The sequence below is a fragment of the Methanomicrobium sp. W14 genome, from assembly GCF_017875315.1.
Classification (GTDB): domain Archaea; phylum Halobacteriota; class Methanomicrobia; order Methanomicrobiales; family Methanomicrobiaceae; genus Methanomicrobium.
In genome coordinates this window covers 115,344-230,686 of sequence record NZ_JAGGMM010000002.1, presented here as the reverse complement: position 1 = coordinate 230,686, position 115,343 = coordinate 115,344, and the positions used below count along the sequence as shown (strand labels likewise).

Annotated in this window: 114 protein-coding genes, 4 tRNA genes and 1 other RNA gene (2 of these 119 cut by a window edge); 63 read left to right on the top strand and 56 right to left on the bottom strand. The window is 43.1% G+C overall.

What is annotated here, in order from left to right; translation table 11 throughout:
- Window positions 1-197: the start of a type IV pilin N-terminal domain-containing protein gene (locus J2128_RS07030; RefSeq protein ID WP_245323454.1), read on the bottom strand. 421 nt of this gene lie to the left of the window's left edge; only the first 197 of its 618 coding nucleotides appear in the window; its start codon is at window positions 195-197; its stop codon lies off the left edge, out of view.
- 98 nt (window positions 198-295) lie between these two features.
- On the opposite strand from J2128_RS07030, the gene J2128_RS07025 reads away from it, so the two are divergent.
- The 3 genes from J2128_RS07025 (at window position 296) to J2128_RS07015 (ending at window position 2,032) form a co-directional block, all read left to right on the top strand.
- Window positions 296-1,180 (top strand): DNA-3-methyladenine glycosylase, encoded by an 885-nt coding sequence (locus J2128_RS07025; protein ID WP_209690435.1) that lies wholly within the window; start codon window positions 296-298, stop codon window positions 1,178-1,180.
- A gap of 134 nt (window positions 1,181-1,314) precedes the next feature.
- Window positions 1,315-1,764, top strand: a complete 450-nt coding sequence (locus tag J2128_RS07020) for a type IV pilin (protein WP_209690434.1) — start codon at window positions 1,315-1,317, stop codon at window positions 1,762-1,764.
- A gap of 183 nt (window positions 1,765-1,947) precedes the next feature.
- Window positions 1,948-2,032: transfer RNA gene (locus tag J2128_RS07015), tRNA-Ser, on the top strand.
- A gap of 205 nt (window positions 2,033-2,237) precedes the next feature.
- Here J2128_RS07015 and J2128_RS07010 read toward each other — a convergent pair.
- The gene (locus J2128_RS07010) at window positions 2,238-2,993 is read right to left on the bottom strand and encodes a winged helix-turn-helix transcriptional regulator (RefSeq protein ID WP_348632374.1); all 756 of its coding nucleotides are present in this window, start codon (window positions 2,991-2,993) and stop codon (window positions 2,238-2,240) included.
- A 620-nt stretch (window positions 2,994-3,613) separates the two neighbouring features.
- Between J2128_RS07010 and J2128_RS07005 the strand changes: the two genes are divergently transcribed.
- On the top strand, window positions 3,614-4,990 hold the full coding sequence (locus tag J2128_RS07005; protein ID WP_209690432.1) for a hypothetical protein: 1,377 nt from the start codon (window positions 3,614-3,616) through the stop codon (window positions 4,988-4,990).
- A 109-nt stretch (window positions 4,991-5,099) separates the two neighbouring features.
- Here J2128_RS07005 and J2128_RS07000 read toward each other — a convergent pair whose 3' ends face one another.
- The 3 genes from J2128_RS07000 to J2128_RS06990 form a co-directional block, all read right to left on the bottom strand.
- A complete protein-coding gene (locus J2128_RS07000) occupies window positions 5,100-6,446 on the bottom strand; it encodes a P-loop domain-containing protein (protein WP_209690431.1) in 1,347 nt (448 codons plus the stop codon).
- A 206-nt stretch (window positions 6,447-6,652) separates the two neighbouring features.
- Window positions 6,653-7,573, bottom strand: a complete 921-nt coding sequence (locus J2128_RS06995) for a Dam family site-specific DNA-(adenine-N6)-methyltransferase (protein ID WP_209690430.1) — start codon at window positions 7,571-7,573, stop codon at window positions 6,653-6,655.
- Window positions 7,574-7,725: 152 nt separating this feature from the next.
- Window positions 7,726-8,094, bottom strand: coding sequence for a hypothetical protein (locus J2128_RS06990; protein ID WP_209690429.1), 369 nt, complete (start codon window positions 8,092-8,094; stop codon window positions 7,726-7,728).
- Window positions 8,095-8,477: 383 nt separating this feature from the next.
- Between J2128_RS06990 and J2128_RS06985 the strand changes: the two genes are divergently transcribed.
- Window positions 8,478-8,990, top strand: a complete 513-nt coding sequence (locus tag J2128_RS06985) for a hypothetical protein (protein ID WP_209690428.1) — start codon at window positions 8,478-8,480, stop codon at window positions 8,988-8,990.
- A 70-nt stretch (window positions 8,991-9,060) separates the two neighbouring features.
- On the opposite strand, the gene J2128_RS06980 is transcribed toward J2128_RS06985, so the two are convergent.
- The 3 genes from J2128_RS06980 to crcB all read right to left on the bottom strand — a co-directional run bounded on the left by J2128_RS06980 (window position 9,061) and on the right by crcB (window position 13,451).
- The gene (locus J2128_RS06980) at window positions 9,061-12,546 is read right to left on the bottom strand and encodes a PAS domain S-box protein (protein ID WP_209690427.1); all 3,486 of its coding nucleotides are present in this window, start codon (window positions 12,544-12,546) and stop codon (window positions 9,061-9,063) included.
- A 168-nt stretch (window positions 12,547-12,714) separates the two neighbouring features.
- Entirely contained in the window at window positions 12,715-13,068 is a 354-nt protein-coding gene (locus tag J2128_RS06975; RefSeq protein ID WP_209690426.1) for a DUF190 domain-containing protein, read from the bottom strand.
- Window positions 13,065-13,451 carry a fluoride efflux transporter CrcB gene (gene crcB / locus J2128_RS06970; protein ID WP_209690425.1) on the bottom strand — a complete coding sequence of 129 codons (387 nt, stop codon included), beginning with the start codon at window positions 13,449-13,451 and terminating at the stop codon, window positions 13,065-13,067. The genes J2128_RS06975 and crcB overlap by 4 nt, the downstream gene beginning before the upstream one ends.
- A gap of 139 nt (window positions 13,452-13,590) precedes the next feature.
- Here crcB and J2128_RS06965 point away from each other — a divergent pair, with 139 nt between their 5' ends.
- The 5 genes from J2128_RS06965 to J2128_RS06945 all read left to right on the top strand — a co-directional run bounded on the left by J2128_RS06965 (window position 13,591) and on the right by J2128_RS06945 (window position 17,722).
- On the top strand, window positions 13,591-13,782 hold the full coding sequence (locus J2128_RS06965) for a hypothetical protein (RefSeq protein ID WP_209690424.1): 192 nt from the start codon (window positions 13,591-13,593) through the stop codon (window positions 13,780-13,782).
- A 236-nt stretch (window positions 13,783-14,018) separates the two neighbouring features.
- Window positions 14,019-14,984 carry an ATP-binding cassette domain-containing protein gene (locus J2128_RS06960; protein ID WP_209690423.1) on the top strand — a complete coding sequence of 322 codons (966 nt, stop codon included), beginning with the start codon at window positions 14,019-14,021 and terminating at the stop codon, window positions 14,982-14,984.
- A 15-nt stretch (window positions 14,985-14,999) separates the two neighbouring features.
- Window positions 15,000-15,839 carry an ABC transporter permease gene (locus J2128_RS06955; RefSeq protein ID WP_209690422.1) on the top strand — a complete coding sequence of 280 codons (840 nt, stop codon included), beginning with the start codon at window positions 15,000-15,002 and terminating at the stop codon, window positions 15,837-15,839.
- Between the two features lie 162 nt (window positions 15,840-16,001).
- Window positions 16,002-17,111 (top strand): DUF362 domain-containing protein, encoded by a 1,110-nt coding sequence (locus J2128_RS06950; RefSeq protein WP_209690421.1) that lies wholly within the window; start codon window positions 16,002-16,004, stop codon window positions 17,109-17,111.
- A 41-nt stretch (window positions 17,112-17,152) separates the two neighbouring features.
- Window positions 17,153-17,722, top strand: a complete 570-nt coding sequence (locus J2128_RS06945; RefSeq protein ID WP_209690420.1) for a flavodoxin family protein — start codon at window positions 17,153-17,155, stop codon at window positions 17,720-17,722.
- Window positions 17,723-17,994: 272 nt separating this feature from the next.
- On the opposite strand, the gene J2128_RS06940 is transcribed toward J2128_RS06945, so the two are convergent.
- Entirely contained in the window at window positions 17,995-18,171 is a 177-nt protein-coding gene (locus tag J2128_RS06940) for a hypothetical protein (RefSeq protein ID WP_209690419.1), read from the bottom strand.
- Between the two features lie 406 nt (window positions 18,172-18,577).
- Between J2128_RS06940 and J2128_RS06935 the strand changes: the two genes are divergently transcribed.
- On the top strand, window positions 18,578-20,788 hold the full coding sequence (locus J2128_RS06935; protein ID WP_209690418.1) for an ABC transporter substrate binding protein: 2,211 nt from the start codon (window positions 18,578-18,580) through the stop codon (window positions 20,786-20,788).
- A 152-nt stretch (window positions 20,789-20,940) separates the two neighbouring features.
- On the opposite strand, the gene J2128_RS06930 is transcribed toward J2128_RS06935, so the two are convergent.
- The 3 genes from J2128_RS06930 to J2128_RS06920 form a co-directional block, all read right to left on the bottom strand.
- Window positions 20,941-22,365, bottom strand: a complete 1,425-nt coding sequence (locus tag J2128_RS06930) for a response regulator (protein WP_348632372.1) — start codon at window positions 22,363-22,365, stop codon at window positions 20,941-20,943.
- A gap of 20 nt (window positions 22,366-22,385) precedes the next feature.
- Entirely contained in the window at window positions 22,386-23,750 is a 1,365-nt protein-coding gene (locus tag J2128_RS06925; RefSeq protein ID WP_209690416.1) for a sensor histidine kinase, read from the bottom strand.
- Between the two features lie 63 nt (window positions 23,751-23,813).
- Complete coding sequence (locus J2128_RS06920; protein WP_348632371.1) at window positions 23,814-24,695, bottom strand: nucleoside 2-deoxyribosyltransferase; 882 nt, start codon at window positions 24,693-24,695, stop codon at window positions 23,814-23,816.
- Between the two features lie 9 nt (window positions 24,696-24,704).
- Here J2128_RS06920 and J2128_RS06915 point away from each other — a divergent pair, with 9 nt between their 5' ends.
- The 3 genes from J2128_RS06915 (at window position 24,705) to J2128_RS06905 (ending at window position 26,779) form a co-directional block, all read left to right on the top strand.
- Entirely contained in the window at window positions 24,705-25,196 is a 492-nt protein-coding gene (locus J2128_RS06915; protein WP_209690859.1) for a DUF367 family protein, read from the top strand.
- 261 nt (window positions 25,197-25,457) lie between these two features.
- The gene (locus J2128_RS06910; protein WP_209690415.1) at window positions 25,458-25,616 is read left to right on the top strand and encodes a hypothetical protein; all 159 of its coding nucleotides are present in this window, start codon (window positions 25,458-25,460) and stop codon (window positions 25,614-25,616) included.
- Window positions 25,617-25,930: 314 nt separating this feature from the next.
- Window positions 25,931-26,779: an rRNA adenine N-6-methyltransferase family protein gene (locus J2128_RS06905; protein ID WP_209690414.1), complete on the top strand. Its 849-nt coding sequence runs from the start codon at window positions 25,931-25,933 to the stop codon at window positions 26,777-26,779.
- A 101-nt stretch (window positions 26,780-26,880) separates the two neighbouring features.
- Here J2128_RS06905 and J2128_RS06900 read toward each other — a convergent pair whose 3' ends face one another.
- Complete coding sequence (locus J2128_RS06900) at window positions 26,881-28,590, bottom strand: phospholipase D-like domain-containing protein (RefSeq protein WP_209690413.1); 1,710 nt, start codon at window positions 28,588-28,590, stop codon at window positions 26,881-26,883.
- Between the two features lie 44 nt (window positions 28,591-28,634).
- Here J2128_RS06900 and J2128_RS06895 point away from each other — a divergent pair, with 44 nt between their 5' ends.
- The 3 genes from J2128_RS06895 to J2128_RS06885 are packed head-to-tail and all read left to right on the top strand — an operon-like array spanning window position 28,635 to window position 29,728.
- Window positions 28,635-29,279, top strand: coding sequence for a uridylate kinase (locus J2128_RS06895; RefSeq protein WP_209690412.1), 645 nt, complete (start codon window positions 28,635-28,637; stop codon window positions 29,277-29,279).
- A 22-nt stretch (window positions 29,280-29,301) separates the two neighbouring features.
- Window positions 29,302-29,463, top strand: coding sequence for a zinc finger domain-containing protein (locus tag J2128_RS06890; protein WP_209690411.1), 162 nt, complete (start codon window positions 29,302-29,304; stop codon window positions 29,461-29,463).
- Between the two features lie 4 nt (window positions 29,464-29,467).
- Window positions 29,468-29,728, top strand: coding sequence for an elongation factor 1-beta (locus J2128_RS06885; protein WP_209690410.1), 261 nt, complete (start codon window positions 29,468-29,470; stop codon window positions 29,726-29,728).
- Between the two features lie 280 nt (window positions 29,729-30,008).
- Here J2128_RS06885 and J2128_RS06880 read toward each other — a convergent pair whose 3' ends face one another.
- From J2128_RS06880 to hxlB, 4 genes are all read right to left on the bottom strand, one after another.
- Window positions 30,009-30,986 (bottom strand): malate dehydrogenase, encoded by a 978-nt coding sequence (locus J2128_RS06880; protein ID WP_209690409.1) that lies wholly within the window; start codon window positions 30,984-30,986, stop codon window positions 30,009-30,011.
- 12 nt (window positions 30,987-30,998) lie between these two features.
- Window positions 30,999-31,312, bottom strand: an RNA gene (ffs, locus tag J2128_RS06875) — signal recognition particle sRNA.
- 12 nt (window positions 31,313-31,324) lie between these two features.
- Window positions 31,325-32,449, bottom strand: coding sequence for a hypothetical protein (locus J2128_RS06870; RefSeq protein ID WP_209690408.1), 1,125 nt, complete (start codon window positions 32,447-32,449; stop codon window positions 31,325-31,327).
- Between the two features lie 159 nt (window positions 32,450-32,608).
- On the bottom strand, window positions 32,609-33,229 hold the full coding sequence (gene hxlB, locus J2128_RS06865) for a 6-phospho-3-hexuloisomerase (RefSeq protein WP_209690407.1): 621 nt from the start codon (window positions 33,227-33,229) through the stop codon (window positions 32,609-32,611).
- A gap of 267 nt (window positions 33,230-33,496) precedes the next feature.
- Here hxlB and J2128_RS06860 point away from each other — a divergent pair, with 267 nt between their 5' ends.
- Both J2128_RS06860 and J2128_RS06855 read left to right on the top strand, forming a co-directional pair.
- On the top strand, window positions 33,497-33,901 hold the full coding sequence (locus J2128_RS06860; RefSeq protein WP_209690406.1) for a hypothetical protein: 405 nt from the start codon (window positions 33,497-33,499) through the stop codon (window positions 33,899-33,901).
- Between the two features lie 131 nt (window positions 33,902-34,032).
- Window positions 34,033-34,656, top strand: a complete 624-nt coding sequence (locus tag J2128_RS06855; RefSeq protein WP_209690405.1) for a class I SAM-dependent methyltransferase — start codon at window positions 34,033-34,035, stop codon at window positions 34,654-34,656.
- Between the two features lie 8 nt (window positions 34,657-34,664).
- Here the strand turns inward: J2128_RS06855 and J2128_RS06850 are convergent, their stop codons facing one another.
- On the bottom strand, window positions 34,665-35,042 hold the full coding sequence (locus tag J2128_RS06850; protein WP_209690404.1) for a YigZ family protein: 378 nt from the start codon (window positions 35,040-35,042) through the stop codon (window positions 34,665-34,667).
- A 60-nt stretch (window positions 35,043-35,102) separates the two neighbouring features.
- On the opposite strand from J2128_RS06850, the gene J2128_RS06845 reads away from it, so the two are divergent.
- From J2128_RS06845 to J2128_RS06820, 6 genes are all read left to right on the top strand, one after another.
- On the top strand, window positions 35,103-35,789 hold the full coding sequence (locus J2128_RS06845) for a DUF2238 domain-containing protein (RefSeq protein ID WP_209690403.1): 687 nt from the start codon (window positions 35,103-35,105) through the stop codon (window positions 35,787-35,789).
- Between the two features lie 270 nt (window positions 35,790-36,059).
- Window positions 36,060-36,131 (top strand) — tRNA-Ile (locus tag J2128_RS06840).
- Between the two features lie 84 nt (window positions 36,132-36,215).
- On the top strand, window positions 36,216-36,422 hold the full coding sequence (locus J2128_RS13015; RefSeq protein ID WP_209690402.1) for a Holliday junction resolvase-like protein: 207 nt from the start codon (window positions 36,216-36,218) through the stop codon (window positions 36,420-36,422).
- An 8-nt stretch (window positions 36,423-36,430) separates the two neighbouring features.
- Window positions 36,431-36,604, top strand: coding sequence for a Holliday junction resolvase-like protein (locus J2128_RS13010; RefSeq protein WP_209690401.1), 174 nt, complete (start codon window positions 36,431-36,433; stop codon window positions 36,602-36,604).
- Between the two features lie 168 nt (window positions 36,605-36,772).
- Window positions 36,773-38,140 (top strand): transglutaminase-like domain-containing protein, encoded by a 1,368-nt coding sequence (locus J2128_RS06825; RefSeq protein WP_209690400.1) that lies wholly within the window; start codon window positions 36,773-36,775, stop codon window positions 38,138-38,140.
- 202 nt (window positions 38,141-38,342) lie between these two features.
- Entirely contained in the window at window positions 38,343-38,900 is a 558-nt protein-coding gene (locus tag J2128_RS06820) for an acetate uptake transporter (RefSeq protein ID WP_209690858.1), read from the top strand.
- A gap of 34 nt (window positions 38,901-38,934) precedes the next feature.
- Here J2128_RS06820 and J2128_RS06815 read toward each other — a convergent pair whose 3' ends face one another.
- Both J2128_RS06815 and J2128_RS06810 read right to left on the bottom strand, forming a co-directional pair.
- Window positions 38,935-39,471, bottom strand: a complete 537-nt coding sequence (locus tag J2128_RS06815) for a HEAT repeat domain-containing protein (RefSeq protein ID WP_209690399.1) — start codon at window positions 39,469-39,471, stop codon at window positions 38,935-38,937.
- 86 nt (window positions 39,472-39,557) lie between these two features.
- On the bottom strand, window positions 39,558-40,400 hold the full coding sequence (locus J2128_RS06810) for a hypothetical protein (protein ID WP_209690398.1): 843 nt from the start codon (window positions 40,398-40,400) through the stop codon (window positions 39,558-39,560).
- A 264-nt stretch (window positions 40,401-40,664) separates the two neighbouring features.
- Between J2128_RS06810 and J2128_RS06805 the strand changes: the two genes are divergently transcribed.
- Both J2128_RS06805 and pyrF read left to right on the top strand, forming a co-directional pair.
- On the top strand, window positions 40,665-41,606 hold the full coding sequence (locus J2128_RS06805; RefSeq protein ID WP_209690397.1) for a deoxyhypusine synthase: 942 nt from the start codon (window positions 40,665-40,667) through the stop codon (window positions 41,604-41,606).
- Window positions 41,607-41,608: 2 nt separating this feature from the next.
- Window positions 41,609-42,244: an orotidine-5'-phosphate decarboxylase gene (gene pyrF / locus J2128_RS06800; protein WP_209690396.1), complete on the top strand. Its 636-nt coding sequence runs from the start codon at window positions 41,609-41,611 to the stop codon at window positions 42,242-42,244.
- A 187-nt stretch (window positions 42,245-42,431) separates the two neighbouring features.
- On the opposite strand, the gene J2128_RS06795 is transcribed toward pyrF, so the two are convergent.
- A complete protein-coding gene (locus J2128_RS06795) occupies window positions 42,432-42,707 on the bottom strand; it encodes a hypothetical protein (RefSeq protein ID WP_209690395.1) in 276 nt (91 codons plus the stop codon).
- A gap of 204 nt (window positions 42,708-42,911) precedes the next feature.
- Here J2128_RS06795 and nrdD point away from each other — a divergent pair, with 204 nt between their 5' ends.
- Entirely contained in the window at window positions 42,912-43,274 is a 363-nt protein-coding gene (nrdD, locus tag J2128_RS06790; protein ID WP_209690394.1) for an anaerobic ribonucleoside-triphosphate reductase, read from the top strand.
- Entirely contained in the window at window positions 43,271-44,206 is a 936-nt protein-coding gene (locus tag J2128_RS06785; RefSeq protein ID WP_209690393.1) for an adenosylcobinamide amidohydrolase, read from the top strand. The genes nrdD and J2128_RS06785 overlap by 4 nt, the downstream gene beginning before the upstream one ends.
- A 132-nt stretch (window positions 44,207-44,338) precedes the next feature.
- Here the strand turns inward: J2128_RS06785 and J2128_RS06780 are convergent, their stop codons facing one another.
- Window positions 44,339-44,530, bottom strand: a complete 192-nt coding sequence (locus J2128_RS06780) for a DUF1858 domain-containing protein (RefSeq protein ID WP_209690392.1) — start codon at window positions 44,528-44,530, stop codon at window positions 44,339-44,341.
- Between the two features lie 108 nt (window positions 44,531-44,638).
- Here J2128_RS06780 and J2128_RS06775 point away from each other — a divergent pair, with 108 nt between their 5' ends.
- The 5 genes from J2128_RS06775 (at window position 44,639) to J2128_RS06755 (ending at window position 49,831) form a co-directional block, all read left to right on the top strand.
- The gene (locus J2128_RS06775) at window positions 44,639-45,901 is read left to right on the top strand and encodes a nucleotide-binding protein (RefSeq protein WP_245323453.1); all 1,263 of its coding nucleotides are present in this window, start codon (window positions 44,639-44,641) and stop codon (window positions 45,899-45,901) included.
- The gene (locus J2128_RS06770; protein ID WP_209690391.1) at window positions 45,901-46,503 is read left to right on the top strand and encodes a nucleic acid-binding protein; all 603 of its coding nucleotides are present in this window, start codon (window positions 45,901-45,903) and stop codon (window positions 46,501-46,503) included. The genes J2128_RS06775 and J2128_RS06770 overlap by 1 nt, the downstream gene beginning before the upstream one ends.
- Window positions 46,504-46,708: 205 nt before the next feature.
- Complete coding sequence (locus J2128_RS06765; RefSeq protein WP_209690390.1) at window positions 46,709-47,158, top strand: hypothetical protein; 450 nt, start codon at window positions 46,709-46,711, stop codon at window positions 47,156-47,158.
- A 166-nt stretch (window positions 47,159-47,324) separates the two neighbouring features.
- Window positions 47,325-49,334 carry a PAS domain-containing methyl-accepting chemotaxis protein gene (locus J2128_RS06760; RefSeq protein WP_209690389.1) on the top strand — a complete coding sequence of 670 codons (2,010 nt, stop codon included), beginning with the start codon at window positions 47,325-47,327 and terminating at the stop codon, window positions 49,332-49,334.
- A gap of 20 nt (window positions 49,335-49,354) precedes the next feature.
- The gene (locus tag J2128_RS06755) at window positions 49,355-49,831 is read left to right on the top strand and encodes a chemotaxis protein CheW (RefSeq protein ID WP_209690388.1); all 477 of its coding nucleotides are present in this window, start codon (window positions 49,355-49,357) and stop codon (window positions 49,829-49,831) included.
- A 74-nt stretch (window positions 49,832-49,905) separates the two neighbouring features.
- Here the strand turns inward: J2128_RS06755 and J2128_RS06750 are convergent, their stop codons facing one another.
- Together J2128_RS06750 and J2128_RS06745 are read right to left on the bottom strand one after the other, a co-directional pair.
- Window positions 49,906-51,030 carry a cation:proton antiporter gene (locus tag J2128_RS06750; protein ID WP_209690387.1) on the bottom strand — a complete coding sequence of 375 codons (1,125 nt, stop codon included), beginning with the start codon at window positions 51,028-51,030 and terminating at the stop codon, window positions 49,906-49,908.
- Window positions 51,027-51,512 carry a cation:proton antiporter regulatory subunit gene (locus tag J2128_RS06745; protein ID WP_209690386.1) on the bottom strand — a complete coding sequence of 162 codons (486 nt, stop codon included), beginning with the start codon at window positions 51,510-51,512 and terminating at the stop codon, window positions 51,027-51,029. Before J2128_RS06745 ends, J2128_RS06750 begins: the two co-directional genes overlap by 4 nt.
- Window positions 51,513-51,733: 221 nt before the next feature.
- On the opposite strand from J2128_RS06745, the gene J2128_RS06740 reads away from it, so the two are divergent.
- The 4 genes from J2128_RS06740 (at window position 51,734) to J2128_RS06725 (ending at window position 55,251) form a co-directional block, all read left to right on the top strand.
- Complete coding sequence (locus tag J2128_RS06740) at window positions 51,734-52,453, top strand: hypothetical protein (RefSeq protein ID WP_209690385.1); 720 nt, start codon at window positions 51,734-51,736, stop codon at window positions 52,451-52,453.
- A complete protein-coding gene (locus tag J2128_RS06735) occupies window positions 52,450-52,644 on the top strand; it encodes a hypothetical protein (RefSeq protein WP_209690384.1) in 195 nt (64 codons plus the stop codon). The genes J2128_RS06740 and J2128_RS06735 overlap by 4 nt, the downstream gene beginning before the upstream one ends.
- Before the next feature lie 156 nt (window positions 52,645-52,800).
- A complete protein-coding gene (locus J2128_RS06730) occupies window positions 52,801-53,202 on the top strand; it encodes a protease inhibitor I42 family protein (RefSeq protein WP_209690383.1) in 402 nt (133 codons plus the stop codon).
- A 615-nt stretch (window positions 53,203-53,817) separates the two neighbouring features.
- Window positions 53,818-55,251 carry an MFS transporter gene (locus J2128_RS06725; protein WP_209690382.1) on the top strand — a complete coding sequence of 478 codons (1,434 nt, stop codon included), beginning with the start codon at window positions 53,818-53,820 and terminating at the stop codon, window positions 55,249-55,251.
- On the opposite strand, the gene J2128_RS06720 is transcribed toward J2128_RS06725, so the two are convergent.
- Window positions 55,223-56,425, bottom strand: a complete 1,203-nt coding sequence (locus J2128_RS06720; protein WP_348632369.1) for an SLC13 family permease — start codon at window positions 56,423-56,425, stop codon at window positions 55,223-55,225. The genes J2128_RS06725 and J2128_RS06720 overlap by 29 nt on opposite strands.
- Before the next feature lie 208 nt (window positions 56,426-56,633).
- Between J2128_RS06720 and J2128_RS06715 the strand changes: the two genes are divergently transcribed.
- The 5 genes from J2128_RS06715 to J2128_RS06695 all read left to right on the top strand — a co-directional run bounded on the left by J2128_RS06715 (window position 56,634) and on the right by J2128_RS06695 (window position 65,426).
- Window positions 56,634-57,425, top strand: a complete 792-nt coding sequence (locus tag J2128_RS06715) for a hypothetical protein (RefSeq protein ID WP_209690381.1) — start codon at window positions 56,634-56,636, stop codon at window positions 57,423-57,425.
- Window positions 57,426-57,431: 6 nt separating this feature from the next.
- Window positions 57,432-60,698 (top strand): tubulin-like doman-containing protein, encoded by a 3,267-nt coding sequence (locus J2128_RS06710; protein ID WP_209690380.1) that lies wholly within the window; start codon window positions 57,432-57,434, stop codon window positions 60,696-60,698.
- Window positions 60,695-62,260, top strand: coding sequence for a US12 family protein (locus J2128_RS06705; protein WP_209690379.1), 1,566 nt, complete (start codon window positions 60,695-60,697; stop codon window positions 62,258-62,260). Before J2128_RS06710 ends, J2128_RS06705 begins: the two co-directional genes overlap by 4 nt.
- A 31-nt stretch (window positions 62,261-62,291) precedes the next feature.
- Window positions 62,292-63,716: a hypothetical protein gene (locus J2128_RS06700; RefSeq protein ID WP_209690378.1), complete on the top strand. Its 1,425-nt coding sequence runs from the start codon at window positions 62,292-62,294 to the stop codon at window positions 63,714-63,716.
- A gap of 96 nt (window positions 63,717-63,812) precedes the next feature.
- A complete protein-coding gene (locus tag J2128_RS06695) occupies window positions 63,813-65,426 on the top strand; it encodes a PEGA domain-containing protein (protein ID WP_209690377.1) in 1,614 nt (537 codons plus the stop codon).
- A 75-nt stretch (window positions 65,427-65,501) separates the two neighbouring features.
- On the opposite strand, the gene J2128_RS06690 is transcribed toward J2128_RS06695, so the two are convergent.
- Window positions 65,502-66,293, bottom strand: a complete 792-nt coding sequence (locus J2128_RS06690) for a transglutaminase-like domain-containing protein (RefSeq protein WP_209690376.1) — start codon at window positions 66,291-66,293, stop codon at window positions 65,502-65,504.
- Window positions 66,294-66,629: 336 nt separating this feature from the next.
- Between J2128_RS06690 and J2128_RS06685 the strand changes: the two genes are divergently transcribed.
- Entirely contained in the window at window positions 66,630-67,610 is a 981-nt protein-coding gene (locus tag J2128_RS06685; RefSeq protein WP_209690375.1) for a hypothetical protein, read from the top strand.
- A gap of 132 nt (window positions 67,611-67,742) precedes the next feature.
- Here the strand turns inward: J2128_RS06685 and J2128_RS06680 are convergent, their stop codons facing one another.
- Window positions 67,743-68,024, bottom strand: coding sequence for a hypothetical protein (locus tag J2128_RS06680; RefSeq protein ID WP_209690374.1), 282 nt, complete (start codon window positions 68,022-68,024; stop codon window positions 67,743-67,745).
- Window positions 68,025-68,199: 175 nt separating this feature from the next.
- Here J2128_RS06680 and J2128_RS06675 point away from each other — a divergent pair, with 175 nt between their 5' ends.
- From J2128_RS06675 to J2128_RS06660, 4 genes are all read left to right on the top strand, one after another.
- The gene (locus J2128_RS06675; protein ID WP_209690373.1) at window positions 68,200-68,964 is read left to right on the top strand and encodes a hypothetical protein; all 765 of its coding nucleotides are present in this window, start codon (window positions 68,200-68,202) and stop codon (window positions 68,962-68,964) included.
- Window positions 68,965-69,030: 66 nt separating this feature from the next.
- On the top strand, window positions 69,031-69,720 hold the full coding sequence (locus J2128_RS06670; protein WP_209690372.1) for a hypothetical protein: 690 nt from the start codon (window positions 69,031-69,033) through the stop codon (window positions 69,718-69,720).
- A gap of 372 nt (window positions 69,721-70,092) precedes the next feature.
- A complete protein-coding gene (locus J2128_RS06665) occupies window positions 70,093-70,278 on the top strand; it encodes a hypothetical protein (RefSeq protein WP_209690371.1) in 186 nt (61 codons plus the stop codon).
- A gap of 522 nt (window positions 70,279-70,800) precedes the next feature.
- Window positions 70,801-71,790, top strand: coding sequence for a hypothetical protein (locus J2128_RS06660; RefSeq protein WP_209690370.1), 990 nt, complete (start codon window positions 70,801-70,803; stop codon window positions 71,788-71,790).
- Window positions 71,791-71,797: 7 nt separating this feature from the next.
- Here the strand turns inward: J2128_RS06660 and J2128_RS06655 are convergent, their stop codons facing one another.
- Entirely contained in the window at window positions 71,798-71,986 is a 189-nt protein-coding gene (locus J2128_RS06655; protein ID WP_209690369.1) for a hypothetical protein, read from the bottom strand.
- 375 nt (window positions 71,987-72,361) lie between these two features.
- Window positions 72,362-72,435, bottom strand: a tRNA-Val gene (locus J2128_RS06650).
- Window positions 72,436-72,730: 295 nt separating this feature from the next.
- On the opposite strand from J2128_RS06650, the gene J2128_RS06645 reads away from it, so the two are divergent.
- The 3 genes from J2128_RS06645 (at window position 72,731) to J2128_RS06635 (ending at window position 75,374) form a co-directional block, all read left to right on the top strand.
- The gene (locus J2128_RS06645; protein WP_209690368.1) at window positions 72,731-73,507 is read left to right on the top strand and encodes a hypothetical protein; all 777 of its coding nucleotides are present in this window, start codon (window positions 72,731-72,733) and stop codon (window positions 73,505-73,507) included.
- 123 nt (window positions 73,508-73,630) lie between these two features.
- Complete coding sequence (locus J2128_RS06640) at window positions 73,631-75,001, top strand: MFS transporter (RefSeq protein WP_209690367.1); 1,371 nt, start codon at window positions 73,631-73,633, stop codon at window positions 74,999-75,001.
- A 205-nt stretch (window positions 75,002-75,206) separates the two neighbouring features.
- Window positions 75,207-75,374, top strand: coding sequence for a hypothetical protein (locus J2128_RS06635; protein ID WP_209690366.1), 168 nt, complete (start codon window positions 75,207-75,209; stop codon window positions 75,372-75,374).
- 1 nt (window position 75,375) lies between these two features.
- Here the strand turns inward: J2128_RS06635 and J2128_RS06630 are convergent, their stop codons facing one another.
- Entirely contained in the window at window positions 75,376-75,990 is a 615-nt protein-coding gene (locus J2128_RS06630) for a DOMON domain-containing protein (RefSeq protein ID WP_209690365.1), read from the bottom strand.
- A 127-nt stretch (window positions 75,991-76,117) separates the two neighbouring features.
- The gene (locus J2128_RS06625) at window positions 76,118-77,062 is read right to left on the bottom strand and encodes a phosphotransferase family protein (protein ID WP_209690364.1); all 945 of its coding nucleotides are present in this window, start codon (window positions 77,060-77,062) and stop codon (window positions 76,118-76,120) included.
- 1,263 nt (window positions 77,063-78,325) lie between these two features.
- Here J2128_RS06625 and J2128_RS06620 point away from each other — a divergent pair.
- The gene (locus tag J2128_RS06620) at window positions 78,326-78,649 is read left to right on the top strand and encodes a hypothetical protein (RefSeq protein WP_209690363.1); all 324 of its coding nucleotides are present in this window, start codon (window positions 78,326-78,328) and stop codon (window positions 78,647-78,649) included.
- 218 nt (window positions 78,650-78,867) lie between these two features.
- Here J2128_RS06620 and J2128_RS06615 read toward each other — a convergent pair whose 3' ends face one another.
- From J2128_RS06615 to htpX, 6 genes are all read right to left on the bottom strand, one after another.
- Window positions 78,868-80,043, bottom strand: a complete 1,176-nt coding sequence (locus J2128_RS06615; protein ID WP_209690362.1) for a hypothetical protein — start codon at window positions 80,041-80,043, stop codon at window positions 78,868-78,870.
- Window positions 80,040-81,122 carry a hypothetical protein gene (locus J2128_RS06610; protein ID WP_209690361.1) on the bottom strand — a complete coding sequence of 361 codons (1,083 nt, stop codon included), beginning with the start codon at window positions 81,120-81,122 and terminating at the stop codon, window positions 80,040-80,042. The genes J2128_RS06615 and J2128_RS06610 overlap by 4 nt, the downstream gene beginning before the upstream one ends.
- A gap of 262 nt (window positions 81,123-81,384) precedes the next feature.
- The gene (locus tag J2128_RS06605) at window positions 81,385-81,591 is read right to left on the bottom strand and encodes a hypothetical protein (RefSeq protein ID WP_209690360.1); all 207 of its coding nucleotides are present in this window, start codon (window positions 81,589-81,591) and stop codon (window positions 81,385-81,387) included.
- A 169-nt stretch (window positions 81,592-81,760) separates the two neighbouring features.
- Window positions 81,761-81,831, bottom strand: a tRNA-Gly gene (locus J2128_RS06600).
- Window positions 81,832-82,065: 234 nt separating this feature from the next.
- Window positions 82,066-82,644 carry a flavin reductase family protein gene (locus J2128_RS06595; RefSeq protein WP_209690359.1) on the bottom strand — a complete coding sequence of 193 codons (579 nt, stop codon included), beginning with the start codon at window positions 82,642-82,644 and terminating at the stop codon, window positions 82,066-82,068.
- A gap of 98 nt (window positions 82,645-82,742) precedes the next feature.
- Window positions 82,743-83,630, bottom strand: a complete 888-nt coding sequence (gene htpX, locus J2128_RS06590; RefSeq protein ID WP_209690358.1) for a zinc metalloprotease HtpX — start codon at window positions 83,628-83,630, stop codon at window positions 82,743-82,745.
- A 138-nt stretch (window positions 83,631-83,768) separates the two neighbouring features.
- Here htpX and J2128_RS06585 point away from each other — a divergent pair, with 138 nt between their 5' ends.
- Both J2128_RS06585 and J2128_RS06580 read left to right on the top strand, forming a co-directional pair.
- On the top strand, window positions 83,769-84,533 hold the full coding sequence (locus tag J2128_RS06585) for a sulfide-dependent adenosine diphosphate thiazole synthase (protein WP_209690357.1): 765 nt from the start codon (window positions 83,769-83,771) through the stop codon (window positions 84,531-84,533).
- Window positions 84,534-84,708: 175 nt separating this feature from the next.
- Window positions 84,709-85,362: a putative phosphothreonine lyase domain-containg protein gene (locus tag J2128_RS06580; RefSeq protein ID WP_209690356.1), complete on the top strand. Its 654-nt coding sequence runs from the start codon at window positions 84,709-84,711 to the stop codon at window positions 85,360-85,362.
- A 189-nt stretch (window positions 85,363-85,551) separates the two neighbouring features.
- Here the strand turns inward: J2128_RS06580 and J2128_RS06575 are convergent, their stop codons facing one another.
- From J2128_RS06575 to J2128_RS06565, 3 genes are all read right to left on the bottom strand, one after another.
- The gene (locus J2128_RS06575; protein WP_209690355.1) at window positions 85,552-85,698 is read right to left on the bottom strand and encodes a 50S ribosomal protein L40e; all 147 of its coding nucleotides are present in this window, start codon (window positions 85,696-85,698) and stop codon (window positions 85,552-85,554) included.
- Window positions 85,699-85,938: 240 nt separating this feature from the next.
- Window positions 85,939-86,487, bottom strand: a complete 549-nt coding sequence (rdgB, locus tag J2128_RS06570; protein WP_209690354.1) for an RdgB/HAM1 family non-canonical purine NTP pyrophosphatase — start codon at window positions 86,485-86,487, stop codon at window positions 85,939-85,941.
- 53 nt (window positions 86,488-86,540) lie between these two features.
- Window positions 86,541-87,989 carry an MATE family efflux transporter gene (locus J2128_RS06565; protein WP_209690353.1) on the bottom strand — a complete coding sequence of 483 codons (1,449 nt, stop codon included), beginning with the start codon at window positions 87,987-87,989 and terminating at the stop codon, window positions 86,541-86,543.
- Window positions 87,990-88,478: 489 nt separating this feature from the next.
- On the opposite strand from J2128_RS06565, the gene rnhC reads away from it, so the two are divergent.
- Window positions 88,479-89,342 carry a ribonuclease HIII gene (gene rnhC / locus J2128_RS06560; protein ID WP_209690352.1) on the top strand — a complete coding sequence of 288 codons (864 nt, stop codon included), beginning with the start codon at window positions 88,479-88,481 and terminating at the stop codon, window positions 89,340-89,342.
- A 52-nt stretch (window positions 89,343-89,394) separates the two neighbouring features.
- Here the strand turns inward: rnhC and J2128_RS06555 are convergent, their stop codons facing one another.
- From J2128_RS06555 to J2128_RS06515, 9 genes are all read right to left on the bottom strand, one after another.
- Window positions 89,395-89,985 (bottom strand): GNAT family N-acetyltransferase, encoded by a 591-nt coding sequence (locus J2128_RS06555; RefSeq protein WP_209690351.1) that lies wholly within the window; start codon window positions 89,983-89,985, stop codon window positions 89,395-89,397.
- Between the two features lie 669 nt (window positions 89,986-90,654).
- Complete coding sequence (locus J2128_RS06550; protein WP_245323451.1) at window positions 90,655-92,256, bottom strand: bifunctional N(6)-L-threonylcarbamoyladenine synthase/serine/threonine protein kinase; 1,602 nt, start codon at window positions 92,254-92,256, stop codon at window positions 90,655-90,657.
- 1 nt (window position 92,257) lies between these two features.
- Window positions 92,258-92,443 (bottom strand): 30S ribosomal protein S27ae, encoded by a 186-nt coding sequence (locus J2128_RS06545; RefSeq protein ID WP_209690349.1) that lies wholly within the window; start codon window positions 92,441-92,443, stop codon window positions 92,258-92,260.
- A gap of 5 nt (window positions 92,444-92,448) precedes the next feature.
- Window positions 92,449-92,754 (bottom strand): 30S ribosomal protein S24e, encoded by a 306-nt coding sequence (locus tag J2128_RS06540; protein WP_209690348.1) that lies wholly within the window; start codon window positions 92,752-92,754, stop codon window positions 92,449-92,451.
- Window positions 92,755-92,835: 81 nt separating this feature from the next.
- Entirely contained in the window at window positions 92,836-93,321 is a 486-nt protein-coding gene (locus tag J2128_RS06535) for a GTP-dependent dephospho-CoA kinase family protein (protein WP_209690347.1), read from the bottom strand.
- A gap of 3 nt (window positions 93,322-93,324) precedes the next feature.
- Complete coding sequence (gene spt4, locus J2128_RS06530) at window positions 93,325-93,528, bottom strand: transcription elongation factor subunit Spt4 (protein WP_209690346.1); 204 nt, start codon at window positions 93,526-93,528, stop codon at window positions 93,325-93,327.
- On the bottom strand, window positions 93,512-94,084 hold the full coding sequence (locus tag J2128_RS06525) for a DNA-directed RNA polymerase (RefSeq protein WP_209690345.1): 573 nt from the start codon (window positions 94,082-94,084) through the stop codon (window positions 93,512-93,514). Before J2128_RS06525 ends, spt4 begins: the two co-directional genes overlap by 17 nt.
- A gap of 26 nt (window positions 94,085-94,110) precedes the next feature.
- Complete coding sequence (locus J2128_RS06520; protein ID WP_209690344.1) at window positions 94,111-94,491, bottom strand: PIN domain-containing protein; 381 nt, start codon at window positions 94,489-94,491, stop codon at window positions 94,111-94,113.
- 6 nt (window positions 94,492-94,497) lie between these two features.
- Complete coding sequence (locus J2128_RS06515; protein WP_209690343.1) at window positions 94,498-95,733, bottom strand: translation initiation factor IF-2 subunit gamma; 1,236 nt, start codon at window positions 95,731-95,733, stop codon at window positions 94,498-94,500.
- Window positions 95,734-96,067: 334 nt separating this feature from the next.
- Between J2128_RS06515 and nikR the strand changes: the two genes are divergently transcribed.
- The gene (gene nikR / locus J2128_RS06510) at window positions 96,068-96,499 is read left to right on the top strand and encodes a nickel-responsive transcriptional regulator NikR (protein ID WP_209690342.1); all 432 of its coding nucleotides are present in this window, start codon (window positions 96,068-96,070) and stop codon (window positions 96,497-96,499) included.
- A gap of 165 nt (window positions 96,500-96,664) precedes the next feature.
- Here nikR and J2128_RS06505 read toward each other — a convergent pair whose 3' ends face one another.
- Window positions 96,665-96,949 (bottom strand): DUF2098 domain-containing protein, encoded by a 285-nt coding sequence (locus J2128_RS06505; protein WP_209690341.1) that lies wholly within the window; start codon window positions 96,947-96,949, stop codon window positions 96,665-96,667.
- Window positions 96,950-97,007: 58 nt separating this feature from the next.
- Here J2128_RS06505 and J2128_RS06500 point away from each other — a divergent pair, with 58 nt between their 5' ends.
- Entirely contained in the window at window positions 97,008-98,189 is a 1,182-nt protein-coding gene (locus tag J2128_RS06500) for a YcaO-related McrA-glycine thioamidation protein (RefSeq protein ID WP_209690340.1), read from the top strand.
- A gap of 13 nt (window positions 98,190-98,202) precedes the next feature.
- On the opposite strand, the gene J2128_RS06495 is transcribed toward J2128_RS06500, so the two are convergent.
- Window positions 98,203-100,797: an oligosaccharyl transferase, archaeosortase A system-associated gene (locus J2128_RS06495; RefSeq protein ID WP_209690339.1), complete on the bottom strand. Its 2,595-nt coding sequence runs from the start codon at window positions 100,795-100,797 to the stop codon at window positions 98,203-98,205.
- A gap of 176 nt (window positions 100,798-100,973) precedes the next feature.
- On the opposite strand from J2128_RS06495, the gene asnB reads away from it, so the two are divergent.
- Complete coding sequence (asnB, locus tag J2128_RS06490) at window positions 100,974-102,842, top strand: asparagine synthase (glutamine-hydrolyzing) (RefSeq protein WP_209690338.1); 1,869 nt, start codon at window positions 100,974-100,976, stop codon at window positions 102,840-102,842.
- Here the strand turns inward: asnB and J2128_RS06485 are convergent.
- Window positions 102,786-103,922 (bottom strand): glycosyltransferase, encoded by a 1,137-nt coding sequence (locus tag J2128_RS06485; RefSeq protein WP_209690337.1) that lies wholly within the window; start codon window positions 103,920-103,922, stop codon window positions 102,786-102,788. The genes asnB and J2128_RS06485 overlap by 57 nt on opposite strands.
- A gap of 77 nt (window positions 103,923-103,999) precedes the next feature.
- Entirely contained in the window at window positions 104,000-105,262 is a 1,263-nt protein-coding gene (locus J2128_RS06480; protein WP_245323448.1) for a tRNA(Ile)(2)-agmatinylcytidine synthase, read from the bottom strand.
- Window positions 105,263-105,334: 72 nt separating this feature from the next.
- Between J2128_RS06480 and J2128_RS06475 the strand changes: the two genes are divergently transcribed.
- The 3 genes from J2128_RS06475 to J2128_RS06465 all read left to right on the top strand — a co-directional run bounded on the left by J2128_RS06475 (window position 105,335) and on the right by J2128_RS06465 (window position 110,173).
- Window positions 105,335-106,258, top strand: a complete 924-nt coding sequence (locus J2128_RS06475; protein ID WP_209690336.1) for a transcriptional regulator — start codon at window positions 105,335-105,337, stop codon at window positions 106,256-106,258.
- Between the two features lie 58 nt (window positions 106,259-106,316).
- The gene (gene thsA, locus J2128_RS06470; RefSeq protein ID WP_209690335.1) at window positions 106,317-107,978 is read left to right on the top strand and encodes a thermosome subunit alpha; all 1,662 of its coding nucleotides are present in this window, start codon (window positions 106,317-106,319) and stop codon (window positions 107,976-107,978) included.
- A 521-nt stretch (window positions 107,979-108,499) separates the two neighbouring features.
- Complete coding sequence (locus tag J2128_RS06465; RefSeq protein WP_209690334.1) at window positions 108,500-110,173, top strand: HAMP domain-containing sensor histidine kinase; 1,674 nt, start codon at window positions 108,500-108,502, stop codon at window positions 110,171-110,173.
- Between the two features lie 69 nt (window positions 110,174-110,242).
- Here J2128_RS06465 and J2128_RS06460 read toward each other — a convergent pair whose 3' ends face one another.
- A complete protein-coding gene (locus J2128_RS06460) occupies window positions 110,243-110,431 on the bottom strand; it encodes a hypothetical protein (protein WP_209690333.1) in 189 nt (62 codons plus the stop codon).
- A gap of 79 nt (window positions 110,432-110,510) precedes the next feature.
- Entirely contained in the window at window positions 110,511-111,386 is an 876-nt protein-coding gene (locus J2128_RS06455) for a methanogenesis marker 12 protein (protein ID WP_209690854.1), read from the bottom strand.
- 225 nt (window positions 111,387-111,611) lie between these two features.
- Here J2128_RS06455 and J2128_RS06450 point away from each other — a divergent pair, with 225 nt between their 5' ends.
- Together J2128_RS06450 and J2128_RS06445 are read left to right on the top strand one after the other, a co-directional pair.
- Window positions 111,612-112,793, top strand: coding sequence for a CPBP family intramembrane glutamic endopeptidase (locus J2128_RS06450; RefSeq protein WP_209690332.1), 1,182 nt, complete (start codon window positions 111,612-111,614; stop codon window positions 112,791-112,793).
- A gap of 79 nt (window positions 112,794-112,872) precedes the next feature.
- Entirely contained in the window at window positions 112,873-114,108 is a 1,236-nt protein-coding gene (locus J2128_RS06445) for a hypothetical protein (RefSeq protein WP_209690331.1), read from the top strand.
- A gap of 511 nt (window positions 114,109-114,619) precedes the next feature.
- Here the strand turns inward: J2128_RS06445 and J2128_RS06440 are convergent.
- Window positions 114,620-115,343, bottom strand: partial view of a DUF368 domain-containing protein gene (locus J2128_RS06440; RefSeq protein WP_209690330.1) — the 3' portion only. 161 nt of this gene lie beyond the right edge of the window; 724 of the gene's 885 nt are visible here — the last part of the coding sequence; its start codon lies beyond the right edge, outside the window — the gene reads right to left on this strand; it ends in the stop codon at window positions 114,620-114,622.

Below are 115,343 nucleotides of genomic sequence, written 5' to 3'. Positions count from 1 at the left end.
TCCAGACTCAACTGCGGTGTTTTTTCGTAACCAGTCGAGGCGCCGCCTATGAATGCGGACAATGTGGCTGCGACAACGATAGTTATTGCAAGCATCAGCATTACACCGATAACGGGCGACACCGCAAGGTCAGGCATTTCCCGTGCATTCGGACCGCCCATGAAGGAATACTCATAAGATATGGTTTTTTTAATCATAGTTTGTTGTTTAACAATTTAATATTACAGATTGTCCCTGAACAATTAATAATTTATGATGTTACCTACTTATCTGAATAAAAAAAACGGCGTAAAATATGGACGGCTACAGATCAATGGAGATTCATGCAGAATGCCCATTTAACCTGAATAAAACACTTTCCCTTGGCCAGGCCCCGCGGTGGGCATATAACAGGAAGACCGGATGGTGGTACGGGGTCGTAAAGGACTCGGTAATAAAGATCAGGCAGGATGGTAATATTCTTTACTTTTCAGGGTGCTCGGAAAAATTCTGCAGGGAATATTTCTCTCTCGAATATGATATCAAAGGGTTTTATAACCATTTCCCGGACGACCCGAACATGAAAAAGGCAATTGAAAAAAACTACGGGTTGAGAATAACAGTACAGGACCCGTGGGAGTGCCTGTGCTTTCAGCTATCGGTAAACAAAAAGCGTGTTATACCAAAGGTGGACAGTTTTACAAGAATTTCAAATAAACTGGGGGAGCCCATAGAGCTTGACGATATGACATTTCACACATACCCTTCAGCTGCGAATATCCTTGAAAAAGGAATATCTGCACTCAAATCATGCAATATAGGGTATAAAGCCAAAAACATCTATCTTGCCGCTGAAAAAACATCAGAAGACCCGCTGTGGACAAACAGGATACTAAATATGAGCAACAACGACGCGATATCGTATCTTTGCAATTTCAAGGGGATTAAGCCAAACGTCGCCGAATGGATACTTCTGTTTTCATTTAAGTGCTACAGTGTTTTTCCAGTTGACTCCCACATAAGAAAGTATTTCTTTGAGACATATCTGTCCGGTCTTCCACCCGTTAAAATATTTGATGCAACAACCGACAGAATAATAAAAAACAACGCAAGGGATTATTTTGGGGAATATTCCGGATATGCCCTTGAGTACCTCTTTGCAGAACGTCTGCGCCAGAAAAGGTTCTTCAAAATAACCTGACAATCACTTTTTTGATTATTAAAGAAATATACCAGCAAAAAACGTTTTTCCTTTTATTTTTGCTGAGTACCAAAACAAATATCCGGCAGACCCGCCATAATATATACCAATAAATTTTATCAGGAACAAACAATATGGATTTTGATGCGGAAGAAAATTGTGAGGCATTATCTCCGGTTGTGGGGGAAATGATGATGGTCGCACTTGCGATTCTGCTTGTCTCACTTTTTTCCGTAACTCTTCTTGGCCTTCTGCCGTCAGAGAGAAGTGATACCGTTGATATCCGGATGAATTACTCAATACAGGACAACACCATAACATTATGGCACAAGGGCGGAGACTGGATAAAAAAGTCTGAAATCAGGGTAATTGTTATACAGGGAGAAGGGAAGGATACCCATACTTATACTATAAAGCCTTCAGACGAGGGCTTTTCAATGAAAGGTGAATCCTTTGACCTTGGCGACAATATTACCGTCGACGTTTACAAAACCAGCAGTATCACACTTAAAGGAGGAGAGACTGTGAGGCTTGTAAGCGGTAAAAACACAATTTATTCAGGCGAGACCAGTCTCCAGGCTTAAAAAAACGAAAACACCTGACGATAAATCCTTAAATGTCCAATGCCAGACAGGCATCACCCGGATTTCAATAACATCGTTTTAAGCAACCGAACAACACAACGTTATTTTTATCAGTAAATACAGCACAATATGTATGCTTAAAACGGTGTGCAAAAAAGGCATTACGTTTTTTGTCTTTACTTTGCCGAGATAGTCTAGTCCGGAAAGGCGGTGGCCTCGAAAGCCACTGGTGCTCTGCACCTCGGGAGTTCAAATCTCCTTCTCGGCGTTTATCAGTTATACCTCTTGTAAAATGGGCTGAAAAAAGGGACAACCTGCACGAAAAGAAATGCACATTAAAGTGCAGAAACACCTGCTGCCCCTCAAAGCACTCCCGCCATCAGGAAAAATATAGGCAGCTTCTAAATTTAACTTCAAAAAGGTTTTGGAATCCGGGAAAGATTATTTTTTATTACAGGATTTAAAACAGATTCCTACTGGTCGGATATCATCTCGACTATTTTTTTTGCAGGAGAAGACAGGTGATAGCTTATGAATTTTCCGTCTTTTGTTGGGAAAACGGCCCCGGAGTCACAAAGCCTTTTCATATGCCACGATACGGTCGAACACGTCAGCCTTGCAAATGACACAATGTCGTTTCTTGACGCTCCCGGGCACTCGTAAAGATATCCGCATATTGCACGTTCGGTATCGTTTCTGATAACCGAAAGCATTTCCATCTCACCTGCTGAATATCTTCCGGAATTCTCAAAGTAGAAACTGCGCCTATTCTTCGTGAATACATATATTTTATGCCCGCGACGAAGCATTCCAAGATGATACTCAAGAGTACCTTTGTTGACACCAACCTCTTTTTCTATTCCGGTAAAACATACCCCGGGATTTTCCACGATAAAACTGTATATGCTTCCACGCAACTCATTGTCAAGAACTGCTTTATTATTCACGCGCCTGAAATTGAGCATCGTTAAACCAAGGCCGGTAAGGATAATCTGTGCCGGGACAACCAGAGACGGGGATATCGCAACAAGCATTACCGCGGCAAGCATAAGAGGTGAAACCTGCCACAGCTCAAGGGGGTCAGGCGCCAGAGAATCTCCCACCGGAGGGGAGTTTTCCCAGCTCTGGACGGAGTACTCAACAGAAGATGCTGATGCAGTATAAAAGGATATCAAAAATACAACCATCAGCAGAACGCCGGAAATCAGTTTAAACTCCTGTCTCACCACAATCCAACCTTTTTTAAATTTACATATCATATTATATCAATTTTCTGTGACAAATATAAAACGAAAAACTGACGAAAGCATAATGCAGCAGAAAACCTTAATATTACATTTAAAGTTCAAAAAAATTTACTGGTATGCGGATTGCTTAAAAGCATAAATCCGGAAGCATTAGATGCAACAAAGGTTTCAGACATCTCACAGAAATCATTTACATAAAGGACTTCAAGAAATAGTCAGAAAGGGCATCATAACAAAAATCAGAAATGGCAGTATAAAAGCCCCGTGCCTTAAAGCCTGAACCATCCGGGAACCTGAAAAACAATTACTGCCCGGAAAAAATATTATGGTGCGGAATAATACAGAAACACACAGCAAAATCAGAAAAACTTCTGGATTAAAAAAAATACGGAATACACCCGCATGAGCAAAAAAAGTCAGACAAATACTGCCCGCGGGGGTTATCAGAAATGAAAAATAAAATATCAATAAAAAAACACCATCAATTGCGTCCTGGAAGGCTGAATCACTCAGATGCAGGAAATAAAGTCCGGTATTTTAAATGCCAAAAGGCAGGATTTCTCTGTTTTGCATTTTTTTTGATTATTTCAGCAATATTCTGCATGCCGGCCTCTGCCAAAACAGACACAGGCGCCTCAATAGACCCCGTAACCGACCAGACAATATGGAATGAAAGACTTCAGATAACAGGGACTTACCCCAAAACCGAAGAAGTAACCGTATACGAGGACTTTCACTCTACCGACTGCTACGATGAGAACGGAACCTTTATAAAAGGCAGTTCAGGCTCAAAGTCCATAGAATTTACACTCAAACCTGATTCAAAGAAAAAATGGACATCCAGGATGAGCCTTAGCGATACACCCCCTGGCGACTACATATTCAGGGCATGGATTGAAGGCGATGAAGAAAACAGAATAGTAAAACTTGCCCATGTAACCTACACTTCCGCCGATGTTTTCAAAATTGAGCTTACTGGCCAGAACAGCACAGAAGAAAACGCTTCACCGGAAAAATCAGACGAAGACGAATTTTATGAGCAGAACTCATATTTAACGCCCGGTTTTGGTATAGATCTTACTCTTGAACCTGACCTGTCCTCAAGAGGAGGAAGAATTACCAAAGGGGATTCACTTAAAATAGACGGCCAGGGCCAGAAAGGAAAAGATATTCTGGTTCTTATTTCAAGATCGGATGAATACGGCGAATACACATTCAAAAAGTATGTGAAACCAAAAACCAGTACAAGCGGTTTCATTGTCTGGGACAATGAACTGTTGTCGTCAAATGAAACTATGAACATAATTTCAGGGAGATACTACATCTACGCCATTATGGGCACAAAGGATGAACTGTCAGAAATAGAGGAAAAACTTAACCAGACAGCTCCCTCCTCGTCAGGAGGATTATTAAAGGCAAACGAGGACGAAAACCCGTACCAGCAGTTCGTAATGCTTCTCGAAGAGCCCTGGATCAGGTTTTCAGGCACAGACAACGGAAAGATTCCAGACGCCGGTTTAGGCCGGCAGATAAACATTTCAGGAACAACCAACCTTGACAAAGGCACATGGGTAGTTGTTAAAATGCAAAATTATGATGAGAACAAAGCTAACAGAACGTTAACATCAATTATACCGGTATCAGAATCCAGGCCTTACAATACATGGTCAACAAATGTGTCATCATCAAACCTTGGCGTGGGAAATTACAGTGTAAAGGTAAGTGATTACGACAATAAAGCAGATGCTTCAGCCGGACTTGAAATCCGTAACAACAACAGTGTATATATACCGGAAACAGGTTCAGCATATGCACCAGGACTACAGAACAACCGGGATGAGCCTGAAAGTACTGCAACAGAAACTTCTGACCCGATAAACTCCTTTTTAAAGGACAGCCCGTTCACTACAATTATCATGATATTCGAAGGCATTATTGTAATAGGAATAATATTACTTGCCTTAAAAACAAGAAAATAATCTCTTTTTTAATCCGCCGCAAAAAAATGCGGACTGAAATAATTTTGAAACATCAAACTTCCACTGATGCAACAATAAATGCCTCAGATAGATAAAAGTGCAGATAAACTTACTGAAGACCTTTTATCACAGATTCAAGGTATTGTCTAAGCTTTTTTCTGAAGTCATCCCTTTTTATCCCGAATGCAGTATGATCCCTGAATTCCATAATTCTGTCCGCCTCCGAAACAAGAATATCCATTGTGGCTGCAGCAAAAACCACGGAAGACCCACCAAGCTTTTCCCTGTGTTTACGGCATATTAAAGACAGGGGTGTTACGTTCATACCCTGCATACAGTTCGGAACAAGAAGATTTGTCGCCGATTTGTCCTCGTCGACAACAATCACCTGTGCTTTTTTCCTTACAGCCTCCGAAAACTGTGCAGCCATACCCATAGAACCGCTGCCACTGCCGAACACACATTTGGGGCTTCCTGAAGCACCGGGCGGGAGGGCCGAAAAGAACATGCTTATATCAGAGCCTGATATATCAGATTCACAAGATTCCGCTGTCATGACACTTCCTGAAGTCACAACCTGCTCCCTCCCGTCACCGGGGAGGTGGTCGTCGCAGCCCGACCGGACAGTCTGAAGAAAAGTCGACTTTCCTTCAGCATTTGATCCTGTAACAGCAAAAACCTCCTTTTTCCTGATTCCAAGACCGGTAACGGATCCCCCGGAAGCCATAAGCTCCATTTCCACAGGTTCAAGCTCCAAAGGACAGACAAAAGGAACATTACTGCTTTTGCCAGGTCCTGCAATCCTGAAGTAACCCCTGTGTCTTGTGTATGTCCTTGCAGGAAGAGTGTTGTCCGCAATAAACGAAACAAGACCTGCCAAACTGAGATTTTTTCTTAAAAGCTTCTGGTCAAGAGAGCACATTGCTCCAGCTTCTGCGCTTTTTCTGCTGAATCTGAATGACAATTCTGCAACAGACTCAAGAAGTGATGAAAAAATTTCACCTGCACGACGGACATTTCCACAGACAGGGTCACCAGGGTATGGAACAGCTCCGCAAAGTGTAAGAAAAATTCCGTCATCGTTCATATAATTGTCAGGCCCGGCCTTCCAGAGCATCTGCCCGGTGCCGGAAGAGACCCTGCAGAACGTCACAGGTTCTATATTAGGTGAATAATTACCGGGACACCCGGTATCAAGCCCTCCAAGCGGGTGAAGAGCAGAAATTTCGCGGCATTTATCTTTTATTGACTCTATAAGCCCGGCCACCGCCCCGTCGTACCCTTCCTTTGCTTCGGGAAAGTCTTCCAGAAGGCGGCATTTTACAAATACCGGATACGAAAATATTAAAGATGTCCTGTCAGGTGATTTTGCAAAATAAAAATTTGTACCGGGTCTGATTCTTTTTTCGTCCAAAAATGCATCAGAGACTTCTGATTTTAAAAGTTCTGCCCTCATTGCAGACTGCCATGACACGGATACCACGGATATAAATATTCTTCTTCATATCTATTGAAGCCTGTACATTAACCAGAATTTTTTAAACTTAAACCCTAATTCAATCAAAATTCCGGAAAAAACGTGTTTCATATGCAAAAAACATTAAAAGGACAAACCGAAATTCCGTGCAGCATCTACAGAAAAGGTCACGAAAAATGGTTTTTTTAGTAATCGTAATTCATTACAAGGATCTCGTTTATATCTCCCCTTTTGCTCGCATCGGAATTTATGTTGCGCCTTGCACTGAGGCGTTCAATTTTAAACCTCCTGTACATGTCATCAAAATAATTGTCATCAGGACTGATGTTTTTCGGGTCAGAATTGCTGAGCATAAGTTTCGCATTTTTCATGTCGCACTGATTATAAAATTTAGCAAGACGCCTCTGGCATTTATCGTCAAAACCGTCACTTGAATAACCTGTAAAGGATGACGACGAATTAAGAGGCCTGTAAGGCGGATCAAAGTAAACAAAGGCATGGCTGTCGATGTACCCGGCCGAAAATTCAAAATCCCCAAGGTGTATAACGGTATTTTGAAGAAGATCGGAATCAGCCTTCAATAACTCCGGATAAACAATTTTAGGGTTTTTATAACGTCCGAACGGAACATTGAACTCTCCTTTTGAGTTGACACGAAACAAACCGTTAAAACAGGTTTTATTCAGAAATATGAGCTGTCCTGCACGCTCTATCCACGGTCTTCCATACCTGCCGAAATTTATGGAAGGTTTCGTGCGGTTGAATTCGTTTCTTACTGAATAATAATATTTTTTCCTCCCCTCATCATTCTTTGAAAGAAATTCACCTGCAACCACACAAAGGTACTCAACTAGTTCATCAACATCGTTTTTTATGACGTTATATACCAGAACAAGTTCACTGTTAACATCAAACAGGTGGCATTCATCAAAATTAAAAAGCTTGTTAAAATGAAAATAAACAGCGCCCCCACCTACAAAAGGTTCGACAAAAGCCGTAATCTCACCATTTTTAAGCTCACCGGGAATTCTTTTTGTAAATTCATCCAAAAGCTGGGTTTTCCCCCCTGCCCACTTAAGAAAAGGCTTTTCATTTATCCCCGGCATAATTCTGTCTCCTGAAAAACGGCACAGATCTCATCTGCATATAATCTGAACTTTAATCAATTTATGACTATAGTTTTAAGAATTACCCAAAAAAAAGGGTTTTTTGATCTGAGATCAATTATAAAAGTTGATGGATAATCCTATTTTTGGGACTACCCGAGGATCATATCCTTTAAATTCATGGTTTTCATGGACCCTTCATCCATTATAAAGGCAACTCCCCACCTGTCCATAGCCCACACCGACTTATCCGTAAGTTCTTCTGTAAGCGGTGAATATGAACTTAAGTCTGATTTTTTAATAAAATCACCGATGCTTTTTTTCTCCCCGAAATCGTCATTTAAAACTTTTAAAACCCTTTTCATCTCCTCAAAATATGACATAAGCTTATATGCTGTTCCGTCATATTTCGACGGATTCCAGTTCTTTATCAGATCTGCAAGGATCAAGATGTATTCATTCATCTTTTCCTTTGAAAAAAGGGTTCTTTCATCCCAGTATACTGCTTTTAATTTCTGCATATCAGTGATCTCCCGGAGCCGGACATCCAAAAAAAGGAAAAGTCATATAGATACCAGTATATCCAACGCTTCACCCCGCAACCCCCAGTTTGAATATATGTATATATATATGGAGTTCATACTGCATAAAATGAACGGCAGTTTCCATAATTATGTCTAAGAATAATGGAGGAAATGATAAATCAGAATAAATTTTTCATAATAATTATTACAATACCAGATCGTAAATATAAAATATCGGCCATGAAGGACTGATTTTCAGGGAATAAGTATATATTTACAAAGATTCACCATATGATTCTGCCAGCAGAGTGCTACAGTCGCTATTAACTTGAAAAGCAGGTATGGTAATGAAACTTACGCCTTAAAAGAGGAAATTAAAAATGCAGGAAAAGGAGGAAAAAAGCACGGATGAAGCCATGTGGAAAATTTCATCTGACTTTGCAGGGTACATGCCTCAGGCCTTTGACGATGAAATCAGGAAAATTTCAGCAGGAAAATATGATGCAAAGATAAAGGACGCAGAACTTAAAATATTCAGGGAAGCGGGAAAAAAAGGAAAAAAATACGCCACATATCTAAATCTTCCGCTGGACAACGCACTTGAAGTCGCAGAGGCTTTCCGGATGATAAATTCCGCCATTACAGGACCTGAAACTGAGTCTGAAACCATGAAGGGAAAAGGTGATACGGCAAAAATAACAATAAAAAAATGCCCTATTTGCTCAAAGTCGCTTGAAACAGGAACAGACAGGCGGATAGTATACGAAATGTGCATGAATTTCGCGGGTTCGGCCGTTGAAAATCTGAATCCTGCATATAAACTTGTTTTCCAGAAGTCTATCTGCAACTGCGACAGTTTATGCGAGATGATAGTTGTCAGGAGATATGCCTGACAACAGGCCCTTCAACCATCATTTAATGATTTCCTGTCCAAAAACAAAACCGGATAAATTTCTGAATTTTTCATAAGTCATTACGAGGGATTCTGATTACCCACTCGGTCCCTTTTCCTTCTTTAAGTTCAATCGTCCCGTCAAGCTGATTGGTCACAATATTACGCACGAGTGTCATACCAAGCGAATGAGTCTTTAACAGATCAAAGTCATTCGGTATTCCTTTGCCGTCATCGCCAACAACGAGGTCTATGAAATCACCGCTGCAATTCATAAAAATATAAATTCTGCCCTTTTTTCTGCCTGAAAAGGCATATTTTATGGAATTTATCAAAAGTTCGTTTACAACAAGACTTATCGGAATTGCCAGATTTAGACCAAGCTGACATTCCCCTCCATCAACGTCCAGACTTATTTTAACATCGGCTGAATAGTTGCCTATAATCTCCTCCCCGAGATTTCTAAGGTGCTCTCCTGCTGATACTGTTGAAATTGACGAAGACCTGTAAAGACTTTCATGGACAGCTGCTATTGAGAATATCCGTGTTTCAGCGTCACGAAGGGAGTTTGCAACATCCTTTGTATCTGCTGACCTTGCCTGTACCGAAAGAAGGGAGATTATAAGTGCAAGATTGTTTTTGACACGGTGATGAACCTCCTGCAAAAGAACAGTCTTTTCCATAAGAGCCTTTTCAGTAACCTTTGCGGACTTAATCTGATCCGTTATGTCTACAAGAAAATTAAGCGTCGCAGGCTTACCGTTCCATTGTATAAGTTTTGCATTAAAATCAAGTATTCTTACCTCTCCCATACAGTTCCAGGCACGTATTGTGGATTTTTCTGTGACATCAGGATTATCTGTACCAGAAAACATTTTTTTATGAATTTCAATAACTTTTTCACGGTCGTCCCTGCATATGAAATCAATAAAACTGCGGGAAAAAAGTTTTTCATTTGAAAAACCCAAGAATTCTGCGGCGGATGGATTTACGTAGCAGAATTTCTCATTTCTGGCTATAATGATATTAATCCGTGCATTTTCAACTACGCTTCTGTAACGTTCTTCACTCTCCCTTAAAGCTTCTTCAGACTTCTCCTTTTCAGTAACGTCGGTCAGAAAATTGAGCGTTGCGGGTCTTTTATTCCACTCGATTACGACCACATTAAGCTCCACTATACGGATGTGCCCTTCGCCGTCAATTACACGTATTTTATAACAGTCAGGAACACTGATTCCTGCAAGTCTCCTGTTATTGATGTCAAGAATATAATCGACATCATCCTTATGCACAATTCCCGGAAGAGACCTGTTCATTAGATCTTCCGGACTCATTGACAGAATTCCGGAGACAGAAGGGTTTACGTAAACTATTTTCTGGTCCTGAAATATCTCTATGCCTATGGGGGAATTGTTAACAAGGCTTTTGTACATCATCTCGCTTTCCTTTAAAGCCTCTTCCGATCTTTTTTTATCGGTTACATCACGGATAACAAGAAAAAAACGGTTTTTCGGACCAACTGTTGCGGCATTAATACTTATTCTGGTATAAAGAATATTTCCGTTTTTTTTGACAAGTACCCAGTCAAAAAAATCAGGGTTCTTCCCGGCTGACGAAAGACGCACAATCTCATGGATGTAATCATCTGAACGCATTCCGTTAGGCTGGTACTCCGGGGAAAAATCAGGAATGCTTCTGCCGATTATTTCATTTCTTTCATATCCGAGAAGTCTGCTCATCTTTAAATTGCAGTCTACACAGACCCTCCCGTCGCCTACATAGATGGCATCATTTACATTTTCAAAAAGAATCCGGTAATTCTGCTCTGACTCATGCAAAGAAAGTTCAGCTTCTCTGGTATCCGTTATATCTATACCGATTGCACCAACTGCATTTTCCATATTGCTGCAGGAAACAGGAAACAAAATGAATTTAAAGGTATGGAGATTTCCGTCACGTAAAATAAAGGTGTTTTCCATCTCCGCAGGTCCGTATTCGAAAACTTTTTTGTTGACCTCATCAAGTGCACAGGGGTCATTCTCCCCGAAGATCTCAGGAATAAAGCATATATCCAGATTACCCTCATAAAAGAAGACATTTTTTGTATAACGGTTGGAATAAAGGATTTTTCCGTTTTTGTCACGGATATAGGCGCAGGCAGGAAGTTTGTCCATGAAAGTTACAAATCTCGTATTTATTCTTACCAGATTTTTTTCAAATTCCTTTTCATGGGTGATATCTCTGCCGCACCATACTAAACCTGCAAATACACCATCATCATCAAAAAAAGGCGTCCTGCACACGTCGTAATGAAAAAATTTGCCCTTTGAACAGATACTGCACAAATTACGTACAGATTTGCATTTTTCTTTTGAAAAGGCAAAATCATGTGCATGACTCTCCATAAGACTCAGGAAAGAATTTTCAGGATTTTTCTGTTTTTCGTCTTCAATAACAGAATCCGCACTCTTTCCGACAGGCTCTTTTGTATTGTCCCTTCCCAAAACCTTCCTGCAAAAAGTAAGATTTGCAAATGTACATCTTCTGTTTTCGTCCTCAGCCCAGATCATATCAGGGACATTATCGCACATTATTCTGACAAGGTTATACAGGCTCCGGTATTTTTTTTCACTTGAAACAATATCATTTTTAAGCATTTCACTGGAAATAGCGGAACCCAGAAGGGATGCAGTCGCACAAAGGCCCTCCTTTTCACCGGCAGACCATGATATCTTTTCCCCTGATGAAATAAAACACAAAAAACCCCAGTACCTGTTGCATGCATATACCGGTACAGTAATGGCATATTCTCCTTCTGAGAGGAAAAGAGCTCCCAAACCATAGTTATCCAGGATTTCTGAAGACCAGAATGTTGTTTTACCCTCTTTTAGGAATGATTCGTCCATTCTACCGGTTCTGAGATTTTTCACGTCTTTTTTCATGAAATCTTCACAAAACGTCTCATTTTCCCAGTAGCAAAACAAAGAGAATTCAAAGACAGCCTTTATGCCGTCACACCTGTACAGGTATATCCTTTCAAAACCTGCTGCCTTTCCTATATCTAAAAGGGCCTCCTTTATATTTTTTTCAAAAGATCCTCCTGACAGAAACTTTTCTGCCGCAAAACCGACAGCCCTTAGGATAGCCTCCTTTTTTCTCATCTCCTCCTCTGCCTTATGTGCACGATGCCTTTCCACGGCGGTCTCTATTGCAGCTTTAATCTCCTGTGCCGCAGCAGGTTTTGTAAGAAAACCGTATAACCCCGATTTTATGCATCTCTCAATGCATTCATCATCATTGTACGCGGTAACATATATGACGGGGACACTGAATTCACGGTTTATCCTTTCAGCCGCCTCAATTCCGTCCATATTTCCTTTTATACGGATATCCATCAAAATGACATCCGGGTGTGATGACAAAGCAAAAGAAAACGCCTCTTCTCCGCTTCCTGCGACACCGGTTACAAGATAGCCCATTTTCGTGAGAACTTTCCTAAGACTCATTCCTATTAGAGCCTCATCCTCAACGATCATCACTTTCAGTCCTCTGTACACAAAAAATCCCCCTGAAAAAACATTAAATTCTGCCCGGATAATCCTTTGGGCATTTTTTATGCCCATATCTAATTGGCATGTATATAACTATATGGTTATTTCACTACATGCACAGATTAAACAAATAATATCAAAACAGCAAAATAAAAAATACGATTTGGTTGTTTTTTATTTTTTTGAGTCCTCTTTTGACCTGTAATAGCATACTTCAGCTTCCTGCTGAATGACGAGTCCTCCGCCGATAATTTCCTCAAGAAATGGTTTTATCTCATTTATTTTTTCTTCAGAGTCTACAACTTCAATTACTACAGGAAGGTCAGAAGAAAGCCTGATAATCGAAGATGTATGAATACGGCTTGTTGCACCAAAACCCGTTATTCCCCGTGTCGCCGTTGCGCCGTAAAGACCTTTTTCACTGAAAAAATCAATCAGATACTGAAATAACGGTTTTCCCCTGTACCTGTCGGATTCTCCGATATATATCTTCAGAAGAACCGCTTTTGAACCTTTCTTAAGCATCATAAGATAAGACCTCCTGCAATCTTTGCAATAATTCTTCCGGCCCATACTGCCATAAGAGTCAAAAAGAGCGTTCCTCCGACGTTCAAAAAGAAATTCAGTGCATTGCTGTCCTCCAGCATCCTGAAGGACTCATAACTGAACGTCGACATTGTCGTAAATGCCCCTATAAGGCCGATTGTCAGGAAAATTCTTGTTTCATCACTGAAGACTCCGGTGTACTCGGTCATATACATAACAAAACCCAGAAGAAAGCTTCCAATAACATTTACCCCCATAGTTCCCAGCGGGAACGACGAGTAACCGTCCTGAATCCAGCCCGAGATCAGATAACGCCCTATGGCGCCTACAAACCCCCCTACTCCTACAAGCAGTAAAGCATTCATAGTTTAAATTCCGTAAACTGTTTTTTTGGCAGGTTTTAGTTTCTAGCTGCAGGCACATAATAATATTCCCCGGGAAAGGTTCCCATAGGAAAATGTTATATTTTCCTGAAATCCTATATCGTTTTGAGAGTGTTTTGTTTTGCTGGTTATTGTTCGGAGATCCGACGGAAAAGAGGAGGAGATAGAAATTCCCGACGACTACTGCCTTGAACCCGGGGACATTCTGAAGGACGGCTCAGTAATAATAATGGTCAGGTGCAGTGAAGAGGATGAGATTGACGCAATATCCATGGGATTTTTCGCTGACGAAAAAGATGACGACCTTCTTTAGATTTCAGGCATAAATGTGCAAAAAACGAAAACTATAGTTTTTTTTTATTTTTTGATATGGTAATAGTTCAGCAAAAAATATATCCAATCTTTTTTCATCTCCCAAAATCCACCCCCCCCTCCTGTATGCCACCTTTATATTTTGAATATTTTCTTTGAATAATAATTTATACCATAGAATGAAATTTTTAGAAAACATGCAGGTAAAATTCAAAGAAACCGGGGACAAGTAACGAAATGGCGCATAAACCGGAAAAAATAATTGATGTAATAGATTTAAAGCATAAATACGGGGATTTTGAGGCAGTAAAAGGGATCTCGTTTTATGTAAACAAAGGGGAGATTTTTTCATTTTTAGGACCAAACGGGGCAGGAAAAAGTACAGCAATAAATGTCCTGATTACTCTTTTAAAGCTCCAGGAGGGAACGGTCAGGATAGCAGGCTACGACCTTAAAAGTTCACCGGAACTGGTGAGAAAATCCATAGGGATAGTTTTTCAGGAGATTACTCTTGACCGTGACATGACGGTTTACGAAACGCTTGAATTTCACGCAAGATTATATTCAGTGCAAAAAGACCTGATGAATAAAAGGATTGAAGAGCTTTTAAGACTTGTAGAACTTTCCGATAAAAGAGACTCCCTGATAAAAGAGCTTTCCGGGGGGATGAAACGGCGTCTTGAGATTGCAAGAGGTCTTCTTACGCGACCGCAGGTCCTGTTCCTCGACGAACCGACGATTGGACTGGACCCGCAGACAAGAATGAAGACATGGGAATACCTTAGAGACGTAAACAAAAACGGCACGACGGTTTTTCTGACCACCCACTATATGGACGAGGCCGATAAACTTTCTGGCAGAATCTCGATAATAGATAACGGCAGGATTATTGCTACCGGGACTCCCGGAGAACTTAAAAACAGCCTGGGAGAAGACATAATATACCTTGAAACATCTGAAAACAAAAAATCACTGGAAATACTAAAAAGCCATCACGGAGTGCGCAGTGTCTCTGAAAAAGAGGGGGTGCTGGTCCTTACATCGGAATATGACGGGGCAAGGATTCTTCCGGAAATATTGCAGCTTCTTGAAAAAAACAGCCTCAAAACCGTATCGGTAAACCTGAAAAAACCCTCTATGGACGATGTATTCCTGCACTACACGGGCACTGCACTAAGAGACGGGGTAAAAAGCAGCACATAAAAAAAAGAGGAAAGAATGGCAGACCTAGGATTTTTTAATATTTACAAGAGGGATATGACAAGATACCTGCGTTTCAAGACGCAGCTTCTCTCCTCTCTTCTTCAGCCTGCACTTTGGCTTGCATTCTTCGGAATATCAATGGCAGGAAACTTCGACAGAATTCTGTCATCATCCCAGGAAGTGTCAGGTGCTATGTCAGTCGGCTATCTTACTTACATGTGCGCCGGAATAATAGCCGTCACAATACTTTTCACGAATATATTCGGTGGGTTCATACTTCTATTCGACAAAAACTGGGGCATCCTGAGGGAGATCCTTGCAAGCCCCATGCCGAGAAGGCACCTTATAACCGGAATAACAATGTCCGGAGTTACAAAATCTCTTATACAGTCATCGATAATTCTCGTCTTCGGCCTGATACTTGGAGTTCAGTTCTTTTCAGGGTACTCTGTCCTTCAGACAATAATATCAGTCGCCGGGATTTTTCTTTTTATCTCGCTTTTTGCGGTTTCCTTTTTGAGTATTTCCGCCACTATTGCACTCAGGATGGACTCACCGGAGGGTTTTCAGGGGGTTACCACGCTTCTTACCATGCCGCTTTTTTTTGCATCAAACGCCCTTTACCCCCTTGACGGAATGCCCTCGGTCGTCCAGGATATAGCGGACTTAAACCCACTCACGCACCTCATAAACGGGATAAGGTACTTTGCAATAGGAAATGATTTCAATGCGATAGGGATGCATTTTGCATACTCCTCCCTGGACATCCTGATATCGTTTACGTACCTTGTAGTATTCGCCGCAGCTATGTTTGCGACAGCCTGGAGAACGGTAAACAAGGTAGTCGTCACATAAAAGAACAACAGATTATTAAGATAATGTAATACTTTTTTAAGATTTCAGGCATATAAAAAACCATGATATTACTAAATTTTTTAAAAACACGCCAGATACAGCTGTTTACAACAGAATTTCCGTACAAAAAATATAACTGAAACAGCACTTAAATAGTAACTGATGGCATCGAAAGTTTATTTTGCAGACCTGCAGCACAAAAGGCCTTTTGAAAATACAATAGAACTTATAGACAGGCTTTTTAACGAGGCTGAGACCAGAAAAGCCCTTTCTGAAGGTGACCTTACTGCCGTAAAAGTTCATTTCGGTGAGGAGGGCTGCGATACATACTTAAATCCGGTTTTTGTACGAAGAATAATAAACAATATCAAAGAATGCGGCGCAAACCCGTTTCTGACAGACACAAACACACTTTACTCAGGGTCAAGACACAACTCCGTAAACCATATTAAAACCGCAATAGAGCACGGATTTGACTATGCCGTAACAAACGCACCGATAGTAATAGGCGGGGGCCTTAAATGCGACAACCACTGTGAAGTCACAATTGACAAAAAACATTTCAAAACAGTCAAAATAGCGCCCGAAATATGTGAAGCCGACAGCATGATTGTAGTTTCACACTTCAAAGGCCATATCGTCGCAGGATTTGGCGGAGCGATAAAAAACCTTGGGATGGGTTGTGCGACATATGAAGGAAAACGCGACCAGCACAGGGTGCTTCAGCCGGAAGTCAACCTGGACCTCTGCACAGGATGCGGAAAATGCAGGAAAGTATGCAGTTTTGAAGCTCCCGAAATAATCGATAAAAAATCCTACATAAACGGGGACAAATGCGCATCCTGCGGCCAGTGCGTACCTTCGTGTCCCGAAGGGGCAATATCATTCTGCTGGGACGAAGATATAGTTCCTTTCACCGAAAGAATTGCGGAATATGCTCTCGGGGCAGTAAAAGGAAAGGATAAGAAAACAGCATACATCACATTTCTGATAAACGTGACACCTCTGTGCGACTGCGCACCATGGAGCGATGCCCCGATTGTTCCAGATATAGGAATACTTGCTTCAGACGACCCCGTGGCAATCGATGCGGCATGCCGTGACCTTGTAAACATGCAGAAAGGAAACGAAGGGACGCACCTTCAGTGCAACCACCTGCCGGGCGAAGACAAATTCAAAGGGACATGGAGCTATACCGACGCCGACAGGCAGATTATCCACGGAGAGGAGATAGGACTTGGAACTGCCTCGTACGAACTTATAAAAATCTGAATAATTTATTCTTATAACAAAGAAAAAAGGGTGCGTAAAAAATGGCAGATGTAATTATTCTTAACGCAAGTCCCAGAGAAAACGGAAATACAAAAATCCTGTGCACCGAATGTGCGGATGCAATCGAAAGCGCCGGCTTCACCACTGAGATTATTTCATTCCGCGGAAAAGCGTTTACTTCCTGCATAGCATGCGGGAGCTGCAAAAAAACAGGCAAATGCGCAATAGACGACGGTTTAAACGATGTAATAGATGAAATCAAAGACGCACAGGGCCTGATTGTTGCAGCTCCGGTATACTTCGGGACGGCAAGGGGGGACATTATGTCTGCTATACAGAGAATTTCCATGGTCTCCTACGCAGGCGAAAGGTTTTTGTCAAAGATGGTCGGAGGCCCGATAGCAGTAGGGAGAAGAGGCGGACAGACAGCTACAATCCAGGAGCTTCTGATGTTCTATTTCATAAACGACATGATTGTCGCAGGCTCGGACTACTGGAACATTGCATTCGGAGGCGACACAGGCGCTGTTGCAGAAGACAAAGAAGGAATAGATACCGTACGTAAATTCGGCAGCAACGTGGCGTTTATACTAAAATCCCTAAACCAGTAAACCTTTTTTTGACAGGAAAAGCCAGCCGGATACCAAAATCATTTTTTTATCCCAGAATATAGTATAAACCATATACAGGTTTATAAAAGCGGGGAGTCTTCCCGAAAGAAAAAAAGAGCAGACTGAATTTAAAACCGGTTTCATCGCACTAAAAATAAAAGGCCGGACTGAATACCCCGAAAAATATATTCGAATCCGGCAGAGACTCAAAATAAAAGTGAAACGGTTAAAAACCTAAAGTCTCAAGGCCCATTGTTTCACTTTCCTAAAGTTTAATCCGCCTCATCACGCTCTGATATAAAGGAGACCATATTGTTTCCGCAGGACCTAATGACTTCATCCGCAGAGTGCGAAGACGTGAAGAGTTCACACTCTTCCCTTTCCATAACGTCTGACAGGCTCATAGGTTTTAAAAGCCCGTCTTTTATACACAGATTAAAATGCCCCATTTTTAATTACAAAAAGATATTCACGTCCAGTATAAAGTCTTTGTGTCCAGAAAATTCATTGGCACTTAAAACAGACATTAGTAACATTGATTTCGGAGATGCTGACGCAATTTACAGATTTATCCGGCCATTGAAAAATAAAACCTCAAACACTCTTTATGATTCAATCATGAGATATACAAATTTAATCTGATATATTTTCCCGGTTTTTCTGAATTATCCCAAAGTACAGAGAACAGTCATTTTTTTTACTAAATTGAAATAAAAATTTCATTGAAAAACCTTTTTAATTTTATAGAATATATCAAAAATATATAATTTCACGTCAAAGGAATTCATTACGGATATAAATTGAATAATTTAAACAATACAATCACTCAACGCAATTACTGGAGACTTCTGCACCATGCACCACAACAATCCGGAAATCTACAAAAAGAGAATGCATAAAATCATACTTCTGCTGCTTTTATCGTTTATAGTATCTTCCGCCATTCAGCCGGTGCATGCCGGGGATACAAAAAACGTACTGTATATCAATTCATACCACAAAGGCCTTGACTGGAGCGATGACGAGTCAAGAGGAGTGTCGGACTGCATTTCCCAAAATGGCAATGTGAACCTTTACACTGAATACATGGATACGAAAAACTATCCTTCTGAAGAGAATTACAAAAATCTCTACAACTACTACATGTACAAATACCGGAACAAAAACTTTGACGTCATAATTACCTCTGACGATAACGCCCTGAACTTTGTCACAGTGAACAGAGAAACTCTTTTCAACAATAATACGCCTGTTGTCTTCTGCGGTGTAAATGAAGTTGCTCCGGATTTCACCAAAAGATACCCTGATATTACAGGCTGTCTTGAAACCCTGCCTATAAAGGAAAACATAAACAATGCCATTGCGATAAACCCTGTCAAACTAAAGTGCATATATTTCATAACAGACGACACAGAGACCGGACAGTCCTACAGAAATGTTATAAAAAATATAACAAAGGACTACGACGGCAGCGTTGAATTCGTCAATATATATGATATCCCGATGAGTGAACTTCTGTATGAAGTTTCAAATATGCCCGATGACTCGGCAATAATATACACGGTATTCAACAGGGACGCAAACGGCGAGGTATTCACAAACAAAGAGGCTGTAAAAGCAATAGCAGGGGCCAGTTCCGTACCGGTATATGTTATGGTTGACAACCTCGTCGGAACAGGTTCGGTAGGAGGGATTGTCTCTTCCCCATACGTGCATGGATATTTTGCCGCCGAAAAGGCAATAAAGATAATAAACGGCATTAAACCTTCAAAAATCCCGATTACACATTACAACGTCAGCCAGCCCCTGTTCGATTATGACATACTCAAAAATTTCGGCTACGATCTCTCAAAACTACCTGAAAACTCCACTGTAATAAATAAACCTCCAAATTTCATCAGTATCTCCGTAGCCGAATTCACCATAATAATCTTTGCATGCATAGGGCTTTTTGTCATACTTGTTGTACTGGTCTTTCTAAACAGAAAACTGAAAATAACCGGGGAACTTTTGAAACTAAGCGAAGAAAGGCTTTCAATGGCCCTTTACGCAACCCAGGACGGACTATGGGACTGGGATTTTGATAAAAAAGAGTACTACACAAATTCCGCAGGACTTAAAATGCTTGGCTACAGAACTGGTGAAATTGTGATAACCCCAAACACCTGGATAAAGATGATCCACCCTGACGACAGGAAGGCCTTCATTGAAGGCTATAAAAACTGCATAAAATCCGGGGGTAAATTCATCCAGGATTACAGGATAATGACAAAGGACAAAGGGTGGAAATGGATACGCTCACGCGGAAACGTTGAAAAAGACAGTGAAAACAGCCCGGAAAGGATTGTCGGAACTTTTACGGATATAGACGAGACCGTAATGTACAGGAATGCGCTTTTGGAGGCGAATAAAAAACTCAGCATACTATCGTCAGTTACAAGGCACGACATCTTAAACCAGGTTACGGCACTTCTGGGATACATTGAAATCATGAACGATGACATCGGAGAAAATCCCAAAGTTTCAAAATATATTCCAAAACTTGTACGCCCGGCAGAAGTCATCCAGCAGCAGATAAACTTTACAAAAGACTACGAGGAGATGGGGCTTTCAAAACCTGTCTGGCAGAATGTCGCAACAGCTGCAAAAAGGGCTGCTGCATCTGCAAAGGACGAAAATACTGTCATATCAATAGAGACAGGAAACGTAGAGATATTTGCGGACAAAATGCTTGAAAAAGTATTTTTTAACCTTTTTGACAACACAAAACGTCACGGTAAATCCGCAACAAAAATAAGCGTCTCGTTTAAAACCGGAAACGACAAATCAGGGATTATAACAGTTGAAGACAACGGGATAGGTATAGAAGAGGACAAAAAAGAGGAAATCTTTGAGAAAGGATTCGGTGGAAATTCAGGGTACGGACTGTTTCTGGTAAAGGACATTCTTGAAATAACCGGCATAAAGATACGTGAAACAGGAATTCACGGGAAATGCGCCAGATTTGAGATGACAGTCCCTGATAATCTGTGGCACGTACCGGCAGATATAAGGGACATAAAATAATTTAAAGTGTTTTTTTAGTCTGAACAGTAAACATCCGTAAATAGGCCATCCCGCATAAAAATAAAGTTACAGGACTCACAAAACAACTGTTATGGTATTCTATTCACTTTTTTATCAGTTGCATATATTCCATATAAAAAACTGCAAATTTACTATGCCTCTTCCTTTTTCTCTCCGCCTGAGGAGGACTCTTTAATGAGATCAAAAAAAGTCTTTATTTTCTCGTATTTCAGCCATTTCAGGTCAATATCCAGTAAAATTTCAGAAATTTCAGAAGCTGCGGCAGATATATTTTTTAGATCCGCGGATGCCGATGATTCCGAGATTTTTCTGATTTTTCCGAGGGGCATCTTTATGCGTGCACACAGGTCTGCTATCTCTTCTACATTTTCACTGTGAGCCTTAAAATTCATCGAGATTCTCTCTTCTTTCTCCTCAATCTCCTTCTCACGCGTGGTGTCAGACCCTATAAACGCAGCATGGGTTATCGAATTGTTATCCGAGAGCGGTATAGTTTCAATCGTAAGATACCTGACGGTTTTTTCATTTTTATATGTTCTTTCCATCCTGTATGAAGAACCGTTGTCAAATATCTCCTGGTAATCCCACTTTTTCCCAAAGATTTCGGAAGGAAGAATTTCATAAACCGGTTTGTCAAGTTTTTCAAGAGATATTCCGATATTTGCACACAAATCCAAAAAAGCCTGATTATAAACGACAATTTTCATGTCAGAGTTTATCATGAAGACCGAGTTGTTCATCAGGTCCATTACTATTCTGTAGTACCTCTCAAGCCTGCATTCGCCGTTTTCGTCCTTTACGTCATCAGGTATGATTACAAAAAAGAATTCGTCAGGCTCCCATTTGTTACCTTTTATAAACCCGATATTCATTGAAACAGGGATTTTGTCACCGGACTTCTTCTTCAGACTAAGCCCGTCGGCCCACGAAAGCATAGTCCTCCTTTCAAATGAATCATTTCTGACCGAATCCATCAGGCCAAGGACTTTCCCCTGGTCGAGTTCGAATATCGAGAATATATCAAAACCCAGAACATCACCTCTCATCCATCCTGTAAGTGATTCCGCCGGGGGGTTTATTCTCGTTATATTGCCCCGGGTATCAGTCGTAACCACGGCATCTGACACCAGAACAAGCGTTTTTTCAACGGTTTCACCGGGAGAGCCGACTTTCTTTAAGATCCTGTGCTTGTGAAGAGTCATCTCGATGTTGCTGTATAGCTCCCTTTCATTGAAGGGTTTTATGAGATAACCGAAGGCGTTGGTTTTAAGCGCCCTTTTTAATGTCGCCTCATCGGAATGAGCCGTCAGAAATATTACAGGTATATCATACAGGGAATAAACTCTTTCGGCTGCCTCTATTCCGTCAATATCCCCCTGGAGTATAATATCCATCAGGACAAGATCAGGACTGAGCTTTTCTGCCATTTTCAGCGCTTCAAGCCCGGTCTGAGCCTCGCCGACAACTGTATAGCCAAGATTTTCAAGCGTCTCCTTTATCTCAAGAGATACTATCCCTTCGTCCTCTGCAATGAGTATCTTTTTATTAGTGGCCACAGGTCTCACTTTCCCTTTATTTAAACGTTTAAATCAGTCTCTACAGGAAATATCACTATAATCTCGGTCCCCGAACTGTTCCTCATAACCATATTCCCTCTGAGCTGCTTGACAAGGGACATCACTATCTTTATTCCCAGGGTATCTACATATTCAGGGTCAAAATTTTCCGGGATTCCTACACCGTCATCTTTGTAGTATAAAGTATAAGGTGCTTTTTTTCCATATATATCTATTTTTATATGTCCCTGCCTATTCCCGGGGAATGCATATTTCATGGAATTCGTAAGAAGCTCACTTGTTATAAGTGCACAGGGGACGATAGTATCCAGGTCAAAATTCAAGTCTTTTTCTGATGTAACGTCAATTGTCACCCTTCCTATCATATCCGAATATTCCATCAGGATATCCTTTGACAGGTGCTCCAGGTATTCCCTGATATCAATAGTCGCAAGGCTTTCGGACCTGTACATCTTTTCGTGGACCATCGCCATCGAGTACACCCTGCTCTGGCAGTCTCTTAAAATATCACGGGTTTTCGGGTCTGAAGTCCTGCTGAGCTGAAGCCTCAGTATACTTACTATAATCTGAAGATTATTCTTTACCCTGTGATGAACCTCCCTTAAAAGCATCTCCTTTTCCTTTAAAGAAAGTTTTATTCTCTTTTCGGCGATGACATTATCAGTTATGTCAAGAAGACTTATCATCTTCATCTCGGCGTCTGTGTCACTTCTGTCAGAAGCGCTGAAAAAAAGCCTGCACGTATGAACCGAGCCCTTTTCGTCCTCGATATAAATTTCAGGAGGAGATTTTATTTTGCTTTTCTGCAAACCCGGACTTTTTCCTGACAGCATGACAGCTTCGATTACTTTGCGGCTTCCCTCTGCTATAAAATTAAGTTTTTGTACAGGAAATCCGACCAGACACTTCTTGTCATATCCGAACTGGGAATAAAAATTGTCGTTTACATCAGTTATGATGCCGTTTGAATCAGTTACTATAAGAGGCGCAGGAGACGTTTCAAACAGAAGCCTGTACTTCTCCTCACTGCTGTGAAGGGCAATGCTCAAAAGAGTGATGATAAGCCCCAAACCTGCCATAACAATCGCGTGCTCTCCCGCATCGACTATTACTGAAGGTTCCGGAGCAACCGCCCATACGAAGACAAGGTAAATGCCCATTACCGCAAGTGTATAAACCATCCCTTTTTTCCGGAAAAAAAAGGTAGCTATTATCACGGGTATGAGAAAAAGGTTGGCTACGGTATCCGTTATATCAAAAAGATAAGAGATGAAATTTACGAAAAAAACGAGCAGTGTCAGGACTAAAATTATTATTTTCCAGTGACCGCCTGACTCGCTTTCATTTGAACCGTTTATCAGCATAAATCGACCAGGATTATTATTTATTATTAATTTATTTAATGTAGGAGTATTTATTTTTAGATATCAGAGGAAATCATTTTGTTCGTATGGAAAAATGTCCTTTACCGGAGAATTCAATGCTTCAATAAGGTCTTTTACCGTTGTAACGACGACAGAGGACTCATCAAGCATCAGGTTGACCCTTTCATTTGGCCCGGCCATGCGGAAATCCGTCCTCAGTGATACGACCTTTTTATTCATGGCATATGCAAAACCCATCTCCCATGACGTGCCGGAATCGGCATCTGCCCCGTCTGTTACGGATACGACGATATCCGCCTTTTTGAGTTCAGACAGATTCTTTTCAAAAATACTCTTATTTAGATATGCTTCTCTTGAACCGATACAGTCTCCCGTCTCCTGGGGAAGATAAACGTCAAAAAGATTTTTTCCCAGGATTTCTGAGAGCCGCCTGTTAAAACTTCTTTCGGCCGCAGTAAAAAGCGGTGCAGCAAGATATACCCTGTATTTCGAGAACACTGATACGTCATAAGCCGGAATACCTGAAAAAAGATTCAGGAATGCCCCTCTGCCGGGCTTTTTCTCATCAGAGTAATAGGTCGCGGTAACACCGCAGGAAGGCGATGAATCAACGCCTACAATGCATAAAGGAGCTCCCATGTCCCGGATTTTAGCGTGCACATCTCCGGAAAGGTCTTTTATAAGCCTCTCAAATTCAGGGGTATTGAGATTGTCAAGATAACTCCCCGGTTCCCTTTCTTTACCGAGATATATCGTCTCGGGACACGGAAGATACACTATTTCAACTCCGAAAGTCCCGCACCGTTCTACGCACCGTACAAACATATTGATGTCAGAGGGTTTTGTAATACCCTTTGCCCTCAGCCCGGGGTCTTTTATGCACGGGCACATCAGTATAAACATTGATACGATTTTGGTTACCAAGTATAAATGATGATACCGCTTTATGCATGGCGGGACAACAGCTGTGATCCAAGGGTCTGTTCGGTAAAGAAACTTCACAGATTCGGCATGGTCAGAATATACCCGAAAATAGCATCTGTTCCAAGAAACACTCTCGTCCTGGACCCTACGGCAGGTCAGGCACTCTCGCCGGCGGATAAAATATCACCGTCAATAACAGTACTTGACTGTTCATGGGAGACTCTCAATACCGGAATAATAGAAGGCTGGAAAAGGAGGCGTGCACTTCCGTTTCTTGTCGCTGCAAACCCCGGGCATTTTGGGAGGCCGTTTATGCTGAACTCAGTTGAGGCATTTTCCGCGGCGCTTTATATTATCGGTGAAAAAGAGCAGGCAAAAACGGTCCTTTCAAAATTCAACTGGGGGTTGAGATTTCTCGAGGTAAATGCAGAGCCCCTTGAAGAATACGCCGGTGCAAAGGACTCCTCGGAAATCGTCAAAATACAGTCATATTATCTCTAAATGTCAAAAATATACTCTTAAAAACCTAAAATATTGCATTTTTAACTCACATAAAATGTGCATATGATTGCCATAAAGACACAGTGAAACCCGTAAAATATAGTTTGGGCATATATTATTGCCATTAAAGATATATATGCTGAAACCAGACATCTGTATAGCCTCCCCCAGAATAAAAAACTTAGAAGGGTATCAAAAGAGAGACCATTAAATACGGGTTTTTTTAGGAGGCTGCAGCAAAGAGAAGATCAAAACTCATAAATGATCACCGCAGATGAGCTTGATATTTCATTAGAGAGAACACCAGATAATAACCAGAAGACAGATAAAACCAGTAATCTTTTGTCCAAAAAAAGAGTTTTTTCATACAGGGATAAAATAAATCCCGCTCTTATTCTGGCGGCGGAGAAAGGGCAGTAATTCTCCGCCGCAATGAAAAACAAATTCTCACAATTGCTACCTTAACCCTGGTATACCGGATATTTTTCCGGCATTTACCAGGTAAAATTAATTCAGGCAGGGTAAAAATAAAAGCGATTCATAAAGCCGTTAGTTTTTTTCATTTGTCTATCGAAGAGAATAGTTAAACCGCACCAGAAACACAGGTGCTGTTTTTCAGTTGAAAGATAATACCTTCAATTTTAAAATACCGCCCTGCCCTGAAAAAAAGTTTTTACAATTTTTTCCCCGGGACAGGCAAAAAGAGCAGACGAATAAAGGAGGAACAGATCATAGTGGAAAAAATACCATACAGCGCTATCTGGAAAAGCATGATGCTTGAAGTGTTCTCGGAAGACGAAAAACACGGAAACCGCGTAAAATGGGAGTCGGTAAAGCACGCAAGAGACTACTGGGACAGGACAAAAAAGGATACTGCAAGGGTTAAAGACCAGATAAAAATGATAAACCCAAAAGAAAACGATACTATCCTTGACATAGGTTCAGGCCCCGGGACAATAACCATTCCTGCGGCAAAGATTGCAAAAAGTGTCGTTGCAGTGGAGCCTTCAGGCGGGATGTGCACGGTCCTGAAAGAAAGGGCTATTGAAAACGGCCTCTCAAACCTCTCGGTTATCCGGAAAAAATGGGAGGAAGTGTCTTTAAATGAACTACCTAAAGGTAAGTTTGAAAAGGTTATCGCATCGTACTCTCTGTCTATTGCAGACCTGGGCCCTGAAATTTTAAGGATGAACTCCGTATGCTCAGGAAAGGTCTTTTTGTTCTGGTTTGCCGGGGACTTCACGTGGGACGATCCTGAAATGAGAAACATGTGGAAGACCGTAAAGTCAAAGGACTTCTACCCAGGACCTAAGGCAGACATATTATACGGTGTCCTTTCAGACCTCGGTATATACCCTGATGTAACTACTTTTCCGCTCGGGGTCCATGATGTATACGGGTCGCCTGAAGAGGCATGCGCAAGAATCTGCCAGAGGCACTCGGTTATTGATGAAGATGACAAAAAAAAAGTCCTTGAATTTTTCAGGAGCAGATCAGACGGCAAAACCAAAATTTCCGGCTTTTCAAACCGTGTCTGCATGTGCTGGGATGCCGGACAAGTCCGGGACAACCGGGATTTCTAATTTTTTGGGTTTCCCCCCGTGTATCCACCTATTAATCTGAGACTTTATTCCAGAGCCTTATAATCACCGGAAAAAGCTGCCATGAAAAGTCAATATTGGCATCATCTTCTCTTTACCAAGTAGACTGCGGCAAACAGAATTATTACAAACAGTGCTATAAAAAATTTGAGCATGTACCCGCCGTCTTTCGAAACGGACTCTATAATTCCTGCAGAACCCGTGCCCTGGCGTCTTGACCAGTCATAGTCAAAAACGTCCTGATAATATTTCCCTACACTGCCTCCTGAAAGAATCACCCCTGCCTCACGGTTGTACGAAGGTGAGTTTTCGTTCCAGTTAACAGAACTTATCAGAACGTTGTCCCCGTCGGTTATTACGGCTTTGTTGTGAATCTTTTCAACGCCAAGGGCGTTTAAATCAATGAGGGCTGCCGAAAGGTTCAGGTTTCTCTCTTCTGCAACCGAATTTATGTAATCCGCCATTTCATCATTGTCGTTGTCGTCTTCAGTGTTGTAGTAATATGAATCCAAGAGAATGCGGACACGCACCCCTCTATCCGCGGCAGACACCGCCGCCTCAAGGTAAGGATTTTTACCGGACGACCAGTTTTTGATATAGGCCTGCTCTATATCAACGGAAGTCTGCGCTTTTTCTATCATATCCTGTATAAGATAACTCGTATCAGGAGAGAGGACAGGCGTTACAGAAACACCGGTGAAATTTTCCGGTTCGAACAGGGGCGAGAAAGATTTTTCCAACTCCTCTTCAGGGTATTTTTCCTTTCCAAAAAAAGGCGTAACCCAGCCGCCTGAAGTATCTGTCTCAAACACGTCACCGAAATAGGACGTGAAGTTTATGTCCCTGATATAAACACCATAGCCGCGGTTTCCGGATTTTCCTTTCAGGGGAAAACCTGTCTCCCCAAAGTTCTCGCTTGTTAGAAGGACGTTTCTGTCATCAGATATCAGGTATTTGGCGTGGTCATACCTGTAAGGTGTATGAAAAACCCCTTTTTCTGTTTCGACCGTGTATAACATGCCGCCTGCACCGGAAAGCTTTGATGCCAGGCAGTACTCCTCTCCTGATATCCCGCCTACAGGCCCTCCCTCGAGAAGTCCTTTTACTAACACTCCCATGCCTGCCTTTTTCTCTAAAAGCCCTTCAATTTCAGGACTTGTAAACTCGTATACGTTAAATTTGATGTCAGACTCCGCTTTCTCTATTGCATCAGAGATAACTTCATACGAGCAGTCGGGTGAGACAAAAGCCGTCAGCGATACATTTTCAAAAGTGACCGGACCGAAATCCGACTGGCCTATGTAATACGGACGTACGTCCCACACGTCGTCCTTTAACACATGAACCATCCCTTCCCTGCTCTTGAAGTCGCCCGGCCAGGCAACCTCCTGCACAGGCCTGTTGTCTTCAAAGAGAGTCAGTCCGTCACCGCTGTTTCCCATCCTGAAATTTCCCGAGCGCACGACACCTGGAACAGACGGGTCGGTGTCATAGATTTCATAATCAGGAGGTGCACCGTGAACAGCCTCATACGCCCTGCCCTCCCTTGCAACGGTTACAGAGCCTTTACAGAAGTCGCCGGAGACAAACCTGACGCTTCCCTCGCCGTCACTTACCATAAAACCGTCAAGACTCCCGTTTCCGGATATGACAAAATACTCGTCGCCTTCACCCTTCTGCCAGGTATCGGGGCAGACCGATGTTATCTTAAATGCATACGCGGAGGACACTAAAAAGAAGAGCAGGACAGCTATAACGAGAACAAGAATTAACTTTTGGTGTACCCCCGCCATTTAGAAGTTATTATGACTTTTTGAATATTATATCTGGCGAAGACATGAAAAACTCAGGACACAATGACAGTCTCCTGGTTGCAAAGGCCGGAGGGAGCCTTACAGATGTTATTTCCGGTGTAACCACCATTTTTAAGGACTCAGGCAGAAGAGTCCTGATAGTCCCGGGCGGCGGAGTCTTTGCCGATACTGTGCGTGAGCTTGACCCGAAACCCGATGCCGCACACTGGATGGCAATCCTGGGGATGGAGCAGTACGGCCATTACATATCATCTTTCGGAGTTCAGTCCACCGAAAACCCCTGCGAAACGAAAGGTGGCGCTGACAGGGTAAGAGTCCTTCTCCCCTACAGGATAATGAGGGAAAAAGATCCTCTCCCGCATTCCTGGGACGTAACGTCAGACTCGATAGCTGCGTGGGTCGCAGAGACCCTTTCAGCAGACCTTCTCGTACTCAAGTCCACAGACGGCCTGAAAAAGAACGGCTCTTTTTTAAAGGAAGTCTGCGCAGAGGAGGAGTTTGAAGAGGTCGACCCGTATTTTCTGCATTACGTTCTTGAAAAAAATATTGACACATGGGTTGTAAATGCCAGAAAACCCGAAGTGCTGAAGAAATTTCTGTCAGGTGAAGACTTTTTCGGCACTCATGTCCATGGGAAGTTTTTAAGAAGGTATACACCGAATTTATAAGATAATTTTAGGAGAAAAGAGTATGGAAACAGAAAAATGTACATCATGTAAAGCGCCTCTTTCAGAGGCGGGATGGACAAAATTTGAATGCCCAAAATGCGGCAGCATTATCTACAGATGCCACAGGTGCAGACACCAGAGCATCCCGTACGTCTGCCAGTCATGCGGATTCCAGGGGCCATAAGACAATGGGTGACGTTGTAATTATCGTAAAAGTGATGCCCGAATCACCGGATGTTGATCTTGCGGCATTAAAGGTTGCAATCAAGGAAAAATATCCGGGAACAAAGGATATCCAGGAAGAGCCTATCGGATTCGGACTTTCGGCCCTGAAGGTTGCAATAGTAATCCCCGACGGGGAGGCAGGAGCTTCCGAAGAGGCTGAAAATATCCTCTGTTCAATCGACGGTGTTCAGAGTGCCGAGATTGAATCCCTGACACTTACATAAAAAAGATAATATCAGGCATGCATATTGGAATTGACAAAAATTCCATATACTATTTTAATTCCATAAAACGAGATGCTTTTAAAATAAAACAGGAAATGCAAAAGATATGCTATGCCGCAATCCATTAAAAGCGTAACTTTAGCGAATTTTTACTGTCCGGCATAAATTAATCAGGATCTGCGGTTTTCAAACTGTCTTTACGGTTAAGATAAAAAACACCATACATCAAAAGCCTTCAGACAAATCCGGATTGCTAAAAGAGCAGAATAATAATTATTTTTCAGTTGGTTTCGTTTTCTTTGTCCTGCATCTGATTTTTGAGGTCTTCCATAACTTCGGCTGTTACACCGCGAATCTTCTCGACAGACTGCTGAAACTGCCTGACCTCACTTTCGTCAATTCGTATTGAGACCGGAAAAGCACCGTGACTGTTAAGTCTTGCCGGAACGCCTATGCAGACGTTTCCTATATCGTGCACTTCGCTTTTTACGTACGCCGAGACAGAAAGAATCCTGTTTTCATTTCCAAGAACAGTCCTCACAAGAGTCGCTATCGCAGCACCGGGACCGTAAATTGTCGCACCGCTCTTCTCGATTATATGCGAACCTGCAGTCTTCACCCAGTGGACCATCTCCTCTTTCGGCAGACTTGCGAAAGCAAGAAGATTTTTCACCTGAATTCCTCCGATAGTTGTCGCGGACCACAGGGGCACCATACTGTCGCCGTGCTCACCTATAATACGTGTATGGACTTCGCTTACGTGAACCTGAAAATGGTTTGCAACAAAGGATTTCAGCCGCATCGAGTCCAGATGCGTCCCCAGGCCGAATACGCGGTTTTGCGGAAACCCGGAATATTTCAGGGCAACTGCGGTCATTACGTCAACCGGATTTGTTACAACGAGTATTATGCTGTCAGGAGCGTTTTTTGCAATCATCTCAGCGTAACCGGCGATGATTACTGCGTTTTTCTTCGCGAGGTCAAGCCTGGTCTGGCCGTTATGACGCGGAATCCCTGCCGTTATTATAACAATGTCAGAGTCCTGTATATCCGCAGGGTCAATACTCCACTGAAGTCTCAGACTTCTGCCAAGCGCTGCAAAAGAGTCAATAAAATCCCATTTGGTGCCCTCAAGCACATTTTCATTGCCGTCCCTTCCAAAAAGAACCATCCTTGTCACAAAAGGTATACGCGACACAGAATATGCGGCAAACTGGCCTACTTTCCCGGAAGCACCTATAATGGTTACTTTTGCCATTAAATTCACCAAAAAGGGACACGCCCGGAGATGGGAATTACGTGCCTGAACTCCGTAAACATCCCCTTCTCCGCCCTGCAACCCCATGGGCACCAGACGCTTGCGGTAAGTCTGCTCCCTTCCGGGCCTGGACCGGTCCCCGCAACCAAAGACCTCAATTCCCTCCGGAATCACGGTTACTCTACGCTGATCTCACAGGACAAGGTTTCTCAGTCAAGGATAATTCACTTTGAACAGATCGCCAAAGCCGCTCTCCGGACTTCGTCCCCCGCATAATGGCGGTTTCGGGTAACAGGTGACGCCTAACCACCCGGACTAGTCCCTAATATACTAGGGACTCAAGGGATAAAAGCATCACCGCCAACTTTTATCTTCCAGTCCGAAACCGCGGCATACATTAAGCCCCTGTCATTTTTATCAAATATGTCCAGAGCCGCAAGTGTCCTGTCACCGCAGACAACCTCGGAAAGACCGGAATAGTCACCCATATAAACTTCATACGAGCAGTTTTTTCCCCTGAAAATGGCAGCTTTGAACGGTTTTTCAGTCCCGAAAAGACTCTTTAGCTCATCATAGCCGAGACGAAACTCCTCCTCCTCAATCTCAAGAATTTCCCTGTTGCAGCACAGGTTGACAATAGTCCAGAAGACTGCCGGGTACCAGATATCATTGAACACAACCGAATTCACACCGAAAAGTGCTGCAGAAATCCCGAGAGTCCCCGCACCGCAGCAGGCGTCTATGAATGTTTCAGGCAGATATTTCAGTGCATTCATACCGACAGAGTTTATTTTAGGGTCAAATCCACGCGGGAACTCGATATGCATCTCGGACTGACTTTTGTAGATGACAAATGGGGCCTGCCCGGCACGAAATACATCGCACCTGACATCACAGCCTGCAAGAAGAGTATTTTTATGAAATTTGGGGGTTTTTCCGGTTGCTTTCATGTCCGTATCCCCTGCTTCATTTAAGTCTTTTTTCCGGTTTTTTCCGGTGCAGGAAACCCCGGGTACAACACCGGCGTCCTTTATAACCCCCTTTACCTCGGAGACCTCTTCTACAATTCTTTTTGCCGAATCGCTCCCCGCATAAACTGTCTGGAGAACAAGCGAGTCTTTCGTGAGGTAAGGAGGGGAGGACATAGGAAATCCGGGTGTTACAAGGGGAATTCCGGTCTTTGAAAGAGAGACTCCAAAAGGAATATCTTTCTCCTCCCTCATTATCTGGTGGCAGTGGACCATTACGTCATCTATAAAACGCCTTTCACAATCAGGACAGGGATCCTTTATCTTTATATCGTCAGGAATAGTCCTGTTTCTGCGAAGTTGTGTCTTCGTGCATGAGGTACAGCCTGAAAACAGCGTATCAATAGAGGATAACACATCTGCTGCGTCCTTTATGCAGTCTTTTCCGCATACAGGACAGGTTATTTTAAAGTCATTCAGGCCCGGTCTCTCCATTTATTTCACTGCCTCTCTTTTTTGAAAAGAGAAGACTTAATAAAATATTATTCTTGCGGATTTTTACCGGGAGACCGGCCTGTCTGTTAAAAAACGTCAGTGGAATTTATTAAAATCTATTGAAAACCGCTAAGATTTATTTGAACTTACTGTATTACTTTATTGTACATTCGAGAGTCTTTTCATAACGTCCTCAATACCGCAGTGCTTTATCTCCATAAGGGAAGCGATGACGGCGTCTGAAAATATCATTGCAGAAGTCTCAAAAAGAGTCCCGATGGGTGCAAGCGGAAGTGAAAGGGACTTGTAGCCCCCGGTAATCTGTCTTACCTCAAATGTGTTCGGCCACTCTGTATCCGAAGGCGGATTTGAAGGCAGAACAACCCTGCAGTCCGCGATGTCTGCAATCCTTGACTTTTCATGGGCCGTTACAAGACACAGAAATCCCCCGAGGGATTTCGCGGTCTCGGCTATATCCACGACGGAATTCGTCTCTCCTGACCCGGAAAAGACTACAGCAAGGTCATCTTTTCTCATTGCTGGTGTAACCGTTTCCCCAACTACATAACTGTCAAGCCCGATATGCATCAGGCGCATGGCAAAAGCCCTGCCTATTAAGCCTGAACGCCCGGCGCCGGCAACATATATTCTCCTCTCCTTCAGAAGCTCTGATAAAAATACAGTTATATCCTCATCAGATATCTCATCGATAAGGCTGGAGACCTCTTTGGTCATAACCCGCATATTGTCACGGACACCCGGATTTTCACACCCGCTCATATGGCAGAAATGTTTATTGCAGGTAGTACTTGAATTGTAAACATCACGAAATGCAGTATGAACCCTGACATGAGATAATCCTCATACCGGGTAAAATCCTTCCTGCAATTTCAGATAAAAAATGATTCACACAAGGTGAAGTCACGGGGGCATTCTGATTTCACTTTCGCTTTTTTGCACTTTCACTCCGCGCACGGCGACACCATATATATTCACATAATCAATGCGTGACTAAGAAAGAAAAATCTCAAAATCAGGTGAATAAAAATGAAAAGAGCAGGATATATCCAGAAGTCAGGCTACCCGGCAAAGGACTACGACGGTTCGGGCCAGCGGATACTGGAGATATGCATCTCAAAAAAGGTCTACGCCGTTTCCGTCAGGGACATCAGAAGAATCCTGTATACGAACGAGACCGGAACAGTATGGTACTTGAAGCATAACTGGGGCAGGTATCTCAACGGCGCTGCCGGAAAGGCAGTAATGTCACGCTCAAAAAAAGCCGTGAACTTCATAATGGAAAACATGGGGATATACACGGTTTCAGTTGCCGCCCTCAAAAATATACTTTCGGGCTACGCCGGGTACTCATCAGTGTCCGAAATAGAGATTACGGCTGCAAAAAAGACAACATCCTACCAGTCGGCAATATCACCATGGATTGCCGTTTAAACGCCTGAAAAAAGAATACCACATTTTTTAGATAATTTTTAAGGAATATTTTTGCACCGTGATGACTGCATAAAAAAACAGCAGATCATCAAATAACTAAATCATACAGGAAAAAAACTTCTATAAGGAATATGAACGAAACACCCATTTTCTGGGATGAACATTACAAAAAATGCAGAAATGTCTGGGCAGGAAAAATCTCAGGTCTTCCCGGGCTTTGCCGCGGATCAAAAGTCCTTGAAGCAGGGTGCGGAAACGGAAAAAACCTCCTTTCAATGACAGGAAAAGGGTGGGATATAACAGGCTTTGACTTTTCGAAAAAAGCGGCTTACTTGTGCAGGCAGAACCTGAAAAATGATTCCTTTTCATCCGTTCTGGTCTCCGACGCATCGGACCTCCCCTTTAAAAACAGTATATTTGACGCGGTTTTTGCATACCACATCACCGGGCACTCGGAAAAGGTGAAAAGGAAAGAAATAGCCTTTGAATTTTCAAGAGTGCTTAAACCCGGCGGTATGCTTTATTTTTCCGAATTTGAAGTCTCGGATCTGCGGTCCGAATCAGGAGAAGAGACTGAAAAGAATACAGTTCTTAAAAAAAACGGGATACTTACACATTTTTTCACCGAAGCCGAGGTAAAAGACCTTTTTTCAGGTCTCAGCCCGGTATCGTCCAATGTCAGCAGGTGGAAAATGAAAATTAAGGGAACTGAATACAAAAGAGCCGAGATAAATGCGTCCTTTAAAAAAACATAAAGGGATTTTCATTTTTTTTCAAGGTAAACTTTAACGCAGGCCTCGCCTGAATCACGAAACGCCCTTGAAACGCCTGCAGGCCCAAGCTTTATCCCGCCGAATATGCGTGACACAACTATCGCATGACTGTCCAGTGAATTTTTTTCGAGAACCGATGAAAGAATTCTTCCGGGGTGTCCGACCTCACCGTCATTTTTAAACTCCCGGAAGACTCTTCCACCCGAATCAGAAAAATTTATGGCCGAGCAGTGATGTGCGGCTTTTTTATAGGTCTTTGCATGAATTTTCAGTATTTCCGGGTATTCTTCATGTGAGTATATCCTGTATAAATGCGCATAAAACCGGGATTTTTTCTCCTCGTATTTTACCGCCGAGAGCTCCTGCATTGTCGGTTCTACACAAACTATATCAGTACAGACAAAATAATGCTTTTGGAGAGGGGTTAATTGAAGATTAGCATAGGGGTATTAATTGCGTACTTTCTTCAGCTTATGATATTGTCAATAGTTATCTCCAGCCTTTTTACAGGGTACTATTTTTACGTCATCGGCGGTGTTTTCGCCCTGTTCTTAACGCTTATTCCGGCAATTGTTGAGCGCAGGATAAATATCACCATACCATGGGGAGTAATGCTCCTGATTGTCCTTTCCCTTTACGTTCACCTTGCAGGCGAATATTTCGGGTGGTACCTGGACTTCTACCCGTATTACGACAAGATAGCCCACTTTATATCCGGGTCTACCGTAGCACTCCTCGGGTTTACAGCTGTTCTGATAATGGACAGGTACACCGAGATGAACTTCAACCGCCCGATGATAATATTCATGATAATAATGATGACGATGGCATTCGGGGCTTTCTGGGAGATAATCGAATTTACCGTAGATACTTTCTTCGGCGGAAACATGCAGCACGGAAATACCGATACGATGCTTGACATGATCTTTGTCCTTTTCGGTGCGGTAGTAGTTGCTGCGGTCGGCAATTTCTATATGATGAAATTTCCCAAACGAAAAGTTGCCGAAATTTTTGCAGGAAACCTCAACCTGGATGAAGTAGAGAAGTGCAGTGCCGCAGTTTATGATAAAAAACAGGATTCAGAAACTGTTGTCGATACGGAAAAAAATACATAATTAAACAAATTACCACATAATTTATGGCATTAGCAGTCCCTGAAGCATTATGCAGCACTATGCGTAAAAAGAAACAAAAAACTGACTTACGGTTTCTTTTTTCAGCTAAAATATGAAATGACTCAAAATCTTTTTAACCGGTGTTAACAAATATTGTTTGCACAACCAATGTGCACAGCCGTCGCCGTGGACCCGCATGATCAAATGCCCCCCATTGAATCCTGCGGAGGACACGGCATCTGCGGCTGACACTTGACTTTTAAAAACGGGGGGCCCGTAGCTTAGTGGTGGAGCGCCCGGCTCATAACCGGGAGGCCGTGGGTTCGAACCCCTCCGGGCCCATCTTCATTTTTTAATGATTTATTTACCTGCATTTTTTAATTAAAAAATGTAATAACTCATATAACTGAATGGTTTGTTATTATTTTGATAATTCTCATCATTTTGTTGATTATAACAACGCTAGTTCTGTTTTACAGATGCTCTCAAACACAGGGCCAGATTGAGCAGAGAGCAAGAACAATTTTTGAATCATGGCGGCGACAGAAGGAAGACGAAGATACCAGACAATGGAAAGAAAATGAACTTGAACGGCTGTCTGATGACAAAGCAAAAAACAAATTTGAAAACTGAAAAAAAGGATGAGAAAGGGAATATCCGTAATCCGTACAGATGCAATAAAACGCAGCCAGTCAGTTACGCGTGGAAAGGTTACCGGGTTTCTTATTCCATTTTTCCCGGATTTCCCGTATACACCGGGGATGCAAGGTTTTTTGGACCGGCTGTTTAACCGGTATGGAAATAAAATAACCTGAAACCAGAGAAATTTTTACCTGTACTTTTTACAGTGTACAGCATCCCGGAAACGTTCAGACTTAAAAATTTCAAGATTCTGATTTTAAACAGTCTCACGCGATACACTACATTTTGAAACTTTCAAAAAAATAAATCATACCTGAGTACAATAAAATATTATCGTGATTATGATGGGGGATAAATCCGATTATTACGAAATACTTGGTCTGGACCACAACGCAACAACATCAGACATCAGGAAAGCATACAGAATACTTGTAAAAAAATATCATCCCGATGTCTCTCCACTTCCTGATGCTCTGGAATATTTCAAAAAAATAAACGAAGCGTATGAGGTTCTCGGAGACCCGGACAAAAAACCCATATATGACCAGTCCCTTGAAAACAAAGAAAAAGGCACAGAAGACAAAGATAATAACAAAGACCACACTTTTTACGCTCACAATGAAACGCTTCTCATTGACGGAAAAAATCTTTGCATCAAAAAATCCCGCCATTTAATAAGTGAAAACCAGGAATTCGTGGAGTACAAAGGTGAATACCTCAGGTTCAGCAGGGAATTATTCCCTTTTGACCTGAACTGCGTGGACTCTGAATACTATGTTGACACAGAGACGGTGACGATAGAAAACAGGGAGTTCGTATTTTCCAATTCGCACCACGTTATCGTCAGGGGGCAGGAATATATCCAGAACGGGGACAGTTACCTGCCCTTTGAATCAAAGAACAGACCGAAGTATGCGGGCAGAAAAAAACAGGGCGGGTCTAAAAGCAACCGTCCTGTCAAAAACCCTTGGAATCTATTCAAAATGTCGGCTGCAATAATCATACTTCTGGTCATCGGGTATTACGGGGCACTAAGTATGAACATTTTTGAAAACGGGAACAATCCTGCCGAAAATCTTCACGGAGCAGACTTCCCGGCAGTATCAAAGAATATTTCCTCCGAGGATAAAAGGGCACAGGCGATTGCAGAAGCAATAGACCCCGGCAGCCAGACCACAAAAAACTATGCTCTTTCAATAAGAGGCATAAATTCAAACGGAATAGTAAGCATTGAAGAAGTCTGCAACATCTGGGATATAGTAAAGGGAAAATGGACATATGTTCAGAACCCTGGCGGTTTTGGTCATTTTTCTCCGGCAAGGGACTTCATAAGACACGGAATGAAAGGTGATTGTGATGATTTTGCTATTGTTGTGGCGTCATTTATAGAAGCAGTCGGAGGAAAATCGAGAATAGTCTCAACAAACACTTCCGAAGGTGACGGACATTCATATGCGGAGGCTTACATTACAAACGACAGCCGGAAATTCGACATAATGTCCAAGTACATTCTGAAGATGTACAAGTGCAATTCGGCCGCCTACCACATAGACCACGACAAAAACAACGACCCGCAGTACTGGCTTAACCTGGACTGGCAGTCAGGACACCCCGGCGGAGAGTACTGCAACAGCAGCGGTGTTCTTACAGCATATTACCCGGACGGACACTGGTGCAAATTCAACCCCGGCAAACAGGAAAAACTATGAAATAAAACCCCCAGATCAAAGAAATTATCATTTTAGTCCTGCAAACCCTGCCTTCGCCCGGAAAACAATTTTTTTCGCTTTTAGAGCATTATCCGGATTACTAGTTTTGACCGGAAATGAAATATAATGATTAATCATTATATCTTGCGGATAGGTGATTTATCAATTGTCTCACAGCGAAGATTACAAAGACAGAAACAACATGTTTATAATCGACGGAACCGCAAATCCGGCCCCGCTTGGTCTTTTAGCCTTTGGTATGACGACAGTCCTCCTAAACCTGCATAATGCCGGATACTTCGGACTCGGCAGCATGATTATGGGAATGGGGATATTTTACGGCGGTCTTGCACAGGTCATTGCAGGGGTAATGGAATGGAAAAAGAAGAACACATTCGGAACGACTGCCTTCTGCTCATTCGGGTTTTTCTGGATAAGCCTTGTCGCAATCCTTATACTTCCCGGCTTAAACCTTGCAGCGGCACCGGGGGGTTATGAGATGGGCGCATACCTCTTCATGTGGGGTCTTTTCACCGCTGTAATGTTTATTGCAACATTAAAGCTTGGCAGGGCCCTTCAGTTCGTATTCGGATCGCTTGCAGTCCTTTTTTTCCTGCTTGCACTTGGGGATTTCACAGGAAGTACGACTGTAACGACAGTTGCAGGATATGAAGGAATAATTTGCGGGCTGTCAGCGATGTATGCAGGTCTTGCACAGGTTATTAACGAAGTTTACGGGAGGGAAAAACTCCCGGTCTGACAAAATACAGATTTAAGGGAAAATCAGGAATTGTTCAGTCGGCGAGGTCCCCGCGGCCGAGTTTTCTTACAGCAGCCCTTGCAGCCGCACGGACCTCGCTTTCCTCGTCATCAAGAAGAGGAATTACAAGGTCTGCAAACTCCCAGTAGCTCATAAGCCCGAGTGCCTCGGCAGCAGAGGCACGGATCTTCGGGTTTTCATCGGAAAGCATAGGCTTTATGCAAAAAACCGATTCACGGTCGCCAATCTCCCCGAGCGCTTTTGCGGCACCGCTTCTCACCCATTTGTCGCTGTGGTCCAGAAGCGCCAGTAGGGGCACAACAGAACTTTTGTCCCGGAACTTTGCAAGAGAGCATATCGCGACATAAAGAACGCCCGGGTCGGTCTCACATTTGGCGCATTCAATAAGATAAGGCACAGCCCGCGGGTCCTTATAATTTCCAAGGGCTTCGGCAGCCTTTGTCCGGTAGGGTATCCCCGGGTCTTTAAGCTGCTTTATGTATATTTCAAAATTTTCCTTTTCGCGCCTCATTCTCTCGGCATGGATCCTCTCATAGAGTCCGTCATACATTTTTTTCACCCCGGGATGAATTCAGATACATCATGAAACTTCTTAAATTTAGTGGAAAGAAAAAAGAGGAATAATTTCCGGCACTTTTAAAGTGCCACGAGAAACGCTGCTATCACAAAGGGAATTGAAAAAATAAGAAAAGTATAAAGGAGATTTGCAATCTTACAGTTAGCACACGACGATACGAAATAAGAGCCTGTAAGTGCCGGAATCAGCCACCCGTAAGCAAAACCTGCAAGATGCGCAAACATATTTTTGCTGGTGTGAATATCAGTGACAATAATGAAAACAGGCAAAATGACAAGAAGTGAAACTAAGAAGAGAATGGGGAGGCAAACCGAGACTATCCTTACAAAATCACCACCGTGACCTGCAAGACGCGGGGAAAGCGCTTTCAATAAAAAAAGAGAGACCAGAAAAAGCATAAACCCGGTAAGCGCCCAGACAACACCCGAAAATCCGACAGAGTAACGCATAACTTCATCGATGACACCAATCTGCCGGTAAATATAGGATATAATCGATATTGAAAACGGGACAACTGCAATAATCTGGATGTACACCGCCAGGAGGTAATATTCCGGCATCATTATACCGATTTTCGGGTAAAAAAAGAAGTACAAAATCCCGATTATAACAGATACTACCAAAAATGAAGCAATGTTGTTCACCATATGAAACGGATTATCCTGGGAGTGCACATATTTCGAGAGGTATAAAGAGAAAAAATTCGGCGAATCGTAGTCCAAAATGATATAATCGCTCGCAGCTTCAGAAGAAATCATACCCGATGCAACCATACTTTCAATGGCATAAAGGATGATTATCAGAATTATTACGAATGCCACGTATCCTGAAAACTTAATGTTTCTTTCTTTTGAATTTCCGATATCAGGTTTAAAAGGCAGGTTTTCTGCATTTTCAGGCAATTATTTCCCCCCCATAATTCTACATTCAAGACTAAACACCTGAAAAACAGTCACGACGCAAAAACGAAAGTCCCTGCATTTTTTCCGTTTTTCAAAGGGCACATGAAATTAATCCATGCTATTGCTCTTTTAGAACTTATACATTACGGGAAAATTCATACGAAAAACAATTATTTTATTACCTGCACAACGGTCTTCTCTAACACTTATCGCTTATTAGAACAAACATTGTTAAGCAATATTAGTGAGGCTTGTTTTCAGAATATGAAACCAGAAGATTTATGCGGCACGCCTGTAATTCAGGCAAAGGTAAGACCCGGCATGACCGTAAACGAACTCGTGGAACAGTACGGAAATACGCGTGCGTATAACGCCGGCTCTCTCTGGCGGGCCGTAAATATATATGAAAATATGCTCAGGGACAAAGACGCCGTCAAGTTCTTTGGACTTGCAGGAGCAATGGTCCCCGGAGGAATGGGCGGAATAGTCTCTGACTTAATAGACAGGGGCCACATCGATATACTGGTATCCACGGGCGCCAACCTGACGCACGATACTATAGAAGCAATCGGGTGCAAACACTACCACGGAACTGAAATCTGCGACGACGTGCTTCTCCGTGAAGAGGAGATAAACAGGATATATGACATATTCCTCCCTAACGACGCTTTCATAAAATTTGAGAGCTTTTTGCAGGAGGTCTTTGAAAGCCTTGAAAAATCACAGAAGTACTCGATTCAGGATATAACACATCTTATCGGCGAGCATTTAAACACCGGAATACTTGCAGAGGCCGCAAAAAAAGATATTCCCGTGTTCTGCCCGGCCCTCCAGGACTCGATGATCGGCCTTCAGTACTGGCTTTTCAACCAGACAAGGGGAATCACAGTAGACGCATTCAAAGACATGTCAAAATTAATCGACAGGTGCTTTGCCGCAAAAAAGGCCGGTGCAATGCTTGTCGGCGGAGGAGTGCCCAAAAACTACATATTCCAGAGCATGCTAATGACACCTAACGGCTTTGACTATGCAGTCCAGCTTACAGGTGACAGACCTGATTTGGGAGGGCTTTCCGGGGCGACACTTGACGAGGCAAAGTCCTGGGGAAAGCTTACAGGAGAGGCAAAGGGACAGACCGTATACGGCGATGCCACTATAAACCTTCCCTTAATTGTTGCAGCCGTTCTGGAAAGACTTGAGGATTGAAGATGACAGACCTTATCCTGGCCCTTGATGTCCTGACAAGAGAGGACGCCATAGAGATTACCGAAAAAACGGCACCGTACATTGATGCCGTAAAAATAGGGTATCCTCTTGTACTTGGAGCAGGGCTTTCAATAGCAGGAGAACTTCTGCATTTTGACCTTCCGCTTATAGCCGACTTCAAGGTCGCAGACATCCCGAATACAAACAGCCTTATCGCAGGGCATGTCTTTGAGGCCGGTTTTTCAGGAATAATCACGCACGGCTTTACCGGAAGCGACTCCGTTATCGCATGCGTCGAAGCGGCGCACGACGCCGGCGGGGAATGCTATGTAGTAAGCGAGATGAGCCATCCCGGCGCTCTGGAATTTCTTTCCGGTGAAAATGCCGAAAAGATAGCAGGAATGGCAGTTGAATGCGGGGCGGACGGGATAATTGCACCCGCAACGAGGCCTGAACGTGTAAAAGCCCTGAGAGAGATTGTCGGCAGCAGAAAGATCCTCTCCCCCGGGGTAGGTGCACAGGGCGGGGACGCACACATCATAGCTCCTTTAATTGACGGGATGATCGTCGGCCGCTCCATATATTCAGCCGAAGACCCCGCAAAAGAAGCAGAAAAATATGCCTTCATCCGCCGATGATGAGATGACCCGACTCTGATCCTTTTTTAACAAAGTTAACAAAGGGTGATGATGAACCCTATGAGTCACCTGAGGCGGATTCATATCAGCATTAGAGTGAACGTTTAAAGCCCGGCCGGATATCATCTGCCTGGCATTTATTTCTAAAAAGCAGTTTTTCTAAAGAAAGCAAAACAGGAATTACTTTTCAGTAAAAGTCCATGGGGCTTCCGCGGTCCATGGTCATCTTGTATTTTTTTGCAAGTGCATACCCGAAGTCCTCTTCCTTGCCTTCAGGGACTTTTACACCGGCTTTTTTAACTCTTGAAAGCAGTTCTTCCTTCAAATCATCCCGCGATGAGATGCCCCTTTTGTAAACAGCATAAAATACCTGGTCCAGGTCGGGAATTTCGTATCTTACGCCGTCAAAAACCATTCCCGACATGTCCTCGTCAAGGCCCGCATCAGGCAGATTTTTTCCCATAGAGACCTATATTTCACTTTCAAAGTTAAAAATACTGGTGACAGGAAGGCCCCTGGCGTAAATTAGCTATCCGCAGACAATGAAAGGCAATTTCCTGGTCTGCAATAGTCCGGGAGAAAATTCACTTAAAAAATCCTTGTTTTAGGTAAAGAAATATTTAAATAAGACAAAAAGATTTAATGTCTCTGCCGGGGATTCTAATATATGATATGGACTGAGGAACAGCTTGCACTCGCAAAAAAATACAAAAGCCTTGAAGATATCCCGGTTGAAGAGAGACGCTACAAATGCCACACCTGCAACCATATCGTTGACGAAACACCATGCCCCTGCTGCGGGGAGACAAATCTTGAGATTATGTGCCCTCTTGACCACTGCAACTGCCAGCACAGCATAATAGAGAAGATAGAGTACTGCCCGCTTTGCGGCCAGCCAATCTGCCCTGAATGCGGCTCACACGACGTATCGCAGGTATCAAGGGTAACGGGCTACCTGGCAGACGTTGCAGGATGGAACCATGGCAAACAGCAGGAATTAAAAGACCGCACGCACTACAACGTAGCATGAAGTATTTCCTTCACAAAAATACTCTTTTTATAAGAGGCTCTTTTAAAGCCGCCAGCACAGGAATAAATGGTGGAATTTCTGATATCACAACAGTCGTAAACCATACTGTTCCGCGTGACTTCAACGAAGATGACCCGTACAGGCTTCTCAGAAATATAATCAGTGAAAGGGGATACAAAGACGATTTTTTTGGAATGCTGACTGCCGTCGGGATGAAGAACCTCTGCATAATGTCATACGAATACATCACGGTATTTGTCACGGCAGGTGTCTCAAATCCTAACCCGAAAGGTCCGAACACTATCAATATAATAATCCATTCAAGGGAGGCATTATCCGACGGTGCCCTTCTCGAGACGATAATAACTGCAACCGAGGCAAAGGCCGACGCTCTAATTTCAGCGGGGTACAGCTTCACCGGCACGACGACAGACGAAGTCGTCGTAATTTATGACAGACAAGGGTCAGAAAACAGAAAATTCCACGAATCTGCAGGGACCTATACCGGATGCGGCGACAAAGTCTACACATGCGTAAAGAACGGAGTGACCGAGTCAATCAGAAGGTACGACGGTGTTATTGAAGCGGATGAGCCGTCATTTTTCATATTCACCACAAAAGACGGACTGAAGATGAACCTGTGGCAGAGGAGGAAATGCCAGTATTATCCGTGCCATTTCAAAGGGCAGAGATGCGAACTGTGCTACTGCCCGCATTACCCTTGCGGTGACGAGGAGCTCGGTGAATGGGTGGACTCGGTATCGCAGGGAAAAAAAATATGGTCATGCAAAAACTGTCTCCTGAACCATTACCCCGATATAGTAAGAGCCGTCTTAAAAAACCCGGAAACTGAACTTTCGGAACTCAAAAAAATATCATGCGAACTCGGACTGAAGATGTCAGAGCAACAGCCGGACAGTAACACTTTATAATTTTTCTCTCCTATTTTTAATGTTCAGGTATCGGGTGCACCTGCAGACACAAATTAAACACCCTGCCATATAAGCATATGTAAAACAGGCTTTATTAAACCCAAAAAAATAGATGGTTTTGCCGGATACGGCTTAGTTCTCGATTCCGAGGGCCTTCAAAAGCTCAGGGAGAGGAATCCCGTGCTCCTCTGCCGCCTGGCGGATTGTCTCTCCGTTGGCAAGAGCACAGCCGACACAACCCATCCCAAAGCGCATCAGCGTCTCTGCCGCCCTTGGATTCTCCTGTAGCAGTTCACTTAAAGAACTATCTGCTGTTAATACCATGATAACAGTCTTTGAAATTAAAGGTACTTAATAAGTTCTAAAATACAAACCCGTAATTCACTTTCAGGGTGCTCGTAATAGCTATATATAGTGATCAAATCCTGAGTAATGATTGGAGATGTGAAAATTATGGACATTGATCCCCAGATAACAGAAAGAATCTCCCATAAGATTGAAGAAAAGGGCGGTTTCGTCGAGAAAGAAAGAATACTGTCCAAGCTTAAGCTTCTTGTTTCAGACTTTGGAATCCCTGCCGAAGAGGCAGAAAGGACGGTTACGAATGAATTTCTGCGTGAACAAAACCTTTCCAGCACCGGAAGGCAGAACCAGGACGTCTCAAAAATAGCAGACGCAAACCCGGGCGACTGGGTGACGGTCGAAGGAAAAATCGTTTCCATCTCAAACCCCCCGTCACCTTCAATAGCGCAGGCGGGCATTATAGCCGACGACTCCGGAGCAGTAAGGTTTGTCGTATGGTCAAAAGCGGACTGCCCGGCATTTGAAATCGGTAAAAGGTACAGAATAGAATCCGCAACGATAGACGAGTTCAGGGGTTCTCCAAGCATGAAGATTCATTCAGGTACAAAGGTCACCGAAACCGAAGAGGAAATCCCGCTTATGCCCAAACCTGAATTCATATCAGACTTAAAACCCGGCGTTGCAACAGTCCGCGTCAAAATAATCCAGAACTGGGAGCCACGCCACGAGAGGATGTTTCAGACGGGAGTCCTCGGTGATGAAACAGGGACAGCGAAATTCGTCACCTGGAAGGACGACAGCAACGTAAAGCTTGAGGAAGGCAGGGTCTACAACATATACTACGCGGGAGTCGATGAATACCAGGGAAAAATCTCGCTTAACCTCACCGGAACAGACATAATCGAAGAAGAAGGAGCATCCATCGAAGTTTCAGGCGGGAACGCCACATTATCCGGGTCATTCATAAATATGGGCCCGGGGTCAGGCCTTATCAAAAGGTGCCCGGTAGAAGGGTGCAACCGTGTCCTAAACAGGCAGAATTTCTGCCCGGTTCATGAAGTACAGAGCAAATTCAGATACGATTTAAGAATTACAGGCGTTATTGACGACGGAACCAAAGCCACAAATGTCCTTATACAAAGGGACGAGACTGAAAAGATTACCGGAATAACGCTTGAAAAAGCAATAGAGATAGCGGAAAACAATCCTCTCGGGATGGATGACGTATTCATGAGGATGCAGGACGTTATTCTGGGAAGATACCTCCAGTGCCGCGGCAACGACCTTGAAGGGACGTTTCTAGTAAAAAGCTGCCAGCCGCAGTCTTTCGATTCACAGAAGCATACGCAGCTTATAAACCGTGCCCATGAACAGGAGGAGGTGGACTTATAATGCCGTCAAATGCAGCAAATGACCAGAACGGGCAGAAAAGATACGTAAGAGAGCCAGCCAAAAGGGTTTTTGCATCCGAACTGCGTGAGACAAGACTCCAGTTCAAGGACGGGGACGACGAGAAAAGTCCAGTCTACGTTATGCTCCCTACAGGAGAGAGATGCAACAGGATTTTCTTCTGCGGACAGATGACCCAGAAGGAAAGAAAAGGAGACGAAAACCCGTTTTACACAGCCCGTGTAAGCGACCCGACAGGAATATTCTTTATAAATGCGGGGAGTTACCAGCAGGAGGCAATGCTTAAAATATCACAGATAGAGACCGGTGCATACGTATCCGTCGTAGGAAAGCCTATAGTCCGTGAAACGCCTGACGGAGCCGTGTTCGTATCAGTAAGGGCCGAAAACATATCCGAAACCGACTTTGAAACCGTAAAAATCTGGGTTGACGATGCAGCAGAAGCTACACTTGACAGGCTGGATATATCAGAGTCAGAACCAGAAAGTTCAGGGGATTCAGCAAAAGCGGATGAGTTCTACAACCCCGATAAAAGGGCCCTCAGAAAAATGGTCTATGATGCACTTGTAAAAACAGAAATCTAAAAACAAATTAAAAAACATTTTTCTGCTCTTTTGAGGATATAATTAATATATTAATGTTTTAAACCAAAAATAACCATGGGAAAGGCAGCATAAAATCATAAAGCCCTGCCAGAAAAACGAAAAAAAAGAATACAAAACCCGATAAAAATACCGTTTACAAACTCCGGACTCCTGATATTTTCATTACACGGGAAGATGAAATAAAATGCCTTGCGAAAGAGACCTTGAAAACAAAAAGAAAGCTCTTGCAGATTACCTCAGGGTTTCACCCGACAAAATCACCGAGTCAAAAGGCACTTTATACTCATTCAAAGCATTTTACCACGGCCCGAACCGTGCCTACCTCGTTCTTACCGAGATAGAGGCAAACGTTGCTGCAAGACGTGCCATAAAATCAAGGATGTGGCTGATATCGCTTGAAGCCATATTCTCATATTTTGATATTGATTCATACCCGACAGATGCCCTCAACAGCATATCACATGAAGATATAAAGAAAATAAATTCCGAAATTTCAAAACTCATCGACAAGACATGCGGGACCGAGATTCTCGCGGAAAAAATGCTACAGCTGGGAAACCGCGCAAATATCCTTGCAGACTTTGATCAAAGAGAAAGAGCCTGCGGCGGCTATCTGATATACAGACTATTTTAAAACAAAATTGACTGATATCCAAATGATATAAGGGGCTGAAAGTCCAAAATAAGTATTAAATGCAAAAGGACATTCTTTTTATATGCTCTTAAGCAGAACTGAATAATATCTAAAAATTTCTTGATTTAATTTCTGTCAAAAGCAGAAGGGGTGTATGGTGGTACAAATGAACGCAGATCTGATTACAAAAATTCTTAAAAAGGCCATTGAAGGAGATTATTCCGTAAGGGTGGATGCCAAAAATACTGACGGTGAGCTCAAAGAGCTTGCAGAGGCGGTAAACACGGCAATAGAAGATATAATTGACCTGAAAAGGAAATGCGGCAATTTCCAGATGATGATTGATCAGAATCCTTTCCCGATGATTCAGGTTGACAAAAACTACATGACTATTGACATGAACAGGGCTTATGAAGACCTTATCGGGGAGAGCAGGGAAAATATTCTTGCAATGGGAAAATCAGACTACAAAGTCAAAATGCTTGAGGGAGACAGAACAAGCAAACTTTTTGAAGACAAAAAAAGAGTTTCCTGCATCCTCAGATTCATATTCAAAGACGGAAGGGAAGTCATAGCCGAACAGCATGGAATTCCCCTGAAGGACGAGAACGGAAACATCGATACCGGACTTTTTGTATTCAAGGATATAACCAGGCAAAAGCATGAGGAAAAGGAGGTCAGGGAGCAGATTACAAAGATTAAGACCCTTCAGGAAAGGTCCGAAGCTATTGTCCAGGAAAACCCGATGCCTATAATCCTCTGTGATAAAAAATTCAATATAAGGGTTGTAAACCAGGCCTATTCAAATCTTTCCGGATTAAGCCGCGACAGGCTCCTTTCAATGACCCTCAGGGACTTTGAGACACTTGAAACGACCGGGGAAGGATTAAAATCCGTATTTGAAAATAAAGCAAGAAGCAGCGGGGTTGTAAAGGTAAAGTTTTCGACCGGAGTCTACACGCTTGAGCAGTACGGAATTCCTATAATAAATGCAAACGGAGAAATTGAAAATCTCATCGTAGTATACAACAATATAACCGAGATAAGAAAAAAACAGGACGAAGTCCGGGTACTTATGGAGGAAGCCCACAAAAAGGCAGATATCCTTGAAAAAAGCACAGAGGATGTCGGGAAGGCCATGAACGCCATCCGCGACGGAGACTTTACACATATCTTAAGCATAAAAGAAGAAGACCCGCTGAAAACCCTGAAGGAAGATTACAACAACTCGGTGACGGAATTCAGGTCGATATTCGGAGGTGCACTCAAAGGGATGGACAACATCCAGAACAATATGCATGACGCCGCAAACGGAACGGGTGAGATAGCAAAGGCGTCCGAACAGGTCGCACTTGGAAGCCAGAAATCGGCTGAACTCTCCAGAACCCTCCAGAAAAGAATAGAAGATATAACGCGCTCAATATCCGACCTGTCAGCGTCAAACGAAGAAATTGCAAGCACAGCACAGGAAGTGCTGGAACAAACTCAAAATCTTGCCGGAATGGGGAAGGGTGCTGAAAATCTCGGGCGTGAGGCCACGGAAAAGATGACAGCCGTCTCGGACATCACAAACGAAAGTGTCTTCGAGATGGAGAACCTGAACAAACAGCTTTTAGAGATCAACAGCGTACTGAAGCTTATAAATGATATTACAAACCAGATAAATATGCTTGCACTTAATGCCGCTATTGAAGCTGCCCGGGCAGGCGAACACGGACGTGGTTTTGCCGTCGTCGCAGGGGAGGTTAAAAACCTTGCAACAGACACCAAAAATGCAACCGCCCAGATTGACAGTGTAATCAACGGAATCCAGAAGAACAGCGAAAAAACTGCTGCATCAATAAAATCCGCAAATACACAGGTTTTATCGGGAGTTGACAGTGTCAACGCCGCAATAGAATCCCTTAACAATATTGTGGCAGGTGCCGATCAGGTCTCAATAGATATGGGAGAAATAGCCCGTGCAATTGAGGACCAGGCAAACATTACGAACAACATTGTCAGTGATTCAGAAAAAAGCAATGAAATAACAACAAAAACGCAGAACGAAATTGAGGAACTGGCTGCTTTATCTGAAGAGACAAGTGCATCTGTTGAAGAAATAAACAGTGCAATACATGAAGTGACTTCGCTCTCAGAGGACCTGAGAAAATCACTTAGTCATCTTAAAGTATAAGGTTTAAAGGTTTGATACAAATGGCAGTAATTGATGTCGTCGAATTTGAAATATGCAACGAGCGCTACGCCCTTGATATATCCCTTACAAGAGAGATTGTCGAGATGGTTCCAATAACACCTGTCCCCAGAGCACCTGAGCATATTGCCGGAATTATTAACCTGAGAGGAGAGATTACAAACATCATAAATCTCAACAAAATTCTCGGGCTTCCCGAAAAGGCGCAGAGAGAAGACCAGAAGATAATAGTTCTTGTACCTGAAGCGGCCGAAGGGTCAAACACGGGAATCATTGTTGATGACGTCCACGCTGTCCTCCAGATATCAGAAGAGGAAATAGAGGACATGAAAGGCCCGCTCTCAAGCGAAGCCTACGTCAAGGGCATCATAAAGATAGGTGACAAGGAAGCCTCTGAAAGCGGTGACAAAAAAAGGCTTATCGTATGGCTTGATGTAGGAAAAGTCCTGTCTGACATCCTTGCACTGACAAAAGCCTGAGAACAGGGCATAATTATTTTTGGATATCTTTATTTTTTTAAAATAATTTTTTGCATTTTGGAAGGCTAAACGCTTCAAACCTCTCTTCTGCTCATTAAGAACCCTGCAAAGGCCTTTTTAATATTTCTGGAGTGTTTGCCCATCATTCCACCGACAAATGATGTTATAACAACCATAACTGCAACGGTTCCGGATATAAGGGGCGAGCCGTAGTAACCTGCAATTGCAAGCGAAAATTCACCCCTACCTGTAGTCTCGGACCATATTTCAATACCTGAAAGGGCACTCCTGTGGATTTTTTTTCCAATAATTACTCCGGATACAAGCTTACTTAAGACAGCCAGGACAGATATGCCGATAACAGGCAGGATATCCACTCCGGAACTTAAATCTACCGATATTCCAAAGAACACAAAGAAGAGAATCAGGAATACGTCCCTGAAAGGCATCGCATGCCTCTCCAAAGCCTCCCCGTTTGTTATGGAAAGAGCCGAGCCAAGGGCAATCGCCGTAAGGGTTTCGGGTATACCGAGAAAGTCAGAAATTCCTGCAACGGTTATTACGAGCGTGAATGTAAATAAAAGGGGGATTTCATCGTCTCTTTCCAGAATAGCCGAGATCTGGCTTTTTAACAGTTTTACGATGATGAAAAACGCTGCTATTACTGCAAAAGCAGTACCGAGTGTCTCGACAGGATTTTTGCCTGATGCCGAGAACAAAACGATTATTATCAGCAGGACAACGTCTTCAAAGACCATCAGCCATAGTATCGTCTCGGATTCGGGATTTGCAAGCTTTCTGTTCTCAATGAGTGACGCAACCGCTATTGCCGAACTGCTTATGTAAAACGCACATGCAATTACAACGGCGTCTGATATGGGAAATCCAAGAAGAACGGACCCGAAAAAACCTATCAGTATGTTGACACCAAAGTCTATGACTCCTACTGCAAAAAAAGAGTCCTTCTTCTTCATAAATTCCGAGGGCTTTATTTCAAGCCCCATCGTAAACAGAAGGAATATCAGCCCGAGGCTTGTCAGAAAATCCGAGATACCACTTGTTTCAACAATCCCGAGACCGGTCGTCCCTAGGATTATACCTGCAAGTATGTACATCGGAATCGGAGGAAAATTAAACCTCTTTGATATAAGGGCAAAAAACAGGCAGACTAAAAGTGCAAGGGCTATGCCTTCCATCATGGTTTGATATATTCCTCTTCAAATTTTTCAAGCTGGGTTGAGTCACCGATTACAAGAACAGAGTCCCCGACGTCAAGACAGAAGTCAGAAGGCGGGTTGACTATGCTCTCTCCTTTGCGGTTTACCGCAACTATCGTAACACCTGTTTTTGAACGGACTTTAAGATCAAAAAGCGATTTTTTTGCAGTCTTTGCGCCGAGAATATAAGTATGGACTTTTATTGAAAGGTCGGAAAATGATGAGAATATAACGCTTATCTCCTCTTCGTCAGCCTCAAAAACGGCACCTGTAAGAACGTTTCCGACCCTTCTCGCCTCGGAGGTGTTAAGCTCGGCCGAAGCTGAGTCCACGCCGTCACGCGAGGCGATATACATCTGGACGCCTCCTTTTTCCATGTAAACCACAGAAAGCCTGTCACCGCTTTCTGTATCCATCTCGTATTTTGTTCCTATCCCCGGAAGGTCACGTGGCGAAAATCCCATTTAAAACACATTTGGCTGTATCCTGATATGTAACTTATGGTCAAAAGAATGAACCCGGCAGAATAAGGAGTTCTGCAAAAATGTTTAACAAATAATAAGGTTCAGAGATATTATCAGGCAACAGAAGTTCAAAGTTCCCTGAACAGATTTAAAGCAACCGGAATAAAAGCCATTGAAATGCTTTCCCGGAAAAATCTGCATAAATGCGGGCGAAAAACAAAATGAACGATAAAATACTCAAGGCGGCCGATATCGCAGTCATATGCGGTGTTCCGGAAAAAGAGGTCAAAAAAATTTCAAAAGACTTTTCGGCGCTTGTTCCTTCAAGGGAATTAGGAAGGGTGAAGCTTTACGAAGAGAAGGCTGCAGGAATAATCAAAGAGATTTCAGACCTTTCCAAAACAGGGTTTTCAAGAGAAGACATCCTAAAATCGCTCGGGTCAAAGCCCTCTTCAAAAAGCACAAAGGAGAAGGTCTCGGGAAAAATACGGAAAAACCCTTCCCTGAAGAAAACCGGCGAAACCACTGCGCAAAAAAACATGTCCGGAAAAGATGAAAAACAACCGGCAGGCAGGAAAAGTCCGGCTTCCCTAACCGGAAATAAGAAGGAGAAGAGTGAGTCCGACATTTACGGGGCTCTCGACTATAAAATATCAAAGCTTTCAGGCAAAATTGAAAAAATAGAGAATGAAATTGCAGAAAACCATAAGAAGACCGAAAAGGATATTGAAGATTTAAGGTGTACAATATCGCAGCTTTCAGAAAAACTTTCTGTAACTTCAGAGTGGACGGACTACTTTGAAAAGACGCTTGACGAATACAGGCAGTCACAGGATGCCCTAAGAAAAGACCTGTCAGAATGGACAGAATATACACAGACCGAACTTGAATACTTAAGACTTCCTGTATGGAAAAGAAAGAACAAAAGGACGGAAAAATGACTGAAAACAATAAACCCTTAAAGCGTGAGTGGAAATCTCATACTATGCGCCTGCTTGACAGTGACGCCTTTAAGGACGCACTTTTTGCAACAGGGGTGGCTGTTGTACTGAAAAAGCACAAAACGGTTCTTTTTGCCGCATCGGCGATTCTCATGGGAGCATCTGGAATAAGGAAGATAAGAAGCAGATAATCGTCATGCCACAGCGACGACTGAGGCAAATTTCCAATTTTGCCATCATTTTTTGATTTTAAGATGCAGATTACTTTGAAATATCCTGAAGCTATGGAATTTTATTAATACCAGTTGAATATATATTTTAACTATACCCTAATACGGAGGAGAAAAATGAAGAAAATTACAGCAGCCGGCATAGCGGCTGCATCCATTCTTCTTGCATGCATTGCATTTGCAGGATGCACGGGCGGGGCATGCTCCAGCATGTTCACCGAAAATGACAACGGGGCCGTAAAGGACGTAAACCAGGGGTGCACAATTTACATTGAGCTTCCTGAAAATCCGTCTACAGGCTATTCGTGGGAGATGAATACAGGCGGTCTTACACTTGTAAACGACACCTACATCCCGGATTCTGTCAGTGAAAACATGGTCGGCACAGGCGGAATCCACAAATGGGAGCTGAGTACAGGCGAAAAGGGCGACTATAGTATAGAAGGAATATACAAGCGCCCGTGGGAGAACACGACAGCCGGCGACGAGACCTGGAATATGACAGTCAATGTCGTATGATGGTCAAAAGAAACTGACAGAAAAAATATCTCTTTATATTTTACTTTCCATTATTCCTTTTTTTGTAGATTCACGTTTGTTTCTTTACTTTCCGCATGGTGTCGTGCTTCTCCCTGTCGCATTTTTTTGTAAGGGCATAAACGATATTATCCTGAGAACGGATTTCCCCGCAGTTTTCTATTTCATGCTCCTAGCATGAACATGTAAATCTGCAGTCGCCGGCGTGTGCAAAGACATCTCCTTCGCCGGTTTTTCTGAGAACGCATTCACCTGATTCTATGTAAAGGTGGTGCTCCTCTTTAGGAGTTGCATACGTGCAAAACCGCCTGCCTCAAACTCCATAACCCACAGCAAATTTCTGAGGTATCACATTAAAAAGGTTAAATCTGACGGTCGGTTCAAAAATGAAAAACTGCCATTTATTCCAGGGTTAAATGTACAGAAATTTAAAAAAACAGATCACACTTCCAGATTAAATAAGCCTGATTTCACCTTTATTTTTGGGGAATGTTTCTGTACACCGGCAAATCCTAATAAATACAGAGCACAGATATATGAAAGATTTTTCAGGACGGTAAGTTTCTGCCGGCCCGGTAAATTCTTTCACGTTTGTTTATGCAGCTAAAACTATCCGATAAAAACTACTTCAAAGTGGCCCTTCCGCTTTTTGCGGCATGCATAGCAATACCCATGTTCTCAGAATCCATGCTGGTGGCGGCTCTCCCCGAAATCGAGCACGAGTTCTGCACATCATCGGGAATATTCGGGTCCTGGGTCCTTCCCGTGGTCCTCCTTGTCGGAGCCGCGTTATGCCCCTTCTTCGGGACTCTCGGTGATGCATACGGGCGCAAAAAAATCCTGTACATATGCATCGTCATATACGCTTTGGGGATAGTCCTTGCCGGTTTTTCATGGGACATATGGTCGCTCCTCTTTTTCAGGGCAGTGCAGGGGATGGGAATTGCGGCAATACCCGTAGCCTTTGCGATAGTCTCCGAACAGTTTCCGTCAGAAAAAATCCCGCTTGGAATCGGAGTCCTTTCAGCCTCATACGGTGCAGGAACGATGACGGGAATTTTTTTGGGCTCGTACATCATCAACTACTTCGGGTGGCGCTGGACTTACTACGCACTGGTTCCTGTTGTGATAATCCATGTCTCACTCTTCGCTCTTATAATAAGAAAATCAAAGACAAGAGCGTACAGAAAGACAGACTGGAAGGGAGCGTGCCTTCTGCTTTCGGCAATGCTTTTTTTTATGCTCACAATAACCGAAGGTTACGGGCACGGGACCTTATCCACGCAGGCCTTCTTATACGGCATCCTCACAATAATCTGCACAATAGCGTTTTTCAGGACAGAAAAAAGAGCGAAGATGCCTGCGATAGATGTAAGCCTTATAAAAAAGCCGCTTGTTATTATACTTTCAGCAACTGCTTTTCTTGTAAACTGCATGACGTTTCTGTACATCCAGAGCCTTCCCTACATCGTCCAGTCGCCTTCAGGACTCTTTCTCGAAGAGAGGTTCGTAGGCCTCATAATGGTCCCCGGGTCGGTTACAGACATGATAACAAGCCCTCTTTCAGGATTTCTGATGCAGAAATACGGGTTCAAAAAACCTGTCGTTGCAGGGTCACTATGTCTTATTGCAGCTCCCGCAGTATTCTTCATCATGCCCCTCTCGGTCTACTCGCTCTCTCTTATGTGGGTCTTTTTCAGTGCCGGAATGGCCGCCGTATCAACAGCATACCTCCTGATGACGATAAAATCAGTCCCCCCGGGAAGGACAGCAGGTGCAACTGGTTTTCTTCACAGCAGTATAAACATAGGCGGGATGACAGGACCCATATTTGCAGGAATAATACTTGCGGCATTCAGCAGGGAGTTTATTATAGGAAACGAAGTCTGGACATACCCTGACCCAACGGCTTTCTCACTGATATTCATCTGCGGCGCCGTAATGGCCGTTATGATAGCCGTCCTCTCCCTGAAATCCCTTTCAATGGAAAAATCCTTAAAAATCACGAAAAAACAGCATAGAAATATATGAGATACACTGCCGACTGCAACAGCGTCAGCGGCACTCCTGCCTTTGCAAACCTGAAAAAGCCAACCTTTCCACCTGTTTTCCCGGCATTCTGGACAATTATGATATTGCTTGCAGCCCCAAATATCAAAAGATTGCCCGCAAGAGTGCTACCGGCGGCAAGTGCGGCGTATGAGAGAGAAGAACCCGCAGACGCCGCTGCAGCCGGCATAAAAAGAGCTACGAACGGGACGTTCGAGATTAACTGGCTCAATATCAGTCCTGCCGAAAATATAATGAAAGGTGACGAAAAAAGGCTTCCCGCATCTATGAACTCCTGAAAAAAACCGCTGTCCCATACGCTCTGCATAAGGACAAACATAGACGCAAAGAACACAAGTGTCCCCCAGTCGACTCCCTTTAAAACGTCAGTACGCCTCTTTGAAAGAATGATTACAGGAAGGGCTCCCGCTATCGCGATGAGAGTCAGCGGAACAGTCACATAGGGCAGAAAAATCCCGGCCGTTATCTTCAGGAGAATCATCACTAAAAAAATTGCAAGAGAAAATACGGCAATACGCGAGAGTCTTTTGTCGCATGCACCACAGGTGCCTGCACTTACGGGACTTTCGGGCTCCCTGCCCAAAGGTGCAGGCAAAAACGGGTAAAAGAACCTTAAAACAGGGTATATCAGAAGAAGAGAGATTACAGTCGGCACAAGAAGATAAATGCCAAACACGTAAAACGGGTCAACCATCCCCGAATCCGATGCTATAAGAAGGTTCTGCGGGTTTCCTACAGGGCTTGCAACGCTTCCGGTTGTAACCGAAAATGCAAGTGCAAGAAGAATCGTCTCCCGGGGTATGTTCATACGCCTCGAAAGAGATGCGGCAAAAAAAGTGCCTATTACGGCAACAGTGTCGTTCATCAGGACAGAGGAGAGGGCAGCCGCTCCGAATATAAAAGCCGTGAAAAATGCCGCAGGCGACCTGAATCTGTTCAGGCAGAAATCAATGGCAGGGTTGAGGGCGCCGCTTAAAGAAAGTGCCGAACCCACTACGAATGCGCCTGACAAAAAGATTATGACGTCGTAGTTTATCGCATGCAGGGCCGACTCAACGCTTATCTGTCCAAGGAGAAGAACAGCCAGCGCTCCTCCAAGCATTACCTGCCAGATTTTAAGTCCTGCCCCGGGCACATTTCCGGCGGATATCAGGACAAGGACTACCAGAAGAACGATTACTGCAATCTGCGTTGCCTTTAATGTTTATGCAGGCTCTTTTAAAGGCTTCACCTGTACAATAAAATGGCCGGCACAGACACCGTATTTTTCGTGCACGGGACGAAAACAGCAAAAACAGGTTTTTGGAGAAATATTTAACTGTTTTAAAATAAATCTTCTCAGTATGCTAGCAACACGGAACAGTGCATCCATATTAATATCAATAGCACTTATCCTCACTTTTCTGCTCATATGTGCTCCGGCATCAGCAGTAATCGTTGAGGTAAATAACGGAAGCCTGCTGGATTCGCAGGATGAAGGAGTATCGGTCCAGTACACAATTGAAATCAGCGGTATTCCGAAACAGGCGAGAATACTTGAGATGAGTACAGACCTCATTTCAGTTTCTGACACAAACCTCTGGGTTATTGACACGGGAAAAATCAACGTTTCAGGCGGGGACGCGTCATTAAACGACCAGGAGATAAAACTGACAAGCGACGACGGTGAATTCTTAGGCGCAGTAACGGTAACCGTCACCGGGAGGGCCCCCGTCCTGACGTCATCCGAAGTCGTCGACGGCGTTGTGGTGACAAAAAGAAACACGCAGACAACCGGGTATTCGTATTACAACGTAAAAGCGCTTGACGAAAACGGGGATATCCTGGGGACAGCCGCGACTGAGACATTTTCGGTGACAATCCCCGGAGAAAAGGAGTTTGACAGCCGCTTAAACGACGTGTCCGATACCAAGCTAAGGTCAATTATAAGCGACTTCTATTCGAAAGGGCTGACAGAAGAGGCCGGTGAACTCCTTGACTACGCGGAAGCCTCGGAAAGCGAAAACATGCCCTTTACAACGGCGCTTATTATAGGAGTAGTCCTCTTCGTGGTAGGACTTGCGGCAGGAATTATATTCGGGCAAATTCGTGCAAGGAACATGATGGATTTTCAGGATGAATACAAGGGGGACTGATATAAAATGGCAACAGACGACGTAATAGAAGGAAAACCTTTCCAGATGCCGGACGAACTGACAGTCGTCGCAATCGGGGGGTGCGGAAAAAAACTGATCTCAAACCTTTATGATCACGAGTGGTTCCTGAAGCACTACCTCTCGGACGGAAAGCGTCTTTCGATGTATACCCTCGACACCGATTCAAACCAGAGAAAGGGGGATATCAGGCGTGCGGAGGAGGTTGAGGAAAGAGCAGGCGAACTTCAGAGGGAGAGCAGCCAGATGGGCGGAAGCGTAAAGGCTTACCATTACCACCTCCCGGACCTTGCAAACGTAGAAAGAGTGTCATCCCTTACATCGGTCGAGGTCTGCGAACAGATCAAAAAAAGGCGTGAAAGACCTCTTGTAAACGTGTGGTGGATGAACGACCCAGAATACGGGTTCGACTACCAGATGCTCAAAAAAGTCGACAAGAACATCGTCGACGATTTCGGCGGCGGCGTCCACAGAAGGCGTGCTATATCAAAAGCGGTATTTTTCAAGGCGATTACGCAGGGAGGAGAGCATTTCCCGTCCTTTCAGGGACACGGGCCGGTGGCGATAATAGTCGGCCTCGGCGGAGGGACAGGCTCAGGGATGTTCATCGACCTTGCCCGCTACATTAAGGAAAAACGTGGACAGGAGTCAAAAATATGGCTTTTCGCGGTTCTTCCGGCCGCAAGCGAGGGAGAAAAGGAGCAGCTCAACGCCGCAATCGCACTCTCGGAGATAGAGTACCTCAACATGAAGGAAGACAAGCTCTTCAACTACATTATAGTATCTTCCCTAAGCCCCACAGGTTACGTGGACGGTGGAGACAGAAAACAGGAAGTCGTCGAGTTCGATTCGGCGTTTCCGTATATGTTCATAAATTCGTTCTATCTCCCTACAGCAGACATATCGGCAATAGTCGACGCCAAAAAGGACTACTCGGGATTCATATTCGCCGATTCGCACGTTATAGAATACCCGGTTGAAAACCTGAGGTCCCTTAAGAAAGGGTTCGAGGACGTCATAGAATACTTCTCCGGGATTGAGCAGACAAGGGGCAGGATTCTAAAGGACGTCTCGGAGTTCATATCAGCCAACGAGAGCATATACCCTGACATTTTCTCAAAAACCGACACCGAGATTACGCACAGCGACGTAAGCCTGTATAAAAAGGAGATTGAAAAAGTCAAAAGGGTCTGGGAGAACGAGATAACCGACCTCTTAAACTTCAAGACCCGGTCGATTATCGAATCGGCAGTCTCCAACAACATGCCTGAGAGCTTAAGGGACATATCAGAGATTAAAGAATACGGAAAACTCACAGAATACGTCTCAAGGCTCAAAAGGTCGCTTGAAAACGAGAGCAGACCGCATGAAAACGCAAAGGACCAGGAACTCTATGAACTCATAAAAAAGAACCTCCTGCTCCTCGAGACAATGTCCGCACTCCAGACAAAGGCGCTTACAATCGGCGATAAATCCGCAAGGACTGCCATAATAAACATCATCCGCGGAGAGGAGAACTTCGGCAAAATCTCAGGTGAACTCTCGGCAAAGCAGTCCGAGCTCAAAACCGAGATAAACGAGACCGGCCTGCGTATAAAAAGCAAACGCGAAGAGCTTGACAAACTTACAAAGGAGAGCGGCTCCGCGATGGACGTCATAAGAAAGGAGGTCAGCGCCCTTGCAAAGCCGATAGACGACTATATGGCTCTCGGAAGCGGAGGAGTAGGCCAGCCGGGCCAGGAACCGATAGAAGACCTCGAAAAAGAGTTCCTCGACATGTTCGAAGAGCTCATATACAGGATAAAAGAGAGGTTTAGGCAGCCCGACAAAGGAAAGGACAGGGCCAGACCTATTAAAAGGGAGGCATGGATGTCCACTCTTCCGCTCTCCGGAATATATGCGGATATCGAAAGGCTTGAAGACGCGACCGCATCAGACCTTTCATACTTAAAAGACCTTGCAGAGTCGGTCTCCCTCTACTACTACAACGAGTACATGCTCAGGGTATCCAAAAAACAGGGGCTAAAGGACAGCCTTCTCGGAAAAAAACTCAACCCGGCTATGTTCCGCAACGAAAAAGCGACAAAGGAGGAGAGAATCAGAAAAATTTCCCAGATGCACCCCGGAAAAATATCCATTGCAGACCCCTTCGAGGTTTTCATACAGGACAAGTTCCTGACACGTGAATTCAATTTCAGGCTTGGGTCATTAAGGGAAGCCACAATAGGGCCCCTAGTATCGGGATTCAACCTTGAATCAGAGGAGAAGACGGCTTTGATGAGGTCTTTTTCAGGAAGTGACACCGCGGAAATCCTGACTAACATCAGGGAAACCCTGACTGATATAATCAACCGGCGTGAAGGGTTCCAGTACAGGATGCAGAACCTGAACTCAGAGATAGACGGGCTTATCCAGTCCCAGAAATCGATGCACCAGCAGGAGGAGTTCCTCCTGAAGACCGACAACCTCATCAGCTCAACGTTTGACACAAGAAAAAAGTTCAATTCCTTCACGGAGTCCTACGAGTCGGGCTTAAGGGGGCTTGATGAAAAGAGGATGAGCGGAAACTCAACGATTGAAGGCATGTACAGGACATGGTTCGGGGAGATAAACCCGGCAATACTCTCGCTTTTAAACGAGGACTCCGACCTTTCCGTACTTGACTACGATGACGAGGGGAAAGCGGAGATTGAAAAACTCTACAACATCGTCCAGTGGAAATATAAGGAGCTTATCGACTCGCACAAGCTCGGGATAAACAACATGTCGGTCGGCTACGGGGATGCGGGAACGGAAAGATGGAGCTTTGACAAGGCGGCCCTTGTCGCATCATCGCCTTCCAAATGGCTTTCGCAGTTAATAGACAACAAAGGAAGCGATTTCAGGCGTTACCTGGTGAAACTGCTCGACCTGAAAAGTTTCGACAGTGCAAAAATCAACTCCCACAACTACACAAAGCCCTGGGAAATCTCGCTTACTTTCTTTGCGGCGGCAAGCTTTTTGGACAATATTTCACCGCTTACGACAGGAGGCGGCTACTGGGAGAAGTATGAAAAGTCAAAAGACAACATACTCCACCATGCACTCGCCCTCCAGGACGGAAAATACGTAATACGCAGAAAGACGCTTCTTCTTACGGAAGCGGCCGAAATAGCCGATCTCGAGGCCGGTGGGAAGGAGCAGGAAAAAGAGGCAAAGAAGAGGATAATGGACCTTTACACAGTAAAAGACATCAGAGAGGCTGCCCGTGAATGATAATAAACAATAAAAGAAGAAAAATATATCTTCTTTTGGCGCTTCCGCTGAGCATTTTTGTAGCATATATATTTACGACGATTGCCCCCCTGTTCAAGCAGCACACTGCTCCGGCAGCGCTTACAATATTCGTAGAACTTTTGTGCGGCCTTTTTTTTGCAGTCGCAATAGGGATGATCTTCAACGAGGACTCTAGAATAAACGGCGTTATATATGCAGGAATATTCGCGGCAATCCCGGTATTTTACGTCATGCTTTCCCCGTGGGCCAATATCACGCTCCTGGTTGCATCGTTCTCCGCGGGCGTCTTAACAGGGCTTGTGTTCGTCGCAAAATCAGTCCTTACAAACCGCTACGACAACCTTGCAAAGATGGCGAAAGTGCTGTTTACGGCATTTTTTGCCGTGATTATCGGTTTTCTGGCATACGAGATATACGCATCTTCGGCCGACACCGAAGCTGCCGTATCATCGGCCTACGCTGCACAAAACATCTTTTTCTACGGTGCCGGAATAGTGATATCCCTGATACTCTACGTCCTTGCACTTAAGCTCACAGTCGGTGTGAGGGCGTCCGAGATATTCATATTCGGCCCGAGATCGTCGGGAAAGACGTATTTCGTGCTTGGCCTGTGGGGGTACATATCCGAGCACTTCGACAAAGGCCACTCAAACGAGGGTGTCGTCCTGACAGGCGACCCTAACGACGAGGGTGACGAACTGCGCATATCAAACCTTTACGCAAGCATACTTGACGGGAAAATCCTTTCAAGGACATACCGCTACCAGATGGTGATGTACCAGCTCACAGGCAAAAAATACGGCATTATCCCCGTTAAATGGACTGTCGTCGACTATGCAGGCGAATACTACGACGAGCTAAACGAGATAAACTTCAGAAAGGCGGTCTCACTTCTAAGCGAAAAGCTTGACATGACGCCGGCAGAAGTCAGAAAACACGCAGGGACTATAAAATTCGTGAAATACATCAAGCTCCACCACTCAGAAAAGCTTCTTGACCCCGAATTTACCAAAAGCGTCATAATATCCACGATGTACGGCAACTTCCTGAAGGCGGGAAAGGTGATATTCCTGATAGACGGCGAGAAGATTACGGACAACAGAAAGGGCCACTCCCAGCTTGCAAGGGAGTTCGGCGGTTACATGAAGACCCTTATAGACCTTGAGGAGAGGAAGTTCTTCGGATTCTTCAGCCCGAACAAAAAATATGCCCTTGCCGTGACAAAGACTGACCTTCTCTTCTGGAAGAACAGGGAGATAAGAGAACTTGCAAAGTCCATGAACGCCGAAAAACTATCTGACATCCCCGAGAGGTCAAGGAAAGCCGAAGCTATAGAAAAGGGTCTTTTCGACATTTTAAGCTCGAATATGGTCTTCAAAAATCTCGTGAACATAATGAACGACATCTCTATGTACTTCGTTGCGGTATCTGTAGACGCAACGGCAGAGCCTTTCCCGGAGGAGGAGGGAATGGAGGACGAAATTTCACCGTCAACGCTTGCACCGTGGAGGTTCACCGAAATATTCAGGTTCGGTTTATAGGCCGCAGGGCTCCCCAAAAAAGGTTATTAAAATGGATTCATTTGGAATATTTACAACTGACGGCGAAACAATCGCAGGCACGATGCGTGACGATTACGCTGTAAACCTCGCGGAAAGGCTTGACGAGAGTTCGGCGTCTTTGTATATAAGTACAAAAAACAGGACTCTCCTGATGGGAACGGCTCTAAACGTGCAGAAGAAGGGGAGGAGACCTGACACATTCATCTACCTTGAAAAAAGGGACCTCACAGGAAGCCTCTACAGGGGATTTGATCCGGACTTCATCAGAAAATTCTATGACAGGGCTGAAGAAAGGCTCTCAGGGACAGGCTATGAAACCGTAAACCCACCCGGAAAAGAGATTAAAACCTCCGGTTTTAACGAATTCATGAATTCAGGAACCGCCGACTACGCAGCAGGAAGACTTCTCCTGTCAAAAAACGTTGTATGCATAGGGGAAAACCTTTCGTCATCGTTTGACTTCGTTGTCGCTGTCTCCGGAAAAATTATTCCATATATCTCTTCAGGTTACACGTTTGCCGTCTCAAAACGCCCTTTTCACGGTGCAGACCTTCTTGTAGCCGAAAAATATCCCGGAAAAAGGGACATAGACCTCAGGACAGGTGCAGTCGAAGACAAAAAATGGGAAAGTATCTACAAAAGCATCGGAATATTTGCGCAAAACCCTCAGGTCATAAGAAGAGTTTCAGGCGCCCAGACAAAAAAAGATACCCTAAACAGACTGTTATACGAGTTTAAAACATGCAACAGGCGCTCACCTGAAAAGATGCACCTCTTTTCTGACTTTGTCTCGGAAGAAAATATCGGTGCAGCATTACCAAAAGAGGAATCGTTTTCACCGTCATCATATGACTCCGTTACCAAAAACAGACAAAAAAGGCCTGACGAATCCGAATACTCCAAATGGAAAGTAAACGACTACGACAGGGAAAGCCTGATGCTCGAATATGAAGAGCATATGGAGAACAGAAAAAAAAGGATTGTCAGGATTATTTCCCTGTCTGTTGCCGCGACAATCATACTTGCAGCCGTATTTGCGGTTTTTTTATACCAGAACGGCTTTTTTGATTCCGGCAGGACCAGCCCCGGAACAATTACTCATATAACGCCTTCTGCAACAATACCCATGAACACGACGCAGACGGTTGAAATAATCCGCCTCAACTCGACTCCCGGAAACACCCCCAAAGGGTATTCGGGCTTCGGGAGCGCCTATGAGATAACGGTAACGCAGCCCGGAAACGTATCCTTTGAGCTTACTGCCGAACACACGCCCGGAAAAGAGTACTTCCTGATGGAGTACAACCAGTCCGGATATTTATGGAGCCAGGTAAACTCAACACCTGAAATCTCGGATGCTTCGGCGACCGCATTCATTAATAATTCCGGTATATACCGCCTGTTTATTAAAAAAGAAGTGAACCGGACGGCATAAAGGACAGAAAAAAACCTAAACAGAATATACCTGATAACAGGCCCCGCAATAAGGACAAACCCTTCCCGGAACATAAAAACCCGGAGGCAATCCGCGATGAAAAATATCCCCCTGAATAAAAAAATACCGGCATTAATCTTTCTTCTTCTCCTGTTATATCTTGCAGCTCCGGTCTTATCAGAAACAGGGAAAGGGAGCATATCAATATCCTCAAACCCAAAAGGCGCCGACATTTACTTAAACGACGAATACATCAACAAGACCGACCAGGTTATCACGGGCGTTTTTCCGGGCATCCACTACGTCCGCCTTGAAATGGACGGCTACAAAACCTGGGAAAAAATATTTGAGGTAAAAGAAGGGCAGACTACAATACTCAGCCACGACATGGAGGCTTCGACAGGAGGTGCATTTTCAGTCACAACAAAACCCAAAAGGGCAAAGATTTACATTGACGGCGATTACTACGGGACATCGGACACCGTACTCTACAACGTCCCGACAGGTCAGCATACTTTTCTGCTGACACTTGAAAACTACACCGACTACCAGAAAACTGTCACAATCAACGAGGATATGTCGCAGTCCCTCGTCCACACCTTCGAGCCACTGCCGACGAAGGGACGAATCGTATTCGAATCCGGGCCTTCGGGTGCAAAAATCTACCTTAACGGCGAGTACGTTGGCGATACGAAAAAGACTCTTGACGAAACCGAACCCGGGACATACAATGTCACTATCAAAAAGGAAGGCTATGACGACTGGGAGGGAATCGTCGATGTCGAGGCAAGAAAAATTTCTGAAGTCAATGTAATTTTAAACCTTTCAAAGGTTTCATTCTCGGTTTCAACCACTCCGGCAGGTGCAAAGGTCTACCTTGACGAAGAAAACATCGGGGAAAGTCCTGTTACGGTTTCGGCCGTACAGGGCCCGCACAATTTATCAGTCGAAAAATTCGGGTACGAAAGCGTTGAAGACCGGGTTTACCTCGGGCCTTTTGGGGCGTCCCTCTCGTACACCCTTGTCTCTATGGCACCTGAAGCGATAGAAAAAGCCGAAGATGCAGTCACTGCAAACGCGGAGTATAATCCCGAAAGGGCCCGGAATCTTCTTGAAAAATCAAAGGAGAGCTATAACAGCGGGAACTCCGAGGCTGCAATCGGCTATGCCAAAGAATCGATTGAGGCGGCGTACGACGTTGACTCCGACGGGGTGAAAAATCAGGACGACATCTCCCCGAACATCAACAATATTGTAATCTACATATCACCACTCTTCATTCTCGCAGTTTTCATCTTTTTCATTGCAGGAGATGTCGTAAAACACAGGGTTTCATCCGGGATAAAAATCGAGATTATAAGACCGCCTGAAAACGAAAAGAAGGGATATGCAGGTGAAAGGGCATACGTTACGGCTGACATAAAAGGGCCGTACAAAGCCTTCGTATGCACGGTCTATATAGACGGGGAGCCCGTCGAGCACTTTACTGAAGCGGGCAGGCATAATATAAACATTTCAGGCAGAAGTTTCGGGGCTCACCTTATCTCCGTCCACCTCCAGGCCATAAAGGAAAGATACGGCAAATACGAGGACAAAACCGAGGAGACCTTCACAATTGAGCCTTTAAAACACACTGACGAAGAACAGGGTCCGGAAATAACGCCCGGCTCTTCAGACCCGGGCAGTCCTGAAGAAAAGGATGAAGAATGACAGGCTTTAAAGATCAGAAAAACAGATTTTGTTTAAAATAAAAGATAAAAAAATGTTTCATCCCGGTTACTTTAGTTACAATACATCAAGATATTCCCCCGAGTATTTCCCGTCCGGCCTGATAATAAGAGCTTGCCCGGAATTTTCAAAAAAACTTCCGCCCGGGTGCCCGGCTGTCCAGTCAAGGTTCAGCCAGTATTTTTTTCTCCCGTTCTCTGTCGAGACATGAAAGCAGTAGTCCGCCATGCCGTACCTTTTGCGAAGCGAGTCAGTCATAACCTTAAGCGTATCAGGATTGTCAGCTATGTAAACTTCGGCATATGCATGACCGGATTCACCGTTTTCGGCAATAATTATACGTGAAGAGCCTCCTATACCCTCGACAAGAGACCCCATAAGAATGGCAAAGTCATCACAGTCACCTTTCATAGTCTTAACCGAATCGCTTGCAGGTGACATGTACTCAAACCCGTTTGGATCGTTTACATAAACCCAGTATTTGTACATGTAATCATAAACGTCGCACACCTGCTGAAGGTTGTAGTTTCCACCGTGCTGCTGTCCAATCATGCCAAGGGCAGCATTCCTCAGGTCAGGGTCGGTATAGTCCATCGCTTCGGATACATGTCCCGCCAGGTCGCCGTCAGTATAATGTGTAAATGAAAACGAAGCGGAACTGCCGTTTTCAGACGTTCCCCCCGGGTATATCACAATTACGGATACTACCATAAAAGCGGTAAATATTGCGAAAGTGGCTATTATGCGAAGATACCTTTTCTTTGCCAGAAATCCGCTTATATAGTAGATTCCGAAAATTACGGCTACAAAAAATAAAATGCTTAATATTGTTTCTGTTGCAGGCGTCATTGAATAACCAGATCTCCCCTCTTTTTCTTTGCCCCTACGGGGCAAAAAAACAGATTAAATAATATATTTTAATTATGAACACAGGTTTTTTTAAACCGGCCTTTTAACTGACAGAGAATATCCATCGTTATTAAAAATAAAATTTTATAATATAAAAAAATTGTCGGAGATTCCTGCCTTAAAAATCCGGTATAAACATAATCGCGCAAAATTCTGCCAACAGTTTTTCATTAACTTTATAAAAAATCTCTCTGCTGCAAAACATATTTCCACGAGCGTATTGAATAATATAAAAAGTATATATATAATTGAAATAGATCATATAAAAGAGAGATAATGACAACTTCATATGAAAAACTTATCACCTCCGTTGCAGTGGTCCTTCTCGTAATTCTCATAGTATTCCCCGTATTTTCAATACTTATGTATTCATCAGCGGAAACTACGTTCGGCACATCCTACAGCGGATATGTGGATATTTACAAGGCTGAAAACATCACTCCTCCACACCTGGAGCTTAACCGCATAGAGACATATGACGACTACCTGAGAAATGTTCCCAACGCGACCGGAAATTACCTTTTCGGGTCAGATAACCCGGAATATTCATCAAACATACCCATAGGAATGGCAAAACTAGGGAATTATTCCGTATACCTCTTTGACAGGGGGGATTACATCCACGCAGTCGAAACCGACGGTACGAGCTCAAGAGAATATAATATAAGCCCCGTGACTGTCGCCGAGAGGATAACGCCCGTAGTTGACAGGAAAACAGGAATTCCGGAAGAAAATCTTACAAAAGGCTACTCCATAAACAGGTTGTACCTGCTTGCACCCGGGAAATATGACATAAACGCAACCTATCTCGACTTCGTTACTGTTCAAAGGGATGACATGATAAGAATTTTCGGGCAGAACGCTGTCACAGACCACACTGCAGCCCGTTTTTACGGCAACTACGCAGGAAATATAATAACAGTCGTTGACAAAAGCACTACTGAACATTCACCATGGCTTGTGCTGAAAGAATCAACGAAGACAAACTTCGGCTCGGGAAGTATGTCAGGTGAGTACTCGCTCGGTGAAAAATACATCATTCCGTCGGTACCCTTCAGCGCCACCTTTACCACTCAGTCGGGAGTAAACTACGGCCCTTACGGGGATACAGGCGAATCTTCGCATTCTGACAGTTTCTTAAGCTCATCCCTGGGAGTCATCGGATTTCTGGTATACCTGTTTGCCATCTATGCATGTTCTTTCAGAATATACAAATATTTTTTCAGGGACAAAAATGGCGGTGAAATCAATAAATAGAAAATAAACATGAAATATCCTTTTTTTAACAGAGCCATATCCGGCAGCAGGAATGGCGGCAAAACACGGACTTCTCCCGGGAAAACACCCTAAGTTTAACGGATACAAAAAACGGATTTAATTCATTTTTTCTTATTTCTTTTCAAACCTGTATCCACCCCCGTGAAGCGCCGTTTCAAACCTTGAACCTTCTCCCTCTTTTCCTGTCTCCGTTATCGCAATCTTTGTTATTGAAAGTATTTCCAATACTAAAAATAGGCCCAGGCCTGTGTTTTTTCCGAAAGCCCAGTTCGTCAGGCTGCCCCCGTGGCGGACCGGGTTTTCTATAAGGCTATAAAAGACCTTTAAAAGGAGCATGCCAGCGTATATTTCAAGGTTTTGCGGGATATCTTCATCCGGTTCTATACCTGACACTCTCCGGCCAGGAGATTTTCAGGCTTTATTTTCCAAACAAACAGGCAGAGCAAAAAAATAAATTTGGACTTTTCTGCTCTAACCACGAGATCCTAATTTCAAAAAAAACTGAAACATCTATATACCACAAAGGCCGATTAACATAATTAAATTAACAAAAACAGGATTGATCCGGATGAAAAGGATAATAGCATTTATTATAATTGCCGCACTGATCACCGCAGTTACTGCGGTCGATGCAAAAAACAGCGGCAATTCGGCGGGAAGCCAGCAAAACAGTGCTGCTGCACTGGCCTCAGACAACAGACCGGCTGTAATAAGCGATAAATACACAAACATTTCCCAGGCAAACAGGTCATCAGCACCAAACGCAGCTGCCGCTGCCCCAGGTAAAGCAAACGAATCCTTAGGACAGAGCAACAAAACGTCAAAAAACCTGACTTCCTACAGGGAACAACAATTGGAGATCAAAGAACAGATTAAACTTATGCAGAACGAATCCGCCAATGTTTCAGGTTCAGAGACAAATAACAGGTTTAAAAACCAGAACACTGTCAGAACTGCTGTTTTAACGCTTCTTCTTGCAGGAAATATATCAGGAGGCATAGGAAGCCAGATCTCATCCATTGCAGAGGAGTTCAACAATTCCCTTGCTGCCCAGTACAATGCCGAGGAGAAAATACAGAACAGGGACTCAGTGTCAAGATTTTTATTCGGGGGAGACAGTGATTCGGCCGGATACATCCGGGAAAAAGCTGCCGGGAACATGGAGAGAATACAAAACCTGAACACAGTTTTAAACGACTGTGACTGTGATGAAGAGCTTAAGGAAATGATTGAGGCCCAGATAAAAGTTCTTGAACAGGAACAGAACAGGCTGCAGGAGATGTCAGCCGCTGAAGCAGAGGACAGGGGTCTGTTCGGCGGAATATTCGGCTGATTAAATAATTTACACTCTTTTTATAGGAAACTATTATCCTCAATTAATACTAATTCAGAAATTGCTATGGGAATATTACAAATAATCAAAGAAGCCATCCTTCCCAAAAAGGAGGAACCAATAAAGACAGTCAGCCCGAAACCGGAGAATGTTAAACAGCGGGAAGAAACTTCAAAAAAATCCGGGCCTGATAAAGCGGTAAAAGTAACGGTAAAAAGAGATTACAGCAAATACATTGAAGAGCTTATCTCGGATGCAGGCTACCGGGACTATACTCCCGCCGGAAATCCCGACGCTGTCTGCCCGTCATGCAAAAAAAGCCTTGAAAGCTTTCCGCAGAAAAAGATGCCATGCCCGTACTGCAATGCAGATATCTTTGTCAGGACAAGGACTTCTGACAAGAAAAAGATCCTTTTAAACGAAGAACAGCTTGAAGAATTTGACAGGCAGAGAACTCTTGATTCCGGGAAATATGACACAAAGATGAAGAATCTTGCGGAGAAAATGGAGAAGTATTCTGAGACGGGAGGCTGGGTATTCCTGTCCGCACTTGACGAAAAAGACTCTCCGGAAGTCGTGAAACTACATGGCAGGGTCATAAAATCCGGAAGCGAAGAGGAGACAGAGGCGCTTAAACTTCTTGCAAGGCCGGATTCACGGGCAAGGACTAAGACATGGTTCAACGACCCGGAAAAAGACACTGACCTTAAAGAATACGAAATACAAAGAAAGGAATGGCTCGACAAATATCAATAATCTTTTTTTCTGAAAAAGAGACAGCAAAGATTATAAAAGTCGGTGGAACCGGACAATCGCCCGGTTTTCCACTAGTTTATCCTTTTCAGTAAAAGGTTCAGTGAACATTTCGACAAAATCCCAGAACTCAGGGAAGAACATGGAGCTGTCATATGAAGGGTCAGAGGATATCTCTTCAATAAGTATAGTGTTGAAGCTGCCTATTAAATCGAAAGAAATGCGTCAGTAATTAATTTTAGACACTACCCGGAAGAGACCCGAATACTATATCGCTAAACTTTAGTCACACAAAAAGTCTAAAATCATCTTGTATTAATAATAATCACAATAGCAACCGATGGTGAAACGATAACGATAAGCCATGAGACACGGATGAAACTTTCCAGATTGCGGAAGGTCGGCCAGTCCTACGATTCCCTGTCAAATATGGCAGATCAGGTATTAGAAACACCAGGTGATGAAAACTGGGATGTAAAAAAAATAATTGCAGATTGCAAAGTGGCTGATAAATCCACAAAGAAGTATCACTTCTTCGATGAGGTCTTTGGGGATGTATGATATCATTTTCAGCGATGACGCACTGAAATACATATCAAACATTCCTAAAAAATACAGACTCCACAAAAAGAAATAATTTTGTTATGCCCCGGAGAATATCTTAAGAAATCAAATAGAAGATGCAATAAAAAATTTCTGAAGGGGTCAAATCCAAAAACTTACCGCCTCTATATATCAATGGCCACACATTTTTTATTGGATTGATGAAGAAAACCAATTTGTCAAAATTGTAAAAGCAATGGGTATTAATCAGGCTCATAACAGATACAAAAGATCTTAATTTTTCGTGCATTCCTGTTATCCTGTGCCGGTTTAGCTCCACACTGTCCGCCTCCGACCATAAAATCTTTCTGCCTGCCTTTGTTCGTGAACCGGGACACATCAGCACTTTTAATTTCCATAATTTGGGACAAAGGCTAAACCCCATATAAAATTTAAACAGTTCTCTTAAACGTCTTGCCTGTGCGGTGCGAAAGTAAGAAACAAAAACATTTAACGTCCTGAACTTTTCAATAATCAAATATGGGGGAAGAAACAACAAAGAAAGATCTATTAAAATCATTTAAGAAATCAATTCAATTAAAATTATATCATCCATTAAAAAAACATCGTTTTATTTGGCTAATATATATTTCAGCGGTTTTCATGATATCATTTACCACTTATATGTTTCTTATGTTATTGTGTAATCTTTTTTTACAAACTAATGAAAATTTGTCTCAGAATAGAATATTCTTTGATGGAAACAGCATCTATTTTTCTCCATTCTCCTTTGCACTTGGAATAACACTTTCAATTATGTTTTCAACAATTACAGTATATTTCAATCAAGATGAAATAAAAAGACTTGATTATGTCAATGCTTTAAAAACATTATTAAAAGAAATTGAAAATAATAAGAATCAATTAAATAAATTCATTCCTATTGTTAATTCACGATTTGATGAATATAAATTGACAAAAAAATGGAATTGGATGCCAAAACAATTTTCTGATACTGATTGGAATGAGGGAAATAACTTTCACTATAAATATTTTAGTACAACTGCATATTTTTATTTTGTAAATCTAAGATACATATTACTCAACCAATATTTTTCAATACCAAAAGGAGCTATTGCAAATATCTACGAACTAAGTAAAGATTTCAATGTTAATCTTCAAAAAATTGAAAATCTGATAAATAATTTTGATTTTTACAAAGAAAGAGGAATTATTGATTCACAATTAAATGCTTTTTTTGTGAAAGTGTTTGGTCAAGCAAAGACCTTTAGCAAACCAGAAGAAATTATGGAGTTTCTTAAAACAGAATTTTATAATTATTACGCTCAAGATTTTGAAGATGCTCAGCTTCTAAGAGAAAAAGGAATTATGATATTTAGTTTTCCTCCAAACCATGGTTTATACAAAAATTATCAAACTATCTATGATAGTTTTTGTGAATATTATGACTTTGATAAGGAGATATGGCAAACAGAAGAAGAAAACAAAATTAAAAAAGAGAAAGAATAAAAAAAATTTAAGCCAACAATTTTTTAAAGATACAATCAGCCCCTACAATTACAAGACCTAAATCATATATTTCTTTTATAGTCCACTCAGCCGCCCTGGGTTCTCTATGAATTATGATCTCCTTAAGTTCGGATTCTTCAGCCGGTGTTAGTACATCTATGTGATATTTACCTAAAAGATATTTCAGCCGTTTCATAATCAGAAACTAATCCCATATTACAAAAATAGCGGGTTGCACAGCAGCCTGTTAACCACCTTTCAAAGTAAGAGTAACCTTTTTGGAACCTTCAGTTTATGGTCTATTAAACTGACATTAAGTCCGGTAAATTATGTGTATAAATACACATTCATACACATAGGAGAAAAGAGAAATGGAAAAGAGAGAAAAACGAAAAAGAAAGCCAATTCAGGATTTACGAAAAAGAAAGGACATTACAATTAGCCCTGAAAATTTTGAGTATATCAGGAATAAAGGGCTTAACTTGTCCCGATTTACAGATAACGCTTTAAATGAGCTTAGAAATAAAACAAACAACAATCTAGTCTTTATTTTACAAAACAACGAAGGAAATGGACTCGGGGCGATTCGAACGCCCGATCTCCGCCGTGTGAAGGCGACGTCATAACCAGCTAGACCACAAGTCCACGGTTTAATCTATCCCTACTTTGTATAAATTTCCAGAATATTAATGGTTTTGAAACATCGCAAAAATAACCACCATAATAAACAGAAAAAAAGATTATTTCAGCCCGGTTTCCTGCACAATCCTCACTATTTTACCACACTATTTTACCAGGTGACTGTTTTTTTAAATCTTTTACTTAAAATAATTCACTTATACTGCAAATCTTTTACGAATCACGAACCCAAAACAAAAAAATTCTTGCAACTGACACAAACGCTATATCAGATTACTCTTATTGTATTAGCTTACGACTTATGCCAAAGCCCGATACACTTCTGAAAGACACACTCGCAGGACACGAATTATCCGAAGAAGAGGCCCTTTCTTTACTCAAAACAAAAGGAAGCAGCGTATTCAAAATTGCAAAGGCTGCCGACGACCTCTGCACTGAAAAATGCGGGAATACAGTGACATACGTAAGAAACCAGAACATAAACGTCACGAACCACTGCATAAACTCATGCGGTTTCTGCGGGTTCTGCAAAAAAGACGGCGAAGAAGGGACCTATTTTTACACAGAAGACATCATCAGGGAAAAAGCCAAAGAAGCACACAGGATCGGGATAATGACTACGGCAACGATAATGTACGGCCATGTCGAAAGCCAAAAAGACGTAGTCTCTCACCTGAAGATACTAAAGGACATACAGTCTGAAACAGGCGGCTTTACGGAATTCGTCCCTCTTTCATTCGTCCACTACAACACTCCGCTTTACAAAAGCGGAGTTGCAAGGGCTGGTGCCACAGGAAGAGAAGACCTTCTTATGTACGCCGTATCCCGTCTCTACCTACATAATTTTGACAATATCCAGGTGTCCCGGGTAAAGCACGGCACAAAATTCGCCCAGCTGGCACTTATCGCAGGTGCAAACGACATCGGCGGGACAATGTTCGAGGAGTCGATATCAAAGGGGGCCGGTGCCGTGAACACAGATTACCTTGACCCGAAAGAGATGGAAAGAATCGTTTCGGATGCAGAAAAGACACTTGTGCAGAGAAACACGAAATACGAGATCATCCAAAACAGCTGACATTCCCTGAAAGTGTTTCCGCAAAAACTCCCAAGACTGCTTAAAAATTTATAAAAACTCTGTTTTAATTAATTTGCCGTCTCGGCAAAGAATTTTACCGATCAAATATTATATTTAATAACAATGGATTCACGCCAGAAAGCAATACTTCTCATTACGTCCCTTGGGTCGTTTCTGACACCCTTTATGGGCTCTTCAATAAATATTGCAATCACCCAGATAGGGCTTGAATTCACAAGCAATGCCATACTTCTGGCATGGGTTCCGACTTCATATCTTCTTGTAGCCTCGATTTTTATAGTCCCTATGGGGCGGCTTGCGGATATGAAAGGCCGGGCCCCCATGTTTCTGGCCGGAATTGTAATATATACGATAGGGTCTCTTCTGTGCACCCTGGTGCCTTCGGTTGAGTATCTTATAATGTGCCGCTTTGTCCAGGGGTTCGGCGCCGCGATGATATTCGGGACCGCAATCGCCATTATTACAAGGGTAATACCCCCCGAGCACAGGGGGACCGCTCTCGGGATAAACGTTGCATTCGTCTATTCGGGACTCACGCTCGGTCCTTTCATAGGCGGGTTTATTACAGAGTTTCTGGGCTGGAGGAGCATATTCTATGCAAATGCCATAATAGGTATCATCGTCTTCGTCTCGGGAATGAAATACCTGAGATTCGAAGAAATAAAGGACAACGAAGCAAAATTTGACCTTACAGGTTCAGTCCTTTACGCCCTGATGATCCTTTTCGTGATGGTAGGATTCCAGGAGATGCCCGACACTTCAGGGTTTATACTCTTCGCACTCTCGGCACTCTCCTTCATCGGGTTTGTCATACGCGAAAACAGGACGAAATATCCTGTCTTCCAGATATCTCTCTTTACAAAGAACAGGGTTTTTGCGTTCTCAAACCTGGCTGCATTCATAAACTACAGTGCAACTTTTGCGATAAGTTTTCTTTTAAGCATTTACCTGCAGACAATAGAGGGATTCGACTCGTTTACGGCCGGGACCATCCTTATCGCACAGCCGATTCTTCAGACTGTGCTCTCTCCTCTTACAGGAAAACTTTCGGACAAATACGACTCGGCTATTCTTTCGACATCCGGAATGGTTATAATAACTGCAGGACTTATGATGTTCGCATTCCTGAAACCGTCCACGTCGGTCTTTTTAATCATAATAAACCTTGCAATTCTCGGGACAGGGTATGCACTCTTCTCCTCTCCGAACACGCACGCCGTCATGAACAGCGTCGACGAGAGAAAATACGGTGTCGCTTCAGGTGTACTCGGGACGATGAGGATGTGCGGTATGATGTCGTCTATGGGAATATCCATGCTTGCATTCTCTCTTACCATAGGAGAGGAAGTGCTTGCAGAAGCAGATGTCTCCTCCCTGATGCATGCAATAAATCTGGCATTCGCCATATTCGTAGTCCTCTGCATAATAGGAACATTCGCTTCATACATCAGAAACCCTAAAAAAGATGTCTGACCTAACCCATTTTTACCTATTTTAGCTTAAATAAAAACGATTATGATATTCTGACCGGCAGAAATCCGCCAGGAAAATTCCAGATTTCCCTTAACGGCAGATATATGAATTATGCCGGACATTCTAAAAATCAATAATAAGGGGGAAAAATAAAACGTATCATGATATAATCTATTACCCGGTATTCGGGCTGCCTGCAATTGCGGTGGCAGGAATTACAACGCTTTCGTTTCTTATTGCAACTTTTCTTATAGTTATGTTAAACAGGAGAGGATACCACAAAATACCTATGAAATGGCATTTCCGCCTGGGAAAGTTTACGGTCCTGCTGGCGCTTTTTCATGGCTTACTTGGAGTGATCCTCTTCCTTTAAATTATAAAACTATGGTTCCGCTTCCCTTTGCAACACTGTGTTTGAAATCAGGGTCGTCCCTGTCAGCTATTGCCCATATAAAATCCACCGTTTCTCCTTCTTCTATGACGGAGTCATAAGTGTCTTTGGTATCAAGATACCTTGAAAATTCAACGGTAGTTTTTCCGCCTGACTCTGAAACTGTATAGTTGAGGACACTAAACTCTCCACCTTGTTTTGTGTCATCGGGATGGGGGCCAAAACGCCCTGTTGAGTACATGTCATGGATACTCCCCAAATCGCCGTCCATGTACCCGAGATAAATGTCTGCGTCCTTCATAACAGATGTCGGATTAAATCCGACCGCAACCCAGCCTTTCGAATCCCCGGTCATTTTGAAATATACTATATCTTCGTTAATACTCCATTTCATTGAAAAACTTCCGTCTTCGGACTCAAATTCATTTACATATTCCGAATCAGGCAACAGAGAAACACTGCTTTGAACGGATGAAGTCTGTGAAACGTTCTGTCCGGTCAAATCACCACCAGAATTTTCTGATTCAGTACATCCTGAAATGAACAGTAGTGCAGTCAGTGATAAAAGAACCAGAAATGCCGTAAACCCCCTCTTCATAGATACATCAGAAGACAGAACTGAAATATAATACTTGCGGATATGAAAACCCCCAGCCGGAAATAAAAAGCTTTTTGGACAGGATTTTATTGAATAAAGCACTTAAAGAAAAGAAAATATACGTTTTTCATTCACTGTACCATACAGGAACATCCGACTCAAACCCGTCATGATCACTATAAACTCTTTTCACTCTCTCCCACGAAAGTTCCGTCTGATCTGGTGAACCCGTCTTCAGCGAATACCAGTGCGACCATAATATATCAGGTATTATCATCGCTGCAACATAGAAGGCGTATTTCTTCCAGAATTCTGAAGAGGGGCGCCCACTGTTGTAGCCGTCAACCTGCCCCCTCGCAAACGGGACGCTTACCTGCGTCGTGAAATATCCGGCCTTCAAAAAATCGTATACTGGGTCTCCCCAGCCGTACCTGTTGAAATCCACGATTCCACTTAATTTTTTGTCAGTTACGATGAGGTTTCCGGGATGGTAATCCCCGTGAAGAAAAGACTGCCTTTTGCAGTTCATGCAGCTTTCATTTTCCAGAAGGTAGCCTGAAAGCCTGTCAATATCTATGATACCGGTTTTTATACCGGACTCTTTAAATGCGTCCCATTTTTTCTTCATTTTTTCAGACTGGTGCTCATACCAGCCGTCTGTACCTGCGGGTGCATCAACCCCGTGAATTTTTGAAAGTTCTCTTCCGGCACTGCAGCCGAGGTCGTACTGGACATCTCCGGAAAGTTTTGGTAACGACTCCTCGCCGTCGTCACCTGAAATATAGTCAAGAAGCATATAACAGAAGCTTTCGTCACCGGACACCCCAAAATAATAAGTTTTAGGAACAAGGGATGAGACAGAAGATACTCTTTTTATCACCTCAAACTCGGCCTTTTTCTTATCCAAAATCCCGGCTTCCGATAAAGGGCTTATTCTAAGGATATATTTTTTCCCGCTGTCTCCGAAGACAAGATATTTTTTATCAAACGAAAAACCCTTTTCTATTCTTTCGACGCCTTTGCAGCCTGTAAAAGCAAAAATCGTATCCTCAATTTCCCGTAACTGCTCCATTACATTTCAATCCGCAAGAATTTTTTGGAAAAATTAATGGGATTTAAGAAATAATAAAATTGCTTCACTCTGGAATTTTTCTTTAAATCAGATTTTAGATTATTTTTCCCCATGTTTTTGGAAAAAGGCAGGATATTGCTGTAATTAAGCAATTCCTTAATTGGCCTAATATGTTATTTAATCATATAATAATATTATATAAGAGTATAATATATTAGATTAATAGTGAAATTTACTTTTCAATTTGAAATTTTATATGTGGGTTATGTCCTGAATACAGGAAATAACAGCATTTTTGCGTGCTTTATAACACTAAAAAAGTAGTTTGAAAAAAATATGGCAGAAACGACAGATAATCCCCGGATTAAGGTTCAGGTCAGAAAAAAAGGAGAAAAAAAAGGGATAGCAATGATAACCTTACAGGAAAATCCCTTTCCTCTCCCCTGACCTTTACGGTATGGCAAAGAAAGCCCTGTTCGTAAAGGGTCTTTTAATTGGGGGTCGTCTTTCCTTTTCAGTATTAACCCAGGATTATAGTGTTCGTTGCTGGTATTCCCGGCCTCTCGGATGTAGCTGTTTGTTCCGATGGGGGGAGAACGGCAATTATTGATGTAACCGCCCTTTTCTACATTTGATCTCTTTTCAAATTTTTAATCTCTCAGACTATTGTTTTTCAGGCCGGCTTCTTCTTTGCCGAAATTACACTGGTAATTCCAAAGAATAACCTGCCGTTTTTTCTGTAATTTCCGGATTAAAGTATCCTTACGGCCTTAACTTAAAACTTTCAGGATACTGGTTTGCACCACTTAAAACTTCGGGCATAAGGGGGCCTATGTCCGGGCGTCTTCTAGCATAGTGGTTTGCTTTAGAGTCTCTGACCGGGGATACCGCAATTTGTTTTTATTTTCAAGCATTATGGCCTCGGATAAATCATAGCGGTTTTTTGATAAAACTTCCGATATTTTTGGTTTTTTTAGTTTTCAATGGTTTTTCCCGAAAATTTTTCAGAAGTCTGGTTTTTCAGTTTAACCGAATTCGTCTTCATGGGCCTTTAAACACTGATTCACTGTTACTCTTTTATAGCCTGATACCCCGTCCTGAAAACTCCTTTTTTAGTCATTTCGGTTACCAGGTCAGGATAAATTTTTTGTATTACTGTGTATTTTATGTAATACTTAAAATGCATAAATACTTTTTGGTATTACTTGGTATTCCTGAATATTACAAATTATAATACAATAATATGTTGTAATACAGTAGCAAATGGCAAAACCATTAGAGAAAAAACACTACAAAATGGTTACTACCAGAATGCCTCCAAATCTAGTTGAAAAACTGGAACAAATAAGTTACGAAAACCGGACTGACCGTTCCACAGAAATAATAAGGGCCTGCGAGGAATATACGGAAAGGTTCTTTTCTAATCAGGCAACAGGCGTTGCAGAATCTTCAGCCAAATACACCACACAAGACTATAAAAAAGCTGAAAATGACAATGAACTAAGGGCCGAGATCTTAAAAAACACTGACAATCCCCTGATAAAACTAATACTTATAGAACTGGAACAGAGAAGCAAAAAAGCATAAAAACCGATAAATTTCTTTTGTTTGAAAAAAAGATGTCTTTTTGATATTCTCGTTTTAACAAATATTATGTAGATTCCCGCAAAAATTTGGTATATATTAAGCATAATCAAAAACCTGTTGATATAATTCATAGGAACTACAATTAAAATAAACTCAGATGAGAAAAATACCATTTATATATACTATTTCGAGAGATTTGACGTATTCATACAGTACACTCATTTTAGACTTTTGTCGTCAAACCAATCATTCAGTAATTTTTGTTCTCCGAAATCTCTTATTTCTTTTCGGTATTCATCAATCGCTGCTGGATAGCTCGCTTTTTCGGCTTTTGCATCAGTCCAATTTTTAATATATTTTTCTTTAATATTTTTCACTACAACATCTAATTTTTCACCCTGACAAAGTAATCTTATTCTGTCGTTACCTATTTTTTGAAATAACTGATATTTAATGCCGTACTTAATTATGCCCTGAAGTCTTTGCTTTATGAATTTTCTTTTATCATCTCCTGAAATCCCCATAGAAATTTTTTTACACATGATTTTTTCTATGTCTAAAATACTGATAATCTTCGGATCTTCTTTATCTAACTGATAATTGTTATTATAGCATTCACTTATTATGAGAATAATGATTTGTCTGAATTTATGCGTGGTAATACAGCATGACAAATCAAATCTTGACCTAGCTTCACTATTTCCAAATCCTTTAAGAAGAAATTCAGTAAGAATTTTATTATCATGTTTATGATTATGATATAACTGAATTACATTGGAATGAGGTTTGTAAACCCACAATTTTGTATTGTATTTACCTTTGTTTTTTTTATCAGTTAATGATTTTAGAATTTTATCACTATCTATGTCATATACTGCAGCTACATATTCAAATCTAGATGGATCAAGCTTGATATCAACTATTTCAGATAAATAATCAATGTTTTTTAAAACATTCTGCTTTGAATTTTCTATTTCCTCTAGTATCTTATTTGCTTTATCAACAGAACTTTTACATTCAATAAAAATGCAACGATTCTCTTTTTCATTATATAAAAAGAGATCAAAACTTTTGTCTCCTAATTCTTGAGAGGCAAATTCAAAATCATAAGATGCTAATTCAATTAATGGCTCTGCAAAATAAAATTCATAGCCAGAATTTTGGGATAATCTAGTCTGCGCAAATCCTTTCACACAGAGTTTCATTAACTCATGATGATTTGTATCAGTCTGAATCTCTTCAGACAAATCTTCTCTTTTTGACGGAAGAAAATATTCTTTTTTTCTTTTCTTTATTTCTTCAAGTTTTGCTTTAATATGTTTTGGTGCCCTTTTATAAAACTCCTGATATGTCTCAGTTGGATAAGGAATTTCATTTTTTGTGATATATATCACCCAGTTATAGCAGAATTATCAATATTTTCGAGAATAAACTCATAAAAGCGTATTGATGAGCCGATATCTGTTTCATCAACAGGGAAGATATCTATCCTGTTTCCAATCATAGAAATATCAAATTTTGTTCCTGAATAATTGTCAATTAATCTTGCTGTGAACAAAAGTGAACCTGATATCAATACACTTTCCAAGAGAGTAAAATTCCACTCTTCACTATTAAATGATTTACAGATTTTTGGCATACTGCCAATATCTATATTTCTAGAAATTATTACCGACCAAGGTTTCTGCAAAGCATGCCTAAACTGCTTATTTTTTCCAATATTGAATATTTTGTATTCTGATTCGTTTATTGCATTCTTCACAGTAATTATTTTTTCAATGATATAATCCAATATTTTAAAAATTTCATCAAATCTTCCATCATTTAATGTAATAATACCCTTATTATCTATTTTAAAATGTACACCATTTGGAAGCTTAATCTCTAAGATTTTAGGCAATACCCCGTAGTAATATTCCAGTTCTTCAAGCGTTTTTTTACCATCAAGACCACGGTAAATTATACTCCTACTTATTTCCGGACGAATTTCAGCTTTAATATCAGTACTTGTTCCTCTCCTTGCTGAAAAATATGTAATCATCATTTTTTCATACTTTCCAGACAGATCGTCCTTTATTTCTTTCATTGTACAGGGTGAGATCCAAAGATTAGAAATATTCCTTTCATGATTTATGTATTTGAATAAAACATCAGGAATTTCCTTAGATTTCTTTGCAGTCGTTATGAAAAGAGAGATATTTGTTGATTCATCATAAAAAACATAAAATACTACTCTGTCTCCACCCAACTCTTTAGAAATATACAGCAATTTACCAAATCCACCATCAACTCTAAAACCTGCATCATCTAAACTTTTAAAAAACTCTTCAGCAGACCTGAAAGTAGAAATTGCTGGTATAATATGGACATTATTGAAATCAGATTCTGTTTTTCTTTTTAGTTCAAGAATCCTTGCAATGTCCCAGATTTTTTTAATATTTTGATTATTTAAGCCTGGTAGAACATCTTTCATGCTTTATCTCTCATTAGAATTATTTTGGTATATATATCTGCCTATTCTTTGAAAGAGCATCTTTTACGATTCATTTGTTTTTTCAAGATATATTTTGATCTTTATGGTATAGCTGTATTTATTATGCTATAAGATCATGATTCAAATTCACCCTATGAAAAATCACCTGTAGCATTAATACCAGTTGAGCGGGTGAAGTGAAAGTGAGAAAAAGGTTAATTTATCTTTCATCAGGAGATTAGAATTACTTTTTAATTCAGAGTCAACCGTTATTGCATTCCGGTATACAATGAATATCTCCGTCAGCTGTTGAATAAATCTTTTTAGCTGCAGCAACAGCATCTTTACAGCTGCTAAACTCTCCAAGATATGTAGAACTTACAACAAGCTTTAACCAAGAGCAACCTTCTTTATGCACTTCGTGATTGCCCTGATTGTCGGTATTATCATTTACGTAGTACTTTGTCAATTAAATTTCCCCCTTTTAATTTATAGAGATCACAACTCAAACTGTGAAATCTATGAGAAATAGACTTTTTTGTATAATATATCTTTGCACGAACAAAGTAAATGGCTAATATCCAATGAATTTAAAAAAAACATCACAGAAATAGATAAAATCTGAACTTTACGTGAAGTGCACCGACCGGGAATTGAACCCGAGCTATTGGCTTGGAAGGCCAAAGTCATACCACTAGACCATCGGTGCAAATCTTTTGCAAAGCAGGACTTCCCGGAACACTCAAAACAAAAGTGTTTCTGACTGCCTGTGCCATACTATTTTGCCGTTTCATGTTATTAAGAATATTGATTAAGTTCTCAAAGACTATACGCACTTACTATAAACGAAAACCATAACCCATACAAAAAAACGGCAATAAAGCCAAAAAAACAGGCATAATCCGGATTTTATCAGCAGACTCTCATTTCAGGCAGTTATTTTTCACCTGCCTGTAAACATCTCCGAATACTTCGCAGTCCGCCCGGCGCATACAGGACGCACATACGAGATTTCGTCATCCCCGCACATCATACACAAAGGCTTCGCCTTTTCGTAATCCATATTTCCGGATTCGTCAAAATACGCGTCGTCAGCTTCAAGGTGCTCGATTTTTCCGATTACAATCGAATACTTATCCCTTTTGATCTCCTCCTTAAGGCTGCACTCGATCCATGAAATACAGCCCTCTATTCCGGGAGGAGAAACGCAGTGTGATTTTTTCGGCTTTAATTTCGCTTCGCAGAACTCGTCCGTTTCCGGCGGGAAGTTCTTTGAGCACACCATAACCTCCTCTATCATAGACGAAGGGACGACATTCACGACGAATTCACCCGTATCACGGATATTGTCAAGAGTGTCGCGTTTAATCCATGACGCAATCATAATCTCGTCAAGAGGCCTTAAAATCGGTGTGACATTCCCCCAGGGCGCTGCATTAAGAATTCCGTCCTTTGATACAGTCGAGATAAGGACAACAGGCATGCAGAGCACATTCTCTCTCATGTAGGGCTTAAGCTGCATAGCGGAGAATATAGAGTGTATCTGCAATAAGTATTATGAATTTTAAAAAGAGTAACAACGAGACCCGAAAAAATGATTTTGGGATTTTCAGGCTTTATTTAGTAGCCGCGAAGCTCGGACTCGATTTTTTCGAGTGCTGCAACACGCCTTTCAAGTGAAGGGTGGGTTGCAAGAAGCTCGGTTAAGCTCTTTCCGGAAATAGCCGGGATAATGTAGAATGCATTTGCACCCTCTATCTCCTGCTTCTTTTTTGCCGGAACGTATTCCATTTTTCCGCTTATCTTTTTCAAAGCCGATATCAGAGCCTGCGGGTTACCCGTAATCATCGCACTTCCCCTGTCTGCCGCAAACTCACGGTAACGCGAGAGCATAAGCATAAGAAGAGTCGAGACAATCCACACGAATATCGAGACAATCCAGATGACAATCCATGCACCGTTGTTGTTCCTTCCGTCAAAAAGGTTCATGATAAGTGCATTCTGCATCACCATGGATGCAATCATCGCAATAAAGCTTGCAACCGTCATCGTGAGGATATCACGGTTCTTGACGTGCGAAAGCTCGTGTGCAAGAACCGCCTCAAGCTCCTCCCTGTTAAGGGTATTCATAATCGAGTCCGTAACCGCGACAACAGCATGGCTCGGGCTTCTTCCTGTCGCAAACGCATTAGGGACAGGGGACGGCATAACAGCTATTTTCGGTTTGGGGAGTCCTGCCTCATTGCAGAGCTTCTCTATTATGGCATGAAGCTGCGGCTCCTCGTCCTCTGCAACAATTCTTGAGCGGGTGCTTGCCAGGACAAGCTTGTCCGAGAAGAAATACTGCGAAAAGGCAAAAAGAAAAGCCAGCGCTATCAGGAATATAAAATATCCCGGAAAAAAATAATTTAAAACGCCTATAAAGAACAGGTATACTGCAAGGATCAAGACCCATGTGAGAAAGACACGTCCTGTCAGTCCCCAGTCTCTCTTCCACTTACCTATCATGATACCTGATATATTAGAAAGACATCGCTTAAATATATCCTGCCACCCGCACAGTTTCCCGCATGAAAAGAGTACAGAAAGGAAACAAAATCAGTCATGTTATACCTAAAAAGACCAGATAAATATTCCGGATAAAAAATGACACTTGACGAAGTGACTATAAGCAGAGCGATTCTGTCAGAGCAGAGCAGAATAATGCTGGAATACCTCGATTCCGACTGCACAATAGTAGGCGGCGGCCCGTCGGGCATAACCTGCGCGGCGCTCCTTGCAGAGGAAGGCATAAAGGTAGGGCTTGTAGAGAAAAAGCTTTCAATCGGAGGCGGAATGTGGGGCGGCGGCATGATGTTTCCAAGAATAGTCGTCCAGAAAGAGGCACTGCGCCTTTTGGATCACTTCAATATAGGTTACAGGGAGTTTGAAGAGGGCTATTATGTCGCATCCTCGATAGAGGCCGTAGCAAAGATACTTTCAGCGGCCTGCGATGCAGGCGTACAGATATTCAACCTCACGACGGTCGAGGACGTTGTCGTAAAAGATGCGGGAGCAGTAGAGGGTCTCGTCATAAACTGGGCTCCCGTTGAAATGACAAAACTCCACGTAGATCCCCTGATGATGCACTCGAAGGTGACAGTCGATGCAACCGGTCACGACTCTGTTATAGCGCACATGGTCAAAAACAAAGGCGGAAAACTCGAGATAAAGGGAGAAGGGTTTATGTGGGCCGAAAAAGCCGAATCTAACATCCTTATGCACACAAAAGAGGTGTTCCCCGGCCTTATTGTCACAGGAATGGCTGCAAACGCTGTCGGCGGCGAGAACAGGATGGGGCCCGTATTCGGCGGAATGCTTCTTTCCGGCGAAAAGGCGGCGGGACTTGCAAAGAAAAAGATTAAAGCCTGATAAAATACAGCCCCCAATACAACTCTTTTTGGTATTATATCATTTTAACCTTAAAAGTCCGGACACTTCCGGCCGGAAAAACTGTAAAAGTGCAGCAGTCAGGTTCCATAAAAAAATGATTAATATTTGATCAAGAATCGAAATATTTTATAGATACATTTCAGACTATTCATACATGGAGGAAGATGACTCTCCGGAAAGGATAGGTGACGTAGCTTACGGGATCTTTGAGATAATTCTCAACAGGGAACTTAAAAGACGCGGCAGATATCTCTTTGAACGGGTAAAAGACAGAGAAGATTTCCTTGAAGACTTCAAAAGCATCTTCCTTGAATTTTCCAGGGAGTACAAAATGCTTGCAGATGCCCTTTTGGAGGACTTCAGCGGGCCCGGTGATATTTACAGCAATATACAGAACGGCGAAGGTGTAATCCCTTCAAAAACTACCAGAATGTACTGGATAGTTCAGGACGCTCCCGATTTCAGCCAGAGTCCCGAAGACGACGAAAAAGGTGGGAAATGGCTGATTTTTGCCGATAAAACTAATTCTGACGAGATTTGGGAAAAAATAAGGGATGCGACCATCGAAAAGAGACTCGGCATATCAGCCAAAGTCTCCACAGCAAAGCAGGACAAAAAGGAAGGTGACGAAAAAACGGTCATATACGTAAATACACGCGACTGGGAGGACAAAGAAGACGTCATGAGAATAAGAGAAAACCTAAGGGAAATGGGAATTGAACAGCGCATAGGATACAAAAGAAATCTCGAGACTTTCCACGGGGAATACTCGGACGGTGGAAAGAAAGTAACCTATTATAGTGCATAAAACCTAAAAAAACAACAATTTATCCATTTTTGTCCGTGCAGCCAAAAGTATGAAAAGACTCTTCACGTTTTAAGATATCAGACAAATGACAAAAAATCAAAAAAAAGCTATAAGCAGCATAAAAAACCGCCTTTTGAACTGGATAACTTTCCCTTTCTGCCCTGGCGGGAACAGGGGAACAAAAAAATATTATGCTTTTCTTTCCTTGTTTTTCGGGCGGAGATTGTCCGAACCGCACTTGCGGCAGGTTGTTGCACGTTTCGGGTTTCTTGCGTTGCACTTCATGCAGACTTTTACATCAAGCAGCCTTGCTTCTGCCTCTGGGAATCTTGCCATATTTGTATACCCCTGATAAATCTAATTTCAGTTCTATATACAATGCTGTCTGCGGTATTAACATTTTTGGAAAACAACAGGCAGACAAAAAAATTACCGGTGATAGACCGGAGTAAAAAAACACATTAAAAAGAGTTTCTTCGTCCAAAAAAGTTTTTTAAGATTTTTAAAAAAACCACACAAACACTGAATATTCACAAAAACAAATCAGGAAGAAAAAATAAGGGTCTGAAAAGTAATTCAGGCCCGGTTTTTTAAGTACCAGTCCCTGAACGCCGAAAGTGCACGACCGCGGTGCGAGGTCTTTGATTTTTCGGATACCGAAATCTCCGCAAAAGTCTTCCCTCCGGTCTCAAAGACGGGGTCATAACCGAAGCCTTCGCTTCCCCTCGGCTTTAAGGCGACATTTCCGTCCACCCTGCCTTTAAAGACAAACACACCTTCATTGTCGGCATACGCTATCGCGGTCTCAAAATATGAACTACGGTCGGTTATTCCGTCCATAAGCTTCAGTATACCTTCAACACCTATTGTATCAAGGACATATGCCGCATGGGCCCCCGGAAAACCGTTGAGTTTCTGGATATAAAAGCCGGTATCATCGACAATAAGAGGCTTTTTCATGATTTCATATGCAGTTTCTGCCTTTTTTTCCGCGACAACACCGACATCGCTGCTTTTGATCTCCTCCAGGTCCATCTTTACGTGAACAACGTCCGCGACACCCTCAAAAAAAGATGCGACCTCAAGTACCTTGTTGGGATTTCCCGTTACAACTGTAATATCCATCAAGAAAACCTTCTACCTGTCTCAAAAAAACAGTATGCATTAAGAGCATACATTCAGGTACTTACCGCCCGGGTCTCTTTTTCATGCTTCAGGAGAACTCTCAGGTACAAAGACGCCCAGGTGTAGGCAAGTATTCCTCCGCAGATGTCACCCAGGACAATTCCGTACCATACCCCATGCTCACCAAGCCCCACAACCTCTCCGAGAATATAAGCAAACAGAGCTATAAACACCAGATTTCTGAACAGATTTATAACAAACGATGTTACACCGTGACCTGTTCCCTGAAAGACCGATGAAGACATTATACCTGGAGCTACGAACGGATAGAATATGAACATGGTCTGCAAAAACGCAATAAATGAAGGGACAAGATACGCACTTTCGGATGAATAGGTAAAAACAGCAGTTATCTGCGGTGCAAAATACCATGTAAAAGCTGATGTGCATATACCGATGATAACTCCTATTTTCAGGGAATAATTGAGAGCAAGCTTTATGTTTTCATAATTGCCTGCCCCGTAATTGGCGCCTACAACGGACACAACGGCCATTCCTATTGAAATTACAGGAATTACTGCAAACATAACAACACGCCACCCTCCTGTATATACTGCAACTGCATCCGTTCCTGACACGTCGACTAGAATGAAATTCACTAAAAGGAGAACAATCGCCATCAGCATAAACTCAAGGCTTGCAGGGATGCCAACGCCAAGTATATCCTTAAGAATTGACCATTTGTAATTGAAAGCCTTCCATTTGACCGACACATAAGTGTCTTTTTTGACAAAAAACCAGTATAGAAGAATCAAATTTACCATTGCTATGGATATAAGAGTGGCCCATGCTGCACCAGCAATACCCATATTCATCCAGTATATCATAACCGGGTCAAGAACCATATTGAGAACCGCTGAAATCGTCATGGCATACATTGTACGCTTTGTGTCGCCCTCCGCTCTCAGGACTGCATAACCAATGCTTGAAAAAAAGAAAAGAATCGTCCCTGAAAAGACAATCTGGCCGTATATAGCAGCAAGCCCGGTTGCAGTTCCTGCCTGCATGGCTGCAACTATTGGCTCAATGAAAAAAACGAAAGGTATCGTAAGAACTATCGATAAAATTATCGCCAGAATAAACGAATGAACAGCTCCGTTGTCAGCCTCAGACTTGCTTTCAGCCCCGATAAATCTTGAAATGGCCGAAGTTACACCGGCTCCGATACCGTTCCCCAGACCTGTCAGTATCATAAAAACAGGCATGATAAAGCCAACAGCCGCAAGTGCATCAGGACTTATTCCGGCGACCCATATTGCATCCACAAGATTATAAACCGAGAAAAGAAGCATTGCAACAATCATAGGTCCGGAAAGTTTGATTATAGCTTTTTTAGGGTCCCCGGTAAGAATTGAAACTCTTTTCGTAGCGCCCCGCACATTGTCATTTAAACTATTGCTATCTGTTTCTGTATTATTGATGCCTGAATTGCTGTCTGTCATATAAATTCCTGCAATTATACTTTTATTTTGATATATTTCACGGGAACTTTTATCAGAACAAACCCATGGTTTAAGATGCTGCGGAATAAAAAAACAGCCCCTTAAAAAAAGCATCCGAAAGCCATTTGCACTGTTTGTCTCAGGCATATCTTTTTTGGAGGTGATATGGCTTTATACTGCAAAAATAACTAAAGACCACCGGGTGCCCTGGAATTCCCGTCCCGTATACCCCTGTATATTTGAATATTCTCTGCAATAAAGATTTCAGACAAAACAGCATATACGGAAAAACTAAATACATAATTTACAGAAAAGGACGGCGGGTGTGCCAGTATAGATTCTGAAAGGGAATACACGAAACTTTTAAAGATTTACGAGAGAATAGCGGATGAATTAAAAAAGCACAAATCCGGAGTACAATCTCTCCAAAAAATAGCCTGGGGCATACAGTTCAAAGTAAGGACAGCAGAAAATACAGAGACTATCAGGGTGTACACGAACAAAAAAGGCGGGATAAAATATGATTTTTCGCTTGTCAAAGACGAAAAAAATCTCAAACACTTAAAAGAGATTCTGCCTTACGCAGACAGCATAAAAAATAACTGCGGCATTACTCCCGTGAATGAACAAAACCCGGAAAGAAGGGATTTTCGGGTTAACACAGGAAGAGAGAAACAGATAAACCCTGAAAAAATCCCGTTTCCCCTGATAGGGACAGACGAATCAGGAAAAGGGGACTATTTCGGGCCGCTTGTTGCAGCTGGAATGTATACCGACAAAAAGATTGCCGTGGTCTTAAGGCAGGCCAAAGTCCGTGACAGCAAACTTATGACCGACGAAGAGATCAAAAAAACAGCTGAAATTATAAGGGATAATTTTCCGGGTTGCTATTCAATAATTGAAATATCGCCCATGAAATACAACAAACTTTACAGTGAGTTCAGAAAGGAGAACAAAAACTTAAACCACCTCCTCGCATGGGCACATGCAAAGGCAATAGAAGAGATTTTATCAAAAAAAGAATGCCAGACGGCGATATCTGACAAATTCGGCGATGAAAAATATATTCTTTCGAAACTACAGGAAAAAGGGAGAAAAATCAGTCTCATACAGGTGACAAAAGCCGAGAGAAACATAGCCGTTGCCGCTGCATCCGTTCTTGCAAGGGACAGGTTTCTGGGAAAACTCGATGAACTCTCGGAATCAGCCGGCTTCAGGCTTCCCAAAGGGGCGTCAAAAAAAGTCATCACTGCCGGAAGAAAAATCGTGGATAAAGAAGGAAAAGAAGCCCTGAAAAGATACGCAAAGATCCATTTTAAGACAACCGGGGATATAACCGGCATAAAACCATGAAAGGTCTTAAAAATAAAAAGGCCGGAAGAAAATACCTGGCCTTTTTGGCATTTTACCAGAATTCTGATATCAGGATATTCTGCCAGTCTTCATCCAGGCAGTCTTTAAGAAGGCCGTAAAAAATTCTGTCATGATATTTCCCGTTTTTAAAACAGTAATCTCTCTGTAATCCTTCTTTTTTGAACCCGCATTTCTCCATTATTCTCTGTGAACCCTTGTTTCCCGCCATGCAGTCACCGTTCAGCCTGCGGCCTTTGGCCACAAAAAAAGCGTAATAGATGAGAAAACGGCATGCCTCGGTACCGAAACCGCGTCTCCAGCAGATGTCGTCCAGCTGGTACCCTATCGTATAAACATCACCACAGAACCCGTCGGGGATTAAACCGCACTGTCCTACAAAAAAACCTGATCTTCTATCTTTTATCGTAAAAACGGGAATATTCACCGGCCTGTTATTTAACAGATCCTGCTTCATCGAGGATATCAGAGGTTTGAAATATTTATTTGTCTCGTCAAACGAATTAGGACCAAAAAACAGCCATTCACAGACATTTCTCTTTTCAAGCATCATGCAAACGGAAAATAAGTCCTCCTCAGACATATACGAAAATAAAAGATTTTGTCCGTAAAATTCCGTTTTCATAAAAATAACCCTGCGCTCAACATAATTATATAAGTTATAACATTTAACTGGTACGATTTAAACAATCAGGCAGAATATTGTTGAAAAAATGTATATTACGTTAAAACAGAAGAACAGGGATATCAATTCATCTATTTTTCACATAAAATGACAAAGGCCTAAAAAACACAAAAAATCAAAACACGGGAGTTTTCTTGATTCTGCAAAAAGAAAGATTTCCAAAAATTACAAAACAAATGAGAAACACATTTTAAAAAAACGCTTATTTTAAATTTTTATTATTTTAGACTTTATTTTTTCTGAATTTTTGGATGAACGTCTGATTAAACGTCGCACCTGAAAAGAATTTCAGGCAAACCCTGCATTAAATAAACGGGAAAAAGGCTGCCGGGAAAAAATTTTCTTCCGACGGCACCCCGTTTACAAGCTTGTAAAAAATTTACTTTCTGCCTTTCTGGGCCTGACCGTTCTGGGCAGATGCATCGTTTGATTTTGCTTCGTTTTTAACGTTCTTTCCTACTGATTTCTGGTTTTTTGCCATATGATATCATACTCAGATTAAGTATATACAGCTTTTGGGTATTAAAATATCAAAATTAAAATACAATATCCTTTGATAATTGTTAAAAGCCAGGTATAAGCGTATTTTAGTAAAAAAAACATTTTTATTCAGTGGAGATACCGGCCCCTCTGTTTTATCTCCGAAACACGCTCCAAAACCTCATCTGCACCACTGAAAACCGATTTATAGCCTTTTGAAAACGCATCTGAAAGCTTTTCCTGTCCCGGAGCCGTACTCTCAAGAGTCTGGAAAAATACATGCAGATCGACCCCGCGCGACTCAGTCTCGGAAGAGATGTAGGAAAGCCCGAAATCAATGAGATAACACACCCCCGGGCTTTCACTCCCCACAATAATATTTGAGGTCGTAAGGTCGCCATGGATTATGCCGCTTTCATGAAGATGTCCCACGACAACACCGGCCTTGTAGGCATTTTCGTCATTGAGGACAAGTTTGAGCATATTTCCCTTTATCTTCTCCATAACAACCGAGTCATGGGTGATGTCGCGTACAACAGGGGTCGGGACTCCGCCTCTTCTTGCAAGAGAGAGCAGGCGGGCTTCGGCACGTGTCCTTTCAGAAATCAGCCTTTTGTCAAGAAGGTGGTTCCTGTAATTTTTCGAAAGCCTGTGCTTTACAATGTTGTCACCGGACTCAAAGACAACAGCCTCAGCCCCCCTTGCAGAGCCGTTCTCAATGAGGTTAGCCTTCTCGTACATGGTGCTCCCGGTATCCTTTCTCCAGAGGACTTCCACGTCATCGGAGCGGTATGAAGGATTCACGGCCGAACCTGGTATCGAAACAGTCTGCCCCGCTTCAAGCATGATTTTTCCGGTGTACGCTATCATCGCCCCGTTGTCGCCGATAAACTTCCTGTCAGGAACGTAGAATGAGGCACCTCTCTCTTCGCACATGACAGAAAGCATCTCCTGCAGACGTGAGTTTGCACCGACTCCTCCGACAAGCAGAACCTCGTCCTTTCCGGCATGTGCAAGCGCACGTTCGGTAACCTCGACGCACATCGCAAAGGCGGTCTCCTGAAAACCTGCGCAGACGTCCTCTATAGGAGCTTTGGAATCTTTTGCAGCCGACATAAGCCCTGAAAACGCAAGGTCCATGCCCTTGACTGTATACGGAAACTCAACAGGAGTGCCTTTTTTTGCATAATCCTCAATAAGGGGACCTCCGGGGTGAGGAAGACCCCTGCTCCGTGCAAACTTGTCAAGAGCATTCCCAAGACCTATGTCAAGGGTCTCTCCGAATATTCTGTATCTGGACTTCAGGTATCCTAAAACCTGTGTATTAGCACCGCTCGCGTACAAAACAACAGGGTCAGTGCAACCGCATGCAAACCTTCCTATCTCGACATGGGCGACACAGTGGTTCACTCCTATAAGAGGAACACCGAGAGCCTGCGAAAGCGACCTTGCCGCAGTCCCAACAGTCCTCAGGCACGGGCCAAGACCCGGGCCCATCGAAAAGGCGACACCTGAAATCCTTTCCGGGTCAACGCCCGAAAGCGCCTTCGAAACAACGTCCTTTAAAACAGAGGCGTGATGCTGCGCCGCTTCACGAGGGTGAATACCTCCTGTGGACGGCCTGTAGGGATTTGAATACAGGGAGACAAGCGAGTCTCCGAAAACAGCGGCACTGAGGTTCCAGGCCGTTCCCTCGATACCAAGTACCAGCCTATCCTCAGGCATTATCATTTTATTTATTGAATTCAGTATATCCGCACTTGCCACATGCAACACGATCGCCGTGCTGTGCCATAAATACACCCGGACCACATCTCGGGCAGTTTCTGCGCTGGGCTACGGCCTTGTCTCCCTCAACCTTGTACATCGAGGAACGCTTGACAGCAGATGATTTTACCGGTTTTTTTGTTGCAGCCATCCCACTCAGGCCTCCGCTTCATCCTGCGGTTTTTCTTCAGCCTGGCAGCGTTTGACTACATAGTCAAGTTCGGTTGCCTTAAGGTCTTCCTCGTTCTCGTAGATACGTGCAGATGCAACAATCTCCTGCTTTCCAAATTCTCCTTCGAGTGAGTCTACTACACATTTCTTTGGGTCTGCATTGCGAAGTGCGCAGAGTTTGCCCAGAATTTCTTTTCTTGAAGGTGTTGCGCCTTCGTATTTAAGGACAAAATCAAGCTCTGTGCGGTTAAGAAGCTTGTTTTCCTCGTCTCTTGTAAATTCGAAGTCCATCGATATCCCTCAAATATTCTTCACTGATTTATTTAAAACCAACAGCCTGAATTCTACATGCAGGGGCAGATAAAAAAATGACTATACTTTTACAAAAAGTGAAAAAAGCTCGTCAGCACGTTTTTTTGCTTCCGAATCCACTATCCTTACAACAACGCCTTTGCACGGCTGGCCATAGAGCACCGCGCTCCCTTCGGGAAGCATCCTCACAAGAGGAATTACAGCCAGGTCCTCCTCACCGATTACATGAACAAGCGCCGGAGGGTTCTCAAGAGCATTTCTGAGGGCATAAACAAGCTCTTCGGTTATAAAGCCTGCGGGATTCTTGACCTCAAATCTTCTTACCGGTAGAAGAGGCGTTGACATGCACGGCTCACGCATGGTGTTCCCGTCGATTACAGAAAGTTTCGGGACAATCCCGGCTCTCCAGAGATTGCCTGTAACAACGTCGCCTACGGCATATACCGGGGAGTCCCCGAGGTATTTTAGCGCTGCAGATATATCTGAAAAAAGAACACCGAAAGGTTCTTTAAACTTAACCCTCTCGGATTCAGGCAGAAACCACATATTTTAACGTACTTTCAGGGCATATCTTCCGGGCATATCGATATTCATCTTCTTTGCAATCATCGAATTTTTCGGGTCGACTATGTAAAGATACCCTGCCCAGTCCTCGCTTAAATTTGAACTGCCGCACGAAACGCATGACTCGCCGTCAACTACGTGGTGACAGTTGCGGCAGACTTTAAGGACCTTCTTACTCTTTGGCGCCATCTGCCTTTGCCGCCTCCATGTCTTCTTCTATCCAGTTCTCGGTGCCAAGACCGGCCTGTCTCATGGTAAGGCCTATCTTGCTTTCACGCGGGTCACGCTCGGAAAGGCTCAGGGAAACGACACGTGCACGCACACCGTCACCGACAGCTATCTGGCGCTTGGTCTCCTGGCAGATAAGTCTGCCGTTCTTCTCATCGTAGTTGATGAAATCATCCGAGATCTGGCTCACATGAAGCATTGCATCAATCGGACCGAGAGATACGAACGCACCGAAGCTTGTAGTTTCAACAACCTCGCCTTCCACTATCTCCTGCATCGAAAGCCTGAGGACAACTGCGTCAAACTCAACGTAGTAGTACACAGCACCGTCGCCGGGGATAATGTCGCCTTCGCCTATGTCTTCGATTCCGGTAACAGCTATAAATATGCCTATTTCCTTGTCTATACTGCCCTCAAGCTGTTTCTGGAGTTCATCCAGAACAACAGTCTTCAAATCCTCGCCAAGGCGTCCCGGCGGAACGCGGACCTTGTCCTGAAGCTTCATCCTGTAATACATATTCTAATTCACCACTCTGCCTGAATTCAACTTCTTATAATTTCGAGAGTCTTCTGGTTTCTAAGTACTATCACATCAATATTACTGTCCAGAAGCTTATTTTTAAGCCCTCTGTCGTTTGTGACAACCATGCACCCCGTCGCAGCGGCATATGCCACAATCATATCGTCGACAGGGACGGAGTTGACCGGATTTTCTTCTATCCCGCACCTTTTCAGAAGCGAGATGCCTACACGTGCAGCGGAAGCATCCCTTCCCCTGCCGCGTGAAAGTCCCTGAAGTTCGGATACAACGCCTTTTAGCGTTACAGGCTCGTATGAACCGACAAGTGCCTCAGTCCCAGAAAAGACGTCTACACCAAACTGGCCCGGCATCATAAGCGCATTGGCATCAAAGAGGACTTTCACTCAATTTCACTCTACCAGTGTTCCCATCCCGATAAGGCGCCAGCGGCCGCCTACCTGCCTGCTGATGGCGATGCGTGCACCGGCTGCGGCGCAGACAGGTCTTTTCAGCACTACTTCCACGGCGTCCTTCTTGGTGTTCACGACGACACCGACCGTAACAGCAGTCCCGACAGAAAGCATCAGGGGTTCCCTGTGCCTCAGAGGCTCTATTTTAAACTCGTCGTCAGAACCTACAACCCTCTCCATTAAGGACACCTTAAACGAAAGGCGGTTCCAGACCAGCGGAAGCTTTCCCACGTGTCCTGCAACCTGCCCTGCAAGTGCGTCGCTCTTTGTGATGGCCGGGTCTAACTTCGTGCCTATACCCAGAAGACCCCCGGGATCAGCCTCTGAAATCTTGTGGCTTCCCGCATTGATGGAAGTGACCTTTGTAATTATTGGTTCCCAGTGTACCTGGTTTTCCGCCTCCACCTTCCTTCCGGGGCGTATTTCTATCTCGTCACCTTCATGCATTACACCCTGAGTAAGAGAGCCTCCGATAACTCCTCCCTTTACTTCGCGCCAGCTGCACCCCGGTTTGTTTATATCAAACGACCTTGCGATAAGCATCAGCGGCTCGTCATCAGGATCACGTCTGGGTGAAGGAATGTTTTCATCGATTGCCTGGAGCAGAGCCCCAATATTGATGCCTTTCTGTGCAGAAACCGGAACCACAGGTGCATTTTCCGCAATAGTTCCTTTAACAAACTTTTTTATCTGTTTATAGTGAGCAAGCGCCTGTTCCTGCGAAACGACATCTATCTTGTTCTGAACGATTACTATATTTTTGATACCCACAAGCTCAAGGGCCATTAAATGCTCTTTCGTCTGCGGCTGGGGACATTTCTCATTGGCTGCAATGACAAGCATTGCTCCGTCCATAAGTGCCGAGCCTGAAAGCATAGTCGCCATAAGTGTCTCATGACCGGGTGCATCAACAAATGAAAATGTCCTGTAAGGCTCGCATTTGCCCCCGCAGTCCGGGCAGACCTCAGACGTCGAGTATGAATCAGGACCCTCACATGAAGGGCATTTGTATATTGTTGCATCAGCATATCCAAGACGGATGGAGATGCCGCGTTTTATCTCTTCACTATGCCTGTCTGTCCACTGTCCGGTAATTCCTGAAACAAGTGTGGTTTTTCCATGATCCACGTGACCTACAAGGCCTATATTAACATCGGGGATTAATTCGCTGCTCACTACTTTTCAAACCTCCTTATAAATATATGTCAACACTACTTATACCTACTCTGCACCCTGGAAAAACAGAGAGAAAATAGTACCTTTAAATTCAAATGCCTGAAAGCTATTAGTAGTTTTTAACCGTGAAATCAATAAACCTTGGCATCATATACTTAATAGCAGGAACCAGAAACTGTTTCTTCAGGTTTTCCGGCATCCGGAACGCCGTTCACACCGGCAAGCACAATATGTAAGAAACAATTATAATAATATACACAAAAAGTAAAACAATACAGAGCAGATGCAGAAATTTGTTCCGCCTTGTTTCTGAAAATGTTGGGTGATAAATAAAATGGTACACGAATCGGATCTTTCAAGAATCGGAATATCTCTTCCGAAAAACCTTCTGGACAAATTTGATGAAATCCTTAATTACCGCGGTTATTCCTCACGTTCTGAAGGTATCAGGGATGCAATACGAAGCTACATAACGTATTACCAGTGGATGTCTGATGTGAAGGGGCTAAGACAGGGTGTAATTACTATGGTGTACGACCACGAACACCGCGGTCTTCTCCAGACCCTGACGGAAATACAGCACAACCACCTTGAAATAGTTCAGTCTTCTCTCCATTCACATGTAAGTCATGACAAATGCCTTGAAATAATCCTCGTAAGAGGCGATGCAGGAGAAATAAAACAGATAGCAGAAGCTTTAATGGCACAGAAAGGCGTGGATTCGGTAAAACTTACCACAATACCGATTGAAGAGCACCAGCACTGAAAAAAACGGGCTACAAATAATTCAAAAAATCTCTCTTTTTGTTTTTTTAGGAAAAATCCACAATATAATCAGGGACGGATGCAACCGGCAATGAAAATACAATATCAGGAAAAAGAAAGCAGTCTTTTTTCTTTTCCCGTATTTCGCATTTTTATCAAAAGGAGGTTATCCGGCTCCCACGCCTGTGACCTCATCAAATGCTGCTTCTATGTCCCCGGAGCTTAAGTCTTCTGCTCTGTTAAGCATATCAAGATCGCCTTTATCGGACTTTTCCCTGTGTACCTTAACGGACTTCGCGAAAATAAGCTGATCAGTCCTGTAAAAAAGCCCGGTCTCATCGACCTTTGCGAACGCAAATCCGTCTTTCATCTCAATCTCCGTAACCCTTCCGGTGGTTCCGGTACGCGGGTACCTTACGATATCACCGACTGAGACTATCTTTTCCTCCATACCGGATATTTTTGTGTGCGTCTAAAATATAAACATTGGGCATCAAAAAAATTCTGCAATGAACCGCATCCAGATTAACAGGGTAAAAAAGGAATACAAAAATGATGCACACAGGGCGGTTGCACCTGAAAAAACACTGGATTTGATTAAACCCTCTGTACAAAAGGCAGGAGTAAAAGACCTGCTGTGCCTAACCGAAGCAGATGGCATAAACATTCCTGTATACTCGGCAGTAAGACCAAGGGCAGTCTGGGGCGGGACAAGGTTTTGTACAGGAAAAGGAGTCAGCACAAACGAAGCGAAGGCTTCTGCGATGATGGAGGCTGTTGAACGGTTCAGTGCCGAGTACCGCGGAGAAGAGATGAAATTCGCGAGTTACGAGCAGATTGGACTTACAAAGGCTCTTGACCCGAAAGACCTCATTCTTCCCCGTGATGTGCAGACAGGAGAAGAGATGCACTGGGTCTTTGCATGGGACATTCTCGGAGACGACGACATGTACATACCGGCAAACGCTGTTTTTCATCCCTATGATCCCCTCGGGATGGCCCAGCAGCTTTTCAGGAGTAATACGAACGGTCTTGCGGCGGGAAACACACCTGAAGAAGCAGTTCTTTACGGGATTTACGAGGTCATCGAAAACGATGCCTTAAGCTGCGCCCAGAATGGACGCTTTCTCGGAAAAAAGCTTATAATAGACACACAGGGCCCTCTCAAAAACCTCTGCAAAAGGTACGAGGAGAACGGCATCAGGATTAACATGTGGTATATTGAGGGAAAAACGAAAGTCCCGACAATAGCCGCATCGTCTGACGATACCGTAACAAAAGAGCCCGGCCTTCTTGTAACAGGCATGGGATCAAACCTGAACCCTGAAATTGCGGCAATACACGCCTTAACGGAGATTGCACAGAGAAGGGCAGACGACATAAAGGGGTACAGGGAAAACAGGACCAGAAAATCCATAGTGGAAAAGGCAGGTTATGACAGGCTCAAACGCATAAACAGGATATGGTTCCCCGAAACCGACACAAAAGAAGAAATAAAAATATCCGAAATACCTGACAGCAGCACCGACTACATAGATGAAGACATAAAAATCATACTGGACAGAATTTCCGGACTTTCCGAGCACGTTTTCATATATTTCCTTTCAAAAACGGAAATTCCCGTCGCAAGAGTCGTGATACCCGGGTTTGAAGTGTCATGTATTGACCCGACCCGCAAAAAAATGTTATAATTTTTTATTTTTTTCAGTTTACATAAAGACCGTTTAACACAGCATCCTCACTTACCGCGAAAGTCTTGTCTGTCCCTTCAATTGAATACTCCCCGAGGACTTTCGTGCCATAGTTGTCCCCGGTAGTAGAGTACGGGACAACAAACTCTCCGTCAACACTTTTCTGCCTGTAAGTAAACTTCCGTCCCTGGTCTGTCATCAGCGGTATTTCGATTATGCCTTCGCCTTTTATATGTGCCCCTTCTACGTACTCGAAGGTCTTTACATATTTCAGGTCAGAACCTGACCCTTTTCCGGCGACATTTGTCGGAGACTCATGGATAAGGCGGTAATGCTGAAGGGCAGGGACCACTGATACCGGCGACAGCGGGCTTACCCCAAATAAACCGGCATGTTTTCCTCCGGACTCATTTGCATTGTACGCTTCAGCTTTTGAAACGGCATCGGAATAAGACAGCTCATCATAGTTTGTTATGAGAGGTATTGATACTCCGTATACTGAGCCGTCAACGTATTCGATATAAAGTACGTTTCCGGGCTCCTTCATTGAGCCGTCAAAGTTATGGAGCCTTGAAATCATCGTATCGTAGTAGTTTTCATTGTAAGGATTTGCAGAACTTATCGAGTTGTCCTGCGAGACCTGCCCGAGAGTGGTCATATAAGGTGTCTGCTTAAGAGTCGCATTGTACCATACCGACATTGCCCAGAATTTGGACGTATCCATCTCTACATCGGTAATTACATATTTAGTATTCAGGTCATCCAGGATAGCGTTGGACTGTGTCTCATTCTGCTGTATGAAAAAGGCCGCTGCACCGTCAGGACCTGATACACCCTCCTGGAACGGGTTGGCGTTGGGCGGCCTGTGCGCAACAAAAGTTATCCAGTGGCCGTAGTCCCACCATGACATTACGCCATATGACTCCTCAGGGTTTTCATAGGCAGCGGAGTTGTAGATTTCAGTATAATTTATTCCCGTGTCCGGGGTGTTTTCACCCATCCACTCAAGCGACTCCTGCCAGTCAGGTGTCATACCGTCATATTTTTCCCCTGTAGCTGTTAAAATGCTCGTTTCTGCCGAAAAATACACGAAAGCTACGGCAAGAAGCACCGCAAAAACCGCCACAAGTGCATTAAGGCCACTGGGAGACTTTTTCTTGTTGATTTTCTGTTTTTTCTCCACTTCGGGTTTTTTTGCGGATTTTTTGCCTTTCTTTCCATCGGACTGCTGTATTACAGGTTCTTTTGAACTCACATCAGAACTGAAAAATCCAAGGATATCTTTAAAACCGTTGTCAACAGCCCAGGATACAAAAACAGCTCCCATAAGCGCAATGTTTGCGGCAAGGTAATACTCATATCTCACCTGTATCGTAGTTGAGTAGAGTATTACCGCAGACCACACGAAAATATAAAGATAAGTCTGGCGGGACTCCTTCAGGAATTTATATATTGACACTATAAATCCAAGGAAAAGCAGGAGCATTCCGTAGTTAAAGGAAGTCCATGCGCCTTCAAGCGTCCAGTGGTTGGCCTCCTGTATAGTAAGAAAAATTGCAGAGTAACCGAAGAATGAGCTGAGACCGGATATGAAAAACGAAAAGAACTCCGGTATAAAAAGCACCATAAAGACTATTCCGGCAATAATCAGTCCTCCAAGTGCACCGAGGTAATAAGACAAAGGTTTTTCCCGAAGACCTCTTTCCAGTCCGTAGAGGACAAGCGTCGCAACGATAAGCGCAAGGTACGCAAATACATGGCCCACCGAATACCTTGCCATACTCATTCCGGTGTGGTGTATTCCGATTACCAGAAAACCGATTATCGCGACTGCAAACGCGACGACATTGAGAAGTACAAGATATTCAGATGAATTTTTCTTAAGCCTGTCCCATATGAACTGAATTCCTGTATAAAGGGCTGCAATAAGTGCAAAAAGGACCATTGTCGGCATGTTGGCAAGGCCGAGAACATACGCGATACCACAGAAGACGGCTATAAGTGCAGGTTTTTTCAATGTTTCAGGGGATTTGAAATCCACGGGATTTTTCCTTGTATAAACCAGGTAATACAGGTAGAATAAGCTGAAAAGAGCCCCGAAAAAAACCTCCGCTATGTGGTGGTCAACAAAACCGAAGAGGGACCTGTACACGTACTGCCCTGCGACGACAGACGTGAACAGGGCTGCTATAATGCCTGTCTTCCAGTCGGAAACCTTTTCACCGACAAGGTACATAAGGGGAACCATCAGCATGCCCAGAAGCGCCGGAAGCCACGAGGAAACATACATTATGTCGGTCTGCGTTGAAGCACCCGAGATTATGCACATTATAGCCCCCATCATCGGGTACAGCGGGCCCCAGAAGTTATGAGTCCCGAACGGGTAGTAGGTCATCGGATCAAACCACGGGTACTGCAGTGAGTTTGAAGCCATAACCTCTATGAGCCTGAGATTGTACCAGGGATCATTACCCAGCAGGTCAACACCTGCACCCGTAACGAGCCCCTCTGATGGTATCAGCCTTATCCAAAGCGCCAATGCCGAAAATATAATCAGTAAAACAAGAATTATGCAATTCCTGAATTTAGCAACATCAGATATATTCATAAACATTTCCTTAAGGTAATATCTTTATTTTAATCTATTATAGATTATTATCAGAATTATTATCATTAAACAGCTTTGCCTTAAAAGGGCCTGACGGAAAAAACGCATGGTAACCGTATAAAAGACAAAAGCGGTACCTGAAGACCAGATAAAAAAGAAATTAAGAGCAGAATAAAATGTGTGGTATTGCCGGACACTACGCCTTTTTGGGGCATGACGTAGACAAAGACCTTCTTGAAAAAATGTCAGAGACCCTTGTTCACAGGGGTCCTGACGATTCCGGGATATATTGTGATGACAAAACCGGCCTCGTTCACAGGAGACTTTCCATAATAGACCTTACGGCTGAGGGGAAACAGCCGATGACAAACGAGGACGGCTCAGTATGGCTTGTATTCAACGGGGAAATCTACAACTACCCGGAATTAAGGATGGAACTTCTGGAAAAAGGGCATGTTTTCCAAACAAAAACCGACAGCGAGGTTATAATCCACTCCTACGAGGAATGGGGCGAGGAGTGCCTTCTGAAATTCAACGGTATGTGGGCGTTTGCCGTATGGGACAAAAACACACAGACACTCTTCTGTGCACGGGACAGGCTCGGTATAAAGCCATTCTACTATTCCATTTCAGAAAAAGGGATTATATTTGCATCTGAAATAAAAGCCCTGTGCAGAGACGCCGGCACCGGAAGGAGAGTAAACGAAGAAAAACTTACAGCTTTTTTGAAATGGGGAATTTCGGACTATGACGACGAGACTATGTTTGAAGGGGTATACCAGCTTCTGCCCGGCCACTACATGACAGTCCACAAAGATTCCGCGGATATAACGAAATACTGGGATACAAACCCCTCAAAAGAGGTCGTTTCAAAGAAAGGAGCAGACAAAGGGCTGTCTGAAAAATTTTTAAACCTCCTGTCAGACTCGGTGAAGATTCACCTCAGAAGCGACGTCGATGTCGGAACCTGTCTTTCGGGAGGGCTTGATTCATCCACAATAACAATGATCATAAACGGACTTAAAAAAGAGAATCAGTCCGGCGGCACTGAAGGTGCACAGAATACGTTTTCCGCCGTATTTTCTGACAAAAGATTTGACGAAAGCGAATACATCAAAGTTGTTGCGGACTCATCTGACGTTACACCGCATTATGTAAGTCCTGACCCGAAAGAACTCTGGGAAGATATTGACCACCTCATATACTCAAACGACGAGCCGTTCCTTCAGCTTACACTTTACTCCCAGTACTGTGTCATGAGAGACATCGGAAGAAATGTGAAAGTTGTCCTTGACGGACAGGGTGCCGACGAGATGCTTGGAGGATACATCGCATACTTTTTCTGCTACATAAAAGACCTCTTCAAAAAAGGGCACCCTGTAAAAGCCGCACTTGAAACTTTTGGAGTCTTAAGAAACCACAGAAGTTTTCTTTCTTATGCTGTTCCCCAGTTCTTCGTCAGGAAAAAGAGGCGCAACCTGATAAAAGGGGGGGATATTCCGCTTAAAAGGTATCAGGGCAGCCTGAACGAGGCTCTTGACACCGACCTTAAAAGCACAAATCTTCCATATCTTCTCCACTGGGAGGACAGGACTTCGATGGCTTTTTCAGTCGAAGCGAGAGTGCCTTTCCTGGACTTTCGGGTAGTCGAATTCCTTTCTTCCCTTCCTGCTGACCAGAAGATAAGAAAAGGTGTCACGAAATACATCCTTCGAAAAGCGATTAAAGGAGTTGTACCTGAAAAAATCAGGTGCAGAATGGACAAAAAAGGCTTTTCAACACCCGAAGAGGTCTGGATGAAAGAAGACCTGAAGGGAAACATCTCAGGCATTATAAACTCGGAATCGTTCAAAAAGAGGAATTACTGGAATTTTAACGAAGTCAGGGAAGAATACGACAGATTTCTTGATGGAAAATCCGGTTACTCCTCTGAAATCTGGAGAATCGTCTGCACCGAACTGTGGCTGAGGATATTCTTCGACAAAAGGTCAGACGGATGTGCTCTCCCATACCCTCATGTCTTTCCCAAGGTGCAAAAGACCTGATAAAAGATAAAACTGGTTCAGGACAAAGGCAGATATCAGGTTGTTCCTGAAAAGAATCACAGACAGGAGAACAGCCGCTGTAAAGACCAGCCCCAGAAAGACGTTTACAAGCAAAAGACCGGCTGTAAAAAGAATTCCACCCGCAAAGAAGAGTGACGGGCACAGTACGTACATCATGATCCTTACGGGGTAAAATCTCCTTGAAAACGGCCTTTTTTCGTGCAGAAGGTCAGTGTTCGCCAGAGTCGCCTCAATAAGCCTTTTTGCACGCCTTATCTTTTGCTTATACTGTTTTTTTGCAACCCCGGGGACTTTCTCAAAAACCAGCGCATTTATCTCGTAAACCGATCTGTAACCCTTTCTTATGGCCTCAAAAGCGGTGTTAGCATCATCAGCACCCTTTCTTTCGTTTATAGAGCTGATAATATTCTTTTTAAAGGCGACAAGAGCTCCGTTGAAGTTATACGTCGAGTCAACGGAACTCTCCCAGTCGCACATGCGCCCGTAAAAATTTCTGTATATGCCTTCCATTCCAACAAGATTGCCTGAAGACATATCTTTTGCAGGCAGGACCTCGGCACAGACCGCGGCTATGGACTCATCGCTTAATAGTCTTGATATGAGAATTTTCAGGGTATCTTTCCTGAAAAACTTGTTTGCATCAGTAGTCACGATTATATCGTATTTCGACTTTTGTATTGCAAGATTATACGACCGGTTTGTCCCTTTGCGCTCACTGTTTCTGAAAAAAGTGTATTCAATGCCGCATTTTACAAATGCCTTACGGGCAATTTCCCCGGTACCGTCTGAAGAGCAGTCGTCAATGAACAAGACCTCATACCTGTCTCTTGGATAGTCTGATTCGGCAAGGTTTTCTATTCTCCTTCTTATTACCGCAGATTCGTTGTAAGCCGAGATTACAATGCTTATCCCGGGAAAAGAAGAAAGGGCCGGAATTTTTCCTGATTTTTTTCCGAACCTTATTCCCAAAAGATAATACAGGTAAGGAAATGCAGCCGCAAAAAGCATACAAAGGGCTGTAAAAACTACAGCCACACCGGGAAAAAGATAGTCGGTCATTGAATCACATAGATTTTATTTATCAATTCGTTCTGCCAGAATTCTTTCCACTGATATTTAAAAAATTAGATCATATTTTAAGAATTTTTTCTCCTATTTCTTACAAGCGGCATGGACAAATGCCTTCTTGCAACAGGAGGCACTTCATACCAGCCTTTACCAACAGACCTCTCTGAGCGGATTATCTCTGGAGACTTTGATTTTTCACCGCATGTCCGGCACTTATACCCTTTGTCTTTTCCGGCGCTTGTCATTCTTTTGCCGCATTTTTGGCACACAGGAGGTTTTTTGGTCATATCTTCCGCAAGGGATTCAATAAAGAATTTCTCAAGATTTATGCTTCCGTTTTTGTAGCTTCCGCAGACAATGATCTCATCCCCGACAATAAGCCCGCGGACAATGTCCCGGAACTCTTTTGTGGGCTCATAGGCCATACAGCGGACAGAGGACTTTCCGTCCGATATCTCAGTTTCAACATGGCCCCCTGTGCCTGTAAACGGCTTTTTTGAGACCTTTCCTTTCAGCCTGTACGAGCGGCCGTCAAGGATATCAGATATCACGGAGTCGACAAGATGGACGTCAGTCCCCTGGTTCGTCCTGTACAGGCATTCCCTTTCAGGCTCCTCGGATACGATATACGAACGCGACTTCATGACCCACTCCGGGGATTCCCCACGTATTCCGTAAAGAACCGGGTCGGGAGTGTGCGGGACGCAGACAACAACACCGCTTTTCATGTCCACCGAGTCCCATGTGCGGGGATACGTCATCTTCTCTGAAAGAAATACGGATTTTCTGTCAACACTCCTTTTTTCCTTTGAAAACGGACTTCTGTATGCCAGAACCTCATACGTATAATCCGAAAGGTCCGCTGATACTGCTGCAGTGGCGCCTATAAGGCCACGCTTTATCTTCCACCCCCTGTAAAGTGCACCGGACTTTTCAAGGAGGTTTTCCGCCTCCTCAATCGTGCAGAAATCACGCAGGGCCTTTTTGTAAAAATCAGGTGATACGGGTCCTTCGCTTACCACAACACCCGGATTTGTATTTTCGCAGTCAAACTCGGCAAACTCCTCTACAAGAGAGCATGCAGTAAAAAACGCCTCATTCTTGGCATCACCCGCATCAGATTCTTTTTTTTCAGCATTTTCAGCAACAACACATATTGCGGCGTTGCCGCGGGTCTTGTGAGGGGCATTCGGGTTAAGGCGTATAAGGAGCCTTTCTTTTATCTCAAACCCTTTCTTCTCCAGTTTTTCGCAGAGAAGCGCACCGAGATACGTTGTACACATGCCGTTAGGAGAGTCGGTGTCGTCCACTCCAATCCTTATAGTTCCCAACAAAAGTCTCCTTTTATGATAATGCAGTACAAATTATATAGTTGCATACTCTAAAGAAAAACTAACTTACCAATGTCACACGAAAGACTTCTCCAGACAGTTGTAAGCGTGCTTATAATGGCAGGATACAATGTGTCAGAGCGCTGCGGAATGCGCCCGCGCAGTTTTGATCTGATTGCGCGCAAAGGCGACAACATAATTATAATAAAGATAGTCCCGCATATCGACAGCGCAGGGGAGGAAAGTGCAAGAGACCTTGCCGTAATAGCAAAGCACCTCAATGCAAAGCCCATCATAATCGGAGAGAAGGCACGTGATTTCGAGCTTGAAAGAGGCGCCGTATACTTAAGATACGGCATAATCGCAACAAGCATCACGACATTCTACGACTTCTTCGTCGATGATGTCCCGCCTCTTGTATATGCACAGCCAGGCGGCCTTTACGTGAACATAAACGGAAACAAACTTAGAGACCTCCGTGAAAGCCGCAATATGTCTCTCGGAGACCTTGCAGGGTCTTTAGGCGTTTCAAGAAGGACAATCTCAAAGTACGAGAGTGGGATGAGCACCACCCTTGACATAGCAATAAAACTTGAGGAGATATTCGACACTGCAATTGTTGAGGCGATAAACCTTCTCTCGCACGGGCATGGCATTGACATTGAGGAAAACCCTGAGACATACAGAAATACAGGGAACATTCCGCGCGATTTCGAACGGATGGGCATGAAGATGCACCCGATGCAGAGGGCTCCCTTCGAGGCACTGTGTGTATACGATGAGAAGAACATTCTCGCAGGCTACGGGACAGCCCAGAAGACACTGAAGCGCGCTGCACTTATAGGAAACCTCTCCGACATCACAGACTCAAAGGCCGTATGCGTGGTTACGGACTACAAGAAACGGAAGAAGATAGGTAAAACCCTGATAATAAGCGAAAATGAGCTTTCGACACTGGAAGAAGGTTCAGACCTTCTTGAGCTTATTGATGAGTAATTAAATATATATAGAACTACTAACCACTTTTTTAAGACATTAAAGGAGAGAAATATTAATGGCAGCAAATCTTGGCGGACAGCCAATTTTCATTCTGAAAGAAGGAAGCCAGCGCACACGCGGACGCGATGCGCAGAGCGGTAATATTGCGGCAGCAAAAGCTGTTGCAGGTGCAGTTCGTACAACACTCGGTCCAAAGGGAATGGACAAGATGCTCGTTGACACAATCGGCGACGTTGTAATCACAAACGACGGTGTCACAATACTCAAAGAGATGGACATCGAACACCCTGCGGCAAAGATGATGGTTGAGGTTGCAAAGACACAGGACGATGAGGTCGGAGACGGTACAACATCGGCTGTAGTTATTGCAGGCGAACTTTTAAAGCGTGCAGAGGAACTCCTTGAACAGGACGTTCACCCAACGGTAATTGCACACGGGTACAGGCTTGCAGCCGACAAGGCCCAGGAAATAGTAAAAGACATTGCAATCGACGTAAAGCCGACCGACATGGCAATGCTCAAAAAGATTGCAGACACAGCAATGACAGGCAAGGGTGCCGAAGCTGCAAAGGACAAGCTCAACGAACTCGTCGTAAAGGCAATCTCAATGGTCGCAGACGAAGACGGAACCGTTGACACAGACTTTGTAAAGGTCGAGAAGAAGGTCGGTGGCACAATTGAGGACTCAGAACTTATCGAAGGTGTCGTAATCGACAAAGAGCGTGTACACCCCTCGATGCCAAAGAAAGTCGAAAACGCAAAGATCCTCCTTTTAAACGCACCTGTCGAGTTCAAGAAGACCGAAGTCGACGCAGAGATCTCAATCACTTCACCTGACCAGCTCCAGATGTTTTTGGACGAAGAAGAGAACATGATAAAATCAATGGTCGAGAAGATCGTCAGCTCGGGTGCAAACGTCCTTATCTGCCAGAAAGGTATCGACGACATCGCACAGCACTACCTTGCAAAGGAAAAAGTTCTCGGAGTGCGCCGTGTCAAAAAATCAGACCTTGAAAAGCTCTCACGTGCAACTGGTGCATCGGTTATCTCATCAATCGATGCAATTGACTCTGCCGAGCTCGGAAACGCCGGACTTGTCGAGGAGAAAAAGGTCGGCGGAGAAGAGATGGTCTTTGTAACAAAGTGCCACAACCCCAAGGCATGTACACTTATGATCCGCGGCGGAACAGAGCACGTTGTAGACGAGCTTGACCGGGCACTTGAAGACGCACTCCGCGTGGTCTCGGTTGCAGTCGAGGACAAAAAGTTTGTCGCAGGCGGAGGAGCACCTGAAGTTGAACTTTCATTAAGACTTCGTGAGTTTGCTGCAACACAGGAAGGACGTGCACAGCTTGCAATTGAGGCTTTCGCATCCGCTCTTGAGATTATCCCGCGTACACTCGCAGAAAACGCAGGTCTTGACCCGATTGACATGCTCGTGGAACTCCGTTCAGAGCACGAAAACGGCAGAAAGACATTCGGTCTCAACGTCTTCGACGGAAAGGCTGCAGACATGCTTGAAGCAGGCGTAGTCGAACCTATGCGTGTAAAGACCCAGGCAATAGCGTCCGCTGCAGAAGCAGCAGTCATGATCCTGAGAATTGACGATGTAATTGCAGCCTCCAAGATGGGCGGCGGAGAAGGCCCCTCACCCGAAGAAATGGGTGGAATGGGAGGCATGGGCGGCGGAATGGGCGGAATGCCCCCCATGATGTAAATTCCGTAAAAAAATAACCAAAAATACTTTTTTTTAGATACTTTTCATTTAAGATATGCCATGAAGCTAAAGATGATGACCCTGTAATCATTACGATTTCATAAGCGAGTTTTGGAAATAATTTTTCTATAAAATAGTTATTTGTGAAATTTTTTTCTAAAATTTTCCATAAAAGTCAAAAATATTCATTAATGATCATAGATCGTCAATCAAAATATATATATGATTAAAATAACAACAGTTCTGACTAGTTAAACGAAAATTTCCGGGGGGGAAATGATATAACTAAAAAAAAAGGCGGACTGAAGGACAAACTCTCGTTTTCCTCCAGAATTCTGATAGTCTGCCTGGTTATTGTAGTCCCTGCTTTTTTTTATGTATCCTATACCGACTACAACTCTCTTCGGGACAACTTCTACGAAAACTACAATCAGCTTAGTGAGAATACCGAAGAAAGCATTATAGAAAGCATAAAAATCGTCAATACAGGCCTTGAAATCTACGATGAAACATTCGACAAAATGATGCAAAAGGCATTTGTACCGTTTATAAAAGCTTACAACGATTCAGGCGGAGACCCCGGAAATATCGACCTTTATGCTATCAAAAAAGAACTCGGTGAAAATTATGACCTGTATATAATAGACAAAAACCACAGGGTCATAAGTTCCACAAAAAAATATGACAACGGCCTCAACTTCAGCTATGATACAAATTTCTGTGAATTTCTGGATAAAGCCCTTGTCCTTGGAGAATATCATGGCGACAGAATAGTCAGGGGAACAAGGGACACTTTAAACATAAGCAAATACGCCTATTATCCATCGCCCGACAGGGAATACGTCCTCGAGCTCTCATACGACACAAAAGACTACAGTAAGACAAGAGAACGCCTGAAATACCACGCGACAACTGACAGCATAAAGGAGATGAACCCGTACCTCTACTCGGTAAAAATATACGACATCTACGCGATGACAATAGGAGAGCCCGATGAACCCGACAATTTTACAAAAAACCTTATTCTCCAGAACGTAATCAGAAAAAGGTCTGACTTCGTTTTTAAAAACCAAACCGGAGGTACTGTGACAAGGTACAGATACATAAACCTCTCAGACGAAAATTTCGGGTCCGACATGAGCGTTGTACTGGCGTTTACCTATTCCCCGGAATCTATGCAAAAAGAGCTTAACAGGATTCTTTTTTCAAATATAGTCTCATTTCTTCTTATACTCTCACTTCTCGTAATAGTGTTTTACCTTGCAACCGATCTTATGGCAAGGCCAATCAAAAACATTGTCGGGGACGTGGACGAGATAGCAAAAGGAAACCTGGACCACAGGATCAGGATTTCAGGCGGCAGGGAATTCGTGTCACTTAGAAACAGCATAGAGAACATGGTGGGAAACCTCAAAACGACGATTGAGGAACTCAAAGAGTCCAGGAGAACTATAAAAAAGTACAACGAAGAGCTCGAAAAGAGAGTTGAGATAAGAACAAGCGATCTGAAAGAGGCAAACTCGGAGGCAAACTTTTACATAGACCTGATGACGCACGACATAAACAATGCAAACACTGCGGCGCTTGGCTATGCACAGATGATTGAAGAGTCTGCCGGTGAAGAGTCTTGCGGCAACATAAAAAGACTCATCTCTTCAATCGGACATGTAACGGAGATTATATCAAACGTTTCCCTTATAAGAACGATTAACAGCAGTGAAAAGCACCTCAAGCCGGTTTCACTGGATGCGAACATCAGAAACGTAATTCTGCACTATCCTGATATGGATATAAAACATGAAGACTCAGGATATTCTGTTCTTGCAGATGAGCTGTTAGGTGAGGTCTTCTCAAACATCATAGGAAATTCAAAAAAATATGCAGGTATTGACTGTAAAATTGTTATAACAGCTGAAGAGAAAAACGACAATATAATAGTGTGCGTTGACGACAACGGACCCGGAATAACGGACGAGGTAAAGAAAAACATATTCGACAGGCTTTTCCAGGAAAAAGGTAAAGCATTCAAAAACGGCAGCGGTCTGGGACTTTACATCGTTAAAAATCTCGTGGAAAAAAGATACGAAGGCAAAGTTTTTGCAGACGACATAATAGAAGACCACCCCGAACACGGCCTCAGAATATGCGTTATGCTGAAAAAAGCACAGACGCTGACAGATTTAGTGGACGATTAAAAAAACAACAGACACAATACCCGCCGGGCTTTAAAAGAAGAATAAGATAATTGAAAATCTTAAGGCAGATCACTTGATCTTTTTTTCAAGCTTTTTCAGCTTTTTCTGGGCGGACTTGCTCCCCCCGGCCGCCTGCTTTGAGAGTTCTTCTGCTTTGACTTTCTTCGCTTTGTTAAGCTGTTCCATTTGTTTTTTACTTCTCGGCGTTATTATTACCTCTTTATAGTCCTGAATTATTCTGTTTATTCTTTTTCCCATTTTAATAATACCCCTGCAAAGCAGGTGGCGGGAGGAGTTCAGGGTAATGCCGGGACGCAATAAATCCCGGGAAACCGGATCATACCGACACTTTCAGCCCGAGTATATTTCGTTTACCCTTTTCAAATACATCCTCTGCAATGGACGAAAGTCCCTTTGCGGCGCACCATTCGTCATAAACGTAAACCTTTGTTCCGAGAAGTGATGAAATCTCGTCCGAAATTGCTGGTGCAAGCGACCCGGCAACGGCTATTTTTGCGTTTTTATTAAGAAGCCTCATTGAAGCGCACTCCATTGCCGCAAACATCGCAACGGTTTTGTTCTGCATCTCAGAAGGGACGTTTTCCCTGACCCCTGCATGCATGAATGCCTCGTTGGCGCTCCAGACTCCTTCATCTATCTTTCTTATTCCGTCAACGTCAATCGCACCGTGCACGTTTCCCGGAGCAAATATGCAGGCATCAAATGCTCCTGTAATCTTTCCTCCGGATATCAGAAGGGTGACGGTATTTGAACTTGCATCACAGACGATAATATCGTCCCCGAGCTTCTTTGAGACCTCATACGCTATTCCAAGCTTTTCAGGACTTGTCTGGTGAGAATACACCTTGAAACGCGGGTCTGTCGGGGAAGTTCTGTGTATTCCGGGAATAACTATTGCAGGTATTCCGCTTCGTTTCACCTCATCATAGACCTTCGTCCCGCCTCCGATGTGCTCTCCTGCACCATCTCTTGTAACGACACCGCGGTTTTCAACTTTATCTATTCCCGTTATATCAGAGATACTGTCACCCATCGAATAGCAGACGGCAATGCCTTCAATTTTATCTATGTCGCATAAACAGCCTAAATCACGGTATTCAAAGGACACGGCATCCGTTCTTGATATTTTAAAATGCTTCTCCCCCGTTGCGAAACGTATTGCAGTCGTTCCATGATCAATTCCTATATACATTTCAACTCCTGTAACTTTTGCGCTTAAAACCACAAATAATCTGCGAAGACCAGCGTTTTTTCTCTTTTTTATACCTGAAAAAGAAGCATTCTTCAGGGGTATCGGTGACATCTTACGTATTTATATATCAGTCTCCTGCAATTTTTACCAGAAAACACAAGGACAGAATATTTTTGATAAAAATCTGCCCAAAATACACTTAAAAAATTAAAAGGATGATGAAATTTGACAGAAGGATTTGAAAACCTTAACCTGAAAATTTTTGCATTAATCTTCGCACTAACGGCTGTCTGCATTATAACCCCTTTTACATGGGCTTTACCGGCGTATGTCACCAACTTCGCATACGCTCTGATGCAGGTGGCCCCGTTCATATTTCTTGCACTGCTTTCTTATATGTCTGAAAGGTACCCGGGACTAAAGATATTTGCAACCCTGCTTCTCCTGGTGATAATTCTTCTTATGGCGGTAGTCTCGTTAAGCTCAGGGATATTACCACTTCTTCCTTCAGGGTTTTTTGAGAGTCTTGAATCAGGAGGCGGTGAACTTTCAGTAAACACAAATGTTATGGATTCAACAGAAATGGCACAGATTGTTCCGGGAATAGCCTTTCTGCTGCTTTCAGCTTTTGCAGCCGTTCTCCTCTCGCTTGCAGGGCAGATTAGAGCTTTCCGGGTATTTTTATCACGGTACATCCCGATAGACCCTGACTCTTTTGTTCATAAGACCGCACTCACTCTTATACTTGCAATAACGCTTCTTTCGTTCGTGCCTCTTTTAGTGACGGGCATTGCACCATTTCTGTCACCTGCATTTCTCGACAGTTCTGTAAGCTCTATACTGTCTGAAGGAATAATCTCACAGGATATCTTTTCGCTTTTATGGGTAATAGCGGCCTCTTTTATTGCGGCTGGTCTTTGGATTAACAGAAGTCTTCCTGAGGTTCTGGAAAGACTGGGTCTTAACAGAATTTCCAAAAAAGAGTTTTTGTACGCAGTCGGGTTAGGTGCCGTCATGGTGGGTGTATTTCTTGTCATAGACAACGGAATAACGGCAATCTGGGAGTTTTTCGGGTGGACTGTCACGGATTCCGATTCGGTCAACCTGCTCTTCGCAGCTTACCTGACCCCGGCCGCAGCATTTATCGGCGCGATATCGGCAGGGTTCAGCGAAGAGATTGCTGTAAGAGGGCTTCTGCAGCCAAGGTTCGGGATACTGATACCGTCAGTTCTTTTTGCATCCCTCCATGCATTTCAGTACAACTGGGACTCGGTTCTCGCTGTCTTCATTGCAGGAATCGTATTCGCGCTCATAAGAAGATACTACTGCACCACGGTATCTGCGATAACGCACACCGTCTATGACCTGATACTTTTCTGTGCACTGATTCTCGGACTGGGGATTTAAAAGCAAAATAAAATCTTTTTTAAGCACCCGCATTATTTCTGCACTCTTTTTATCTACTATAGTTGCGAACAGAATAATAATGTTGCATATCCGCGATACTGAGGCTGCAAACAACAATATTCCAAAGAATCCGGAAATTTCTTCAGATGAGTTTGAAGAAAGGCTTGAAAAACTGCGCAAAAACTCTGAAAAAGTCGTCAAAAACACTGAAGAAGAGCTCAAAACCCTCAACGAGATGAGGTGGAAGCTTAGATATACAACTCTGATTCTTATCGCGGCGATTATAATAAATGCGGTGCTTTTGTACTTCGACACCTGGAAGTTTTTCCTCTACTGGATTATGGCCTCGTTCATATTCCTGATGATTAACCCTTTCCTTCTGATGCTTCCGACAGACGTAGGTGAGATCAAGTCCTATATACACTATTTCAGGGAACTGAAAAACAGGGAGAAGAAAAACACAGAAGAAACTGCAAAACCCGATAAAAAGTCTTTAATAAGCGCCGGGACTGCCGACAAAAAGGAGATGATAAAGAACCTTTCGAAGCAGAGAAAATATTTCTACGAACTTTTCTGGAATCTTTTCTTCATAAACTGCCAGCCGCTTGCTCCGGGTTTTCTGGTGCTGTTCTCTTTTTCGTCCGTATTCGCGTTTGTCGGATGGAGAATCGGCACTTTTGAGTCATACTCGTCTGTTATTGTAATCGTGCAGTCTCTTGCGATTATCTTCTTCTATATCGCAATAGAATACGTCCAGCCTTACTCACGCGGATTTTTTTTGGGGATGCTCGGGATGCACTCCAGATTCAGGAAAAGATATCATGATAAATGGACCCTGGGCCTTAAATACGCTCTTTACGCAGCAGTCATCATCATTGGGATGGGCCTTATTTTCATCGCGGTGATTCTTCTCCCGGGATTTACATATCACAGTTTCATATCGGCAGAGGCCGACTTTGACATCGATATAGGGGCATTTATCGTAATCTTTGTACTCCAGACGATTTTTGTAAGGTACCTCCAGGGGAAATACAGCAGGGTTCTTGTGTACAACCTCCTTACGTCAAAGCTGGAGATAATAAAAACCGAAATCCTGCCGGCAATATCAAAACTTGAATCTGAAAATACCGGCGATTCTACACCAAAGAAAACTGAGATGCTTGAAAAAATTAATGCCGAAATTATAAGAAATGAGGTCATGAGAACGGATTACAGGTCACTTTTCGGGTATTTCCCGGTATGCCTGATAAACCCTGACATAAACGCGATAAAAAGTCTTGCCGAAAACGAAGACAAAAAGCATGATAAAAATTAAAACATCCTAAAATCCTCTTTTTTTACGAGTATTATTCCGGCAGCATGGTCAGGGGTTAATGAAATCCACGGATTTTTACCCCTGGAGAAATACTATATTTTATTATTAACAGGTTTTTTAAAATTTCAATAAAAAAAGGGGCTTAAAAGCCTTATATCGTATCTAGTTTGAAGGTTTTAATGAAGATTTTTCCACTTTGAAAACGCTGCTTATCCATTTTTGGAGGTTTTTTGAAGGTTGGAAGGTTTAAGTGACTTAAGGTGAAAAACCTTTTTTTGGAGTTGTAGTTGTAGTTTTTGTCTTTTTTATTTTACCACCTCCTGGTGGTGTCCTTTGATACTATACAGTCTTCTCATGAGCATATAAATGAATTAAATCACAACGGAAAAACAGTATAACCAAAAGGTTATACTCCATAAACCACTTTTACACAGGATTATGCCTTCAAAAAAAACAGGTAAAAAATAATTTCAGAAAATTTTTCCACTAAAACCCTATTTGAGAACTGATCTCAGGCAGTGCATTCGGTTTTCTTTTTGTACCTGCGTTTTAAAACCTCCATTATAAGGACAAGAACAAGTCCTGCCGCAAACGCCGCCAGTGCACCGGAGGAAAATCCGCCTGCAGCCTCAACCTTTACGACAAGCATTCTCGCCGAGCCTACCATAAGGCCTGTGAGAAACGCAAGCATAACCGCATGATAATGCTTTAAAAGATATTTCAAAACCCTTGAGAACAGGAGAAGCCCGATTAATCCACCCACAACATAGGATATAATTTCAGGAAACGACAGCGACTTAAGAGCTGACAGAAGGAATTCATACTGGTTCATAAGAAGAGTTATGTAGGCGCCCGAGATTCCCGGAAGGATCATCGCACAGATTGCAATCAGTCCTGTTACAAAAATAACAGGAAGAGAATGCCCGAGGACTGCCGGGTTTAAGCCCGCTACAACGTAGCCGGCAACAAAACCCAAAAACAGAAAAACAAATGCAATCCTGTTTCTTGAGCATTTCTCAATTTCAAGAAGTATCTGCACTGCAGAAGCCATGATAAGCCCGAAGAAGAACGCAAATGTAAACGCTGTGTATTTGTCGAGGAATATAAGTATCACGTGGGCGAGGCTTACTACCGCAAGGCCTATTCCTGCAACAAGTGCAATAAGAAAAAAAACATCTATTCTTTCCAGTTCGCTTTTAAACGAGCGGAAGTCGAGTCTTACAAGAGATATCACA

Coding starts and splice junctions, on each gene's coding strand:
- J2128_RS07025 (WP_209690435.1), top strand. CDS start 296: ATGGACGGCTACAGATCAATGGAGATTCATGCAGAATGCCCATTTAAC.
- J2128_RS07020 (WP_209690434.1), top strand. CDS start 1,315: ATGGATTTTGATGCGGAAGAAAATTGTGAGGCATTATCTCCGGTTGTG.
- J2128_RS07005 (WP_209690432.1), top strand. CDS start 3,614: ATGCCGGCCTCTGCCAAAACAGACACAGGCGCCTCAATAGACCCCGTA.
- J2128_RS07000 (WP_209690431.1), bottom strand. CDS start 6,446: ATGAGGGCAGAACTTTTAAAATCAGAAGTCTCTGATGCATTTTTGGAC.
- J2128_RS06995 (WP_209690430.1), bottom strand. CDS start 7,573: ATGCCGGGGATAAATGAAAAGCCTTTTCTTAAGTGGGCAGGGGGGAAA.
- J2128_RS06990 (WP_209690429.1), bottom strand. CDS start 8,094: ATGCAGAAATTAAAAGCAGTATACTGGGATGAAAGAACCCTTTTTTCA.
- J2128_RS06985 (WP_209690428.1), top strand. CDS start 8,478: ATGCAGGAAAAGGAGGAAAAAAGCACGGATGAAGCCATGTGGAAAATT.
- J2128_RS06975 (WP_209690426.1), bottom strand. CDS start 13,068: ATGATGCTTAAGAAAGGTTCAAAAGCGGTTCTTCTGAAGATATATATC.
- crcB (WP_209690425.1), bottom strand. CDS start 13,451: ATGAATGCTTTACTGCTTGTAGGAGTAGGGGGGTTTGTAGGCGCCATA.
- J2128_RS06960 (WP_209690423.1), top strand. CDS start 14,019: ATGGCGCATAAACCGGAAAAAATAATTGATGTAATAGATTTAAAGCAT.
- J2128_RS06955 (WP_209690422.1), top strand. CDS start 15,000: ATGGCAGACCTAGGATTTTTTAATATTTACAAGAGGGATATGACAAGA.
- J2128_RS06950 (WP_209690421.1), top strand. CDS start 16,002: ATGGCATCGAAAGTTTATTTTGCAGACCTGCAGCACAAAAGGCCTTTT.
- J2128_RS06945 (WP_209690420.1), top strand. CDS start 17,153: ATGGCAGATGTAATTATTCTTAACGCAAGTCCCAGAGAAAACGGAAAT.
- J2128_RS06940 (WP_209690419.1), bottom strand. CDS start 18,171: ATGGGGCATTTTAATCTGTGTATAAAAGACGGGCTTTTAAAACCTATG.
- J2128_RS06935 (WP_209690418.1), top strand. CDS start 18,578: ATGCACCACAACAATCCGGAAATCTACAAAAAGAGAATGCATAAAATC.
- J2128_RS06925 (WP_209690416.1), bottom strand. CDS start 23,750: ATGCTGATAAACGGTTCAAATGAAAGCGAGTCAGGCGGTCACTGGAAA.
- J2128_RS06915 (WP_209690859.1), top strand. CDS start 24,705: ATGATACCGCTTTATGCATGGCGGGACAACAGCTGTGATCCAAGGGTC.
- J2128_RS06910 (WP_209690415.1), top strand. CDS start 25,458: ATGATCACCGCAGATGAGCTTGATATTTCATTAGAGAGAACACCAGAT.
- J2128_RS06900 (WP_209690413.1), bottom strand. CDS start 28,590: ATGGCGGGGGTACACCAAAAGTTAATTCTTGTTCTCGTTATAGCTGTC.
- J2128_RS06895 (WP_209690412.1), top strand. CDS start 28,635: ATGAAAAACTCAGGACACAATGACAGTCTCCTGGTTGCAAAGGCCGGA.
- J2128_RS06890 (WP_209690411.1), top strand. CDS start 29,302: ATGGAAACAGAAAAATGTACATCATGTAAAGCGCCTCTTTCAGAGGCG.
- J2128_RS06885 (WP_209690410.1), top strand. CDS start 29,468: ATGGGTGACGTTGTAATTATCGTAAAAGTGATGCCCGAATCACCGGAT.
- J2128_RS06880 (WP_209690409.1), bottom strand. CDS start 30,986: ATGGCAAAAGTAACCATTATAGGTGCTTCCGGGAAAGTAGGCCAGTTT.
- J2128_RS06870 (WP_209690408.1), bottom strand. CDS start 32,449: ATGGAGAGACCGGGCCTGAATGACTTTAAAATAACCTGTCCTGTATGC.
- hxlB (WP_209690407.1), bottom strand. CDS start 33,229: ATGAGCGGGTGTGAAAATCCGGGTGTCCGTGACAATATGCGGGTTATG.
- J2128_RS06860 (WP_209690406.1), top strand. CDS start 33,497: ATGAAAAGAGCAGGATATATCCAGAAGTCAGGCTACCCGGCAAAGGAC.
- J2128_RS06855 (WP_209690405.1), top strand. CDS start 34,033: ATGAACGAAACACCCATTTTCTGGGATGAACATTACAAAAAATGCAGA.
- J2128_RS06850 (WP_209690404.1), bottom strand. CDS start 35,042: ATGCAGGAGCTCTCGGCGGTAAAATACGAGGAGAAAAAATCCCGGTTT.
- J2128_RS13010 (WP_209690401.1), top strand. CDS start 36,431: ATGAGAAAGGGAATATCCGTAATCCGTACAGATGCAATAAAACGCAGC.
- J2128_RS06825 (WP_209690400.1), top strand. CDS start 36,773: ATGATGGGGGATAAATCCGATTATTACGAAATACTTGGTCTGGACCAC.
- J2128_RS06820 (WP_209690858.1), top strand. CDS start 38,343: ATGTTTATAATCGACGGAACCGCAAATCCGGCCCCGCTTGGTCTTTTA.
- J2128_RS06815 (WP_209690399.1), bottom strand. CDS start 39,471: ATGTATGACGGACTCTATGAGAGGATCCATGCCGAGAGAATGAGGCGC.
- J2128_RS06805 (WP_209690397.1), top strand. CDS start 40,665: ATGAAACCAGAAGATTTATGCGGCACGCCTGTAATTCAGGCAAAGGTA.
- pyrF (WP_209690396.1), top strand. CDS start 41,609: ATGACAGACCTTATCCTGGCCCTTGATGTCCTGACAAGAGAGGACGCC.
- J2128_RS06795 (WP_209690395.1), bottom strand. CDS start 42,707: ATGGGAAAAAATCTGCCTGATGCGGGCCTTGACGAGGACATGTCGGGA.
- nrdD (WP_209690394.1), top strand. CDS start 42,912: ATGATATGGACTGAGGAACAGCTTGCACTCGCAAAAAAATACAAAAGC.
- J2128_RS06785 (WP_209690393.1), top strand. CDS start 43,271: ATGAAGTATTTCCTTCACAAAAATACTCTTTTTATAAGAGGCTCTTTT.
- J2128_RS06780 (WP_209690392.1), bottom strand. CDS start 44,530: ATGGTATTAACAGCAGATAGTTCTTTAAGTGAACTGCTACAGGAGAAT.
- J2128_RS06775 (WP_245323453.1), top strand. CDS start 44,639: ATGATTGGAGATGTGAAAATTATGGACATTGATCCCCAGATAACAGAA.
- J2128_RS06770 (WP_209690391.1), top strand. CDS start 45,901: ATGCCGTCAAATGCAGCAAATGACCAGAACGGGCAGAAAAGATACGTA.
- J2128_RS06765 (WP_209690390.1), top strand. CDS start 46,709: ATGCCTTGCGAAAGAGACCTTGAAAACAAAAAGAAAGCTCTTGCAGAT.
- J2128_RS06760 (WP_209690389.1), top strand. CDS start 47,325: ATGAACGCAGATCTGATTACAAAAATTCTTAAAAAGGCCATTGAAGGA.
- J2128_RS06755 (WP_209690388.1), top strand. CDS start 49,355: ATGGCAGTAATTGATGTCGTCGAATTTGAAATATGCAACGAGCGCTAC.
- J2128_RS06750 (WP_209690387.1), bottom strand. CDS start 51,030: ATGATGGAAGGCATAGCCCTTGCACTTTTAGTCTGCCTGTTTTTTGCC.
- J2128_RS06745 (WP_209690386.1), bottom strand. CDS start 51,512: ATGGGATTTTCGCCACGTGACCTTCCGGGGATAGGAACAAAATACGAG.
- J2128_RS06740 (WP_209690385.1), top strand. CDS start 51,734: ATGAACGATAAAATACTCAAGGCGGCCGATATCGCAGTCATATGCGGT.
- J2128_RS06735 (WP_209690384.1), top strand. CDS start 52,450: ATGACTGAAAACAATAAACCCTTAAAGCGTGAGTGGAAATCTCATACT.
- J2128_RS06730 (WP_209690383.1), top strand. CDS start 52,801: ATGAAGAAAATTACAGCAGCCGGCATAGCGGCTGCATCCATTCTTCTT.
- J2128_RS06725 (WP_209690382.1), top strand. CDS start 53,818: ATGCAGCTAAAACTATCCGATAAAAACTACTTCAAAGTGGCCCTTCCG.
- J2128_RS06715 (WP_209690381.1), top strand. CDS start 56,634: ATGCTAGCAACACGGAACAGTGCATCCATATTAATATCAATAGCACTT.
- J2128_RS06710 (WP_209690380.1), top strand. CDS start 57,432: ATGGCAACAGACGACGTAATAGAAGGAAAACCTTTCCAGATGCCGGAC.
- J2128_RS06705 (WP_209690379.1), top strand. CDS start 60,695: ATGATAATAAACAATAAAAGAAGAAAAATATATCTTCTTTTGGCGCTT.
- J2128_RS06700 (WP_209690378.1), top strand. CDS start 62,292: ATGGATTCATTTGGAATATTTACAACTGACGGCGAAACAATCGCAGGC.
- J2128_RS06695 (WP_209690377.1), top strand. CDS start 63,813: ATGAAAAATATCCCCCTGAATAAAAAAATACCGGCATTAATCTTTCTT.
- J2128_RS06690 (WP_209690376.1), bottom strand. CDS start 66,293: ATGACGCCTGCAACAGAAACAATATTAAGCATTTTATTTTTTGTAGCC.
- J2128_RS06685 (WP_209690375.1), top strand. CDS start 66,630: ATGACAACTTCATATGAAAAACTTATCACCTCCGTTGCAGTGGTCCTT.
- J2128_RS06675 (WP_209690373.1), top strand. CDS start 68,200: ATGAAAAGGATAATAGCATTTATTATAATTGCCGCACTGATCACCGCA.
- J2128_RS06670 (WP_209690372.1), top strand. CDS start 69,031: ATGGGAATATTACAAATAATCAAAGAAGCCATCCTTCCCAAAAAGGAG.
- J2128_RS06665 (WP_209690371.1), top strand. CDS start 70,093: ATGAAACTTTCCAGATTGCGGAAGGTCGGCCAGTCCTACGATTCCCTG.
- J2128_RS06660 (WP_209690370.1), top strand. CDS start 70,801: ATGGGGGAAGAAACAACAAAGAAAGATCTATTAAAATCATTTAAGAAA.
- J2128_RS06655 (WP_209690369.1), bottom strand. CDS start 71,986: ATGAAACGGCTGAAATATCTTTTAGGTAAATATCACATAGATGTACTA.
- J2128_RS06645 (WP_209690368.1), top strand. CDS start 72,731: ATGCCAAAGCCCGATACACTTCTGAAAGACACACTCGCAGGACACGAA.
- J2128_RS06640 (WP_209690367.1), top strand. CDS start 73,631: ATGGATTCACGCCAGAAAGCAATACTTCTCATTACGTCCCTTGGGTCG.
- J2128_RS06630 (WP_209690365.1), bottom strand. CDS start 75,990: ATGAAGAGGGGGTTTACGGCATTTCTGGTTCTTTTATCACTGACTGCA.
- J2128_RS06625 (WP_209690364.1), bottom strand. CDS start 77,062: ATGGAGCAGTTACGGGAAATTGAGGATACGATTTTTGCTTTTACAGGC.
- J2128_RS06620 (WP_209690363.1), top strand. CDS start 78,326: ATGGCAAAACCATTAGAGAAAAAACACTACAAAATGGTTACTACCAGA.
- J2128_RS06610 (WP_209690361.1), bottom strand. CDS start 81,122: ATGAAAGATGTTCTACCAGGCTTAAATAATCAAAATATTAAAAAAATC.
- J2128_RS06595 (WP_209690359.1), bottom strand. CDS start 82,644: ATGCAGCTTAAGCCCTACATGAGAGAGAATGTGCTCTGCATGCCTGTT.
- htpX (WP_209690358.1), bottom strand. CDS start 83,630: ATGATAGGTAAGTGGAAGAGAGACTGGGGACTGACAGGACGTGTCTTT.
- J2128_RS06585 (WP_209690357.1), top strand. CDS start 83,769: ATGACACTTGACGAAGTGACTATAAGCAGAGCGATTCTGTCAGAGCAG.
- J2128_RS06580 (WP_209690356.1), top strand. CDS start 84,709: ATGGAGGAAGATGACTCTCCGGAAAGGATAGGTGACGTAGCTTACGGG.
- J2128_RS06575 (WP_209690355.1), bottom strand. CDS start 85,698: ATGGCAAGATTCCCAGAGGCAGAAGCAAGGCTGCTTGATGTAAAAGTC.
- rdgB (WP_209690354.1), bottom strand. CDS start 86,487: ATGGATATTACAGTTGTAACGGGAAATCCCAACAAGGTACTTGAGGTC.
- J2128_RS06565 (WP_209690353.1), bottom strand. CDS start 87,989: ATGACAGACAGCAATTCAGGCATCAATAATACAGAAACAGATAGCAAT.
- J2128_RS06555 (WP_209690351.1), bottom strand. CDS start 89,985: ATGAAAACGGAATTTTACGGACAAAATCTTTTATTTTCGTATATGTCT.
- J2128_RS06550 (WP_245323451.1), bottom strand. CDS start 92,256: ATGATAATGCCTGAGGATAGGCTGGTACTTGGTATCGAGGGAACGGCC.
- J2128_RS06545 (WP_209690349.1), bottom strand. CDS start 92,443: ATGGCTGCAACAAAAAAACCGGTAAAATCATCTGCTGTCAAGCGTTCC.
- J2128_RS06540 (WP_209690348.1), bottom strand. CDS start 92,754: ATGGACTTCGAATTTACAAGAGACGAGGAAAACAAGCTTCTTAACCGC.
- J2128_RS06535 (WP_209690347.1), bottom strand. CDS start 93,321: ATGTGGTTTCTGCCTGAATCCGAGAGGGTTAAGTTTAAAGAACCTTTC.
- spt4 (WP_209690346.1), bottom strand. CDS start 93,528: ATGGCGCCAAAGAGTAAGAAGGTCCTTAAAGTCTGCCGCAACTGTCAC.
- J2128_RS06525 (WP_209690345.1), bottom strand. CDS start 94,084: ATGTATTACAGGATGAAGCTTCAGGACAAGGTCCGCGTTCCGCCGGGA.
- nikR (WP_209690342.1), top strand. CDS start 96,068: ATGGTACACGAATCGGATCTTTCAAGAATCGGAATATCTCTTCCGAAA.
- J2128_RS06505 (WP_209690341.1), bottom strand. CDS start 96,949: ATGGAGGAAAAGATAGTCTCAGTCGGTGATATCGTAAGGTACCCGCGT.
- J2128_RS06500 (WP_209690340.1), top strand. CDS start 97,008: ATGAACCGCATCCAGATTAACAGGGTAAAAAAGGAATACAAAAATGAT.
- J2128_RS06495 (WP_209690339.1), bottom strand. CDS start 100,797: ATGAATATATCTGATGTTGCTAAATTCAGGAATTGCATAATTCTTGTT.
- asnB (WP_209690338.1), top strand. CDS start 100,974: ATGTGTGGTATTGCCGGACACTACGCCTTTTTGGGGCATGACGTAGAC.
- J2128_RS06485 (WP_209690337.1), bottom strand. CDS start 103,922: ATGACCGACTATCTTTTTCCCGGTGTGGCTGTAGTTTTTACAGCCCTT.
- J2128_RS06475 (WP_209690336.1), top strand. CDS start 105,335: ATGTCACACGAAAGACTTCTCCAGACAGTTGTAAGCGTGCTTATAATG.
- thsA (WP_209690335.1), top strand. CDS start 106,317: ATGGCAGCAAATCTTGGCGGACAGCCAATTTTCATTCTGAAAGAAGGA.
- J2128_RS06465 (WP_209690334.1), top strand. CDS start 108,500: ATGATGCAAAAGGCATTTGTACCGTTTATAAAAGCTTACAACGATTCA.
- J2128_RS06460 (WP_209690333.1), bottom strand. CDS start 110,431: ATGGGAAAAAGAATAAACAGAATAATTCAGGACTATAAAGAGGTAATA.
- J2128_RS06455 (WP_209690854.1), bottom strand. CDS start 111,386: ATGTATATAGGAATTGATCATGGAACGACTGCAATACGTTTCGCAACG.
- J2128_RS06445 (WP_209690331.1), top strand. CDS start 112,873: ATGTTGCATATCCGCGATACTGAGGCTGCAAACAACAATATTCCAAAG.